96 protein-coding genes, 6 tRNA genes and 2 pseudogenes (2 of these 104 running past the window's edge) are annotated in these 114,417 nt (G+C 61.5%); 45 read left to right on the top strand and 59 right to left on the bottom strand.

The annotated features are described in order from the left end of the window. From C2H86_RS19345 to C2H86_RS19335, 3 genes are all read right to left on the bottom strand, one after another. Positions 1-252, bottom strand: the 5' portion of a protein-coding gene (locus C2H86_RS19345; protein WP_103449696.1) for an ABC transporter permease. The gene continues 528 nt to the left of window position 1, outside the view; only the first 252 of its 780 coding nucleotides appear in the window; it begins with the start codon at positions 250-252; its stop codon lies off the left edge, out of view. Next, positions 249-1,181 (bottom strand): ABC transporter ATP-binding protein, encoded by a 933-nt coding sequence (locus C2H86_RS19340; protein ID WP_159409395.1) that lies wholly within the window; start codon positions 1,179-1,181, stop codon positions 249-251. Before C2H86_RS19340 ends, C2H86_RS19345 begins: the two co-directional genes overlap by 4 nt. A gap of 133 nt (positions 1,182-1,314) precedes the next feature. Continuing rightward, a complete protein-coding gene (locus C2H86_RS19335) occupies positions 1,315-1,938 on the bottom strand; it encodes a glutathione S-transferase (protein WP_159409394.1) in 624 nt (207 codons plus the stop codon). Between the two features lie 285 nt (positions 1,939-2,223). On the opposite strand from C2H86_RS19335, the gene C2H86_RS19330 reads away from it, so the two are divergent. Further along, positions 2,224-4,671 (top strand): acyl-CoA dehydrogenase, encoded by a 2,448-nt coding sequence (locus tag C2H86_RS19330; protein ID WP_159409393.1) that lies wholly within the window; start codon positions 2,224-2,226, stop codon positions 4,669-4,671. A gap of 85 nt (positions 4,672-4,756) precedes the next feature. On the opposite strand, the gene C2H86_RS19325 is transcribed toward C2H86_RS19330, so the two are convergent. Further along, the gene (locus C2H86_RS19325) at positions 4,757-6,265 is read right to left on the bottom strand and encodes a hypothetical protein (RefSeq protein WP_159409392.1); all 1,509 of its coding nucleotides are present in this window, start codon (positions 6,263-6,265) and stop codon (positions 4,757-4,759) included. A 182-nt stretch (positions 6,266-6,447) separates the two neighbouring features. Here C2H86_RS19325 and C2H86_RS19320 point away from each other — a divergent pair, with 182 nt between their 5' ends. The 3 genes from C2H86_RS19320 to C2H86_RS19310 all read left to right on the top strand — a co-directional run bounded on the left by C2H86_RS19320 (position 6,448) and on the right by C2H86_RS19310 (position 8,335). Beyond that, positions 6,448-6,852, top strand: coding sequence for a PA2817 family protein (locus C2H86_RS19320; RefSeq protein ID WP_159409391.1), 405 nt, complete (start codon positions 6,448-6,450; stop codon positions 6,850-6,852). Between the two features lie 163 nt (positions 6,853-7,015). Continuing rightward, positions 7,016-7,549: a fimbrial protein gene (locus tag C2H86_RS19315; protein WP_159409390.1), complete on the top strand. Its 534-nt coding sequence runs from the start codon at positions 7,016-7,018 to the stop codon at positions 7,547-7,549. A gap of 60 nt (positions 7,550-7,609) precedes the next feature. Further along, a complete protein-coding gene (locus C2H86_RS19310) occupies positions 7,610-8,335 on the top strand; it encodes a fimbrial biogenesis chaperone (protein WP_159409389.1) in 726 nt (241 codons plus the stop codon). A gap of 9 nt (positions 8,336-8,344) precedes the next feature. On the opposite strand, the gene C2H86_RS19305 is transcribed toward C2H86_RS19310, so the two are convergent. The 6 genes from C2H86_RS19305 to C2H86_RS19280 all read right to left on the bottom strand — a co-directional run bounded on the left by C2H86_RS19305 (position 8,345) and on the right by C2H86_RS19280 (position 21,752). Then, positions 8,345-9,811, bottom strand: coding sequence for a hypothetical protein (locus C2H86_RS19305; protein ID WP_159409388.1), 1,467 nt, complete (start codon positions 9,809-9,811; stop codon positions 8,345-8,347). Positions 9,812-9,859: 48 nt separating this feature from the next. Continuing rightward, entirely contained in the window at positions 9,860-12,049 is a 2,190-nt protein-coding gene (locus tag C2H86_RS19300) for an autotransporter outer membrane beta-barrel domain-containing protein (RefSeq protein ID WP_159409387.1), read from the bottom strand. A gap of 192 nt (positions 12,050-12,241) precedes the next feature. Next, complete coding sequence (locus C2H86_RS19295; protein ID WP_159409386.1) at positions 12,242-14,266, bottom strand: hypothetical protein; 2,025 nt, start codon at positions 14,264-14,266, stop codon at positions 12,242-12,244. 272 nt (positions 14,267-14,538) lie between these two features. Next, the gene (locus tag C2H86_RS19290) at positions 14,539-17,352 is read right to left on the bottom strand and encodes a hypothetical protein (RefSeq protein ID WP_159409385.1); all 2,814 of its coding nucleotides are present in this window, start codon (positions 17,350-17,352) and stop codon (positions 14,539-14,541) included. Beyond that, positions 17,342-19,822, bottom strand: coding sequence for a hypothetical protein (locus C2H86_RS19285; RefSeq protein ID WP_159409384.1), 2,481 nt, complete (start codon positions 19,820-19,822; stop codon positions 17,342-17,344). The genes C2H86_RS19290 and C2H86_RS19285 overlap by 11 nt, the downstream gene beginning before the upstream one ends. Before the next feature lie 88 nt (positions 19,823-19,910). Beyond that, positions 19,911-21,752, bottom strand: coding sequence for a hypothetical protein (locus tag C2H86_RS19280; protein ID WP_159409383.1), 1,842 nt, complete (start codon positions 21,750-21,752; stop codon positions 19,911-19,913). 401 nt (positions 21,753-22,153) lie between these two features. Here C2H86_RS19280 and C2H86_RS19275 point away from each other — a divergent pair, with 401 nt between their 5' ends. The 5 genes from C2H86_RS19275 (at position 22,154) to C2H86_RS19255 (ending at position 36,783) form a co-directional block, all read left to right on the top strand. Then, positions 22,154-22,630, top strand: coding sequence for a hypothetical protein (locus C2H86_RS19275; RefSeq protein WP_159409382.1), 477 nt, complete (start codon positions 22,154-22,156; stop codon positions 22,628-22,630). Further along, a complete protein-coding gene (locus C2H86_RS19270; protein ID WP_163985985.1) occupies positions 22,627-27,711 on the top strand; it encodes an RHS repeat domain-containing protein in 5,085 nt (1,694 codons plus the stop codon). The genes C2H86_RS19275 and C2H86_RS19270 overlap by 4 nt, the downstream gene beginning before the upstream one ends. 137 nt (positions 27,712-27,848) lie before the next feature. After that, complete coding sequence (locus tag C2H86_RS19265) at positions 27,849-32,870, top strand: RHS repeat domain-containing protein (protein WP_163985983.1); 5,022 nt, start codon at positions 27,849-27,851, stop codon at positions 32,868-32,870. Between the two features lie 278 nt (positions 32,871-33,148). Continuing rightward, on the top strand, positions 33,149-35,707 hold the full coding sequence (locus tag C2H86_RS19260) for a fimbria/pilus outer membrane usher protein (RefSeq protein WP_159409380.1): 2,559 nt from the start codon (positions 33,149-33,151) through the stop codon (positions 35,705-35,707). After that, positions 35,704-36,783 carry a fimbrial protein gene (locus tag C2H86_RS19255; protein WP_159409379.1) on the top strand — a complete coding sequence of 360 codons (1,080 nt, stop codon included), beginning with the start codon at positions 35,704-35,706 and terminating at the stop codon, positions 36,781-36,783. The genes C2H86_RS19260 and C2H86_RS19255 overlap by 4 nt, the downstream gene beginning before the upstream one ends. Positions 36,784-36,885: 102 nt before the next feature. Here C2H86_RS19255 and C2H86_RS19250 read toward each other — a convergent pair. The 5 genes from C2H86_RS19250 to C2H86_RS19230 form a co-directional block, all read right to left on the bottom strand. Further along, a tRNA-Gly gene (locus C2H86_RS19250) sits at positions 36,886-36,961 on the bottom strand. 86 nt (positions 36,962-37,047) lie between these two features. Continuing rightward, a tRNA-Gly gene (locus C2H86_RS19245) sits at positions 37,048-37,123 on the bottom strand. Between the two features lie 3 nt (positions 37,124-37,126). Then, positions 37,127-37,202, bottom strand: a tRNA-Glu gene (locus C2H86_RS19240). 92 nt (positions 37,203-37,294) lie between these two features. Continuing rightward, a tRNA-Gly gene (locus C2H86_RS19235) sits at positions 37,295-37,370 on the bottom strand. A 4-nt stretch (positions 37,371-37,374) separates the two neighbouring features. Further along, positions 37,375-37,450 (bottom strand) — tRNA-Glu (locus C2H86_RS19230). Positions 37,451-37,792: 342 nt separating this feature from the next. Between C2H86_RS19230 and C2H86_RS19225 the strand changes: the two genes are divergently transcribed. Beyond that, the gene (locus C2H86_RS19225) at positions 37,793-38,560 is read left to right on the top strand and encodes a hypothetical protein (RefSeq protein ID WP_159409378.1); all 768 of its coding nucleotides are present in this window, start codon (positions 37,793-37,795) and stop codon (positions 38,558-38,560) included. A gap of 159 nt (positions 38,561-38,719) precedes the next feature. Here C2H86_RS19225 and C2H86_RS19220 read toward each other — a convergent pair whose 3' ends face one another. Together C2H86_RS19220 and C2H86_RS19215 are read right to left on the bottom strand one after the other, a co-directional pair. Continuing rightward, the gene (locus C2H86_RS19220; protein ID WP_159409377.1) at positions 38,720-39,202 is read right to left on the bottom strand and encodes a GAF domain-containing protein; all 483 of its coding nucleotides are present in this window, start codon (positions 39,200-39,202) and stop codon (positions 38,720-38,722) included. Between the two features lie 2 nt (positions 39,203-39,204). Beyond that, the gene (locus tag C2H86_RS19215) at positions 39,205-40,092 is read right to left on the bottom strand and encodes an ATP-binding protein (RefSeq protein ID WP_159409376.1); all 888 of its coding nucleotides are present in this window, start codon (positions 40,090-40,092) and stop codon (positions 39,205-39,207) included. 76 nt (positions 40,093-40,168) lie between these two features. Here C2H86_RS19215 and C2H86_RS19210 point away from each other — a divergent pair, with 76 nt between their 5' ends. After that, complete coding sequence (locus C2H86_RS19210) at positions 40,169-42,523, top strand: hybrid sensor histidine kinase/response regulator (RefSeq protein WP_159409375.1); 2,355 nt, start codon at positions 40,169-40,171, stop codon at positions 42,521-42,523. Here the strand turns inward: C2H86_RS19210 and C2H86_RS19205 are convergent. Together C2H86_RS19205 and msrB are read right to left on the bottom strand one after the other, a co-directional pair. Beyond that, a complete protein-coding gene (locus C2H86_RS19205) occupies positions 42,513-43,001 on the bottom strand; it encodes a glutathione peroxidase (RefSeq protein ID WP_159409374.1) in 489 nt (162 codons plus the stop codon). The genes C2H86_RS19210 and C2H86_RS19205 overlap by 11 nt on opposite strands. A 2-nt stretch (positions 43,002-43,003) precedes the next feature. Continuing rightward, positions 43,004-43,405, bottom strand: a complete 402-nt coding sequence (gene msrB, locus C2H86_RS19200) for a peptide-methionine (R)-S-oxide reductase MsrB (protein WP_159409373.1) — start codon at positions 43,403-43,405, stop codon at positions 43,004-43,006. 178 nt (positions 43,406-43,583) lie between these two features. On the opposite strand from msrB, the gene C2H86_RS19195 reads away from it, so the two are divergent. Then, entirely contained in the window at positions 43,584-44,795 is a 1,212-nt protein-coding gene (locus C2H86_RS19195) for a pyridoxal phosphate-dependent aminotransferase (protein ID WP_019472411.1), read from the top strand. A 434-nt stretch (positions 44,796-45,229) separates the two neighbouring features. Beyond that, complete coding sequence (gene htpX, locus C2H86_RS19190) at positions 45,230-46,117, top strand: protease HtpX (protein ID WP_003259721.1); 888 nt, start codon at positions 45,230-45,232, stop codon at positions 46,115-46,117. 46 nt (positions 46,118-46,163) lie between these two features. Here htpX and C2H86_RS19185 read toward each other — a convergent pair whose 3' ends face one another. Then, positions 46,164-46,814, bottom strand: a complete 651-nt coding sequence (locus tag C2H86_RS19185; protein ID WP_159409372.1) for a thiopurine S-methyltransferase — start codon at positions 46,812-46,814, stop codon at positions 46,164-46,166. A gap of 104 nt (positions 46,815-46,918) precedes the next feature. Between C2H86_RS19185 and C2H86_RS19180 the strand changes: the two genes are divergently transcribed. Beyond that, positions 46,919-47,671, top strand: a complete 753-nt coding sequence (locus C2H86_RS19180) for a DODA-type extradiol aromatic ring-opening family dioxygenase (RefSeq protein ID WP_159409371.1) — start codon at positions 46,919-46,921, stop codon at positions 47,669-47,671. A 69-nt stretch (positions 47,672-47,740) separates the two neighbouring features. Here C2H86_RS19180 and C2H86_RS19175 read toward each other — a convergent pair. Beyond that, positions 47,741-49,466: pseudogene (locus C2H86_RS19175) on the bottom strand (DEAD/DEAH box helicase). Positions 49,467-49,842: 376 nt separating this feature from the next. Then, positions 49,843-50,598 (bottom strand): spermidine synthase, encoded by a 756-nt coding sequence (locus C2H86_RS19170; protein ID WP_159409369.1) that lies wholly within the window; start codon positions 50,596-50,598, stop codon positions 49,843-49,845. A gap of 117 nt (positions 50,599-50,715) precedes the next feature. Here C2H86_RS19170 and C2H86_RS19165 point away from each other — a divergent pair, with 117 nt between their 5' ends. Beyond that, positions 50,716-52,062: a class II 3-deoxy-7-phosphoheptulonate synthase gene (locus C2H86_RS19165; protein ID WP_079227016.1), complete on the top strand. Its 1,347-nt coding sequence runs from the start codon at positions 50,716-50,718 to the stop codon at positions 52,060-52,062. Here C2H86_RS19165 and C2H86_RS19160 read toward each other — a convergent pair. Both C2H86_RS19160 and C2H86_RS19155 read right to left on the bottom strand, forming a co-directional pair. Then, positions 52,043-53,263 (bottom strand): winged helix-turn-helix domain-containing protein, encoded by a 1,221-nt coding sequence (locus C2H86_RS19160; RefSeq protein WP_159409368.1) that lies wholly within the window; start codon positions 53,261-53,263, stop codon positions 52,043-52,045. The genes C2H86_RS19165 and C2H86_RS19160 overlap by 20 nt on opposite strands. Before the next feature lie 126 nt (positions 53,264-53,389). Further along, positions 53,390-53,608: a DUF1127 domain-containing protein gene (locus C2H86_RS19155; RefSeq protein WP_159409367.1), complete on the bottom strand. Its 219-nt coding sequence runs from the start codon at positions 53,606-53,608 to the stop codon at positions 53,390-53,392. Positions 53,609-53,704: 96 nt separating this feature from the next. Between C2H86_RS19155 and C2H86_RS19150 the strand changes: the two genes are divergently transcribed. After that, on the top strand, positions 53,705-54,556 hold the full coding sequence (locus tag C2H86_RS19150) for a LysR substrate-binding domain-containing protein (protein ID WP_159409366.1): 852 nt from the start codon (positions 53,705-53,707) through the stop codon (positions 54,554-54,556). Positions 54,557-54,559: 3 nt separating this feature from the next. On the opposite strand, the gene C2H86_RS19145 is transcribed toward C2H86_RS19150, so the two are convergent. Continuing rightward, positions 54,560-55,309, bottom strand: coding sequence for a sulfite exporter TauE/SafE family protein (locus C2H86_RS19145; protein ID WP_152958053.1), 750 nt, complete (start codon positions 55,307-55,309; stop codon positions 54,560-54,562). A 113-nt stretch (positions 55,310-55,422) separates the two neighbouring features. On the opposite strand from C2H86_RS19145, the gene C2H86_RS19140 reads away from it, so the two are divergent. From C2H86_RS19140 to C2H86_RS19130, 3 genes are all read left to right on the top strand, one after another. Next, entirely contained in the window at positions 55,423-56,379 is a 957-nt protein-coding gene (locus tag C2H86_RS19140; protein WP_159409365.1) for a LysR family transcriptional regulator, read from the top strand. A 55-nt stretch (positions 56,380-56,434) separates the two neighbouring features. Continuing rightward, positions 56,435-56,890: a MarR family winged helix-turn-helix transcriptional regulator gene (locus C2H86_RS19135; protein WP_027919493.1), complete on the top strand. Its 456-nt coding sequence runs from the start codon at positions 56,435-56,437 to the stop codon at positions 56,888-56,890. Between the two features lie 141 nt (positions 56,891-57,031). Continuing rightward, positions 57,032-57,460, top strand: coding sequence for an organic hydroperoxide resistance protein (locus C2H86_RS19130; protein WP_027596038.1), 429 nt, complete (start codon positions 57,032-57,034; stop codon positions 57,458-57,460). Positions 57,461-57,516: 56 nt separating this feature from the next. On the opposite strand, the gene efp is transcribed toward C2H86_RS19130, so the two are convergent. Further along, the gene (gene efp, locus C2H86_RS19125) at positions 57,517-58,086 is read right to left on the bottom strand and encodes an elongation factor P (RefSeq protein WP_013971530.1); all 570 of its coding nucleotides are present in this window, start codon (positions 58,084-58,086) and stop codon (positions 57,517-57,519) included. A gap of 48 nt (positions 58,087-58,134) precedes the next feature. Next, complete coding sequence (gene earP, locus C2H86_RS19120) at positions 58,135-59,268, bottom strand: elongation factor P maturation arginine rhamnosyltransferase EarP (protein WP_159409364.1); 1,134 nt, start codon at positions 59,266-59,268, stop codon at positions 58,135-58,137. Between the two features lie 131 nt (positions 59,269-59,399). Between earP and C2H86_RS19115 the strand changes: the two genes are divergently transcribed. Next, the gene (locus tag C2H86_RS19115) at positions 59,400-59,798 is read left to right on the top strand and encodes a hypothetical protein (protein WP_159409363.1); all 399 of its coding nucleotides are present in this window, start codon (positions 59,400-59,402) and stop codon (positions 59,796-59,798) included. A 2-nt stretch (positions 59,799-59,800) separates the two neighbouring features. Next, on the top strand, positions 59,801-60,271 hold the full coding sequence (locus C2H86_RS19110) for a GreA/GreB family elongation factor (RefSeq protein WP_159409362.1): 471 nt from the start codon (positions 59,801-59,803) through the stop codon (positions 60,269-60,271). A gap of 117 nt (positions 60,272-60,388) precedes the next feature. Here the strand turns inward: C2H86_RS19110 and C2H86_RS19105 are convergent, their stop codons facing one another. Further along, complete coding sequence (locus C2H86_RS19105) at positions 60,389-61,321, bottom strand: LysR family transcriptional regulator (protein ID WP_159409361.1); 933 nt, start codon at positions 61,319-61,321, stop codon at positions 60,389-60,391. 117 nt (positions 61,322-61,438) lie between these two features. Here C2H86_RS19105 and C2H86_RS19100 point away from each other — a divergent pair, with 117 nt between their 5' ends. From C2H86_RS19100 to C2H86_RS19085, 4 genes are all read left to right on the top strand, one after another. Then, positions 61,439-62,188, top strand: a complete 750-nt coding sequence (locus C2H86_RS19100) for a 3-oxoacyl-ACP reductase family protein (protein ID WP_159409360.1) — start codon at positions 61,439-61,441, stop codon at positions 62,186-62,188. Positions 62,189-62,517: 329 nt separating this feature from the next. Further along, on the top strand, positions 62,518-63,699 hold the full coding sequence (locus C2H86_RS19095; RefSeq protein WP_159409359.1) for an MFS transporter: 1,182 nt from the start codon (positions 62,518-62,520) through the stop codon (positions 63,697-63,699). 119 nt (positions 63,700-63,818) lie between these two features. Next, positions 63,819-64,199 (top strand): hypothetical protein, encoded by a 381-nt coding sequence (locus tag C2H86_RS19090; RefSeq protein WP_159409358.1) that lies wholly within the window; start codon positions 63,819-63,821, stop codon positions 64,197-64,199. A 118-nt stretch (positions 64,200-64,317) separates the two neighbouring features. Continuing rightward, entirely contained in the window at positions 64,318-66,456 is a 2,139-nt protein-coding gene (locus tag C2H86_RS19085) for a TonB-dependent siderophore receptor (RefSeq protein WP_159409357.1), read from the top strand. Between the two features lie 76 nt (positions 66,457-66,532). On the opposite strand, the gene C2H86_RS19080 is transcribed toward C2H86_RS19085, so the two are convergent. After that, positions 66,533-66,622, bottom strand: a tRNA-Ser gene (locus tag C2H86_RS19080). Between the two features lie 199 nt (positions 66,623-66,821). Between C2H86_RS19080 and C2H86_RS19075 the strand changes: the two genes are divergently transcribed. From C2H86_RS19075 to C2H86_RS19065, 3 genes are all read left to right on the top strand, one after another. Continuing rightward, a complete protein-coding gene (locus tag C2H86_RS19075; protein WP_159409356.1) occupies positions 66,822-67,511 on the top strand; it encodes a crotonase/enoyl-CoA hydratase family protein in 690 nt (229 codons plus the stop codon). An 81-nt stretch (positions 67,512-67,592) separates the two neighbouring features. Then, positions 67,593-68,312 (top strand): lysophospholipid acyltransferase family protein, encoded by a 720-nt coding sequence (locus C2H86_RS19070; protein WP_159409355.1) that lies wholly within the window; start codon positions 67,593-67,595, stop codon positions 68,310-68,312. 95 nt (positions 68,313-68,407) lie between these two features. Next, positions 68,408-69,379 (top strand): magnesium and cobalt transport protein CorA, encoded by a 972-nt coding sequence (locus tag C2H86_RS19065; RefSeq protein ID WP_110638272.1) that lies wholly within the window; start codon positions 68,408-68,410, stop codon positions 69,377-69,379. A gap of 33 nt (positions 69,380-69,412) precedes the next feature. On the opposite strand, the gene C2H86_RS19060 is transcribed toward C2H86_RS19065, so the two are convergent. After that, entirely contained in the window at positions 69,413-70,147 is a 735-nt protein-coding gene (locus tag C2H86_RS19060; RefSeq protein WP_110638271.1) for an amidotransferase, read from the bottom strand. A gap of 478 nt (positions 70,148-70,625) precedes the next feature. Between C2H86_RS19060 and C2H86_RS19055 the strand changes: the two genes are divergently transcribed. After that, on the top strand, positions 70,626-71,426 hold the full coding sequence (locus C2H86_RS19055; RefSeq protein ID WP_159409354.1) for a cytochrome c: 801 nt from the start codon (positions 70,626-70,628) through the stop codon (positions 71,424-71,426). Positions 71,427-71,478: 52 nt separating this feature from the next. On the opposite strand, the gene C2H86_RS19050 is transcribed toward C2H86_RS19055, so the two are convergent. The 4 genes from C2H86_RS19050 to C2H86_RS19035 form a co-directional block, all read right to left on the bottom strand. Next, complete coding sequence (locus tag C2H86_RS19050; protein ID WP_085675483.1) at positions 71,479-71,811, bottom strand: ribonuclease E inhibitor RraB; 333 nt, start codon at positions 71,809-71,811, stop codon at positions 71,479-71,481. Positions 71,812-71,985: 174 nt separating this feature from the next. Further along, entirely contained in the window at positions 71,986-72,222 is a 237-nt protein-coding gene (locus tag C2H86_RS19045; protein WP_159409353.1) for a hypothetical protein, read from the bottom strand. 125 nt (positions 72,223-72,347) lie between these two features. Continuing rightward, positions 72,348-74,405 (bottom strand): LTA synthase family protein, encoded by a 2,058-nt coding sequence (locus C2H86_RS19040; RefSeq protein ID WP_159409352.1) that lies wholly within the window; start codon positions 74,403-74,405, stop codon positions 72,348-72,350. 144 nt (positions 74,406-74,549) lie between these two features. Further along, entirely contained in the window at positions 74,550-74,741 is a 192-nt protein-coding gene (locus C2H86_RS19035) for a PLDc N-terminal domain-containing protein (RefSeq protein WP_110639697.1), read from the bottom strand. 123 nt (positions 74,742-74,864) lie between these two features. Here C2H86_RS19035 and C2H86_RS19030 point away from each other — a divergent pair, with 123 nt between their 5' ends. Then, positions 74,865-75,803 (top strand): ZIP family metal transporter, encoded by a 939-nt coding sequence (locus C2H86_RS19030; RefSeq protein WP_159409351.1) that lies wholly within the window; start codon positions 74,865-74,867, stop codon positions 75,801-75,803. 79 nt (positions 75,804-75,882) lie between these two features. Here C2H86_RS19030 and C2H86_RS19025 read toward each other — a convergent pair whose 3' ends face one another. Together C2H86_RS19025 and C2H86_RS19020 are read right to left on the bottom strand one after the other, a co-directional pair. Continuing rightward, a complete protein-coding gene (locus tag C2H86_RS19025) occupies positions 75,883-76,413 on the bottom strand; it encodes a hypothetical protein (protein ID WP_103449657.1) in 531 nt (176 codons plus the stop codon). A gap of 59 nt (positions 76,414-76,472) precedes the next feature. Then, positions 76,473-76,997 carry an ankyrin repeat domain-containing protein gene (locus tag C2H86_RS19020; RefSeq protein ID WP_159409350.1) on the bottom strand — a complete coding sequence of 175 codons (525 nt, stop codon included), beginning with the start codon at positions 76,995-76,997 and terminating at the stop codon, positions 76,473-76,475. A gap of 267 nt (positions 76,998-77,264) precedes the next feature. Between C2H86_RS19020 and C2H86_RS19015 the strand changes: the two genes are divergently transcribed. Then, entirely contained in the window at positions 77,265-77,537 is a 273-nt protein-coding gene (locus C2H86_RS19015; protein ID WP_027596016.1) for a DUF3509 domain-containing protein, read from the top strand. Positions 77,538-77,660: 123 nt separating this feature from the next. Here C2H86_RS19015 and C2H86_RS19010 read toward each other — a convergent pair whose 3' ends face one another. From C2H86_RS19010 to aroC, 3 genes are all read right to left on the bottom strand, one after another. After that, positions 77,661-78,197, bottom strand: coding sequence for an oxidase (locus C2H86_RS19010; RefSeq protein WP_159409349.1), 537 nt, complete (start codon positions 78,195-78,197; stop codon positions 77,661-77,663). Continuing rightward, positions 78,194-79,351 carry an MFS transporter gene (locus tag C2H86_RS19005; protein WP_159409348.1) on the bottom strand — a complete coding sequence of 386 codons (1,158 nt, stop codon included), beginning with the start codon at positions 79,349-79,351 and terminating at the stop codon, positions 78,194-78,196. The genes C2H86_RS19010 and C2H86_RS19005 overlap by 4 nt, the downstream gene beginning before the upstream one ends. A 134-nt stretch (positions 79,352-79,485) precedes the next feature. Beyond that, positions 79,486-80,577 carry a chorismate synthase gene (gene aroC, locus C2H86_RS19000; RefSeq protein WP_159409347.1) on the bottom strand — a complete coding sequence of 364 codons (1,092 nt, stop codon included), beginning with the start codon at positions 80,575-80,577 and terminating at the stop codon, positions 79,486-79,488. Positions 80,578-80,719: 142 nt separating this feature from the next. Here aroC and C2H86_RS18995 point away from each other — a divergent pair, with 142 nt between their 5' ends. Next, the gene (locus tag C2H86_RS18995) at positions 80,720-81,682 is read left to right on the top strand and encodes an alpha/beta hydrolase (RefSeq protein ID WP_159409346.1); all 963 of its coding nucleotides are present in this window, start codon (positions 80,720-80,722) and stop codon (positions 81,680-81,682) included. Between the two features lie 103 nt (positions 81,683-81,785). Beyond that, positions 81,786-82,574, top strand: coding sequence for a hypothetical protein (locus tag C2H86_RS18990; RefSeq protein ID WP_159409345.1), 789 nt, complete (start codon positions 81,786-81,788; stop codon positions 82,572-82,574). Between the two features lie 112 nt (positions 82,575-82,686). Here the strand turns inward: C2H86_RS18990 and prmB are convergent, their stop codons facing one another. Continuing rightward, a complete protein-coding gene (prmB, locus tag C2H86_RS18985) occupies positions 82,687-83,595 on the bottom strand; it encodes a 50S ribosomal protein L3 N(5)-glutamine methyltransferase (protein WP_159409344.1) in 909 nt (302 codons plus the stop codon). Positions 83,596-83,775: 180 nt separating this feature from the next. Between prmB and C2H86_RS18980 the strand changes: the two genes are divergently transcribed. From C2H86_RS18980 to C2H86_RS18960, 5 genes are all read left to right on the top strand, one after another. After that, positions 83,776-84,366 (top strand): cysteine hydrolase family protein, encoded by a 591-nt coding sequence (locus C2H86_RS18980; RefSeq protein WP_159409343.1) that lies wholly within the window; start codon positions 83,776-83,778, stop codon positions 84,364-84,366. An 88-nt stretch (positions 84,367-84,454) separates the two neighbouring features. Continuing rightward, positions 84,455-84,775, top strand: coding sequence for a hypothetical protein (locus tag C2H86_RS18975; RefSeq protein WP_159409342.1), 321 nt, complete (start codon positions 84,455-84,457; stop codon positions 84,773-84,775). A gap of 101 nt (positions 84,776-84,876) precedes the next feature. After that, positions 84,877-85,437 carry a Smr/MutS family protein gene (locus C2H86_RS18970; RefSeq protein WP_110639707.1) on the top strand — a complete coding sequence of 187 codons (561 nt, stop codon included), beginning with the start codon at positions 84,877-84,879 and terminating at the stop codon, positions 85,435-85,437. A gap of 70 nt (positions 85,438-85,507) precedes the next feature. After that, the gene (folE, locus tag C2H86_RS18965) at positions 85,508-86,053 is read left to right on the top strand and encodes a GTP cyclohydrolase I FolE (protein ID WP_054883671.1); all 546 of its coding nucleotides are present in this window, start codon (positions 85,508-85,510) and stop codon (positions 86,051-86,053) included. A gap of 58 nt (positions 86,054-86,111) precedes the next feature. Next, positions 86,112-86,477: a glutaredoxin family protein gene (locus C2H86_RS18960; protein WP_159409341.1), complete on the top strand. Its 366-nt coding sequence runs from the start codon at positions 86,112-86,114 to the stop codon at positions 86,475-86,477. A gap of 147 nt (positions 86,478-86,624) precedes the next feature. Here the strand turns inward: C2H86_RS18960 and C2H86_RS18955 are convergent, their stop codons facing one another. Beyond that, entirely contained in the window at positions 86,625-87,227 is a 603-nt protein-coding gene (locus tag C2H86_RS18955) for a glutathione S-transferase family protein (protein ID WP_159409340.1), read from the bottom strand. Positions 87,228-87,374: 147 nt separating this feature from the next. Here C2H86_RS18955 and C2H86_RS18950 point away from each other — a divergent pair, with 147 nt between their 5' ends. Next, a complete protein-coding gene (locus tag C2H86_RS18950; protein ID WP_159409339.1) occupies positions 87,375-88,565 on the top strand; it encodes a benzoate/H(+) symporter BenE family transporter in 1,191 nt (396 codons plus the stop codon). A gap of 54 nt (positions 88,566-88,619) precedes the next feature. On the opposite strand, the gene C2H86_RS28765 is transcribed toward C2H86_RS18950, so the two are convergent. From C2H86_RS28765 to C2H86_RS18940, 3 genes and pseudogenes are all read right to left on the bottom strand, one after another. Beyond that, complete coding sequence (locus C2H86_RS28765) at positions 88,620-89,324, bottom strand: methyl-accepting chemotaxis protein (RefSeq protein ID WP_430738594.1); 705 nt, start codon at positions 89,322-89,324, stop codon at positions 88,620-88,622. A gap of 204 nt (positions 89,325-89,528) precedes the next feature. Beyond that, positions 89,529-89,705: pseudogene (locus tag C2H86_RS28760) on the bottom strand (hypothetical protein); the annotation flags it as partial. A gap of 969 nt (positions 89,706-90,674) precedes the next feature. Beyond that, on the bottom strand, positions 90,675-92,072 hold the full coding sequence (locus C2H86_RS18940) for a PLP-dependent aminotransferase family protein (protein ID WP_159409337.1): 1,398 nt from the start codon (positions 92,070-92,072) through the stop codon (positions 90,675-90,677). Between the two features lie 212 nt (positions 92,073-92,284). Between C2H86_RS18940 and C2H86_RS18935 the strand changes: the two genes are divergently transcribed. Next, the gene (locus C2H86_RS18935) at positions 92,285-93,445 is read left to right on the top strand and encodes an MFS transporter (RefSeq protein ID WP_159409336.1); all 1,161 of its coding nucleotides are present in this window, start codon (positions 92,285-92,287) and stop codon (positions 93,443-93,445) included. Positions 93,446-93,451: 6 nt separating this feature from the next. On the opposite strand, the gene C2H86_RS18930 is transcribed toward C2H86_RS18935, so the two are convergent. From C2H86_RS18930 to C2H86_RS18920, 3 genes are all read right to left on the bottom strand, one after another. Further along, positions 93,452-94,390, bottom strand: a complete 939-nt coding sequence (locus C2H86_RS18930) for a hypothetical protein (protein ID WP_159409335.1) — start codon at positions 94,388-94,390, stop codon at positions 93,452-93,454. Next, positions 94,387-95,169, bottom strand: coding sequence for a lipopolysaccharide biosynthesis protein (locus C2H86_RS18925; RefSeq protein WP_159409334.1), 783 nt, complete (start codon positions 95,167-95,169; stop codon positions 94,387-94,389). The genes C2H86_RS18930 and C2H86_RS18925 overlap by 4 nt, the downstream gene beginning before the upstream one ends. Before the next feature lie 157 nt (positions 95,170-95,326). Next, positions 95,327-96,088, bottom strand: coding sequence for an SDR family oxidoreductase (locus tag C2H86_RS18920; RefSeq protein ID WP_159409333.1), 762 nt, complete (start codon positions 96,086-96,088; stop codon positions 95,327-95,329). Positions 96,089-96,260: 172 nt separating this feature from the next. On the opposite strand from C2H86_RS18920, the gene C2H86_RS18915 reads away from it, so the two are divergent. Continuing rightward, positions 96,261-97,262, top strand: a complete 1,002-nt coding sequence (locus tag C2H86_RS18915) for an NADP-dependent oxidoreductase (protein ID WP_159409332.1) — start codon at positions 96,261-96,263, stop codon at positions 97,260-97,262. 57 nt (positions 97,263-97,319) lie between these two features. Beyond that, positions 97,320-98,162: a 3-deoxy-8-phosphooctulonate synthase gene (gene kdsA, locus C2H86_RS18910; RefSeq protein ID WP_159409331.1), complete on the top strand. Its 843-nt coding sequence runs from the start codon at positions 97,320-97,322 to the stop codon at positions 98,160-98,162. Positions 98,163-98,225: 63 nt separating this feature from the next. Here the strand turns inward: kdsA and pyrF are convergent, their stop codons facing one another. Then, positions 98,226-98,927 (bottom strand): orotidine-5'-phosphate decarboxylase, encoded by a 702-nt coding sequence (gene pyrF, locus C2H86_RS18905; protein ID WP_054886624.1) that lies wholly within the window; start codon positions 98,925-98,927, stop codon positions 98,226-98,228. Between the two features lie 185 nt (positions 98,928-99,112). On the opposite strand from pyrF, the gene C2H86_RS18900 reads away from it, so the two are divergent. Then, positions 99,113-99,280 carry a DUF2897 family protein gene (locus C2H86_RS18900; RefSeq protein ID WP_003252762.1) on the top strand — a complete coding sequence of 56 codons (168 nt, stop codon included), beginning with the start codon at positions 99,113-99,115 and terminating at the stop codon, positions 99,278-99,280. Between the two features lie 64 nt (positions 99,281-99,344). Here C2H86_RS18900 and C2H86_RS18895 read toward each other — a convergent pair whose 3' ends face one another. From C2H86_RS18895 to C2H86_RS18845, 11 genes are all read right to left on the bottom strand, one after another. Continuing rightward, complete coding sequence (locus tag C2H86_RS18895) at positions 99,345-99,674, bottom strand: ComEA family DNA-binding protein (RefSeq protein WP_159409330.1); 330 nt, start codon at positions 99,672-99,674, stop codon at positions 99,345-99,347. A gap of 118 nt (positions 99,675-99,792) precedes the next feature. Further along, positions 99,793-101,802, bottom strand: a complete 2,010-nt coding sequence (locus C2H86_RS18890) for a polysaccharide biosynthesis protein (protein WP_159409329.1) — start codon at positions 101,800-101,802, stop codon at positions 99,793-99,795. A 42-nt stretch (positions 101,803-101,844) separates the two neighbouring features. Beyond that, on the bottom strand, positions 101,845-102,849 hold the full coding sequence (locus C2H86_RS18885) for an MraY family glycosyltransferase (protein WP_159409328.1): 1,005 nt from the start codon (positions 102,847-102,849) through the stop codon (positions 101,845-101,847). Continuing rightward, positions 102,846-103,778, bottom strand: coding sequence for a UDP-glucose 4-epimerase family protein (locus tag C2H86_RS18880; protein WP_159409327.1), 933 nt, complete (start codon positions 103,776-103,778; stop codon positions 102,846-102,848). Before C2H86_RS18880 ends, C2H86_RS18885 begins: the two co-directional genes overlap by 4 nt. Before the next feature lie 45 nt (positions 103,779-103,823). Further along, on the bottom strand, positions 103,824-104,933 hold the full coding sequence (locus C2H86_RS18875; RefSeq protein ID WP_159409326.1) for a glycosyltransferase family 4 protein: 1,110 nt from the start codon (positions 104,931-104,933) through the stop codon (positions 103,824-103,826). Next, the gene (locus tag C2H86_RS18870; protein ID WP_159409325.1) at positions 104,933-106,075 is read right to left on the bottom strand and encodes a glycosyltransferase family 4 protein; all 1,143 of its coding nucleotides are present in this window, start codon (positions 106,073-106,075) and stop codon (positions 104,933-104,935) included. The genes C2H86_RS18875 and C2H86_RS18870 overlap by 1 nt, the downstream gene beginning before the upstream one ends. After that, entirely contained in the window at positions 106,072-106,968 is an 897-nt protein-coding gene (locus tag C2H86_RS18865; RefSeq protein ID WP_159409324.1) for a GDP-mannose 4,6-dehydratase, read from the bottom strand. Before C2H86_RS18865 ends, C2H86_RS18870 begins: the two co-directional genes overlap by 4 nt. Continuing rightward, positions 106,968-107,999: a GDP-mannose 4,6-dehydratase gene (gmd, locus tag C2H86_RS18860; protein WP_159409323.1), complete on the bottom strand. Its 1,032-nt coding sequence runs from the start codon at positions 107,997-107,999 to the stop codon at positions 106,968-106,970. Before gmd ends, C2H86_RS18865 begins: the two co-directional genes overlap by 1 nt. Before the next feature lie 344 nt (positions 108,000-108,343). Next, positions 108,344-109,747: a TolC family outer membrane protein gene (locus C2H86_RS18855; RefSeq protein ID WP_159409322.1), complete on the bottom strand. Its 1,404-nt coding sequence runs from the start codon at positions 109,745-109,747 to the stop codon at positions 108,344-108,346. After that, complete coding sequence (locus C2H86_RS18850) at positions 109,744-111,069, bottom strand: HlyD family type I secretion periplasmic adaptor subunit (RefSeq protein ID WP_159409321.1); 1,326 nt, start codon at positions 111,067-111,069, stop codon at positions 109,744-109,746. Before C2H86_RS18850 ends, C2H86_RS18855 begins: the two co-directional genes overlap by 4 nt. Positions 111,070-111,081: 12 nt before the next feature. Continuing rightward, positions 111,082-112,872 (bottom strand): type I secretion system permease/ATPase, encoded by a 1,791-nt coding sequence (locus tag C2H86_RS18845; RefSeq protein WP_159409320.1) that lies wholly within the window; start codon positions 112,870-112,872, stop codon positions 111,082-111,084. A 586-nt stretch (positions 112,873-113,458) separates the two neighbouring features. Here C2H86_RS18845 and C2H86_RS18840 point away from each other — a divergent pair. Further along, entirely contained in the window at positions 113,459-114,340 is an 882-nt protein-coding gene (locus C2H86_RS18840) for a hypothetical protein (RefSeq protein ID WP_159412956.1), read from the top strand. Positions 114,341-114,357: 17 nt separating this feature from the next. Next, positions 114,358-114,417, top strand: the start of a protein-coding gene (locus C2H86_RS18835) for a DUF4214 domain-containing protein (protein WP_159409319.1). It continues 1,341 nt past the right edge of the window; the window shows 60 of its 1,401 coding nt (coding positions 1-60); its start codon is at positions 114,358-114,360; the stop codon falls past the right edge of the window.

Here is a 114,417-nt window from a genome sequence, read left to right as displayed (position 1 = left end):
CGAAACCACGTTGCCATAGGAGTTGGTGATCACCGACATCATGATCAGCCCCGGCACGATGTACTGCATGTAGGTGAAGCCGCCCATGTCGCCGATCTGCCGGCCGATCAGGTTACCGAAGATCACAAAGTACAGGACCATGGTGATCGCCGGCGGCAGCAGGGTCTGCGGCCAGATACGCAGGAAGCGCCGCACTTCGCGGTAGACGATGGTGTTAAGGGCGACCCAGTTGGTGCGCAGTTCCACACTCATACGGCCACCTTCGACAGGTTTTTTTCCACCAGGGACACGAACAGCTCCTCGAGTCGGTTGGTCTTGTTGCGCAGGCTTTGCACCTCGATGTTCTGCAACGCCAGCTGGCCGAACAGTGCGGTGATGCCGATGTCTTTTTCCACTTGCACCTCAAGGGTGTGCGGTGTCAGCAGGCGGCACGGGTAGCCCTGCAACACCGGGGCTGTGGCAAGGTCCTGCTTGAGGTCGAGGACGAAGGTCTCGACGTGCAGCTTGCCCAGCAACTGGCGCATGCTGGTGTTCTCGACGATGGTGCCGTGGTCGATGATGCCGATGTTGCGGCACAACTGCTCGGCCTCTTCCAGGTAGTGGGTGGTGAGGATGATGGTGATGCCTTTCTGGTTGAGCTCGGTGAGGAAGCTCCACATCGAACGGCGCAGCTCGATGTCCACGCCGGCCGTGGGCTCGTCGAGGATCAGCAGGCGCGGCTCGTGGATCAGTGCGCGGGCGATCATCAAGCGGCGCTTCATGCCGCCGGACAGCGAACGCGAAGGCACGTCACGCTTATCCCACAGGCCCAGCTGGGTCAGGTACTGTTCGGCACGCTCTTTGGCCACTTTGGCCGGAATGCCGTAGTAGCCCGCCTGGGTCACGACGATGTCGAAACACTTCTCGAACTGGTTGAAGTTGAACTCCTGCGGCACCACGCCCAGGCAGCGCTTGAGGGCCGAGGGCTCGCGATCCAGGTCGTGGCCGAACACGTTGACCGTGCCGCTGGTCTTGTTGACCAGGGTCGAGAGGATGCCGATGGTAGTGGACTTGCCGGCACCATTGGGGCCGAGCAAGGCGAAAAAGTCGCCTTCGGCAACATCGAGGTCGATGCCTTTGAGGGCCTGGAAGCCGTTGCCGTAGGTCTTGGTCAGCTGTCGGATGGACAGGGCGGAACTCATAGCGGGTCACTTACCGAAGAAAAAGGTGCAGGACACGCCAGGGCAGATCACTGGCGCAGTGAGTGCGGCCATGGTGCAAGGCCGGGCCGCACAAGTACAGTCACATGTATTGATAATGACTATCGAAGCAAGGTCAGGTCAGCGCGGTCATCACTGCTGCCTGGTAAGCCGGGCGAGCCTTGAGGCGCTCATACCAGGCCTCCAGGTGATGCATGGCCGGGCGCTCGATGGGCATCTCGAACCAGGCGTAGACGAAGCTACCCAGTGGGATGTCGCCCATGCCGATCTGGTCACCGGACAGGTACGGTTGTTTTGCCAGGGTTTCATCGGCGATGGCCAACAACTGGGCGCATTGCTTGTGTGCGGCGTTGATTGCCACCCAATCGCGCTGGTCCTCCGGGGTGCGCAGCAGGCCCCAGAACAGTGGGCGGAACGGGCCGGCGAAGGACGAAGTGGTCCAGTCCATCCACTTGTCGGCCAGGGCGCGCTGGCGGGGGTCTTCCAGGTACCAGCCTTGCTCTGAGCCGTATTCGGCACACAGGTAACGGACGATGGTATTGGACTCCCACAGGGTCAGGTCGCCGTCTTCCAGCATCGGAACCAGGCCATTGGGGTTACGTGCGCGATAGTGCGGCTCGTTGACTACGCCGAAGGCGCCGCCGGCGTCGACCGATTCGAAATCCAGGCCTAGCTCGTGAGCGATCCACAGCGCCTTGCGCACATTGCTCGAATTCTTGCGGCCCCAGATCTTCAGCATGGCAACGTCCTTATGAATGCGGAGGGCTGACAGTCTACTCCAGAGTTTTATTGCCTGTACTGGCCTCTTCGCGGGACAAGCCCGCTCCTACAGGCATCTCACCATTCTCAAGACCGGTGAAAGGCCTGTAGGAGCGGGCTTGTCCCGCGAAGAGGCCGGAACAGGCTGAAACCACCTTGAAACTCCCTCCGCCATACCCTGTCACTGTTCTAACCCTGTCGTTCGCAGGTCAGCGTCTAAGCTCTGTGAGACGGCTCAAGCCCCTGGTTCCAAGGAGGACCGATTATGTTGCTGTTGTGGTTGGTAGTGCTGGTAGTCGGCGCGGCATACCTTACGCACCGGCGCCTGGCGCCCTTGCAGATTCTCGGCATCTTGGCGGCCTACGTGCTGCTGATGGGTATTTTCAGTCACGCCCCCGGTTGGCTGCTGACCCTGATCTGGATCGTGCTGGCGCTGAAAATCGCCCTGGTGGCGCTGCCGGAATGGCGCCGCAAGGTGTTCACCGGCCCGGTGTTCAACTGGTTCAAGCGCACCCTGCCGCCGATGTCGCAGACCGAACGCGAAGCGATCGACGCCGGCACCGTGTGGTGGGACGGCGAACTGTTCAGCGGTCGCCCCGACTGGCGCACCTTGCTCGCCTACCCGGCACCGAAGCTGAGCGAAGAAGAACAGGCCTTCATCGATGGCCCGACGGAAGAACTCTGCGCCATGGTCAGCGACTGGCAGATCGGCCAGGACCTCGATCTGCCGCCAGAGGCTTGGGCACATATCAAGCAGAATGGCTTCTTCGCCCTGATTATCCCGAAGGAATATGGCGGTAAAGGCTTCTCCGCCTACGCCCATTCCCAGGTAGCGATGAAACTGGCCACCCGCAGCGGTGACCTGGCCTCCACCGTGATGGTGCCCAACTCCCTCGGTCCGGCCGAACTGCTGTTGCACTACGGCACCGACGAGCAGCGCAATCACTACCTTCCCCGCCTGGCCCGCGGCGAAGAAATCCCCTGCTTCGCCCTCACCGGCCCGCTGGCCGGCTCTGATGCCGGCGCCATGCCCGACACCGGGGTGGTCTGCAAGGGCCAATGGCAAGGCGAAGAAGTCATCGGCCTGCGCCTGAACTGGGAAAAGCGCTACATCACCCTCGGCCCGATCGCCACCCTGCTGGGCCTGGCCTTCAAGGCCTACGACCCGGACCACCTGCTAGGCGAACAGGAAGAACTGGGCATCAGCCTGGCGCTGATCCCCACCGATACCCCCGGTGTCGAGATCGGCAAACGCCACCTGCCGCTGGGCGCCGCGTTCATGAATGGCCCCAACAGCGGCAAGGATGTGTTTGTGCCGCTGGACTTCCTGATCGGCGGCCAGGCCATGCTCGGCAAGGGCTGGATGATGCTGATGAACTGCCTGTCGGTGGGCCGCTCGATCTCGCTGCCCGCCGTGGGCACCGGTGCGGCCAAGTACACCAGCCTGGTCACCGGCCAGTACGCCAACATCCGCGAGCAGTTCAACGTGCCGCTGGCGGCCTTCGAAGGCATCCAGGAGTCGCTGGCGCGCATCGGCGGCAACGCTTGGCTGATGGACAGCGCCCGCCTGCTGACCGCCAAGGCCGTTGACCTGGGCGAGAAGCCTTCGGTGCTGTCGGCGATCCTCAAGTACCACCTCACCGAGCGCGGCCGCGAATGCATCCAGCACGCCATGGACGTGCACGGCGGCAAGGGCATCATCATGGGCCCGAACAACTACCTCGGGCGCAACTGGCAAGGGGCACCGATCTTCATCACGGTCGAGGGCGCCAACATCCTCTCGCGCAACCTGATGATCTTCGGCCAGGGCGCCATCCGCTGCCACCCGTTCGTGCTCAAGGAAATGGCCTTGGCCGGCCGCGAGGACCGCGACCAGGCGCTGCAGGAATTCGACGAGCTGCTGATGAAGCACATCATGTTCGCCGCCGGTAACGCGGCCAGCACACTGGTGTTCAACCTGGGGCTGGGGCGCCTGGAGAGCGTGCCAGGCGATACATTGAGCCAAGGCTACTTCCGCGCTCTCAACCGCCAGGCTTCTGCATTTGCGCTGCTGGCTGACCTGTCGATGATGCTGCTGGGCGGTGCGCTCAAGCGCCGCGAACGCCTGAGCGCACGGCTGGGTGATGTACTGAGTTACCTGTACCTGTCCAGCGCCGCACTCAAGCGTTATCACGACCTCGGCTCACCTGAGCACATGCAGCCCTTGCTGCGCTGGGCCATGGAAGAAAGCCTGGGCCAGGCGGAAAAAGCCTTGGACCGCCTGCTCGACAACTTCCCCAACCGCTTTGTCGGCTGTGCGCTGCGCGTGCTGGTGTTCCCTTTCGGCCGCCGCCATACCGGCCCAAGCGATGAATTGGATACCGAAGTAGCAGCACTGATCGGCCGAGCCAAGGGTGACCCTGCACTGGAAGAGCTGTTGGCAGGATGCTACAGGCCCCAGGCTGAAGGCGACCCCGTTGCGGCACTGCAACAGGCAATTGATTTGCTGGAAGAAACCGCACCGTTGCGCAAGCTACTCCACCAGGCCCTCAAGGCAGGCAAAGTAACCGTAAGCTGCGGCCAACCCTTGCTCGAAGCAGCCGTCGAAGCGGGTATTCTGCAGCCCGACGAAAGCCAACGCCTGCAGCGCGCCGAACATGCACGGCGCAAGGTGATCGATGTGGATGATTTCGAAAAAGACCAGCTGGCACTGGAGCCCGGGCGTGTTCGCTGAACGTGCCTCTGGGTAGTGATGGTACCGGTAAACCGGCAGCGCCATCGAACGGCGCTGTCGGGTTGCCAATTGCCAAAGCGAGCGCTCAGCCTTGATAAAGGTCTACCGCCTCAGCAGGCGAGTAGAATGGTATTGGAATGACCGTATAGGCCCACAGCAAGAGCTCGCTAACGGTTTTATCCTGTGCCCAGACAAGCGTGAAGGGAGATGGCTTGCTGGCATGCGGGGTGAATAGACCAGCACTGGATACGGTGCCGTTACCCGATGCAATGCCCCACTCGATATCTTTATCTGGTACTTGAATGGCCTTCCCTTGGTCAGGCAAATAATGCCAAAGCGCAAGTTTGAATTTACCGTTATCGAGGAATGCTTTGAAGTAGTGAGTGGCGGGCGCATAGTATGTGGCAAATGTGGAATATGCGCTTTCCTGGCCTTGCGTGGCTTTCACCTCGTCAACCGTAAAGCGTTTCGGCAGGGTAGAGATCACAGCAGCAGGGCGACCGGTTTTATTATTGTCATCCAGCTTCACAGCAGGCTGGACCGTCGCTGGCGGATAATAGTATCGAGTACTGCCTTCCTTCTCCAGCCGCCCAAGCCGGTCCCCCTCAAGTACCCAGTTTGCCGTATCGGGCCCTGGGTGCAGTTCTAGTTGCTGCTTACCCACCCCGTTTGCAAGGAGGCGTACCCGTGGGGCGAGGGACAGCGGGGGCTTTCGTGACTGCCGCTCCTCGGCCGGTGAGGTTGCTCGCCTGGGAGAGTGGTAATCCGTTCCATACACCTTCAAGGTGCTGTCGTAGGAGCCGGTCATCCGCTTGAGCTGGGGCGGCGGGAACACCAAGGAGGGGATCCATGCCTCGTCATAGGGCTGCTTGCCCTGAGTTACCTCCGGAAATGCCCTTTGAGCGAACATGAAAACAATGACCTCGTCTATACCCGCACGGTCAGGCAATTTTGCCATGGCCGGTCGCAACGGCTCCCCGGCATCGATAGCCGTACTGATGTACTGCATGGACATTGCCGTCCCTTGATTGTACGGCTGATAGATCACATTCAAATCGCGCAGCGTATGGATGTTGGTGGGTAACCCTATCGAATAAAGCGCAACACTTCGCTTGGTTTTATAAACACTCGCCAGGTTCTCCAAAAGTGCATCCTGCCCGGTAAATGAAAAGTCCGGCACTTTCAGCCACGCCAGGCGCACAATGCCATCACTTCGGTGAGCAAGGCTGCTGTCGGCCATCAGGGCCTTGATTGTGAAGACGTCGCTTCCATCGTATCCAACATCCTTTAATTCATTCAGCCAGGGTGCGCCTAATCCCGGCTCCACCATGAAGACGGCTTCACGCTCACTCAGTAGCCGCTTGCGCGTTTCCACTGTCTCGTCCGACCACGTCATCCGTGGGTGACCAAAGACTACAGATGCCACTTTACGCACGCCATTTTGCGTGTCCCTATCGAGGAGAAGTGCTTCACCCGGGGCAAACTCATTATTCAAGTAATACGCCTGCCAACAATCATTCAGCAGGCTGTACCACACTTGCGTCATCACAATAGGAAGCCAACGTTCCGGCATTGCGTCTTTAGAGCGCTCCATTATGCGTTCCTGCCTTGACTGAATAGTTGGCATTATTTGATAGCGCTCCGCCAATTTATTCTACTGTCAAAAATGACAGGTACCACCGGTATGCAGGCCCGCCAACGCCTGCTATCCACAGTGCCAAGCTGCCGAAGCCATTGGGGTATACTTGCCTTTTTAGCTAAACCGAGGAACGCGTCATGGCCACCCCCCACCTGCAATACCACCTGCAGCTTCTGCAGCACCTGCGCACCATCCTGGTGGCCCTGGCCGAGGCCGAGCAGGTACCTGAAGAAAGCCACGCATTGTTCCTTGAGCGCTTCGACGAACTACTGAACCTGTTGCCATTGGACCCACTGCATAGCCAGTACCTGGGCCAGGATCTGATCTGCCAGGTGGTTCAACGTTATCCGCAAATCGCCCACCTGGTACCGCGCGACCTGCTTTGGTTCTTCGGCGGCGATTGCCTGCACTTCATGCCTGACGAAGAGCTCAATCTGTACCAACAGCTGGAAGAACAGCGTTATGAAGCAGAGCAAAACGATGAACCTTTCGATTGGAACATGCAAAAGCGTTTGCTGAGCGCTTCGGGCCAGGCCGACTAATCCAGCGCTAGCAGCAGGTATCGATTTCGCCGCACAGCAATGCGACTTCCCCTACAGATTACCTTTCGCGATCGCCGTTAGGCTTGCGGATATTGGCCCAGCACCCAATCGCTGAGTGCCGGGTCAATACCCCAAACGCCAACCTTTCTATCTGGATCGCACAATGAAACGTATTCTTGCACTGTGTGCCTTGAGCCTCGGTTGCAGCATGGCCATGGCCAACACGGGCAACATCGACTTCGAAGGCACCATCAGTGCCGGCGGAACCTGCCCGATCACAGTCGTCACGCCTGGCGGCTCCCATCTGCCAAAAATAAAGTTGGGCACCTACAAGGTCGAAGACTTCACTGCAATCGGCCAAAAAACCGAAATGCAAACGTTTGCCCTGCGTTTAAACCCTGTTACATGCCCTAGCCCTCCGGCTACCACTACCGTGAAATTTAGCCCGACTTGGGGCGCTGACCCTTCCGGGAAACTTTATGCCATGAGAAGTGGCGATAAGTACAGCGAGGGCTTTGCACTGGCGATCTTCGACAAAAGCGGGCCACTCGACCCCAACACAGAATCGGTTGCCTACCAGTTAAGCGATACCCTCATTACTGATATGAACTTCACCGCGCAGTTGCACACGATAGCGGCTAAAGTAACTGAAGGGCATCTCGCTACCAGCGTCAGCTTCCTGGTTAACATTCCTTAAGTCGGCCCCGACGAGCGCAGCTCGCTGCGCTTGTTTTCATCACACTTACAGCACACGCTAATGCCTATATCAATACGCCACCTGCTTTTAGCCACCGCCCTTGCAAGCGCCCTGCTGCCGCCCGCCCAGGCAGCGCTCACCATCAGCGCTACCCGCATTGTCCAAACCAGCGACAAGCAAAGCAGTTCAATCATTGTCGCCAACCCCAGCAATCAAGCCTTTGCGGCGCAGACCTGGGTCAACACAGAGGCCGATGACAGCACCACCAGCGTCCCTCTGATCGCCGCGCCGGAATTGTTCCGGCTAGACCCTGGCAACAAGCAGACCGTGCAGATCAATCGCATTTCCAAAGATCTGCCCAACGACAGAGAGTCGCTGTTCTATTTCAACGTGCAGGAGCTCCCCCAAGCGGACGAGGAGCAGGCCAACACCTTGAGCATTGCGTTGCGCACCCGCATCAAACTGTTCTATCGCCCAGCCGAGCTACAAGGCTCTCCACAAAAAAGCCTGAAAGACTTGCAGTGGTCCGTACAGCGCCGCGAGGGTAAAGCGCAACTGATCGTACACAACCCCTCCCCTTACCATTACACCTTCAGTCGTGTTCAACTGGGCAGCGCCAGCAAGCGGGAAAGCATTGAAGCCCAGGCAATGGTTGCGCCCAAAAGCAGCCAGGCCTACGACGTGCATGACTCGGTGATCAAGCCAGGAATGCGGGTCATCTTTACCACGATCAACGATTTTGGCGGCACGACGAAAGAAGTTACAGCGGCCGTGTCAGGGACATGAACGATTGGCTCAGCGCCTCAACACTGGGCTCAACGTAGGAAATTTCACCGGCGCGGCCTGGGAAGCAAACCTGACCTGAACGCGCAAGGTAAAAGGGTTGTCGAGCATAAGCGTACTCAGAAACGTCTTGAGCACTACCACCTCATTACGCATGCCTATGCCTTGCTCAACGTCACGCGCATCGACCAGGTAGTCTTTCAGCACCTGAAAAGGCGGGTTGGCCTCCGAGCCATCTTCCAATACCCCGGTCACCCAGATATCAACCAACTGGCCTTCAGCCATGAACCGCCAGGTGCCCAAACTTACAGGCACCCGCTCTGGGGCCGTCGACAACAGGAAGCTGCCACTGACAATACCCGCCATTTGCACCTGAGGTAAATGCTTGCTCAGTTGCGAAACAGTGAGTTCGACCGGTGGCGACGGGTAATCATGGCGTTTATCACCGCTCGCCACATACCTTACTTCAAGTGTAGTCGCGCCTTGAGCCAGAATGTTCTCGACAGGTATTTCGAACTCGCGCTCGCGGCCTGGGTAAGCGCTGGTTGCAACGAAATAACCGGGGTCGCCAGGCTTACCCCACTCCACCCGCAGTGTTTCATCGGGGTAAACCACCGCGCTTGCCGGCACTTGAACAAGCAACGGCGGGATCAGGTCGTTGATAGCAAGGCGCAACTGCGCATCGGTGCCGGTAGCCTGGTCGATACCCGGTAATTCGAAGGTTCGTGTGGCAGCCGATACAACCAGTTTCAAGGGTTTGGCAAACGGGCTGAGGTTGCCCGCCCGATCCTTGATCGCATAGTAAAGGTAGCGGTCCCCGTCACCACGCTGCAAAATCAACTCGCTGGTAAAATCGATATAGAAGGGGCCGCCAATGTCTGCGTAAGTGATTTCGTGCTCACCGGCATAGGTCTCGGCAAACGGCTCGGCATCCCAGTAATAGATGATCGTGTCACCTGCCTTAGGTGTCATGTAGTCCGGCACTTGGGTGCGCAAGCGCTGGTCATGGTTTCGCAGATAACGTTCAGTCAGGCCATCACGCTCAAGCTCCTCCGAGTCCTCAACCAGCGTCAGCATGCCTTGTGCCCCGCCCAAAATGGGCGGTACGAGATCGATCAGTAGCTGAAACACTTCTGAAGGGCTGGTATCTCCATTGGAGCCGGTAACCTTGTAACTCAATGCATGCGCCCCATTGGAGAGTTTCGCCTTTGGGACGCTAAATTGCAGGTCCTTGGCCGGAACCGGTGCCTCCCAGGCCTTTTCATACACCAGAAAGGTATCATCCCAAAAAACTTTAAGTAGTTCCGCTTCGCCTGGGCCTGGGTCGGAAAATGGCCACATGGGCACCTCGACTGTGAGGTCATGTTCGGTTGCGCTGGTGGGTAACAAGTTTGTATCGCCACCAGGAATATCATCGAGCAGGGCCGGCACTTCTACGGGCTTCAGCAACTGCTCATCGTTGATACGCATAGCACTCATCTGGTAGTTCTCCTGAAAGGAGGCCTTGGCGGCCTCCCAGATTGGCGCTTACCAACTAAACCGCAGCCCCAGGTTCACACCCCAGGGTTGGTCGATGTGCTCGCCCAAGCTGTGATCAAGGTCCACATGCATTTGCAGCCTGTCTGCCACGGTCACTGCCACCCCTGCACCAAGTTCCAGTCGCGAGCCCGACAGGTCATTGGCAAAGCGATGTTCGTTGACCTTCACATCGTTGTTGTTGATGAACTCGTGAGCATACGCAGCACGCAGGTAGGGCTGAATGACGCGCCCTTGCGCTGTGTTGAAGTTGCGCCCCACCGTAGCCCCGGCCTTGCCCAACATGGACCGCACGTCATCACCGTCGGCCTGCAGTCCATTATCCAGGTGGTAGTCCTTGCCCTGTATGTAAGCAGTGGCCCACTGAGTAAAGGGCTCCACGAAGTAGCCTTGCCCCAGTTCGATATGCCGGCCAAACTCAGCCGATAGGCCGATACCTTGGTTGTTGTAACTACCCTTGGTTCGCGTGCCGTCACTCAGTGCGACTTTCGAATCGTTGTCGAAGCGGTTGAACTTCACAACGCCGTCGAAGTAATAGCCGCTGGCACTGTCAAGCCAAGTGGTGTATAGCCCCAGGTAGTAGCTGTCGATCTCGCCACTGGTGCCGCCACTGAGGTCCAGGTCCGAGCGACTATGGCCGGCCAGCACTCCAAGCAGCCACTGCCCATCACCCATCGGCAGCGGCGCGTCGGCGCCCAGGGAAAAGCCCTGCTGGGTCTGCTTGTAAGCAACACCGGAACTTGCCGCAACATCGTATTTGTTACCGTAAGTACGCAGCCAGCCACCGGCCTTGCCTTGGTCCAGGCGCAACTCCCCCATGCGGCTGCGCAATGATGTCAGCTCGCCATACCACACGGTGGGGGCGGTGTTGAACAAGGCCAATACCGAACGCGTACCAGGGCTGATGATCTTGCGCGACCCATCCAGGTACCAGTCATTGCCGCGTTGCGTCAGCTCGTAGGAAAACGCGCCAAGATCCACAGGCCCATTGACCAGAGAAAACGATGCGTCACCACCTCCGGTGTGCACGACCTGAAACTGGCCTTCCTGTTGTGGTTCTGCCCCACTGCTGCCAATCAACAAGCCATGATTGCCACTGGCATTGCCCGTAATGTCGAGGAAGTCGGTTTGCCCGGTGGCAAAGTCGGCATCCATGATAAAAGTGCCATTGCCTGACAGGCTATCCAAGGTCAACCGGTGATAAGCTGCGGGCAGGCCAAACTGTACAGTCCCCCCATCCAGGGACAAGTTGCCAACCGTGGCATTATCAACCATCACCCAGCGCGATTGGTTGCCAATGGCCAGTGTTTCGACATTTTCGAGCTGACCGGTTAGCGTGGCGTGCGTGCCAAGGGCTACCGCAACACTTGACCCTTGCTCTGCCCAGATGTTGCCTGTGAGGTTGGCATTTTCAACGATCAGTTTGCCAGCAGAATCATTGCGCACTTCAAGCAGGTTGCCATTGCTACCGCTGAGCTGCGAACCGTTGCTGACCGTGATGGTTGCCGCGGCCGCTCCTAGACGGCCGCCTGCGACCACAATGGCAGCCCCGTCCTGCCCGACCACTTGCGAACCGCTGAGGTCGATCCGGGCTTCACCCGAAACGTTATCGGCATTGACCAGGATGCCCTCCTGGGCACCGACAATCTGGCTGCCCTGCGCCTCAAGCCAGCCATTGAACATGCGCACACCGGCGCTGCCCTTCCCCACGCCCGTCACGGTGCTGCCATTTAGGTGCAATTCGGATGTACTGGCAATGCTCGCACCGCCGTTACTGCCAGCCACAGTACTGCCATTCAGCCAAGCGGCTGAACCGCCCGCGCTGCTACGGGCCACGGCTATACCACGGTCCTCGCTGATTATACTGCTACCATTGATGATGGCCTGCGCGCCGCCCTCCATGAGCAAGCCATCGCCGGCCGCCACAATTGAACTGCTGTTCAGTTCCAGCGCCCCGCCTTCACGCAAAAAAATCTGTTGCGTGCTCGCCCCATTGCCGGTCAGTTTTACTCCCTTCAACACCTGATAACCAACCAGTGGGCTAGAGGCATCGATAACGGTATCACGCTCGATAATAGCCTGCGCAGCCATGGCATCAGGGCCGTACAAAGCCATGGGCAATACCGTCGCGCAATAAGCCACGCTATGGCAAAATTTCAGTTGAAAAGATGTTTTCTTCATATCCAAGCTCTCATGCGACTCAAAATAAGGCCGAACCTTGGCGAGAAGGAAAACACGCAGGCCAGCACTCATAGCAGTCAAGCTACAGGGAAAAAAAATACCCAGGCATAGGATTATTCCTACAAATATCAGCGAATAATCTGACGCTGCGCGAGCCGCTTCCCGCACAGTGTCAGCACACGCGCTTACTATTCAACCATGAGGGTCGCAAATCCCCGATGGTGGAATGAAAGCAAGCGTGACCTTGGCGTCCTCAGATGGCGTATCATCGTCAGGGTTGTCAGTTTTAAGTGTATAAACCACGTTCGCCCTGGAGCGTGTATAGTTAGGGTCAGTAGAGCCTTCATACGTGGGAAGTACATGATCGTCAAACGGCACGCGCCATGTGAACCCCGTCACAGGGTGCTCGTCATCCAGTTTGAATTCGTCCTCAAGTGTTACTTCGTCAATAATATCACTGCCTTGCTCTTCACTGCGCCCGCGGTAAACCCACCACTTGAGGCCTACTTTGGTAAAAGGTTTGTATTCTAGGTACTCGCTAAGATCCGGGATCAATACCTCAACTGCAGGCCCATCTGGATGGCCTGCCGATTTCTTAATAGTGGCGCAACTTACCAAGCCGTTGACCAAGTGATCGAATGTCGCGACCACGGGTGTAATGGTTATGGCATCGACCGCAACCGATGTAATAACAGAACGCGCGGGGTTATGCACGCCGGCCCGCCTAGCCTCATAATCTACGGGCACTGCAGGGCCATTACCGGCTTCATGAATAACACGCCAGGGCACCTCTAACGTTATTTCGTCATCCGCTTTATCACCCGGTTGTACGATATAGGTTGCTGCCACTTCCCCCGCCCAAAAGAATGTAAGCTCATCACTCTCTTCGACAAAACTGTACAGTTTGACGGCCAAGTCTGCCGGCAAGTCCGTGTCGTCGCTATCCAGCTCGTTCGTTTTATTACTTCCCCGGCCAGTGATAACAGCTGGCAGCAAACCTGGGTGAATAGGCACAGGCCAGGATGGATAAGTCCCCCCCGGGTCCATGGTTTCGAAATCAACGTTGATAGCCGTATCAGCCCCGCCCATCGGGTGGGTCCCCCGCAGCAGCGTATAGCGGACAGTCGTAGGCACCGCGCCAGGGCCTGTTCCGTACTCCTTCAGCAGCACCTCAATGGGCACTCGCACCCGTATATGGTCGCCCGGTGCAGAGCCAACCATTTCAGGCGACAAAGACGTTGCCCCCCATTGCACGACGACAAAATCACTGGCTTTCATCCCCTCGTAAAGGGGAACCCAGACTTCGACGCCCTCATGGGCGTCAGCCTGGTCGATCAGATAACCATCTGTAACGGTAGCCAACGGAACGATCGGGTCTTTGAACACAGAAGGGAGCGTGCCGAGCGCGACGGCAATACTTGTGTAAACCGCCAATTCGCTTACATTTTCGGCCTTGTCAACCAGCACATAGAGCACGAATACGCCACCGTCCCCCAAGGCACGGATTTTATCTTCAGCAATTTCTACTGGCTGCGCTTTGCCGGTGGTCGCTACCGATACCACTGGCGGGTCAACATCGCCAAAATCCTCTGGCAGGCGGTTCATCCAAAAAATATGAGCAGTATCACCGTCTGCCCAATCCGAGTAAGCCGGTAGCTCCAGCACGACTTTACCGCCACCCGCTGCCAGAGAAGCATCGGTGACCGCAGGGATACCAGGAAACTTGGCGGGAGGGGCGTGGTTGTAAGGAGGCACACGATCAAAAATTAATGGCAACCACGGGGACCAGGATATGTCGTCATTATCGGCCTTGATCCAGCTTCGAAAATAATGAGTACCCTCCACCCCCAGCACATCCTCATGCTTATTCAGCGCAATAGGGTATGGATCAGGAATTGGACGTACATAGTATTCTATAAGTTCATCATGAATCGTAGTCACCACCAACTTGTCGCGTGTGTGCTCAATGCGCAAGGTATCTTTGTCGGAGAAAAACCAGGCCGGCACACTCACGGTCAAATCCAGCGTGGGGTCTTTCAAATACTTGCTATAAACCAGGCCGCTGGATTTGTCCGCCAGCATGGCATCACTCACCTGTAGATCCTTCAGGCCTGAATCCACCTCAGACGCCCGACTAGCCCGCCAGGCCCCAAGCAGACGCCAGAAAGCCTGGTAAGCAGGTTCTGATGCCATTTTCCTTTCACCGGAATCGCTCATGATTTCCTCTCTTCTCAACCAAGGGTAGAACAGAAGCCAGCGATTGGATTAAAACGGTGATGCTCGAGGGTGGCAACTAGCATTTTTATCAGGTCGCGCGACATCCGATAAACTTTTCTACCCCCAATAGAAAAGGGGCCGCGATGCGGCCCCTCCACGTAGGCGATTTGACCCGCCAACATTACTTAATGATTACCGCCAGGAAACACTTGGCAGTCAGCGTGAAGCCCCAATTAAACCTGTCGCACACTCAGGTACGGCTGCCGAAAGCGTTACTGCAGCTTCAACGTTAAATAATTGCGCCCATCTTCTACACTCGGGTGATAGACCATGAGCCTGTGGGTATTTCCATAATTATCCACAATGTTAATTTTTATCGAGCCCTGCAGGACCTTAGTGTAATCCTTGTCATCGTAGCCATCCCAAGTCTTCAGGCTTGAGGCACGTTGCAACACGAGCGCCAGTGCCCCGCCGGTTACTTTATCCTCCAACTTATATTCAAGCCGATCGAACTTGATTGCTTCCTCCTTGAACATCAACTCCAGCTCGGCCTGATAGAGTATACCCACAGGAACATGTGGCGCATCTTCAGATCGCCGCGGTTGGAAAGCGCAGCCCAAATAGCTAGCAAATGTCTCCGCAACCTGCTCCGACTCCCACGTCGCTATCGAATAGGAATCGAATTCCACGCGGGCAAAGCTTATGTCCCTGCCCGACAACTCCCAATAATCCGTAGTGTAGTGGTAGTAATTAAATTTATCATCATTTTCTATTTTCCCCCCCTCGCTTTTAATTCGCTCGCCTTCCGCTGGCCAGTTGAAATAACCCAGGCTCGGAAGAGGCACCGCAATCCCCTGCAGCTCGATTTCGCCGTCCTCTTCGTTTTTTTCAATTGAATAATGCCAACCTTTACGATAATCCTGGAAGGTAGCCCTGAGGTGCGTAACTTCGGCTTCACGTGAATGCACATAGACTGTAACGGTACGTTTGCCGTCATCCGCTCCACGTGGCTCCGGCACCGCAGCCGAGCTAGTTACAGGGTAATAATCAATCATGTTGCGCTGCTTGTTCCCCATCCACTTTTCGGGGCTGCCTTCAGGGATACCAAGTTCGCCGCTCTTTACATATCTCAGCGGATTGCCAATTCTGTCCGTGAGTACCAGCGTGGCCAGCTCTTCGTCACTGACCGGGTCCCACTTGTCGTCGCCATTCGAGTCTTTGAAGCTGTGCGTGGCAATCACGATATCGATGCCAACTTGCTGAAGACCATTGGCAAACACTACGTTTCGAGCCGAGTTGTTCAGCTTCAGGCTAAACTCTAAAAGCGTCTTCCATCGGTCCTCAGTCGCCATGGCCTTAGTCGGCGCTGAGGTTTGATGCTCAATGATAGCCGCCCCGGCCAAAGGCCCGGCAAAAGCTACCGCGACGCTCACTTCGTCGCTGGTCTGCGCAGGCGCCGAGTACAGGCCCGTGTCAACATCGATAGTGCCTGGGCCCCAAAGCTGCCATCTGGCTTGCATGCCGTCTGCCAGGCGCAACTGCTGTTGAGAAAGCGGCGACGAGCGCGGCCAAGGGAAAGGCTCCACATCCAGCACATGACCAACCCCGAGCATTACGATCGTTGCATGGCCCGTATACTTGCCATCGCTGACTTCAATCCGTTGCAAGCGCACAAAAGGCGTAGACACGGGCTTGGGCTTGAACACCCTTTGGCCAGCGCCCGCAGTGGCCGGCAGTAACTCACCCTGTGGTTCACCTAGCAGTCTCCAGTCAAGATTGCCGCTTCCAGAAGCGTGCAACACAACATCGGCATCCCCTGAGTGCCAGGTAACCACGCGCGGTGAAATGGTCAGCCCCTCCGCTGACTCCACAATCAATGCTGCACGCGTTGCAGCATCTGCGGCAGTTGACGTCTTCGCCGTTACCACGATCAGGCGCTGCCCGCTTCCACACTCTTCAACCGGCCGCGAGTGATAAAGCCCCCCGTCTCTGAAAGTGCCAGCGGTCCCGGCATTGCCCAACCCCTGAGCCTGCCAGCCATACACCGGAACGCCATTGCTCAGATACTGAACGCGCTCCCCTGCGGCGATGCTGCTCAAGCCCGGGCTAAGCCAAGCCATGCGGCTACTGGCTTCAAGCTCGCCAAACCCGATGAGGTCATACGGCTCATGCTCATCACTAGCGCTGAGGGTAAACCCGCCAGGCAAAATCAGTTGCGCCAGCATACGGCTGACCTGCGTTGAGCGGATCTGACTGCGGACCTTGTCGATCAGCAGAGCAAAGCCTGCATTGTCGTTTTCGTCTACATTGCGTGGCAAAAGGTAAGGCAGCGCATTTGGGCTCAAACCGGGCCTGCCGGTACCTTCCAGCTGCATAACCAGCACTACCGCACCATCCGCCTGGGGCAAACTGCCAGCGCCGGCGCCATCCGGGGCTCTTTGGGTAAAAGGCGTTACCTCTGCTACTGTAAAGGCGTCTTTGCCATACGGTGCAATAGTCAAGAAACCAAATGGCTGAGCGAATGCCGTTTGCTTCAGCAACTGCTCCAACATGAGCTCCCCAATACGCTTGGCCCTAACCGTATCCGCGGAAAGGTTACAGGTTGCCTCGCTGGCCTCGCGTAAGTCGAACATCAATTGCAAATGCTCGTTACCCAGCTCCTGTACCTTTACTACTTTGAGGTCGACAGCCACTTGCAGCGTGTACCCAAGGCCATGCACCAGCTGATGGGTTCTTCGAACATACTTGGGCACACCTGGAAACATCGATACTTCACTGCAACGCCCAGCAATCAACGGCATGTGTACGAGCACCCTGCCCGTCCCCCCCGTAGCCTGCTCAAATGACAGGGCAGGTGGGCCAAACGTCAGCGCCTCGAACGCAATCTGCTCGGTACAATGGGCATCGATATATAACGCTTCGGTAATGGGCTTGATGAAATCGTGTAGGCTCAGGCGCTCGAGGAACTTGGCCTCAATCAGTGTATTGAGGCAATCGCGCCCCAGGGCCATGATCGCACCCCACCCGTAAAGCGCAGGGCCCTTAGCGAGCGTTTCAAGCAGCTCGGTCTTTGAGTTACTGGTCATGGTCATTCACCCTGGCTGTTGCTGTATTCAATGGTGGTAGCGCCTTTGCGGCATCCGACAACAAGATGACCGAATAGCCCCAGATCACGTAAACGCCTGCAAGCGTGAAACGGCTTGCCACAATGATATAGTCCCCTTCCGCGGCACCGGGCTTGTAAACACCTGTACTACGATCGATTTCTCCATCACCTGATAGCACCCCCCACTTGGCATCTTTAGGGCTCACTATTACTTCTTTTCCTAGCTCCGCGTTGTAATACGACAGCGTCAGTTGGACGCGACCGTCGGCTAACGACGTAGCACCGAGAATACCGGTGGCAGTCGCCCAAGGTATGATGACTTCGATATACCGTGTCATTGCGCCTGACGAAACCTGCACCCTGTCCAGATGAATTACCGCAGAAATCTCACCTGTCTCCCCTGGCATCGCTGGCGGCGCAACATAAATTCGAACATTCTTCCCGCCAGGAATATCCAGGTCACCGTCATGCTCATCGTCGTCATCGCCTTCGTCATCTTCTATGTATGGACGGATGCTCCCCTTCGCACCGCTGACCATGCTCCAATTCAATTCATTGTTGATTTGACCGCCAACCAGCACATAGCGTGGGTTTCTTTTGTCTTCGGGCAGTTTGTAATTCGCAATCATGAGATCGGGGAACACAGAGACCTGGCTTGGCACCACTGTCACCAGCGCGCTGCTTGTGTTGCCATTGGCAGTGGCCTTTACGATCACACGTTTGAACGTGCCCGCTATCGTTTCAGCGCCGGGAGGGGTATAGACACCGTTTTTAATGGTCCCCACCTCGGCAGACTCACCTTTTAACGGGTAAACGTTCCATGTAACGGCATCGGGATCTGTCGCGGGCGGATTGAGCTCGAACTTCACCGTTTGGTTGCTATCCGCGCTGACAGTCGCCTCTAGCGGCTCAACGGCAAATGTTGTAAGCCTTGGCGCAAGGTCACCTAATAGCGAGAAGTCCCCGGGTAAAGCCAGCGTGCGTGGCGTGGCAATATCTGTACCGCGGAACAGTAAGCCGTTGAGGCGCAACAAGTTAAACGGTGCGGGTATGCGGGTAAGCCCTGTCAGTTTAGCAACATTGGCTTCTACCGCTGCTTTTATGCTTGGCATGACGTAGTGCTGTGCAGCCTTCTCGATCATCGGCGAGTAATAATCGGGGTCCTGATTGGCGGTAAGTACGCACGTGTAATCAATTTTCATCGGCATCGGAACAACATCGACCTCGCCGATTCGGCTAGCATCCGAAGCTAATTGAAACTCCATCCCGCCCTTTGCAGCGACACGATAAGTTCCGTCCGCCTTGATCGTCGGAGCTATTGGATTGCCATAAAACGTCACTGCAATCTTTCCGGAATCCGCTTCCACCGCCCAAGAGATGACTAACTTTTCACCTTCGTGCTTAGCACTGAATGTACTTTTGAAGTGCAGATCAGGCCACTCAAACAACATAACCTTGAAAGTTCCAAAATCCTGAGGATTTTGATCAAACTTCCCTTTCACCGTGAAATCCTTGGTCGCTTCAATCCCACTATAAAGGCCATAACTATTTTTCACTAACTTTGGCGAACCGAACACAGCCATATCGTTCACGAGCGGCGAAAACACATCCTTAAACCAAAGCGCATTGCTATAGATCAAGTTCATCGAGTACGCTGGATCAGTCGCCCGCTCGGGGATTGGCAAAAGATACGGCATATGGCTGTCATCGGCGGGGAATGTGCCGACCTCTTTACCGAACGCAACTCCTACAATAACAGCGCCCTCTTCTTTTTCCTCTTCACTCGCTTCGGGAGCTTTTGACCTGGCCAGTGAATGTGTACGCACCGCAAATTTAGTTGGGTTTAACTCACCCTCCACTGGCTTGATCGTATTGAGGTGCCACACCCTATCCGCCTCTTCCCAACTTTCAAACTCACTCTTAATTGCCTCACCCAGATTACTGTTCAATTCCTTCCACGACGAAACTTCAAATGTGTACGCAGAACCTTGTGATAAATCAAGCGTCACACGCCCCTCTTTATCGACCGCACCCTCGACGGACGCATTGAGCATGATGTCCATACGTACGGTAGGTGCCGTGAGTTTATCCAGCCTCGAATAGTTCACGACCTTCCATTCCGACGCCCCCGCATCGCGGCGATGCTGTATGATTAAACCGCCAATGACATTCATGCTCAAACGGGCTTTGGATGCGCCTATATTGGAGTTGACAAAGGACAGCAACGGCTTGTCCAGCAAAACATTTGCAACCTCGGTTCTGAGATTGTCTTTTTCATGCACAAAATTGATCAGCGGCATCCATTTGTCATTTGTCAAGCCTTCAACATACTCCTGAGCCAGCAGACGATTGGCTTTGAAACGGTCATAAATCAGTAAAGCGCCCCAACCGAGTGTACGAGCGCCTATTTCAAGGTAAGTGCGATATTCCTGCATGGTCATTCTAGGCATGAACGCATCCCTCACAATATAGATACGGTAAAAACGCTGTATTGTTCCCACGCTCTGCTATAGCGCCGAGCACCCATTAACAATCAAGCTATTTTCTCAGCACAGGCCTGAGCGCACCAAAACTTGTGTAGTACACCCCACCGTCAAAGCTCAGCCGTGCATGCACGGTAAAAGCCTCATCAAGACTAAGCTTATTCAGCGTGCTTAAAGCCAACCTCGCTTTGATACCCTCTTTAGCCTCTGCTTCAGTTACCGGTTCCGATGCATCACGAATGATTTCGTCCAATACCCCAGTGGGGGTAACACCGGTAACCTGCAGTTGAATCAAGTCTCCCGCCTTGCCGAAGTACCAGGTACCCAGTTCAAGGTCTGCGCCACCAGGCACCTCCGCCAATGACAATTGACCTGCGCGTACTTGGGCGCATTGAACGGTTGGATACTCATTTGAGGGAGGTGGCTTGATACGCAAATTATAGGGTGCCGACTCAAGCGGCCCGTCCTTGCTGTGGACCACATACACGACTTCGAACCGGCGATTTTCATCTACTGCCCCTCGGCCCATGTTCGCCGGTACAAACCGCTCCGGGATAAAGAAGCGACGCGGATTGGAACCGGCGGGTTCAGGGGCTTCATATTCACCATACTCAGGCCAACCACGCCAGTGAACCTCCGCCCGCTCACCGGGAAGCAGCACGTCAGCAACCTCCACCCACACCCCGCCTAATGCATCCTTGGCAAGTAAAGTGCCGCGCCCCGTCCCCATTTCCGTGTCGGGGGTTGCAGCAAGGACCTCAGGTGCAGACAACTCACGCGGGGTCTCGATGCTCACGGTTAGTTCCTGCGAGCACTGCCCCGCACCTTCCCGAGCAAAAAGGCAGGAAAGGTAGACGTTCAAACCCTGATTTTCGAGAAGGTAATCAACGGGCACGTGGAAGGCGATGCCGCCAACAACTTGAACACTGGCATCGACACGAATAGTTTGCAGAAGATCCCGAACAGGGCTGCGCCAGCGCAAGGCGATACAGTCCGATATCTGCATACCGGGATACCCGTTTACCGTGACGGTCAAGCCGTCCCTGAACTTTCCAGGGTTTAACGGTACACCTGGAATATGGCCTACAATGCTGGGATCAGGCAAGAAGCCCGGCAAGCTCGCAGCAGAATTGATGATGAAGTTTTGCACGGGCGACTCGGCATCTTTACCATCAACGAAATCGATGCGATAGCTGACCTCAGCCCGACCTTGGTCGATCATTAGAAAAATATTCTTGCCGATGGTAAAAGCCAGTGCCTTTTTAGCCAGGTGCTCTTTAGTCACCCGTAATTTTTCGATGATGGGCGTTTCTCGATAGTCGTCTTCATCAAAGCCCTGCAAAGTAAAAGTTATCTCGTCGCCTATTTTCATCGCCTGATAGGGCGCGACAATAAATGTAACGCCTGCGGCCTCCAGCTCCTTGGGCTTTATGACCAGATCATGCGACTCAAGGCCAAGGATGACTTGCAAACTTTCATTATTTTCCTCAGGCCTAACCCCGATGAAGCAAAAACTGCGGCGTGAAATCAGGCTGCTACTCCTACCTGACGGCGATAGGGGGGTTACAGTGTAAGAATAGAACGCTTCGCCGCCTTTGGCTGCAACGACAGTAGCATTACCGATGGAAACCACCAACCCATTCGCCAAGTCGTCGCGATGTACGGGATAGGTACCCTCAGTATCAAATGGCTCGCCGTCATTGTTAGCACCCAACCACAGCGTCTTGACCAAGTCACCTTCTTCCATTCCGGTGTATTTGATGACCGTCCGCAAATCATTACCGCCTAGCGCGTCGAGATCGATCTCTTTCTTTTTATTACGCAAAGGAATATCAGGTTCCTTCAGACCGCTCACTAAAACAACAGAATTATCCTGATTATCCGACTGATGACCCATAACGCGCTCCTGGCTTTAACCCTCACGCCGGCCGGTTTTCAACGGCTCGACCGGACTGAATGGGAGGTAGTTATAGAGCCTGCGTCCCACACCTACAACTAGCAGAATTACCAGGTCGCCAGGCTTTGTACGAGAGACTGGAGGTGCAGGTCAGGCAAGGCGAAACCAGCTGAGCAAGCGGACTGCAACTGAAGAGATGAGCATTGCGAGGCTGTTTTAAACGCAGGATGTAAAAGTATCAAGGCTTTCGCACAGCGCCTCAGGCCTCGCAGCAAGGCTGCTGAAATCCAACCGGGTGCGCACAACACCTATCAGTTTTGCTAGGTGCCGGTTTCGGCCAATGCTCGTAATCTCATTCAGCCCGCACATCCTTAATTTCACGCGTTTTGAGAGGACAGCCCATGAAACCCACACAGCTAAACACAGATACGTTGAACGGCGTGATCACCGTATACGATAAAGATGAAGATCACTTAGCTTTGATTATTCCAGAGGAGGGTGCCGACAAGACCGTTACATTGTACCTCGACAAGTTTAAAGCCCGCAGTATACATATGGTCCGCCTTCCTTCGGCAGCCACCGTCACCTTGATGTCAGATGACCCACCGAGTAAAGGCGGATGGTTGCTCAAGTTTAAAACTTGTCACCGCCCCTCGCAACTGAGCAGAGACCCCGTAGATATTGATCAGCTTGCAAACCGCTACGAGGTTAACAACTTTTATCCACCCGGCCTTGGCTTTCTGATCGTGGAGAAAAAAGGTAAATCAACTCGCGATACGCTTGCCCAGATAGATGTCGTCGTTTCGGCCTTCAAGAAAACGGCAAAAACAGAAGACTCGGTCAGCACAGCCATACCCGAGCACGGAGAACACCCATGAGTTTTCAATCCAACGCATTAAACTACCCCAGCTATGGCAAAGGCAACGTCGACCCCCGTACCGGCCTCTACGGTTTTACCCTGGAAGTCCCGCCACTGAATGCCAACTTTGGTCAAGGCCCCGGCTTGCCCCTGCAACTGGGCTTCAGCCCACTGAACACCACCCACTCAGGCTTCGGCAACGGTTGGGCCTTCAAGCTCAGCAGTTACGACCTCGACAGCCAGGTACTTAGCCTGTACACCGGCGAAAGCCTGGCAATCGCCGACCAGGGCCCAGGTGAAGAGGCCCTGGTCTACGAACAAAAACTCAAGAGCTTCATCTGCGAAAACATCGGCGACAAACAAAACCCACGCTTTCGCATCACCCACACCGGTGGCCCGATCGAAATACTCGAACCCCTCAAGGCCGACAGCCGCAAGCTGCTGCCAACACGGGTCACGATCCCTGGCGGCGCTGGCATCAACTTGGCCTACGACCTGGAAAAAGGCCGCCTGCAGTCCATCCAGGATGACAGCGGCCAACAGTTGCTCACTCTCACGTTCCAGGGCGACAGCCAGACGCTCTTGCAGACCCACCCCGGTACTGAAGCCGAGCAAACGTTCACCCTCAAGTTCGAAGGGGAAGAATTGCGCACACTGGTGCTGCCCACCAGCGACCAGCACAACTGGACATTCCATTACCAGCAGCTGGGGGGCATGCGTTTTCTTCAGCGGCTTACCCTGCCGTATGGCGGCGAAGAGCGTGTTATCTACCGCGAGTCTGGCCACCAGTACCCCGGCCGGCAGACCTACCTGCCGTATGTGACCGAGCACCGCGCAATCGCCGACCCGCTGAACGAAGCAAACGCCATCAAGACCACCTACACCTACACCAAGAAGAACTTCCTGGGCTACGACGCAACAGGCGTGGAGTGGGACGAAAAATACAATCAGGACCACCTCTACAAGTTCACTGGCAGCGAATACGTGTATGGCAGCACGACCAGCCACTACCTCAACGACGAGGTGCTACGCACCGTCGAGCACACGTTCAACCGCTTCCACCTGGTGACCAAGCAAGTCACCGACGAAGCCGGCCGCATCGAAACCATCACCACGCAGTATCACGATAAGCCGGGCAACTTCGCCTCCCAGGACCCGCGCGTGCAGTTGCCGAGCCGCATCACCAAGACCTGGACCCAGGCCGGCACCCAGTTGCGCCGCGATGAACACGTGCTCACCCAGTACGATGAGCACGGCAACATGGTGCTGGAACAGTTGGCCAACGGCACGCGCATGGTCCGTGAGTATTACCCTGCCGCAGGCGCCGAGGGCTGCCCGCCCGACCCGCAAGGCTTCGTGCGCAACCTCAAGAGCCTCACTGTCTACCCGGCCGAGGGGGGTGCTCAGGCGCAGATCCGGCGCACCCGTTTCACCTACCGTGCGCTGGACGTGCTGAGCGCCTCGGTCGCGACGCTGCAGGCCGACAAATTTCTGGTGGGCGATAGCGAGCAGATCTTCGAGGTTACCGATGACAATGGCCAGGAACGCGAACGGCTGCTGAGCCGCAGTGATATCAGCCACCTGGACACGCCCGACAATGTGTTCCTGCATGGGCGCATCGATTACCGAACGGATCGACTGGGCACCACCCAGTCACGTACCGAGTGGCACTACGAGAAGCGCGCCGATGACAACGGCAAGCTTACCTACCTGAACACCACCACCACCTTCAAACCCCACGGTGGCACGCTGGAAAAAACCACGCAGAGCCTGCAGTCCGCCCTGCGCAACCAGCTGATCGAGACCGAAGACATCAATGGCGTGAAGACCCGCCACCGCCATGATGCAATCAACCGGCTGGTCGCCAAGACCATAGCACCGGACCTGCCCGAGTTTACCGCCACACACACCTACCGCTATGGCAAGATCACGGAAAACAACCGCACACTGTGCTACGCCGAGCACACCGACCTCAACGGTGTCGTCACCCGTACCTACCATGACGGGCTCAACCGCCCGGTGCGGGTTGAGCTCACCCTCAAAGCGCTGGACAATCCAGAGTCCGAGACCCGCATTACCCGCAAGGTATCCGAAACCACGTACGACGGCCTCGGCCGCATCGCCAGCGAAACCGTGTTCGACTACGCCCCCGTCAGGCCCGGCAGCGGCAGCTCAGAAGAACGCGTCATCGAGCGGACCACACGCTTCAAGTACGATGCCTGGGGGCAGCGCTGCGAGGTGTTGCAAGCCGATGACGTCAAGCTCATCACCGCGTTCTCGCCGTTCGGTGCCGATGGCAACAAGGCCGAGCAATGGCTGGAAAGCCCCAAGCAGCCGGGCATCAAGCAGCAACACAGCGTGGTGGAGTACAACCGCTTCGACAAACCGGTCTACGAGTACCAACTGCACCAGCCCGCCGGCGGTGCCAAGCCGGTTGAAGTCGACCGTACCGACTACCTCTACGATGGCCTGGGCCGCGGGGTGAAGGAAACGTTCAGCTATGCGCCCGAGCAAAAACTCGTGCCGCGCATCACTGAATACACCTATGACCACTGGGGCCGCATGTGCGAAACCGTGCGCCCCGATGGCAGCGTGCTGCTGCGCACCTTCGCCGAACACAGCACCAATGAGCTGACCACCCTGCTGCAAGTGCGCAATAAAAATGGCAGCACCCTGCCCGTGTGCAAGCGCACCTACGATGGCCTGGAGCGCCTGACCAGCATGGCCGTCGGCCCGCGCCTGGAGACCTACACCTACCAGGGCCAAACCGCACTGATGGACTCACGCACCATCAGCAACACCGACGCAACACGCAACGACAAGCGCAAGCACGTCGAGCGCTACACCTACAAGCCGGCGCTGACCACCCAGCCCACCAGCATCAGCGCCACGCTCGAAGGCACGCCAGAGCCACACGCCGCCAACGAAGCCTCCTTTGCCTACCGCCCTAGCAGTGCCGAAGTGGTCGGCGCCGACAACGCCAATGGCAGCCGCGCCTACACCTACACCGACCGCGGGTACCTGGCCCAGGAACACTGGAACGTAGGCGACCAGGAGCAGTACAACATCCACAACCAGCACTCCTTGCAGGGGCGCCTGCGCTACCGCAAGCACAGCGACGGTGCCGTCTGCCTGTATGAGCATGACGCGCTGGGGCGGGTTGTTGCCGTTACCCAGGGCCACTTGCAGTCCACCCTGACCTACAACAGCGAAGGTCGCCTGGAAACCACCACCACCCACGACACCCGCGACCCGGCGCGCTACGTGCGCAGCACCCAGACCTACGACGACCTGGGCCGTGAGCATCGCCGCACGCTCGATGCAAATGGCCAGCAGCAGTTGCTGGTATTGAAATGGCGTGATGGCACCACGCTGCAAGCGCGCACCCTCTACAACGGCAACGCAGAGAATGAAGCCGCCCTGCTGCGCGAGGAAGTGTTTGGCTATGACGAACTCGACCGCCTGACCATTAGCGATTACCGAGGGCCAAGCTCGCCACGCAATGCCAAGGGCCGCACGATTGAGTCGGAAATCTTCGATTTCGATGCCATGGACAACCTCAAGCAGCGCGTGACGCTGTTTGCCGACGGCAAAAAAGATACTGCGCGCTTCACCTATGCCACCGACGGCAGCTTCCAGCTGACCAAAGTCACCCACACCCTGGTCGAGGACTACCTGCCCGAGCAAAGCTTCGACTACGACACTCGCGGCAACATGCTTAACGACGAGCAAGGGCGCACACTGGAGTACGACGTGAAAGGGCGCCTGGAGCGCGTGCTGAAACCCGACGGCAGTGAGCAGGCCCGCTACCTGTACGATGGCCACGACCAATTGCTGGCCAGTGTATTCGATGGCCGCCAGGTGCAGCGGCGCTACCAGGGCAACCGCCTGGACAGCACCCGGGAAGGCAACCTGCTGACCCAGTACCTGCTCAATGACGAGCAAACCCTGGGCGTGCAGCGCTCTGACCAGCCCGACGACCCGCTGCTGCTGCTGACCGACCCTGCCGGCAGCATCCTCACCGAGGCCGACCACCAGGGCACCCGGCATGCCAGCTACAGCACCTATGGCGAACGCCCCGACGACAACGGCATGCGTTGCCTGCTGGCGTTCAATGGCGAGGTGCGTGAAGAGGCCCTTGGCTGGTACCTGCTAGGCAGCGGCTACCGTGCGTACAACCCAGGCTTGATGCGCTTCCACAGCCCCGATTCGCTGCCACCCGAAGCAGCAGGCCTGAACCCTTACCTGTATGCCTTGGGTAACCCGGTCAAATGGCGCGACCCTACCGGGCATAAAGTGAGCCCGTTCAGCGGTGAAGATGGGGCACCTAGCTATAGAGATCCTGTAGAAGCGCCGTCCGGTAATAGCATTCTGAAGTGGGTCTCCGTGGGATTCGGCATATTAGCCATCGCTGCCACAGTGTACTTCATGCCGTGGTCCGCCCCCATGACACTCGGCAAAGGCCTGATGATGATTGCGGGATTACTCACCGTTTCCGGTACTGCGGCAAGCACCGCTAGCGTTGTTGTTAAAGACGAACAGATTAGCAACGATCTGGCAATAGCAGGCACGGTACTTTCAGCAGCAGGTATGCTTATGGGTTTTGGCGGTTACAAATTGCACGCCAGATCGATGAATAAGAAGGGGCTGACTTTCAAAGGTCGAAAAATACCTGAGAACGAGCCCCGCGGACCCGACAATATAACCAATAACTATAACACTTATAATACATATGAAGCTCAACAAGGGGGAGCAACAGGGAGCTTAGGCGGAGGCGGTAGTAGAAGCGGAAGTATTGTCGAAGGCGGAGGCGGAGGCGGTAGCAGAACCGGAAGTATTGTGGAAGGCGGAGGCGGAGGCGGTAGCAGAACCGGAAGTATTGTCGAAGGCGGAGGCGGAGGCGGTAGCAGAACCGGAAGTATTGTCGAAGGCGGAGGCGGAGGCGGTAGCAGACACGGAAGTATTAGCAGAGGCGGAAACGCAGGGCTCGCCCTAGCCTCCTCAAACGGCAATAAATATGATTGGAAGGGCTTTCAAGGTTTCCCAGGAATGGCACCAGGCGGCTTCGTATCAGTCCCTACGCCGTACGTTAATAGATAAAAACTAAAGTCCCCGACAGAAGATTTCTGCCGGGGACTTAAACAACCTAGGCAAACTGAAAACTCACACCGCACTTCTGAAAACACCCACAGCTCCCGACCCCATACACCAAGCTCAACTCAATGGATGGTTTAGCCATGCCCCTTCAATCCAATGCACTAAACTACCCCAGCTTTGGCAAAGGCAACGTCGACCCCCGTACCGGCCTCTACGGTTTTACCCTGGAAGTTCCAGAACTTAATGCCAACTTTGGTCAAGGCCCCAACTTACCCCTGCAACTGGGCTTTAGCCCACTGAATACCACCCACTCAGGCTTCGGCATCGGTTGGGCCTTCAAGCTCAGCAGTTACGACCTCGACAGCCAGGTACTAAGCCTGTACACCGGCGAAAGCCTGGCAATCGCCGACCAGGGCCCAGGTGAAGAGGCCCTGGTCTACGAACAAAAACTCAAGAGCTTCATCTGCGAAAACATCGGCGACAAACAAAACCCACGCTTTCGCATCACCCACACCGGCGGCCCGATCGAAATACTCGAACCCCTCAAGGCCGACAGCCGCAAGCTGCTGCCAACACGGGTCACGATCCCTGGCGGCGCTGGCATCAACTTGGCCTACGACCTGGAAAAAGGCCGCCTGCAGTCCATCCAGGATGACAGCGGCCAACAGTTGCTCACCCTCACGTTCCAGGGCGACAGCCAGACGCTCTTGCAGACCCACCCCGGTACTGAAGCCGAGCAAACGTTCACCCTCAAGTTCGAAGGGGAAGAATTGCGCACACTGGTGCTGCCCACCAGCGACCAGCACAACTGGGCATTCCATTACCAGCAGCTGGGGGGCATGCGTTTTCTTCAGCGGCTTACCCTGCCGTATGGCGGCGAAGAGCGTGTTATCTACCGCGAGTCTGGCCACCAGTACCCCGGCCGGCAGACCTACCTGCCGTATGTGACCGAGCACCGCGCAATCGCCGACCCGCTGAACGAAGCAAACGCCATCAAGACCACCTACACCTACACCAAGAAGAACTTCCTGGGCTACGGCGCAACAGGCGTGGAGTGGGACGAAAAATACAATCAGGACCACCTCTACAAGTTCACTGGCAGCGAATACGTGTATGGCAGCACGACCAACCACTACCTCAACGACGAGGTGCTACGCACCGTCGAGCACACGTTCAACCGCTTCCACCTGGTGACCAAGCAAGTCACCGACGAAGCCGGCCGCATCGAAACCATCACCACGCAGTATCACGATAAGCCGGGCAACTTCGCCTCCCAGGACCCGCGCGTGCAGTTGCCGAGCCGCATCACCAAGACCTGGACCCAGGCCGGCACCCAGTTGCGCCGCGATGAACACGTGCTCACCCAGTACGATGAGCACGGCAACATGGTGCTGGAACAGTTGGCCAACGGCACGCGCATGGTCCGTGAGTATTACCCTGCCGCAGGCGCCGAGGGCTGCCCGCCCGACCCGCAAGGCTTCGTGCGCAACCTCAAGAGCCTCACTGTCTACCCGGCCGAGGGGGGTGCTCAGGCGCAGATCCGGCGCACCCGTTTCACCTACCGTGCGCTGGACGTGCTGAGCGCCTCGGTCGCGACGCTGCAGGCCGACAAATTTCTGGTGGGCGATAGCGAGCAGATCTTCGAGGTTACCGATGACAATGGCCAGGAACGCGAACGGCTGCTGAGCCGCAGTGATATCAGCCACCTGGACACGCCCGACAATGTGTTCCTGCATGGGCGCATCGATTACCGAACGGATCGACTGGGCACCACCCAGTCACGTACCGAGTGGCACTACGAGAAGCGCGCCGATGACAACGGCAAGCTTACCTACCTGAACACCACCACCACCTTCAAACCCCACGGTGGCACGCTGGAAAAAACCACGCAGAGCCTGCAGTCCGCCCTGCGCAACCAGCTGATCGAGACCGAAGACATCAATGGCGTGAAGACCCGCTACCGCCATGATGCAATCAACCGGCCGGTCGCCACGACCATAGCACCGGACCTGCCCGAGTTTACCGCTACCTACACTTTCCGCTATGGCAAGGTCACGGAAAACAACCGCACACTGTGTTACGCCGAGCACACCGACCTCAACGGTGTCGTCACCCGTACCTACCATGACGGGCTCAACCGCCCGGTGCGGGTTGAGCTCACCCTCAAAGCGCTGGACAATCCAGAGTCCGAGACCCGCATTACCCGCAAGGTATCCGAAACCACGTACGACGGCCTCGGCCGCATCGCCAGCGAAACCGTGTTCGACTACGCCCCCGTCAGGCCCGGCAGCGGCAGCTCAGAAGAACGCGTCATCGAGCGGACCACACGCTTCAAGTACGATGCCTGGGGGCAGCGCTGCGAGGTGTTGCAAGCCGATGACGTCAAGCTCATCACCGCGTTCTCGCCGTTCGGTGCCGATGGCAACAAGGCCGAGCAATGGCTGGAAAGCCCCAAGCAGCCGGGCATCAAGCAGCAACACAGCGTGGTGGAGTACAACCGCTTCGACAAACCGGTCTACGAGTACCAACTGCACCAGCCCGCCGGCGGTGCCAAGCCGGTTGAAGTCGACCGTACCGACTACCTCTACGATGGCCTGGGCCGCGGGGTGAAGGAAACGTTCAGCTATCCGCCCGAGCAAAAACTCGTGCCGCGCATCACTGAATACACCTATGACCACTGGGGCCGCATGTGCGAAACCGTGCGCCCCGATGGCAGCGTGCTGCTGCGCTCCTTCGCCGAACACAGCACCAATGAGCTGACCACCCTGCTGCAAGTGCGCAATAAAAATGGCAGCACCCTGCCCGTGTGCAAGCGCACCTACGATGGCCTGGAGCGCCTGACCAGCATGGCCGTCGGCCCGCGCCTGGAGACCTACACCTACCAGGGCCAAACCGCACTGATGGACTCACGCACCATCAGCAACACCGACGCAACACGCAACGACAAGCGCAAGCACGTCGAGCGCTACACCTACAAGCCGGCACTGACCACCCAGCCCACCAGCATCAGCGCCACGCTCGAAGGCACGCCAGAGCCACACGCCGCCAACGAAGCCTCCTTTGCCTACCGCCCTAGCAGTGCCGAAGTGGTCGGCGCCGACAACGCCAATGGCAGCCGCGCCTACACCTACACCGACCGCGGGTACCTGGCCCAGGAACACTGGCACGTAGGCGACCAGGAGCAGTACAACATCCACAACCAGCACTCCTTGCAGGGGCGCCTGCGCTACCGCAAGCACAGCGACGGTGCCGCCTGCCTGTATGAGCATGACAAGCTGGGGCGGGTTGTTGCCGTTACCCAGGGCCACTTGCAGTCCACCCTGACCTACAACAGCGAAGGCCGCCTGGAAACCACCACCACCCACGACACCCGCGACCCGGCACGCTACGTGCGCAGCACCCAGACCTACGACGACCTGGGCCGTGAACATCGCCGCACGCTCGATGCCAATGGCCAGCAGCAGTTGCTGGTATTGAAATGGCGTGATGGCACCACGCTGCAAGCGCGCACCCTCTACAACGGCAACGCAGAGAATGAAGCCGCCCTGCTGCGCGAGGAGGTGTTTGGCTATGACGAACTCGACCGCCTGACCATCAGCGATTACCGAGGGCCAAGCTCGCCACGCAATGCCAAGGGCCGCACGATTGAGTCGGAAATCTTCGAATTCGATGCCATGGACAACCTCAAGCAGCGCGTGACGCTGTTTGCCGACGGCAAAAAAGATACTGCGCGCTTCACCTATGCCACCGACGGCAGCTTCCAGCTGACCAAAGTCACCCACACCCTGGTCGACGACTACCTGCCCGAGCAAAGCTTCGACTACGACACTCGCGGCAACATGCTTAACGACGAGCAAGGGCGCACACTGGAGTACGACGTGAAAGGGCGCCTGGAGCGCGTGCTGAAACCCGACGGCAGTGAGCAGGCCCGCTACCTGTACGATGGCCACGACCAGTTGCTGGCCAGTGTATTCGATGGCCGCCAGGTGCAGCGGCGCTACCAGGGCAACCGCCTGGACAGCACCCGGGAAGGCAACCTGCTGACCCAGTACCTGCTCAATGACGAGCAAACCCTGGGCGTGCAGCGCTCTGACCAACCCGACGACCCGCTGCTGCTGCTGACCGACCCTGCCGGCAGCATCCTCACCGAGGCCGACCACCAGGGCACCCGGCATGCCAGCTACAACACCTATGGCGAACGCCCCGACGACAACGGCATGCGTTGCCTGCTGGCGTTCAATGGCGAGGTGCGTGAAGAGGCCCTTGGCTGGTACCTGCTAGGCAGCGGCTACCGTGCGTACAACCCAGGCTTGATGCGCTTCCACAGCCCCGATTCGCTGCCACCCGAAGCAGCAGGCCTGAACCCTTACCTGTATGCCTTGGGTAATCCGGTCAAATGGCGCGACCCTACCGGGCATAAAGTGAGCCCGTTCAGTGGTAATGATGGGGCAGCAGAGTACAAGGGGGATTCTAACAAAGAGTTGAAGAGCAAGATAAAGACAGGGCTACTCGTCTTGTTTAGTGCCATCTTGCTTATATCACTTCTCGCAGCGCCATGGGGCACCCCTATGTCACTTGGGACTGCACTGGCCTGGGGCGGCATCGCCGGTCAAGGCGTCGGTTTGGGCTTACAGGTCGCAGGAAAAGTAATCGAAGAGAATGACTCTGGTCTTTCCGACATACTGAGCTTTACAGGCGTAGGTATTAGCATACTTGGTGCTGCAGCGTTTGGTGCTGGCATGGCGATCAATATAAAGAGTGGCGCGATGAGATCAAGTTTACTCAACTTCGGCCGACCAAAGACCCGGCCCTGGATTTCGACAAGATTAGGCACATTTGTAGATCACAATAAAGGCATTGATATATTTGGAAAACCATTTGAACAACAATTAGCCGCTTCAAGAGCCTGGCAAAATACTCAAGCCTCACAATCGCCCCCCGCAGGCCGCTCTAACAGCAGCGGAGATTATGCCACGATTGGTCCATCCAAGCTTAAAGCGAAAAATAACTCAAGCCCTAACGCATACAGTTCAAACCAATCCCATTCAGCAGGACCGGCAAATTCAGCGGGACTGGCAAATTCAGCAGGACCGGCAAATTCAGCGGGACTGGCAAATTCAGTAAAAGCCCCACATGCGACTTTACCTGTGATAATTGAATGATGAAAACCATTATTTAACCAAATTGAACTACTGAAACCGAGCGCCCTTGGGCAGGGAAATCCTCCCCAGGGGCTATCGGCCAACCGCATGAGCCCCGCTGTCTAAATCTCTCATCGACGCTCAAGACTCTTCCTACATCCCGCTCTGCCTTCCCTTTCTACCCTACCCATCCCTAGCCCGGCACCGTCTGCCACCGATGCCAGACGTACGCCGTCTTCAGACAACCCAGCCCCAGCTCCCGCCTCCGGCCTGGAGCCGCGCTGCCCCAGGATTCCCCTATGCCCAAGCCTCTATGGCGCAGGCCTGCCTTGTCACGCCCGCACCTTACCCGATCAGCGTTGCTGGGCAGCCCGCTGATTCTGCTACTGGCCACGCCTACATTCGCCGCCTCACCACGCTTCCAGGCTGAGTTCATGCGCCAGGCCCCTGGCCAGGCCAGCGAGGCCGGCGCCCTGGCCCTGCAGGCGCTGGCGGAACAAACACCGCTGGCGGCCGGGCGCTATCGCTTACAGGTAGTGCTGAACAACACCGCGCTTGGCATGCGCGAAGTCGACATATACAGCAACGACGAGCAAAGCCTGCAAGCCTGCATGACCGGCGACCTGCTGCGCAGCCTGGACTTGCGTGAAGAAGCCCTGGAAGCCCCCCTGCCCCACGACAACCAATGCCTGGACCTGACGGCCCTGATACCGCAGGCCCGCGCCGACTTCGACCCGCAACGCCTGCAACTGTCGTTGTCCATTGCGCAAATCGCCCTGCGCCGACAAGCCGCAGGCTCGGTGCCCGAATCACGCTGGGATGCTGGCATCAATGCCGCTTTCGTCAACTATCAGGTGTCGGCACAGCACTACAACAGTGACAACGGCCGCAGCCGCAACAGCCAGGACCTGTACCTGAACAGCGGCCTCAATATCGCCGGCTGGCGATTACGCAGCACCCAGGCACTGCGCGAGAACGCAGAGGGCCAGCTGGACTGGAGCCACAGCGATACCTATGCACAGCGTGACATCCCTGGGCTGCGGGCCAATTTCACCCTGGGCGAAACCTTTACCGGCAGTGAGGTATTCCGCAGCGTCCCCTTCGTTGGTGCGCAACTGGCCTCCGACCTGGACATGCACTCCGACATGGAGCAGCAATACGCGCCAGTCATACGCGGCGTGGCCCAGACACGCGCCAAGCTTGAGGTGCTGCACAACGGCTTCCCCATCTATTCCACCTACGTGGCACCCGGCCCGTATGCCATCGATGACCTCAGCGTCGGCGCCGGCCACGGCGAACTGGAGGTGATCCTCACCGAGGCCGATGGCCAGGTGCGCCGTTTTACCCAGCCTTACTCATCCTTGGCCAACCTGTTGCGTGAAGGCGTATGGCGCTATAGCGCAACGGTGGGCCGCTACAACGGTGCCGAGGACCTTGAGCGGCCCATGTTCTGGCAGGGCACACTGGCCCGCGGCGGCCTCTGGGACAGCACGCTCTATGGAGGCGTATTGGCCAGCGATAACTACCATGCTGGCGCATTGGGGGTTGCCCGCGACTTCGCCGGCCTGGGCGCACTGTCATTCGACGCCACCCACGCTCGCACCGAGCTCGGCGCACCGATGGGCCAGGTTCAAGGGCAGAGCTTCGCTATACGCTATGGCAAGAGCTTCCAGACCGGTACCAACTTGCGCTTTGCCGGATACCGCTACTCGACCGAGGGCTACCGGGACTTTGATGAAGCCATCAAAGAACGTAACCAGTCCTCGCATTACCTGGGCAGCCGCCGCAGCCGCCTGGAGGCTTCGGTGTATCAGAACGTTGGCAAAGGTTCGCTGAGCCTGATGCTGTCACAGGAAGACTACTGGAACAGCGCCACCCAACGCCGCCAATATCAAGTGCAATACAACACGCGCTGGGGCGACCTGAGCATCAATCTGTTCGCCTCCCAGGCGCTGGCTAGTAACGCCGGCGACAGCCGCCTGTTCGGCCTGAGCCTGTCATTGCCACTGGATTTCGGCCGCCGCCACAGCACCAGTTTCGACCTGCAGCGCCATAATGGCCGCTACAGCGAGCGGGCCAGTCTGAATGGTGGGCTGATGAACAACCGGCTTGGCTATCAGGCGTCGCTGAGCACTGACCAGCAAAACAACACCAGTGGTGCGTTGTCACTTGCCTACCAAGGAGCCAACGCCAGCTACGGCGCCGGCTACACCCAAGGGGCCGGCTATCGCAGCGTATCGCTTAACGCCAGTGGCGCACTGCTGGCCCATGGCTCCGGCATTGTGCTGGGCCCGTACCTGGGCGAAACCAGCGCGTTGGTCCACGTGCCCAACGTAGCCGGCATCCAGCTCGACACAGGGTCGTCGAGCCAGGCCAATGCGCAGGGTTACCTGCTGGCGCCAAGCTTGCGCCCCTACAGGTTGAATTCGCTGGTACTGAACACCGACGACCTGTCCCCGGAAACCATCATCGACAACGCTACACAGCAAGTAGTGCCGCGCCGTGGCGCGATCGTCATGGCCAGCTTCCACAACCGGCAAGTCATGCGCATGGTCCTGACTCTGCAGTTGCCCGACGGGCGCCCACTGCCGTTCGGCACGCAAGTAACCAACGCTCAAGGGCAGGCCCTGGCAGTGGTCGGGCAAGCCGGCCAGGCACTGGTCGCCAGCGATGTACCAGGCCCACAGCAACTGCGCGCACAGTGGGTAGACCAGACTACTCGCGAGTGCCAGGTAACAGTTACCCCCGACGATATACCCAAGGTCAATGGCTATCGCGTGCAAACGCTCACCTGCCAACCCCACCATGAACCCATCACAGACGAAACCGGCATGAACAAACAGGAACAGACTTCATGAGCACAATCGGATGCTTGGCACCGCGCCCCATGGCCGCAGTTGCCTGTGCCCTGGCTCTCGGGCTGCTTTGCGGCGAGGTGCAGGCCAGATGCGAATGGACAGAGGGCCCCGCCAACCTGCCCTTCCTGTATGACTTTGACGGGCAAACCTTGTGGGTGCCACGTGACGCCGAAATAGGGTATGAGATTGCCAACCGAACTTTCGTGATTACTAACCGCAACAATAGCCAAATGGAGTGCTTCAACGAGCCCCCCCTCCCTACCACGATCAGTATGCCCGCTTCCACGGCCATAGCCGTGGGCGTACCTGTTCGTGGTCAGCGCCCTAGCGAAAGCGTGCTGCGCACCAACGTCGACGGTATCGGCGCTATCATCAGCCTGGGGTTCCCCTTCGACGGGAGCAGCTCAAATACCTTTACCTCGGACGACGCCACCCAGACCATCCCTTACAATGGCAGCATGCGCGGGAGTACAGGGTTCGCAGCACCACTCAAGCAGCTCTTCGGCAGGGTGAGATTGGTCAAGACCGGCCCGATTGCCACAGGCGACCAATTTGTCGATAAAGAAATGTTCCGCGGCGCTACCAACGACAAGGGCAAGGTCATGGACTTCACGCTCCAAGCCCGGGTTAAGCAGGCGCAATGCACATTGTTGGCCAACCCTGTCAGCGAAGACCCGGTAACATTCGACGATCGCGAACTGGCCGACTTCACCGGCCCCGGGCCAATAACCAGCAGTGAAAAGGATTTCAGCATTCGGCTAAGTGATTGCGATGACCACAGCACGGCACCCACCGCCTACGCACATATAGAACTGCAGGGTACCAAAGGCTCAATGGCGCTGGACGCCAAGCGGGGTATTTTCAGCCTGGGCACGGGTTCTACTGCCGCAGGTTTTGGTATTCAAATTCTGCACGGAGACGGCCGCGAGTTACCGCTTGAAGAAGCCGTATCGGTCAAACGTCTGCAACTTCCCGTGACACAACTGGAGTTCAAGGCACGCTACTATCAACTCGACCCGACAGTAACGCCTGGCCTGGCAAAGGCTGCACTGAGCTTTACCGTCAGCTACCGTTGAGCAAGCCATAGGCGCCCTGCAATAGGGCGCCTTAGTAAAAGCTGATTACAGATAGACAAAAACGAAGAAAGGGACTTTCGTCCCTTTCTTCGTTCTTCGATTTGGAGCGGGAAACGAGACTCGAACTCGCGACCCCGACCTTGGCAAGGTCGTGCTCTACCAACTGAGCTATTCCCGCAATTTGAAGCTTTACCGCTAATCGGCGTGAAGCGCCTTTACGACCTTCACCACCACTGCACCGTGCGAACGCCACAGTATTTAAACTGGAGCGGGAAACGAGACTCGAACTCGCGACCCCGACCTTGGCAAGGTCGTGCTCTACCAACTGAGCTATTCCCGCATTTGGCGTCCCCTAGGGGACTCGAACCCCTGTTACCGCCGTGAAAGGGCGGTGTCCTAGGCCACTAGACGAAGGGGACACACAACACTTTTCAGTGCACCAGGACCTGAACCTCACGATCCAGACTGGATTTTTATTTCCTGCCCCGCCGTTAAGCGTTGCCGGAGAATTTGGAGCGGGAAACGAGACTCGAACTCGCGACCCCGACCTTGGCAAGGTCGTGCTCTACCAACTGAGCTATTCCCGCAAATTGGCGTCCCCTAGGGGACTCGAACCCCTGTTACCGCCGTGAAAGGGCGGTGTCCTAGGCCACTAGACGAAGGGGACACGCTGCTGGCATTACTGCCTGCTTTCACTCCCTGCTGCGTTTCGCTGTGTGCTTTACGCTGCAAGTGGCGCGCATTCTATGGATGGTTCGAAGGGCCGTCAACCCTTTTGTAGAAATTTATTTAAATCAATGACTTCGGTCCATATGGAAGGTGCCGCCAGGCGCCGCCGACGGATTGGCGTTGATTTTCTGACAACACCTCGGGCAAGCTCACCATCAATGTGCCAGCATGCAGCTATAAGGCTGATTGCCGATAGAACGAGAGATTTGCCTGCCAAGGCCTCTCGCGAGCAAGCTCGCTCCTACACTCTATATGCAAACCTATTGATGAGGCGTTAACGGTGACACCACTTCTGATCACTCTGCTCATCGTGGCGGGTATCGCGTTGCTGATCGTGATCGGCTACCTCAACAACGTGGTTGAAAACAGCAAGCTCGAACGCGCGCGACTGAAAGTCGAACTCGCTGACCGGGTTCGCCGCTGTGGCGAAATCACCGAGACCTTCCCGGGCCAGTTCATGACCCCGGCCCTCAAGCTGCTGCTGGCGCGCCTGGAGCTGAACCTCAACCAGCGGCAACTGGCGCTGGACAAGCACAACGCGCAACTCAAGGCGCGCATCGCCGAACTCGAAGGGCTGGTCGCCCAGGGCGAGCGCATTCCGGTAAACAACCCACCCTGCCCGATCCAGACCGAGGTCAAGGCCAAGGATGTGCGCTTCCTGCTGGAGGCGCTGCACAACCAGATCGTCAAGGGCAGCCAGGAAAATGTGCTGCAGACCGTTGAGGCCAAGCAATGGGTCAAGGAGATCCGCCACATCCTGGTACTGCTGCATATCGAGTTCTTCAACAACCTCGGCCAGCAGGCGCTGCAACAGGAACAGCCAGGGCAGGCGCGGCTGGCCTTCGAGCGCGGCGTGCAGTACTTGCGCAAGCAGCCGGAACCGAAAGTGTATGAAGAGCAGCTGACCTATCTGGAAAAACTGCTGGCGCGGGCTAATGCCCAGGTCCTGGACAAGATGGAGCCGGCGGAGAATGAACAGAACGAATTGACCGAGGGGCTCAAGACCGATGAGGACGAGACCTGGAAAAAGCGGGTGATCTACGACTGATCTTCAAGGCTGCACCGGCCCTGTGGGAGCCGCGCTTGCCGGCGATGGGCCGCGAAGCGGCCCCGTCAATTTATGCAACAACCTGGAAATCGTGGGGCCGCTTCGCGGCCCATCGCCGGCAAGCGCGGCTCCCACAGGGGCCAATACAGACAACAGTGATCAGCAGTCAGTCAGTTCCAGAAAGATCGCTACCAACCTTTCCAGCCCCACCTGATCCGCCTCACTGAAACGCGCCAGCTTCGGGCTGTCCAGGTCGAGCACACCAATCAACCGCCCTTCCTTCACCAGCGGAATCACCAACTCGCTGTTGGACGCGCTGTCACAGGCGATATGCCCCGGAAACGCATGCACATCCTCGACCCGCTGGGTCTGCCGGGTAGCCGCTGCCGCGCCACACACGCCCTTGCTGAACGGAATGCGCACGCAGGCCACCTGGCCCTGGAACGGGCCGAGCACCAACTCTTCGTTGCGGTTGAGGTAGAACCCCGCCCAGTTCAGGTCGTCCACCTGGTTGAAGAGAAACGCCGAAAACTGCGCGGCATTGGCGATGAAGTCGCGTTCGTCGGCGAACAGTGCCTGCACTTGCGCGGCCAGCAGATTGTAGCCGTCGAGGCCGGTGCCACTGGCATTGAGGTCGATCATGTTTACTTTTGCTCCAGCAATTGCAGCCCGACCCAGTAGCGGGCGAACTGATAGGCACAACGGCCATTACGATTGCCGCGCCCGGTGGCCCAGCGCACGGCGAGAATTTCCAGGGCTTCGTCACGCTGCCAGGCCAGGCCTGCTGGTTGGGCCAACTGGCCAATCCAGTGTTCGACCACGTCAAGGAAGTGTTCCTGGCTGAACGGGTAGAACGACAACCACAGGCCGAAACGGTCGGACAGGGCGATCTTGTCTTCCACCGCCTCGTTGGGGTGCAGCTCGCCGTCGACCATTTTCCAGTTTTCGTTGTCGCTCTGTTTTTCCGGCACCAGGTGGCGGCGGTTGGACGTCGCGTACAGCAGCACGTTGTCCGGCGCCTGCTCCAGCGAGCCGTCGAGCACGCTCTTGAGCACCCGGTAGTCGCCCTCCCCGGCTTCGAACGACAGGTCGTCGCAGAACAGGATGAAGCGCTGCGGCAGCTTTTGCAGCTGCTCGACGACGCGCGGCAGGTCGGCCAGGTGGTCGCGCTCGATCTCGATTAGGCGCAGCCCGGCATCGGCGTGCTCGGCCAACAGGGCGCGTACCAGCGACGACTTGCCAGTGCCACGCGAGCCCCACAGCAGGGCGTGGTTGGCCGGCATGCCGTTGATGAACTGATGGGTGTTGCGGCCCAGCTGCTCGCGCTGTTTATCCACGCCGATCAGGTCAGTCAGGCGGATGTCCAGGCTGACGTCCAGCGGCATCAGGTAGCCCGTGCGGCCGTCGCGCTGCCAGCGCGCAGCCAGGGTGGTGCTCCAGTCGATCTGCGGGCGCGGCGCCGGCAACAAGGGTTCGAGACGCGCCAGCACCGATTCCGCGCGTTCCAGGAAAGCATTCAAGCGAGCGTCCATGACGACTCCTAGCAAGACAGGTGAGATTTAAAGCTGAATGTGTGACAGGCCCGCCAGCAGCCGGGGCTGATCGGCTATGCTTGCGCAGCGCAAGGGACGTGAAACCGGCTCGGGACTCATGGATATCAAGTTCACCAATCGCCTGTCATACAAGCAAGCCCGGTTGACAGTCCTGGTCGGCTTCATCCTGGGAACATTGCTCAGTCTCATCCAGATCGGCATCGATTATGCCAGCGAAGACGCATCCATCAACCGCGAAGTGCGGGCGTTGCTGCAAATCAGCCACAATCCGGCCTCGCGCATCGCCTACAACATCGATTCGGAGCTGGCCCTGGAGCTGACTCGCGGCCTGCTGCAGTCACCAGCCATCATCCGTGCGCGGCTGATCGACAACAACGACACCGTGCTGGCCGACGTCGAGCGCCCACGCCTGCACGATCGCTACCGGCTGTTGAGCGACTTCCTGTTCGGCGAGCAGCGCCAGTTCAAGGAGCGCCTGTTCCTCACCCACATGCCCGAGGAGTACCTCGGCACCCTGTACCTGGACGTCGACACCTACGCCTTTGGCAGCCGCTTCCTCGACCGTGCCGGGGTCACCCTGCTCAATGGCTTTGCCCGCAGCCTGGTGCTCACCGGCATTCTCCTGGCGCTGTTCCACAGGCTGCTGACCAAGCCGCTGGTGACGGTGATCGCCGCCCTCACCGGCCGCGACCCGCGCCAGCCGGGGCAAACCCGGGTGGACTGCCCGCCCGGCCACGAACTCGACGAGATCGGCGTGCTGGTCAGGGTCGCCAACCAGCAGTTCGTCAGCATGTCCACCGAGATCCAGCAGCGGCGTACTGCGGAAAACCGCCTGACCCAGTACCTCAACGAGCTGGAAGACATCGTCTCGGCCCGTACCGAAGAGCTCAAGGCCAGCAACAGCCGCCTCAGCCAGTCCAACCAGGAGCTGGAAGAGGCGCGCCAGCGTGCCCTCGACATGGCCCAGGCGCGTGCGGCCTTCCTGGCCAACATGAGCCACGAGATCCGCACCCCGCTCAACGGCATGCTCGGCATGATCGCCCTGGCCCTGGACAGCCCGCTGGCCGGTGAACAGCGCCAGCAGCTGTCGATCGCCCATGACTCGGGCAAGGTGCTGGTGGAATTGCTCAACGATATCCTCGACCTGTCCAAGTTCGATGCCGGGCAGCTGGAGCTGGAACGCATCCCGTTCGACATGGGCGCGATGGTCGAGGACACCGCCAACCTGCTGTCGCAGAACGCTGCGCAGAGCGTCGAGCTGACCTGCCTGATCGCCGACAACTTCCCAAGCTCGGTGCTCGGCGACCCGACGCGGGTGCGCCAGGTGGTCAGCAACCTGCTGTCCAACGCCCTCAAGTTCACCCGCTTCGGCCGCGTCGACGTGCGCCTGGTCACTATCGTCGGCGGCGTGCGCCTGGAAGTGCGCGACACCGGCATCGGCATTCCCGAAGCGGCCCAGGCGCGGATCTTCCAGCCGTTCACCCAGGCCGGCGCCGGCATCACCCGCCAGTACGGCGGCACCGGGCTGGGCCTGGCCCTGACCCGCAACCTGTGCAAGGCCATGCAGGGCCATCTGCACATCCAGTCCGAGCCTGGCTTTGGCAGCCGCTTCAGCGCCGAGCTGCCGCTGACCACCCACACCGAAGCCATGGCGCCAACCGCCCTGCAGGGCAAGGTGGTCGCCCTCAGCGACGCCGGCAGCGGCCTCAGCGAACTGCTGCAAGGCCTGCTGCCGGGCTGGGGGCTGGATTACCAGCGGCACGACAGCAACACAGCACTCGACAACAGCATCGACCTGCTGATCACCGACGACCTGGAGCAGCTGTTCCGGCTGCGCCCGGCCCTGAAGGCCCCGATCCTGCTGGTGACCGCCTATGGCAACTTCTTGCCCGGCGAGCAATCGGCGCAACTGGCGCCACTGCACCAGCTGGCCCGGCCACTGGCGCGCAACGCCCTGTACCAGACCCTGCGCCGCACCCTGCAGGGGCATGCCCCGGAGCACCCGCTGGCCACCCCGCTGCTCACCGCCGCCGACGGCCGCGCGCGCATCCTGCTGGTGGAGGACAACCCGGTGAACCAGCTGGTGGCCAAGGGCATGCTGGCCAAGCTCGGCTGCCAGGTGCAGGTGGCCACCCAGGGTGTCGAGGCCCTGGAATGGCTGGAGCGGGAAGACTTCGACCTGGTGCTGATGGACTGCAACATGCCGGTGATGGATGGCTACGAGGCCAGCCGGCGCATTCGCCAGAGCGGGCGCTGGCCTGAGCTGCCGATCGTCGCCCTGACCGCCAACGCCATGCCCGAGGAGCGCGAGCGCTGCCGCGCGGCGGGCATGAGCGACTACCTGGCCAAGCCGTTCCGCCGCGAAGAGCTACTGGCGCTGATCGACCACTGGGTGCCGCTCAGCGGCTGAGCAGGCGCTCGATGTCGGCTTCCAGCGCTTGCGGCTTGGTGGTCGGCGCGTAGCGGGTGACCTTGCCGCTGGCCGGGTCGACCAGGAACTTGGTGAAGTTCCATTTGATCTTCTGCGTGCCCAACAGGCCAGGGGCGCGCTGCTTGAGTTCGACGAACAGCGGGTGGGCGCCTGGGCCGTTGACCTCGATCTTGCGGAACAGCGGGAAACTCACGCCGAAATTGGCCTCGCAGAACTGCGCGATGTTCCGCGCATCACCCGGCTCCTGCTTGCCAAACTGGTTGCAAGGGAAGCCCAGCACCACCAGGCCGCGCTCGCGGTAGTCCCGCCACAACTGCTCAAGGCCCTTGTACTGCGGGGTGAAGCCGCACTGGCTGGCGGTGTTGACCACCAGCAGCGCCTTGCCGGCGAAGTCGCCGAGCTTTTTCTGCTCGCCGCCCAGGGTCACGCAGGGGATGTCCAGCATCGATCCGGCCATTTTCAGGCTCCGTCGCGGGGTTTGAAGTCCAGGCATACTGAGTTGATGCAGTAGCGCAGGCCAGTCGGTGGCGGGCCGTCGGGGAACACGTGGCCCAGGTGCGCGTCGCACTGGGCGCAGGTGACCTCGGTGCGGATCATGCCGTGGGAGGTGTCGCGGATTTCGATCATCGCGCTCTCTTCAATCGGCGCATAGAAGCTCGGCCAGCCGCAGCCGGAATCGAACTTGGTCTGCGAGTCGAACAGCGCCAGGTCACAGCAGATGCAGTGGTACACGCCGGCGCGGCGCTCGCTGTTGTACTTGCCGCTGAACGGCCGTTCGGTGCCCTTGAGGCGGCACACCTGATACTGGGCGGGATCGAGCATTTCGCGCCATTCTTCAAGTGTCTTGTCGATCTTTTGCATGTGGGGACCTCGGCAGGCTGAATTTCACCTCGCGCCGTCTTTTCCGTAACGCGGGTGGCACGTATATTAGTTGGCTTCGTGTGCAAGGCTTCCAGTCTGGCACCCGCTTCCTGCCCTTTCAAACCTTTCGAACGTTTCGCAGAGGGCCGCAGTGCGTATTCTCAATCGGGACCACATCATGCAGTTCAGCAAATCGAACAAGCTCGCCAATGTCTGCTACGACATTCGCGGCCCAGTGCTCAAGCACGCCAAACGCCTGGAAGAGGAAGGCCACCGCATCCTCAAGCTGAACATCGGCAACCCGGCGCCGTTTGGCTTCGAGGCGCCGGACGAAATCCTCCAGGATGTGATCCGCAACCTGCCCACCGCCCAGGGCTACAGCGATTCCAAGGGCCTGTTCAGCGCGCGCAAGGCAGTGATGCAGTACTGCCAGCAAAAGGAAATCGAAGGCGTCACCATCGAGGACATCTACCTCGGCAACGGTGTCTCCGAGCTGATCGTGATGTCCATGCAGGCGCTGCTGAACAACGGCGATGAAGTGCTGATCCCGGCCCCCGACTACCCGCTTTGGACCGCCGCGGTGAGCCTGGCCGGTGGCAAACCGGTGCACTACCTGTGCGACGAGCAGGCCGACTGGTTCCCGGACCTTGAAGACATCAAGGCCAAGATCACCCCGAACACCAAGGCCCTGGTGATCATCAACCCGAACAACCCGACGGGCGCGGTGTACTCCAGGGAGCTGCTGCTGGGCATGCTGGAACTGGCGCGCCAGCACAACCTGGTGGTGTTCTCCGACGAGATCTACGACAAGATCCTCTACGACGAAGCCGTGCACATCAGCACCGCCTCGCTGGCCCCGGACCTGCTGTGCCTGACCTTCAACGGCCTGTCCAAGTCGTACCGGGTGGCTGGCTTCCGTTCCGGCTGGCTGATCATCTCCGGGCCTAAGCACCACGCCCAGAGCTACATCGAAGGCATCGACATGCTGGCCAACATGCGCCTGTGCGCCAACGTGCCGGCCCAGCACGCCATCCAGACCGCCTTGGGCGGCTACCAGAGCATCAACGACCTGGTACTGCCGCCGGGCCGCCTGCTGGAGCAGCGCAACCGCACCTACGAGCTGCTCAACGAGATCCCGGGCGTCAGCTGCGTTAAGCCGATGGGCGCGCTGTATGCATTCCCGCGAATCGACCCGAAGGTCTGCCCGATTCTGAACGACGAGAAGTTCGCCCTCGACCTGCTGTTGTCGGAAAAGCTGCTGATCGTTCAGGGCACGGCGTTCAACTGGCCGTGGCCGGACCACTTCCGCGTGGTGACCTTGCCGCGGGTGGATGACCTTGAGGCGGCGATTGGCCGGATTGGCAACTTCCTGCGGACTTATTCGCAGTAAGGTTCGACGGGATTTTTGTGGCGTCTGTGAGATCGAGCGCCGCCCGCGCGGCGCATCGCGAGCTGCGCTCGCTCCTACGTTTGTTTCGGGCCAAATTCCTGTGGGATTTGCGCGCGAACACCTTGGCGCATGGCGCGATATCGCGTCTTACCAAGAAGGCGGACGCGCGGCGATACTGGCCAAAAACAAACGTAGGAGCGAGCGCAGCTCGCGATGCGCCGCGCGGGCGGCGCTCGATCTCACTGCCACCAAAAATCTCAAGGCATGAGCCTTTTCTTACATCCTGCAACGCTCTATCTCAAAGCCCGCGCAAATTCCTCTGCCATACTCCGCCGTACACAGTTTGAAATAGTCGCCCGATTGAATCCGTGCGGCCGGCACCTTATATACCCCGCAGTAAGCAACAACTCATCCGTCAGGAGAACGTAACAACCATGATGCGCATTCTGTTGTTTGTAGCCACCAACCTTGCGGTGGTGCTGGTTGCAAGCATTACCCTGAGCCTGTTCGGCTTCAACGGGTTCATGGCCGCCAACGGGGTTGACCTCAACCTCAGCAGCCTGCTGGTCTTCTGCGCCGTGTTCGGCTTCGCCGGCTCCCTGGTCTCGCTGTTCATCTCCAAGTGGATGGCGAAGATGACCACCGGCACCCAGATCATCAGCCAGCCGCGCACCCGCCACGAGCAGTGGCTGCTGCAAACGGTCGAAGAGCTGTCCCGCGAAGCGGGCATCAAAATGCCAGAGGTGGGCATTTTCCCGGCCTACGAGGCCAACGCCTTCGCCACTGGCTGGAACCGCAACGACGCGCTGGTAGCCGTATCCCAGGGCCTGCTGGAGCGCTTCTCGCCCGATGAAGTGCGCGCCGTGCTGGCCCACGAAATAGGCCACGTGGCCAACGGTGACATGGTCACCCTGGCGCTGGTGCAGGGCGTGGTGAACACCTTCGTGATGTTCTTCGCCCGCATCATCGGCAACTTCGTCGACAAAGTGATTTTCAAGAACGAAGAAGGCCAGGGCATTGCCTACTACGTGGCGACCATCGTCGCCGAGCTGATCCTCGGCATCCTCGCCAGCATGATCGTCATGTGGTTCTCGCGCCGCCGCGAGTACCGTGCCGACGAAGCCGGTGCGCAACTGGCCGGTACCGCTGCAATGATCGGCGCCCTGCAGCGCCTGCGCGTGGAACAAGGCCTGCCGGTGCACATGCCCGACACCATGAAGGCCTTCGGCATCAATGGCGGCCTCAAGCATGGCCTGGCCGGCCTGCTGATGAGCCACCCGCCGCTGGAAGACCGCATCGAGGCCCTGCGCCGCCGCGGTTGATGCAAACGGTAAAGAAAAGGGCGACTTCGGTCGCCCTTTTTGCTGATCAGAACGTTACCTGATACACCCGCTCCAGCACGCTCGCGACACCTGCCTGGAGGAATTTCGGGCTTTCTTCGATAACCTCCCGCTCATCCAGCACCTGCACCTTGCCCCCCGCATAGCCCTGGAGCACTTCGGCATCCGGCACCGAAAACGGCGGCCCGTCCAGCAGTTGCTGATCGTAATCCATGGTCAGGAGCAGCCCCTGACAGCCTGCTGGCAGCACCTTCGACAGGTGCGCCATGTAGCGTGCCCGCATCTGCGATGGCAAGGCAATCACCGCAGCACGGTCGTAGAGCCCTCTGCAATCAGCCACATCCTGCGCCTGCAAGGCAAAGAAATCGCCACACCAGATTTCCACATCAGCACTGCGCCAGACTTCGAAAGCCCCCTGCGTCGAGACCTGCGCCGTCAGCCCCTGCTCACGGAAAAAGTCCTCGACCGCCCGCCGCGACAGCTCCACACCCAGCACCCGGTGCCCCTGCCCTGCCAGCCAGGCCATGTCCAGGCTCTTGCCGCACAACGGCACCAGCACGCGCGTGCCCTCGGCTAGCGCCAGCCTGGGCCAGTGCGCCAGCAAGAAAGGGTTGACGTCCGTGCGGTGAAAACCGATCTGGTTATCTGCCCATCGCTTTTGCCAGAACGCTGGTTCCATGATCACTCCCGATTTTTAGATGGATTGAGGGTAAAACTTGGTTTGGATTTCGATCTGTACTTGATCGAAGATGATTGCATCTTAACCCCTCAGGACCCCACGTCATGCTGCCCAGCCTGTTCATTTCCCACGGTTCCCCCATGCTCGCCTTGCAACCCGGCGCCAGCGGGCCGGCATTGGCCGGGCTGGCCAACGCCCTGCCACGGCCGAAAGCGATCGTGGTGGTGTCAGCGCACTGGGAAAGCCGCGAGCTGCTGGTGACCAGCGGCGCGCAGCCGGAGACCTGGCACGACTTCTACGGCTTCCCGCCGGCGCTGTACGCAGTGCAGTACCCGGCGCCTGGCGAACCAGCCCTGGCCAGCCGAATCGCTGAACTGTTGCAGGCCCGCCTCGACCCGCAGCGACCGTTCGATCACGGCGCCTGGGTGCCGCTGTCGTTGATGTACCCGGATGCGGGCATTCCGCTGATACAGGTTTCGTTGCCCAGCCAGATGGGGCCAGGGTTGCAGGTCAAGATAGGCAAGGCGCTGGCTGGGTTGCGTGCTGAAGGCATTTTGCTGGTGGGGTCCGGCAGCATCACGCACAACCTGGGTGAACTGGACTGGCATGCCGGGCCGGATGTGATCGAGCCTTGGGCGCTGGCGTTCCGGGACTGGGTGGTGGAGCGGCTGAAAGCAGATGACCAGGCGGCGCTGCTGGATTACCGCAAACAGGCGCCGTTTGCAGCGCGCAACCATCCCAGTGATGAGCATTTCCTGCCGCTGTTCTTTGCCCTGGGGGCTGGGGACAGGTTCGGGATCGTGCACCAGGGCTTCACACTGGGGGCGCTGGGGATGGACATTTACCGGTTCGACTGAAGGGCCCTTTCGCGGGGCAAGCAAAAAAAATCCCCGACCTAGGCCGGGGATTTTTTCATTGCGTCAGGATCAATCTTCGCGGTAGCGGCGCAGCTTCAGCTGCTTGCCGGCCACACGAGTGTCCTTGAGCTTGGTCAGCAGCTTCTCCAGGCCATCTTCCGGCAGCTCGATCAGGCTGAAGCTGTCGCGCACCTGGATGCGGCCAATGGCGTCACGGGCCAGGCCACCTTCGTTGAGGATCGCGCCCAGCAGGTTCTTGGCGGCGATACCGTCACGGGCACCCAGGGCGGTACGGCAACGCACACGGCCTTCGGCCAGCGGCATTGGCGCACGACGCTCGCGGTCACCACCACGGTCGCCACGATCACCACGGTCGCTGCGCTCACCACGCTCGGTACGCTCGCCACGCGGGGCGAAGCTTGGCACCAGTGGCTGCTCGCGCTCTACGGCGGCCAGGTCCAGCGCTTGGCCGTTGGTGGCCTTGCGCAGCAGGGCCGAAGCCAGGGCACGCGCGCTGCAGCCGAGGTCGGCAGTCAGGCGGTCGAACAGTTCGCCATGGGTGGCTTCTGCTTCGGCAACCAGCGGCGCCAGGCTGTTGGTCAGCTTCTTGATGCGGGCGTCCAGTACAGCCTGGGCGTTCGGCAGACGGGCTTCGGCAACCTTCTGCCCGGTCACGCGCTCGATCACCTGCAGCATGCGGCGCTCACGCGGGGTGACCAGCAGCAGCGCACGGCCATCACGACCGGCACGGCCGGTACGGCCGATACGGTGCACGTAGGACTCAGGATCGTACGGCATGTCGACGTTGAACACGTGAGTGATGCGCGGTACGTCCAGACCACGGGCAGCGACGTCGGTGGCGACGACGATGTCCAGGCGGCCATCCTTCAGCGAGTCGATCACGCGCTCACGCTGGTTCTGGGCGATGTCGCCGTTCAGCGCAGCAGCCTTGTAGCCCTTGGCTTCCAGCGCGGCGGCCAGGTCCAGGGTGGCTTGCTTGGTGCGCACGAAGGCGATCAGCGCGTCGAACTCTTCGACTTCCAGCAGACGCAGAACAGCCGGGATCTTCTGGTCGGCGTGGACCATCAGGTGGGCCTGCTCGATCGCGGTAACGGTCTGGGTCTTGCTCTGGATCTTGACGTGCTTGGGCTCGCGCAGGTGGCGTTCGGCGATCGAGCGGATCGACGACGGCAGGGTTGCGGAGAACAGTACGGTCTGGCGGCTGGCCGGGATGGCATCGAAGATCACTTCGAGGTCGTCCATGAAGCCCAGCTTGAGCATTTCGTCGGCTTCGTCCAGTACCAGGTACTGCACGGTCGACAGGACTTTCTCGTCACGACGCAGGTGGTCGCACAGGCGGCCCGGGGTAGCGACGACGATTTGCGCGCCGTTGCGAATGGCACGCAGCTGTGGGCCCATCGGGGCACCACCGTAAACGGCCACCACGTTAACGCCTGGCATCTGCTTGGCGTAGGTTTCGAAAGCGGTGGCTACTTGCAGCGCCAACTCACGGGTTGGCGCCAGGATCAGGGCTTGCGGTTCGCGCTTGCTCACATCGATCTTGTTGAGGATCGGCAGGGCGAAGGCAGCGGTCTTGCCGGTGCCAGTCTGCGCCTGGCCGATCATGTCGTGACCGGCGAGGATGATCGGGATCGATTGTTGCTGAATGGCGGACGGCTCTTCGTAGCCGGTAGCCAGAACGGCAGCAACAATGTTCGGATTAAGATCGAGAGCGGCGAAGCCGCCGGTTTCCTGGGTCATGGGTCTGCCTCTAAGTGCATCCGCAAAGACCCATGCTGCAAAGCTGCACATGCCTTGAAAGACCGGAACGGTCACCCAGGCAGCTTTGTCGGCGGGGATTTGCGAAAACGATTGAAAAAGAAAACTTTGGGAAGGTCCGCCTAGCGGACGTGCAGCCGAAGCTGGACTCGGAGGATTTGCACCACCTGATTTTGAGGTCCGCTAAAAGACCGGCGCGTACTATACCCGAAATAATAGTGGGGAGTGAGTAAATTTTTCTGGCCGGTTAGCCAGTATCGAGCCATCAATCCGAGGCCGCTGAATCGTTTTTCTGTAACACCGCATCGCGCCCTTCGCGGGACAAGCCCGCTCCTACAGGCGCACCTCAACCTGTAGGAGCGGGCTTGCCCCGCGAAGCAGGCGACGCGGCCTCAAGTAGCAGGCCGAATCTCGCGGATCAATCCTTCCAGTCTATACCCCAGGCGTGGAGCCAGGGCCTCGGCCCGCGCCCGCAGGCCGTCGAGGTCCAGTTGCTGGTCCAGGTCCGCCGGCACCAGCAGGATCACATTGCCCTCCTTCACCGGCAGCTCCCAGTAATGCCGGTGGTACAACCCGCGCAACAGCGCCGCGCCCAGCGGCTTGCCGTCGTCGTTGGCCCACTGGTTGATCACCAGCCAGCCACCCGGGTTGAGTTTCTTCTGGCAGTTCTCGAGGAACTTCCACGCCAGGTGCCCGACGCCCGGCCCGTAGTCGGTATAGAGGTCGACGAACAGCAGGTCGGCCTGCTCTGCCGTGGGCAGCAACTCCAGGGCGTCGCCAATGCGAACGTACAGCCGCGGGTCATCGTCCAGCCCCATGTATTCCATGGCCAGGCGCGGCACGTCCGCACGCAGCTCGATGGCCTCGATGTCTTCCAGCGGCAGGAACTTCATGCAGGCCTGGGTCAGGGTGCCGGCGCCCAGGCCGAGAAACAGCGCACTCTCCGGCTGTTCGTGGCACAGCGCGCCGACCAGCATGGCGCGGGTGTAGTCGTACTCCAGCCAACTCGGGTCGGCGGTGAACACGCAGCTCTGCTCGATGGCATCGCCGAACTCGAGGAAGCGGTAATCCTCCACCTCGTACACGCTGATGACGCCAAAGGCATCCTCGACCCGGGCCAACAGCTTCTCTTCCCGCTCCGTCGCCATCTACCTGCCACCCGCCCGCGCAAAAACGCGCATTGTCCGTCAACGCCCCGGATGCAACAAGCTCGGCGCCGCTGTTACCATGGCAGGCAGCCTATAACAGACAAGACCGAGCCCGTGATGAACCGACCGTGGAGCCCCGACAGCTGGCGCGCCCTGCCGATCCAGCAGCAACCGACCTACCCCGACGCCGCGCACCTGCTCAAGGTCGAGCAGACCCTGGCCAGTTACCCGCCGCTGGTGTTCGCCGGCGAAGCGCGCGAGCTGCGCCGGCAGTTCGCCGAGGTCACCGAAGGCCGCGCCTTCCTGCTGCAGGGCGGCGACTGCGCCGAGAGCTTCGCCGAGTTCTCGGCGGCGAAGATCCGCGACACCTTCAAGGTGCTACTGCAGATGGCCATCGTAATGACCTTCGCCGCCGGCTGCCCGGTGGTGAAGGTCGGGCGCATGGCCGGGCAGTTCGCCAAGCCGCGTTCCTCGGGCGACGAAACCATCGGCAACGTCACTCTGCCGGCCTACCGCGGTGACATCGTCAACGGCATCGGTTTCGACGAAAAGAGCCGCGTGCCGGACCCGGAGCGCCTGCTGCAGGCCTACCACCAGGCCACCGCCAGCCTCAACCTGCTGCGCGCCTTCGCCCAGGGCGGTTTCGCCGACCTGCACCAGGTGCACAAGTGGAACCTCGACTTCATCGCCAACTCGGCGCTGGCCGACAAGTACCACCAGCTGGCCAACCGCATCGACGAAACCCTCGCCTTCATGCGCGCCTGCGGCCTGGACAGCGCGCCACAACTGCGCGAAACCAGCTTCTTCACGGCCCACGAAGCGCTGCTGCTCAACTATGAAGAAGCCTTCGTGCGCCAGGACAGCCTGACCGGCGACTACTACGACTGCTCGGCACACATGCTGTGGATCGGCGACCGCACCCGCCAGCTCGACGGCGCCCATGTCGAATTCCTGCGCGGCGTGCACAACCCGATCGGGGTCAAGGTCGGCCCGAGCATGAACCCCGAAGAGCTGATCCGCCTGATCGACACGCTCAACCCGGCCAACGACCCGGGCCGCCTCAACCTGATCGTGCGCATGGGCGCCGGCAAGGTCGGCGCGCACCTGCCTGGGCTGATCCGCACTGTCGAGCGCGAGGGGCGCAAGGTGCTGTGGAGCTCCGACCCGATGCACGGCAACACCATCAAGGCCAGCAGCGGCTACAAGACCCGCGACTTCGCGCAGATCCTCGACGAGGTGAAGCAGTTCTTCCAGGTGCACCAGGCCGAGGGCAGCCATGCTGGCGGTATCCATATCGAGATGACCGGGCAGAACGTCACCGAGTGCATCGGCGGCGCCCGGCCGATCACCGAGGACGCCCTGTCCGATCGCTACCACACCCACTGCGACCCACGCATGAACGCCGATCAGTCGCTGGAACTGGCTTTCCTGATCGCCGAAACCCTCAAGCAGGTGCGGCGCTGAGCAGGGCCTGACGCAACTGGCTGCCCTCTGCCCGAGGGCAGTTCAGTTGCACCCGCTGCAGGCCCAGCCACTGGGCCATGCGCAGCAGATTGCCCGCCAGGGCCTGATAGCCCTCCGCGTCCAACGCTATTGATTCTGCGTGCACGGCATGCACCGCCAGTTGGCCCTGGGCGCGCTCGGCGCGCAGGTCAAGGCGCGCGGCGATGCGTTCGCGGTAGAGGAACGGCAACACGTAGTAGCCATACACTCGCTTGTGCGCCGGGGTGTAGATCTCCAGGCGGTAGTGGAAATCGAACAGCCGCTCGGTGCGGTTGCGCTCCCAGACCAGCGAATCGAACGGCGACAGCAACGCGCTGGCCTCGATGCGCCGGGGGATGCGCGGTGAACCGGCGCAGTAGGCCAGCTGCTTCCAACCCTGTACCTCGACCGGCTGCAGGCGGCCATCGGCGACCAGCTCGTGCAGCGCCGCCCTGCCCTGGCCAGGCTCGAGGCGGAAGTAATCGCGCAGGTCGCGCTCGGTGGCCACGCCCAGGGCCGTGGCGGCGTGCAGCATCAGGCCTTGATGGGCTTCGGCTTCCCCCGGCAGCGCTTGGTCAAGGATCGCCTTGGGCAGGACCCTTTCCGGCACATCGTAGAGCCGCTCGAAACCGCGCCGCCCTGCCACCGTCACTTCACCGGCGGCGAACAGCCATTCCAGCGCGTGCTTTTCTTCGCTCCAGTCCCACCAAGGGCCGGCTCGCTCCTGCCGGGTAGACAAGCTGCCCGCGCCCAGTGCGCCCTGTTCGCGCACGGCGGCCAGCACGCGGGCGATCACGTCCTGGCGTTCGCGGCCGAACTGCGCGAGCTGGCGGTAAATGCCGCGGCCATCGGCGGCATGGGCCATGCGCCAGCGCAGCAGCGGGTAGAGGTTCAGGGGTAACAGCGAGGCTTCGTGGCCCCAGTATTCGAACAGCTGGCGCTGGCGGCCACGGCCCCAGGCGAGTTGATCGAGCATTTCTGACGGGTAGTCGCCAAGGCGCGAGAACAGCGGCAGGTAATGGGAGCGGACCACGGCGTTGACCGAGTCGATCTGCACCACGCCCAGGCGTTGCAGCATGCGTTTCAGTGCGGGCAGGGTCGGTGGGGCGTCAGGCTGCTTGCCGAATCCCTGGGCAGACAGGGCCAGGCGCCGGGCCTGGCTTATGGACAACTTGAGCGGCAAGCCTGATCTCCTTGTGGTGGGTCTACCGGCCTCATCGCGGCTAAAGCCGCTCCTACAGGCTACCGCGTCCCCTGTAGGAGCGGCTTTAGCCGCGATGAGGCCGGTAGACCCACCGACAAACTTAGCTCATTTACGCAGCGGATCATCCCAGAAATGCCGCTCGGCCTCTTGCTGGATATCCGCCCGGCTCAAGCCCAGGTCATGCAGGGTCGCATCACTCAGGCTGGCCAGTTCCTGGCGCTGGCGGTACAGCTGCAGCCACCGGGCCGGGCGGCCCAGGGCCACATGCCACAGGTGGTTCAAGGAAAAGGCAGGTTGCTGGATGCTGCTGACATGACCTTTCATCGTGAAGCCCTCCGTGTTGATGGCTCCAGTCTCTGCCCAGGCTTAAGATCAATCCAACGAATGTTTCTGATGCCATGCATCTCGGAGATTGATGCAATGTCCCAGTACCAGAGCCTCGATGCCGACGTGCTGCGCACCTTCGTCGCCATCGCCGAGCAAGGCGGCTTCACCCGCGCAGGCGAAGTGGTCAACCGCACCCAGTCAGCGGTGAGCATGCAGATGAAACGCCTGGAGGAAGACATCCTGCAGCGCCAGCTGTTCGAGCGCGACGGCCGCCAGGTCCGGCTTACCGCCGAGGGCCAGGTGCTGCTTGGCTATGCCCGGCGCATCCTCAAGCTGCATGGCGAGGTGTTCAACACCCTGCGCATGCCGCACATGGTCGGGCTGGTGCGCATCGGCACGCCGGATGACTACGCCATGCGCTTTCTGCCGACCATCCTCTCCAGCTTCGCCCAGGCCTACCCACTGGTGCAGGTGGAGGTGCATTGCGACTCGTCCAAGCAACTGATGCTGCGCCAGGACCTGGACCTGACCATTGTCACCCGCGAGCCGGGCAACGAGGTGGGCCAGCTGCTGCGCCAGGAGCGCCTGGTGTGGGCAGCGGCTGAAGGCTTCTGCCCGCAGGAGCAGCGCCCGATGCCGTTGGCGTTGTTCAACACCGACTGCTTCTGCCGCGCCTGGACCTGCAATGCCCTGGAGGCCCAGGGCATCGACTACCGCATCGCCTACACCAGCCCCAGCCTGGCGGCGATCTTTGCCATCGTCACCGCCGGGCTGGCGGTGACAGCGCAGTTGCAGAGCCTGGTCGGTGGCAACATCCGCATCCTCGGCGAGCACGATGGGTTGCCGCAGTTACCACTGGCAAACGTGATGCTGCTGCGCAACAGCCAGGGCCAGTCGCCGATCACCGACTGCATGGCCGACTACATCGTCGAAGGGTTCCTGTGACGCTTACAGCTCGAAGCCCAGCATCACCGCGCACACCACCAGGAACACACAGAACATCGCCCGCAATACTTTTTCTGGCAGTGCATGGGCCAGTTTCACCCCCCAGCTGATGCTCAGCAGCCCACCGACCGCCAATGGAATGCCCACGCTCCAGTCCACGCTGTGGTGCACCCCATAGGTCACCAGGGTCACCAAGGTACTCGGCGCCGCCAGCGCCAGCGACAATCCCTGGGCCACCACCTGGGTGGTGCCGAACACACTGGTCAGGATCGGCGTGGCCACCACCGCCCCACCCACGCCGAACAGGCCGCCCATGGTCCCGGCAAAACTGCCCAGCACGCCTAACCAGGGCCAGGCATAGCGCAGCTCGGCACTGGGCGGCGAGACCTTGAGGAACATCCGCGCCACGTTCCAGATCGCCAGCGCCACCAGAAAGCCAACAAAACCCAGGCGCATCGAGTGGGCATCGATACCCACCGCCCAGATCGACCCCAGCCAGGCGAACAGGAAGCTGCACAGCGACAGCGGCACGGCATGGCGCAGCTCGATGCGGTTGCGCTGGTGATAGCGCCACAGCGCCAGCAGCACGTTCGGCACCACCATCACCAAGGCAGTGCCCTGGGCCAACTGCTGATCGAGACCGAACAGCACGCCCAATGCCGGGATGGCGATCAGGCCGCCGCCAATACCGAACAACCCACCCATGGTGCCCAGGCCGGCACCCAGCACGATATACAACAACCACTCGATCATCAGGGCCTCATCCGCCTGTGTTTGGAATGCCAGCATGCTAACGATTGCGCTCTGGCGGGGAAACGCATAGCAACGCACAATGGCTGTGCGTTTCTTGCACAAGCGGAATGATCATGAGCCCTGATACCCTGACTGACCAGCTGAGCCTGTTTCTCGATGTACTGGAGAGCGGCAGTTTCTCCGCCGCCGCCCGCCGCCATCCACTTACTCCGTCCGCCGTGGCCCGGCGCATCGACAACCTGGAAAGCGCCGTGGGCAGCCGCCTGTTCACCCGCAGCACCCATGCCGTACGCGCCACCCCGGCGGGCAACGCCTTCGCCGAGCGCGCCCGGCGCATTATTGAGGAACTGCGCCTGGCCCGTGCCGAGGCGGTATCGTTGAGCAATGCCCCCGAGGGGCTGATCCGCATCGACGCCCCGGCCGCCTTCGGCCGCCGTCACCTGGCGCCAGCAATCGCCGACTTCCTGGTGGCCTATCCGGGCCTGGATGTGCAATTGCGCTTGATCGACAGTTTCGTCGACCTGCATGGCAGCCATCTGGGCGAGGTCGACCTGGTACTGCGCGCCGGCCCCCTGGCCGACACCCGCCTGGTCGCCACCAAGCTGGCACACATGGTACGCATCGCCTGCGCCAGCCCTGCCTACCTGGCCAGCCGCGGCATGCCCAGCTGCCCCAGCGAATTGCCCAGCCACGACGGCCTCGACTGGGACGGCCTGGCACCGCCGTTCGCCTGGCGCTTCGCGGTCGACGGGCAGATGCGCCTGTACCGCCCGGCGCGCATGCGCATGGCCGCCAACAACGCCGAGACCCTGTTGTTCGGCGCCCTCGCCGGCCTCGGCATCGCCCACTTGCCGACCTGGCTGATCAGCGACTACCTGCTGCGCGGCGAACTGCTGCCGCTGTTCTGCGACAACGGCCTGCCTGAAGCCGAAACCAGTGGCATTTATGCACTGCGCCTTGAACATGAAACGAACTCTCGCAGCCGTTTGCTGCTCGAATTCCTCAAGAGCCGCTTCAGCCCGGTTCCCCCCTGGGACCTGGCACTGCGCAGTGAACTGCGCTGGCAGTAAGCGCCCCAACCTTCAGCGTGCTAGATTTCTCCATTGATGACATTCAAGGACCTGCATGAACGCCAACACCCAAGCTTCCTGTGACGAGCTGCTGCTGGACAACCAGGTCTGCTTCGCCCTGCACTCCACCTCGTTGCTGATGACCAAGGTCTACAAGCCCCTGCTGCAAGCGCTGGGCCTGACCTACCCGCAGTACCTGGCCATGCTCGTGCTGTGGGAGCAGGACGGCCTGACCGTAGGCGAAATCAGCCAGCACCTGCTGACCGACCCCGGCTCGCTCACACCCCTGCTCAAGCGCCTGGAGAGCGAAGGCCTGCTGCAGCGCAACCGCAGCCGCGAGGATGAGCGGGTGGTACTGGTGCAGCTCACCGACAAAGGCCGCGCCTTGCAGCAACAGGCCCGGGAAGTGCCGCAGTGCATCCTCAAGGCCAGCGGCCGCAGCCTCGAACGCCTGCAACAGCTGCAGGCTGACCTGCTGGAGCTGCGCGACAGCCTGCAAAAAAACCTCTGACAGCTACGCTGTGTGATGCCCGTTCGGATGAGCGGTGAAGATTTATCTTGCGCGCTAACTAATTGCGCGCTAATTTAAGTCCCGTACCCACCCGACGCCACCTGATGACCAGGGGCGCACAGCACACTAGTGAGGCTCAAGATGCAAAAGGTCACTCCGCTGTACATCGCAGAAGCCACCTCCACCGGCGGTCGCGACGGCAAATCCCGCTCCAGCGACGGCAAGCTGGAAGTCAAGCTGAGCACTCCCAAGGAACTCGGCGGCGCCGGTGGTGACGGCACCAACCCTGAGCAGATGTTCGCCGCCGGCTACTCGGCCTGCTTCATCGGCGCCCTGAAGTTCGTGGCCGGCCAGGAGAAAAAAGCCCTGCCTGCGGATGCCTCGATCACCGCCAACGTCGGTATCGGGCAGATTCCTGGTGGTTTCGGCCTGGACATCGACCTGCACATCAACCTGCCAGGCCTGGCCCAGGCAGATGCCGAAGGGCTGGTGGAAAAGGCCCACAAGGTGTGCCCATACTCCAACGCCACCCGCGGCAATGTGGATGTGCGTTTGCATGTGACCGTGTAGATCACAGGCGTAAAAAAACCCGGCCAAGGCCGGGTTTTTGCGTTTCGCAAGAAGGATTACTTCTTGGAGCGGCCTTTGAAGCTGTTGTCGCGAGTGTCGATGTCGATCCACTCGTCGATCTGGATGAAGTCGGCAACCGAGATCTCGGTACCGTTCTTCAGCTTGGCAGGCTTCATGACCTTGCCCGAGGTGTCGCCGCGAGCAGCGTTCTCGGTGTAGACAACCTGACGGCTGATGGTGGTCGGCAGTTCAACCGATACCAGACGGCCTTCGAAGAACACGGCTTCGCAGACGTCTTCCATGCCTTCTTCGATGTACGGCAGAACGGCTTCGATGTCCTCGGCGTTCAGCTCGTACATAGTGTAGTCGGTGGTGTCCATGAAGGTGTATTCATCACCGTTGATGAACGACAGGGTCGCTTCTTTGCGATCCAGGATCACGTCGTCCAGCTTGTCGTCTGCACCGTAGACGGTTTCGGTCTTGTAGCCGGTCAGCAGGTTTTTCAGCTTGGTTTTCATGATCGCGCTGTTGCGACCCGACTTGGTGAACTCGGCTTTCTGAACCAGCCACGGGTCGTTGTCGATCCGCAGTACGGTACCGGGTTTCAGTTCTTTACCAGTTTTCATTACGAAGTATCCGAATCTGGATGGATTTATAAAAATCGAGGCCGCATATCATAGCCAATTTCGGTAAAACTGTACCAGCGCCTTGGCAAGGTCCGGCCGAGCGGCCTGACTCACGGCCCAATCAACAGCGTGCTGCTGCAGTTCCGCCCAATGTTTGCGGGCGCCTTGCCAGGCCGCGTGCATGTCGCGGTCCATGTTCCAGGCACGCCACAATGCCATCAGCGCCTCGTCGGCAGCGTCCGACAAGCCCTGTCGATAATGCGCGAGGAAGGCTTCGAGTTTTTCCCAGTGGGCATTTTCGTCCTGCACATAGATGTGCCACAGCATCGGCCGGCCGGCCCATTGGGCGCGCACGAACGAATCTTCCCCCCGCACCGCGTTGAAATCGCAGCTCCACAGCAGGCGGTCATAATCGTCCTGGCTGACGAACGGCAGAACTTGCACGGTCAACGTGCCGCGCTGGTGCACATCGCCGGGCTGCAACTGTTGCTCACCCAGCCAGGCGCCCAGGTCACCGAGAATGCGCCCTTGCGGGACCAGCAGGTGAACCGGCTCGGCATCCTCGGCCAGCGCATCGAGCCAACGGCCCAGCTGCCCGTTTTCATAGGCGAACAGCGACATCAGCAGTGCACTGGGCTGCACTTGCACGCCCAGGCCCTGGAGGAATGCCAAACGCGCTTCGGCCGACTGCTCGAAGGCCTGCCGGCGCGGCAGCAGGCTGGCCTCGCGCAACAGCCCGCCGGTCTTGTCGGTGAAGCCCGGGAAGAAAAACACTTTGCGCAGGCCATTGGGTTGTGGCGATGGCAAGCCATGGCAGCCTTCGACCCAGTCCTCGGCGCTGAGGTATTCGAGGTTCAGCCACAGCACCGGCGCCGTGCGTGCGCGCATCGCTTCGACGTAAGCTGGCGGCAACTGGCAGGCAAACGCACCAATTACCACGTCGGCAGGCTCTGCGGGCTGCCAGTCGGCAGGCCACAAACGCACGTCGACGCCTTGCTGCCATTGCTGCGCGGCACTGGCATCGGCACCGGGGCACAGCGGCACGAAGGCATTCAGGTCGTCCACCCACAGGCGCACCGCCAGGTCGTGCTCGGCCACCAGCTGCCGGGCCAGGCGCCAGGTCACGCCGATATCGCCATAGTTGTCGACGACGCTGCAGAAAATGTCCCAGGTGGTTTTCATGTGCCCTGCCTCGCCCTGCGCAAAAACCGCGAATTCTGCGGATAAATTGTCGCCGACAAAAGCATCGCACGGAAAAAAGCGCCAGCGCCATGCGACAATGGCCCCTTCGCCCGCCCTGCCAGGAGGCCGCCATGCCCCGCCACCGTGAACTGAAGATCACCCTCAAACCGCTGCAACTGATTTTCTGCGTGGCCTTTGGCCTGTGGCTCGGCGCCGTGGCGATCGCCCTGAGCCTGTGGCTGGCCCTGCAGCTGTGGCCAGAACAGGTGGAACCCGTGGCCCAGGCAGTGGCACCTGCCTACAGCAAGCCGGCGCCGGCAGCGACACCCGCTCAGCCGGTGGACGCGCAAAGCGAGATGTTCGAGCGCTACAAGGACATCCTGCACAAGCAGGAAGTGCAGCAGGCCGCCGAGGCCGCCCAAGGCAACCCGCGCAACCTCAACAGCCCCAAGTGCCAGTTCTGGCTGTCGCAGAACCGCAACGCGCCAACCGACAAGAGTCAGGCCAACGTACTGGAGTTCTGCTACTGACCATGGACAAGGCCACACTGCTCACGCGCATCGTCGCGGCCCTGGAAACCGACATGGAGGTGTTGCGCCGTGCAGCGCAGACCGCCTACGAGGCGGCTACTGCCGAAGAGAACATCGCCGAGAACAAGTACGACACGCTGGGGCTCGAGGCGTCGTATCTGGCCACCGGGCAGGCGCGGCGCACGGCCGAGATTCGCCAGGCGTTGCTGACTTACCAGCAGTTGCTGCTGCGCGAGTATGACCCGGCGCGAGGGGTGCAGGTGAGCAATCTGGTGACTTTGGAGGATGAGGATGGAGTGCAGCGCTTGCTGTTCCTTGGGCCTGAGGCCGCAGGGTTGAAAATTGGCGAAGAGGATGAGTTGGTGACTGTGATTACCCCGCGTTCGCCATTAGGACAGCAACTGGTGGGCAAAAAAGTCGATGACGAAGTAAGCCTTGGCACGCAGCTCTTCTACATCATCCATGTTGCCTGACAGGGCCCCTTCGCGGGGCAAGCCCGCTCCCACAGGTTTTCCGCAATTCTGGACATTATGCGTTACCTGTAGGAGCGGGCTTGCCCCGCGAAGAGGCCGGCACAGGCGACACACCTGCTAGGCCAAGGCATCGAAACGAGTCGCCAGCCCCCGCTCGGCAAACTGCTCCACTACAAAGTCGATGAACGCCCGGGTCTTGCCCGGCAGCAGCTTGTGCTCGGCGTAATACAAGCTGATATGCCCATCGTCCACATACCAGTCCGGCAACACCCGCTGCAACTGCCCGGCCTCCAGGTAAGGCGCCGCGAACGGCAGGCTCACCAGGGCGATCCCCAACCCCTGCTGCGCCACCGCGCAGGCCGCATCCGAATCGCTCATGGTCATCGCCTGGCGCAACAGCAACGGCTGCTGTTCCTGCCAACGGCTGGTCAAGGGCCAGGAGCGTACCCGCCCGGTCTGTGGGGAACGGATCAGAATCCCGTCGTGGCGCTGCAGCACCTCAGGCCTGTCGATAGCGGCATGCCGGTTCAAGTATGCAGGCGCAGCGACCAGCACCCGATGCGCGGGCGTCAGCTTGCGCGCCACAACACCCAGCGGCAGCTCGAAACCACCGCCAATGGCCGCATCGAAACCCTGGCCGATCAGGTCGACCTGGCGGTTGTCGAAATGCCAGTCCGGGGTGATCGCCGGGTAGCGGCGCAGAAATTCGCCGAGTAGCGGCAACACATACAATCGCCCGAACACCGTGCCCATGCTCACCCGCAGCAACCCGGCCGGCTGGCCCTCGGCGCTGGCCAAGTTGGCCACGGCGTACTGGATGGTGCGAAAACTGTCGCTCACCTCGCCCAGAAAACGCTGCCCCGCCTCGGTCAAGGTCAGCTTGCGCGTACTACGCTGGAACAGCCGCACCCCGAGGCGCGCCTCCAATTGGGCAACGTGCTTGCCCACCGCCGCCGGGGTGATGCTCAGGCGCCGGGCCGCTTCGGCGAAACTGCCCACCTCGGCGCTTCGGATAAAGCACTCGAGGGCGTTGAAAGACTCCATGGCCATGATTACCAACCAAAGGTTTACTCTGCTGATAGTGATTGCCATCTTATCAGCAGGTAATCATCGGTCGATACTGCGTCCATCCAAGGCATCCGGCCTTGCTTCCAGCAGGAGATCAGCATGTCCAAGCAACTTACCCTCGAAGGCAAAGTCGCCTTCGTCCAAGGCGGCTCGCGCGGTATCGGCGCAGCCATCGTGCGGCGCCTGGCCCGTGAAGGTGCACAGGTAGCCTTCACCTACGTCAGCTCTGCCGGCCCCGCCGAAGCACTGGCCGAAGAGGTCAAGGCCGCTGGTGGCCAGGCCCTGGCGCTGCGCGCCGACAGCGCCGACGCCGCCGCGCTGCAACTGGCGATAGACGACACCGTGAAGGCGTTCGGTCGCCTCGATATCCTGGTCAACAACGCCGGCGTGCTGGCGGTTGCGCCGCTGGCCGAGTTCGACCTGGCGGACTTCGACCGCACCCTCGCGGTCAACGTGCGCAGCGTGTTCGTCGCCAGCCAGGCCGCTGCCCGCTACATGGGCCAAGGCGGGCGCATCATCAACATCGGCAGCACCAATGCCGAACGCATGCCGTTTGCCGGTGGCGCCCCGTATGCCATGAGCAAGTCAGCGCTGGTTGGCCTGACCAAGGGCATGGCCCGTGATCTGGGGCCGCAGGGGATTACCGTGAACAACGTGCAACCAGGGCCGGTGGATACCGACATGAACCCGGCCAGTGGCGAGTTTGCCGAAAGCCTGATTCCGCTGATGGCAATCGGGCGGTATGGGCAGGCGGATGAAATTGCCAGCTTCGTGGCCTACCTCGCGGGGCCCGAGGCGGGTTACATCACCGGGGCCAGCTTGTTGGCCGATGGTGGGTTTGCGGCTTGAGGGTTGTATAAAGGCGGCAACGTGCACGGCTTGAGTTGTATGCTGGCGCGAAGATCGAGCGCCGCCCGCGCGGCGCATCGCGAGCTGCGCTCGCTCCTACGTTTGTTTCCGGCCAATTATTCCTGTGGGATTTGCGCGCGAACGCCTTGGCGCATGGCGCAATATCGCGTCGTACCAACAAGGCGGTCGCGCGCGTCTGCCCCAGGCGTTAGTGGCCCGAAACAAACGTAGGAGCGAGCAAAGCTCGCGATGCGCCGCGCGGGCGGCGCTCGATCTTACAGGCTCCGCAAAATCACCGACGAACACCTCCAGCACCCAACGAGACCCTCATGAAATCCCCCTCCCTGAGCCGCGCCCTGATCCTGCTGATGGCCACCGCCACCGGCCTGGCCGTGGCCAGCAATTACTACGCCCAACCGCTGCTGCACAGCATTGCGCAACAGTTCGGCCTGAGTACTGCCAGCGCCGGTAGCATCGTCATCGCCGCGCAACTGAGCTATGGCGCCGGCCTGCTGCTGCTGGCGCCGCTGGGCGACCTGTTTGAACAGCGCCGGCTGATCGTGGTGATGACGGCCATTTCCACCCTGGGCCTGGTCATCAGCGCCTGCGCCCCGAGCCTGCCCTGGTTGCTGCTCGGCACCGCGCTCACCGGCCTGTTCTCGGTGGTGGCGCAGATCCTCGTGCCGATGGCCGCCACCCTCAGCGAGCCGCATCAGCGCGGTCGCGCCGTGGGCACATTGATGAGCGGGCTGCTGCTGGGCATCCTGCTGGCGCGTACCGCAGCCGGTTTCATGGCCGAGCTGGGCGGCTGGCGCAGCATCTACGTGCTGGCCGCCGTGCTGATGGCGCTCGCGGCACTGGCGCTGTACCGCAACCTGCCGCAACACAACAGCCATGCCGGCCTGAAGTACCCGGCGCTGATCGGCTCGGTGTTCCGCCTGTTCATCGAAGAGCCGGTGCTGCGCCTGCGCTCGCTGCTCGGCCTCCTGGCGTTCAGCCTGTTCGCGCTGTTCTGGACACCGCTGGCGTTCCTGCTGGCACGCCAGCCCTACCACTACTCCGACGCGACCATCGGCCTGTTCGGCCTGGCCGGTGCGGCCGGTGCACTGGCGGCCAACTGGGCCGGGCGCCTGGCCGACCGTGGCAAAGGCTCGCTGGGCACCACGGTTGGCCTGGTGGCATTGCTGTTGTCGTGGGTCCCGCTGGGCTTTGCCGAAAGCTCGCTGCTGGCCTTGCTGGTGGGCGTGCTGGTCCTGGACCTGGCCGTGCAGCTGGTGCACGTCAGCAACCAGAATGCGGTGATCGCCTTGCGACCTGAAGCCCGTACGCGACTGAATGCCGGGTACATCACCTGTTACTTCATCGGCGGTGCGCTAGGCTCGTTGCTGGGCACGCAGCTGTTCCAGCGGCAAGGGTGGATGGGCATCGTGGTGGCAGGCCTGGTAATCGGCACGCTGGCCCTGGTGGTATGGGGCCTGGCGCAGCGCAAGGCAGCCGCGCAGCTAGCCTGAAGCCATCACCGAGCGCGACAACCCACCGCATTACCCTCCGTCGCCTGGCCGTTGACTTGCCTGCCCCGGCGGCGCTCAGTAGGCGCTGGTCAAGGACCTTTCACTGACAGGATGAATCAATGACAAGACTCACGGTGCAATCCGGCGATTTCTTGCAAGGTGAAGGCGAGTTTCGCAATGGATCGCTCACACTCAAGACCCCGCGCAGCCCTTCACCCGGCGAGCGAATTTCACTGGCCCGTATCGCTGACCTGCGCCTGGCCAGCCTGGAGTCCAGCCGCAGCCTGGGTACTGCCCTCGGCTGGGGCGTGGCCGGGGCGCTGGTGGCCGGCCCGGTGGGCCTGCTGGCCGGGCTCTGGCTGGGCGGCAAGGAGGAAGAAGCCACCTTCCTGGCCACCTTCAAGGATGGCCGCAAGCTGATGGCCATTACCGACGGCAAGACCTGGTCGAAGATCGACGACACCTGGCGCCAGCATCGCCGCCCGGCAACCGCCGATTGAGCCCCTGCGGGGCTTGGGCCTGCTAAGATAGCGGCCCTTTTTTCCGCCTGTTCCGGCCCTTTCGCGGGTTTACCCGCGAAGAGGCCTGCGCGGTCTTCGCCCCAAGGACGCCCCCTGCATGCCCCTGCTTCGCCCTCACCTGCCCCTGAGCCTGCTCAGCCTGGGTCTGGCCCTGCACACCCCCCATGGCCTGGCCGAAGACAGCCTGGAATTGGCCCCGGTGCAGGTATCCGACACCTACGGCGATGAGGGCTACCAGGTGCGCGAGGCCTCGGTCGGCGGCTTCCAGCCCGCCCCCCTGCTCGACACCCCGGCCTCGGTCAGCGTGTTCAGCCAGCAACTGCTGGAAGACCGCCAGGTCCGCCTGCTCAGCGAAGTGCTGCAAAGCGACGCCTCGGTTGGCGAAAGCTATGCCCCGATCGGTTACTACGAAAACTTCAACGTGCGCGGTTTCGAACTCAACGCCGCCAGCAGTTACCGCATCAACGGCCAGACCATCACTGGCGAGCAGAACGTGGCGCTGGAGAACAAGCAGCAGGTCGAGCTGCTCAAGGGCCTGTCCGGGCTGCAGAGTGGTGTGTCGGAGCCGGGCGGGCTGATCAACTACGTGACCAAGCGCGCCGCCGACGTGCGCAGCGTGACGGTTTCGACCAACGCCCAAGGCGAGCGCTACCTGGCTACCGACCTCGGCGGCTGGTTCGGCAGTGAGCGGCAGTTCGGCCTGCGCGCCAACCTCGCCCACGAGGACATCCGCTCCTACGTCGACCATGCCGACGGCAAGCGCGACTTCGCCTCGCTGGCCTTCGACTGGCAGATCAACCCCGATGCTACCTTGCAGCTCGATGCCGAGTACCAGCACCGCGAACAGCGGTCGGTACCGGGCTATCAGCTGCTGGGCGGCAGCGCACTGCCCCACGCTATCGACCCGAGCGACCGCCTGGCCTACCAGCACTGGGCCAAGCCTGTGCAGAACGATTCGCTGAACCTGGGCGGGCGCTTCGAGTACCGCTTCAACGAGGCCTGGACCGGCACCCTGAGTGCGTCGCGCAGCAAGGTGGTGATCGACGACTACAGTGCGTTCGCCTGGGGCAGCGAGGGCGGCTGGCAGTCGCATTTCAGCCCCGAGGGCGACTACGACATCTACGACTTCCGCAGCCCTGACGACACCCGCCGCACCGATGAAGCCCAGGCCATGCTCAACGGCCATTTTGACGCACTGGGTGTGCAGCACGACCTGACCGTGGGCAGCAGCGTCCAACGCCGCACGCTCGACCAGCGCCCGTATTACAACGAGCTGGTCGGCAGCGGCAACATCTATACCGGCGCGCCGGCCGTGGCGCCGTCGGACAAGCCGGTCGGCGCCAGCGAAAAGCGCCTCGACAGCCGCCAGTACGGCCTGTTCGTCAGCGATCGCATCAGCTTCAACGAGCAATGGCAGACCATACTTGGCGCCCGCGAAGTGCGCCTGGACGAGAAAACCTGGGACGAGAACGGCGTGGCCGGGCGCCATACCCGGCAAAACCAGCTGCTGCCCAATGCCGCGCTGATCTACAAACCACGCCCCGACACCACGGTGTACGCCAGCTACGCCAAGGGGTTGTCGGCGGGCGGCACAGCCCCCTGGTACGCCAGCAACGCGGCCGAGATTCTTGCCCCTACCCTCTCCCACCAATTGGAGCTTGGTATCAAGCGTGACTGGCAAGGCATGAGCTTCAGCGCTGCGCTGTTTCAGATCCGCCAGGCGTACCAGTACGCACGCCCGGAAGGCGACGGCAGCTTCACCTACGTGCAGCAGGGCCAGCAGAAGAACATCGGCCTGGAACTGGGCGCCAGCGGTTGGGCAACCTCGAACCTGCAGCTTCAGGCGAGCGCCGCAGCGATTCGCGCTCGGGTGCAGGACAGCGGCACCGATGCCTATGAGGGCCATCAGGCGATCAACGTACCGCGGCTGCGCGCCGCCCTGCATGCCGAGTACAGCCTGCCGGTACCCGGCCTGGCCTTGCTCGGCGGGGCGCGCTACAGCGCCAGCAAGTATGCGAGCCAGCCGGGCAATGTCGAGGTGGGTGGTTACACCGTGTTCGACATCGGCAGCCGCTACCGCACGCAGCTCGGTGGCTATGACACCGTGCTGCGGCTGACGGTGGATAACGTTTTCGACAAGCGCTACTGGCGTGATGTGGGGGATTACCTGGGCGACAACTACCTGTTCCAGGGGGCGCCGCGGACGGCGCGGTTGTCGGCTTCGGTTTCTTTCTGATACCCATGGGGCCGCGCAGTGGCCCCAGAATGCAAAAAGCCCCCGAACTTTTCAGCTCGGGGGCTTTCGCAGAATGTGGCGGTGAAGAAGGGATTTGAACCCTTGATACGATTTCTCGTATACACACTTTCCAGGCGTGCTCCTTCGACCACTCGGACACTTCACCGTTTTCTCTTCAAGGCTTTCACCCCGTCGAGGCGCGCTAATTTAGTAGAAGAGCTTTTCTTTGGCAAGCATTTTTTTCAAATTTTTCATGTATTTGCATGGAGGGACCAATAAACGCTGACCGACCAGTCAGCCTTGCTGCTTTACCTGGCCTTCGGCGCTGGGTAACGTCAGCGCCACGTCACCCAAAGGATCCTGCAATGAGCGAGCTGATTACCTACCACGCCGAAGACGGCATCGCCACCCTGACCCTGAACAACGGCAAGGTCAACGCCATCTCGCCGGACGTCATCGCGGCCTTCAATGCCGCCCTCGACCGCGCCACGCAGGAGCGTGCCGTGGTGATCATCACCGGCCAGCCGGGCATCCTCTCCGGGGGTTACGACCTCAAAGTGATGACCTCCGGCCCCAAAGAAGCCGTCGCCCTGGTTACCGCTGGCTCCACCCTGGCCCGCCGCCTGCTGTCTCACCCGTACCCGGTGATCGTCGCCTGCCCCGGCCACGCCGTGGCCAAGGGTGCCTTCCTGCTGCTGTCGGCGGATTACCGCATCGGCGTAGAAGGCCCGTACAAGATCGGCCTGAATGAAGTGCAGATCGGCATGACCATGCACCACGCCGGTATCGAACTGGCCCGCGACCGCCTGCGCCGCTCGGCCTTCCACCGCTCGGTGATCAATGCCGAGATGTTCGAGCCAAAGGACGCACTGGATGCCGGCTTCCTCGACAAGGTGGTGCCAGCAGAGCAGTTGCTTGAAGTCGCCCAGGGCGTTGCCCGTGAGCTTAAGAAGCTGAACATGCTGGCGCACAAGAACACCAAGCTGAAAGTGCGCAAGGCGCTGCTGGATACCCTGGACGAGGCGATTCTGCTCGATCAGGGCCACATGGGCTGATCGCACCGGCTCACACCAAGGTTTGCCCCGGCCAGTGCACAGCCGTACACTGCGCCGCGACTGTCTGGTGTGAGTCGTACCATGCTTTACTCCCTTCGCATGCTCCTGCTGGGGCTGCACTTCTTGCTGGCGGGCGCCCTCGGCCTGCTGATCGGCCTGCTGCGCCCCTTCAACCGCGACAACAGCCGCCTCTTCGCCCGCCTCTACAGCGTGCCGGCCACCTGGCTGATGCGTATCAGGGTCAAGGCCGAAGTCGGCCCGCTGTGGGACCAGCCACCCGGCTGCGTGATCGTCGCCAATCACCAGTCCAACTACGACCTGTTCATCCTCGGCCATGTGGTGCCGCAACGCACCGTCGCCATCGGCAAGAAGAGCCTCGGCTGGATTCCGCTGTTCGGCCAGCTGTTCTGGCTGGGTGGCAACGTGCTGATCGACCGCAAGAACGCCTACCAGGCGCGCAAGGCCATGCAGACCACCACGCGCATCCTGCGCGACGACACCTCGATATGGATTTTCCCGGAAGGCACGCGCAACCCCGAAGAACAGCTGCTGGCGTTCAAGAAAGGTGCGTTTCACATGGCTGTGGAGGCCGGTGTACCGATCGTGCCGGTGTGCGTCAGCCGTTATGCCCGACGCCTGAGCCTGAACAGCTGGCGGCGGCGAACCGTGATCATCCGTTCACTGCCACCGATCGCCACCATCGGCCTCAGCCAGCAGGATGTGCCGGCATTGATCGAACAGTGCCGTACCCAGATGCAGCAATGCATCGACCATATGGAAGGTGAACTGAAAAAGACCTAGTCCGCTTCATCGCGAGCACGCTCGCTCCTACAGTTGCTCTACGGCCAACTACAGCCCAAGCTGTAACCCGTGTGCAACCGAACAAGTGGATAACCATGGGTCGAGTCGTGGCATCGGCGGTGTATGCCGCCGGCAGAAAGGTCACCAATATCAATATCGACGAAGGCAGCGAGTGGGCGCGCAAGCCGGGGCACTTCGTGTGGATCGGCCTGGAAGAGCCCAACGCCGAGGAGCTGGCCAACCTGCAGTGCCAGTTCAACCTGCACGAACTGGCCATCGAGGATGCGCTGGAGAAGCACAGCCGGCCCAAGCTGGAAACCTTCGGCGATGCGCTGTTCATCGTCACCTACTCGCCGGTACGCCACGAAGGCAAGCTGGAGTTCATCGAAACCCACATCTTCGCCGGCAACGGCTACATTATCACCTGCCGTAACGGCCACTCGAAATCCTACGCCCTGGTGCGCCAGCGCTGCGAGGCACGCCCACTGCTGCTCGAACATGGCGAAGACTTCGTGCTGTATGCCCTGCTCGACTTCGTCACCGAGAACTACCAGCCGGTCAGCGAGGCCATTCATGGCGAGATCGAGGAACTGGAACAGAGCGTGCTGAGTACCACGCTGCAGGAAGAGGACATCCAGCGCCTGCACAGCCTGCGCCGCGACATCCTGCGCCTGCGCCGCTACGTGGCGCCGATGGTGGAAGTCAGCGAAGAACTTCAGCGCCTGAGCTTCCCGTTCATCGACAAGAACATGCGCCCGTACTTTCGAGATGTGCAGATCCACGTGACGCGGCAGATGGAGGACCTGGCGGGGATTCGCGACATCGCCAGCCAGACCATCGAGATCGGCATGCTGCTGGAGTCTTCACGGCAGAGCATCGTGCAACGCAAGTTTGCCGCCTGGGCGGCGATCCTCGCCTTCCCCACGGCGATTGCTGGGATCTACGGGATGAACTTCCAGAACATGCCGGAACTGGGGTGGCACTATGGCTACTTCGGGGTATTGGGCGTGATCGTGCTGGGGTGTACGGGGCTGTTTGCCAGCTTCAAGAAATCTGGCTGGCTTTAGAATGCCGGGGCCGCTTTGCGGCCCGGCGATTGATCAGGCAGCGCTGTCGCTGGCCTTGGCCGGCTGCTGGATGAAGCGCATCATCCACTCGCCCACCAGGTCACCCTGGTGCTCGGTGGCCAGGCTGGCAATGGCCTTGTGGTACACCTCGTCCCCCAGATACTCCTGACGCGCATCGAGCAGCGCGCGGGAGTAGTCATGGACGAACTCCGGGTGCCCCTGGAAGCACAGCACCTGGTCACGGATGTGGTATGCCGCATTCGGGCAGAAGTCGCTGGAGGCAATCACCGTGGCGCCTTCGGGCAGCTCGGTGACCTGGTCCTGGTGGCTGATCAGCAAGGTCAGCTCGGACACTTCCGGGTCCATCCACGGCGCATGCGCCGCCAGCGAGTAGCGGTGAACGCCCACGCCCCAGCCCTTGTCGGCGCGCTCCGCCTTGCCGCCCAAGGTCAGCGCCAGCAGTTGATGACCGAAACACACGCCCAGCAGTTTCTCGCCACGCTCGTAGAGCTTGAGCAGATAGGCCTTGAGCGTCTGGATCCAGGGATCGCTACCGAATGAATCGGCCTTGCTGCCCGTTACCAGGTAGGCATCGAAGCGATCGCCGTCGGGCGGGTAGTCGCCGTTCATCACGTTGTACACACGAAACTCGGCTGCGATCGGCTGACGCGAGAAGAGCTGCTCGAACATCCTTCCGTAGCCCTGGTACTGCGCGGTCAACTCCGGTCGCAGGACATCGGTTTCAAGGATGCAGATGCGTAACGACATAGGGATAGTCCTGAACGACATGGGTGGGAATCTGTTGTAGAGACTGACGCGAAAGCCACGTACAAGCAAGTAGGCTGCACTGACGAACGGTCACATTTTGTCGGGGAACCGCAAGTGGATACGCGGCTGTCTAGGCAGAGCTACCCAGCGCTATGGCCACTGGCCTCATAGCCAATCGAAATTTGCGGAACAGCTTTTTAGAACAAAGGGTTCTCAATAATGGTTAACGTTCGCCCTTCGGGTGGTTTATATCCACATACATGAAGCAAGCAGACCCGACAAGGAAGCCACCGGGTATTCAGGAATAACAACAAAAAGGCGGTCCGCCATGTTCAGACAATCGAAACTTCGCCAAGCTGGGCTCATTCTCTTCGCCACGACGTTGCTGCTGATTCTTCCCAACCTCACGCGGTTGTTCGGCTGAAAGCGCCAATGCCGCGCTTGGGTTAACCTGCGACTTTCCGGTCGGAGATTGCCCATGCGCTACTGCATTGCCCTGCTAGCCCTGTTGTTGAGCCTGCCGCTGTCGGCGGCGCAGTTGCACCTGGAGCTGGGTGACAGTGCCCGGCAGTGGTCCAGCGAGGAACTGCTGAACCACCCTCAGGCACGCGACATCGACATCGATCAGGACGTCTCCTACAAGCGGCCGATGCATTATCGCGCCGTGCCCCTGGCAACGCTGCTGCAAGGGGTAAGGCCCGATGACCACCTGCAGGCGGTAGCACTGGACGGCTTTGCCGCAGAAATGCCAGCCGGGCCCCTGCTGCAGGAAGGCCCGGCCCGTGCCTGGCTGGCCGTCGAGGACCCGGCCAGGCCTTGGCCAGAACTGGCCGATGGCAAGCCGAGCGCAGGGCCGTTCTACCTGGTGTGGAGCAACCCGCAGGCGAGTGGCATCCGCCCCGAGCAATGGCCGTTCCAGGTCGCCACGATTCGCCGGCTGGCGCCGGTCGAGCAGCGTTTTCCGGCGTTGCTGCCGGACCCAGGGCTGCCGGCCAATGACCCGGTGCGCCAAGGCTTTGCCCTTTTCCAGCAGAACTGCCTGGCCTGCCATCGGCTCAATGGCGCGGGAGATGCGCAATTCGGGCCGGACCTGAACGTGCCGCACAACCCGACCGAATATTTCCGGCCTGAGTACCTGCGCCTGTACATTCGTGACCCGCAGGGCTTACGGCAATGGCCGCAGGCGCGGATGCCGGGGTTTGCGGAGAGTGTATTGAGTGAGCAGGAGCTGGATGCGTTGTTGGCTTATCTGGGGCATATGGCTGGGCGCAGGCCCTGAAATCGGGAGCCTTCATCGCGGGTAAACCCGCGAAGAAGGCAACTCATTCCTTTCAGGCAATCGGCCTTTCCTGCTTGACGCCCCACCCTTCGACTTCGCCGCCACAGGGTGAAACGACCTGCTCGAAGGCCTCCTCAAAATCACCAATCCCGCCATAGGTGGCGTACATGACCTTGCTCAGTTCCAGGTGCCACGCGCCATCGTCCAGTTCACGCACCTGAGCATTCAACGATTCGCCACGAAACTGCCCGGCTGCCCGTCGCGCGCCGGCTTCATCTGGAAAGACCGCGTAGAACTCGATGGGGTGGATGCGGGTGAAGTCGAAACCGCCAGCTTTCATCTGGCGCAGGACATTGCTGCTGATATCGTCGTTCAGGCTGCTCATGAATCGTCCTCCCGAATAAAGCGATGGATAGACTTTCCGTGCACTACGCACCTGCCGGCACTGCCGTCAGATCGAGCTGATGCAAGACGCGAATTGAATGGGTGCAGGCCCGCAGAAAAGGCCGGCACCTCCCACCAGCGTAGTGCCTGAGCAGGCACCACGCCAACCCGTGATTCAGGGCGCTTCGTGGATGCTGGTGATGATCACGCCGTTCTGCTCCTTGAGCCAGCGTGCCGTAGGGGATGGGGCGCGGTCCTGGAAGTCGTTGAGGTCCAGCTCATCCATGACCGGAAACAGATGCGAACGGATGGCGCGAGCCGCCTCCTCCTCGCTGGGGCAATGCTCACCGTGCAGCAACAAGGTGGTTGGCTCGCCTTTCTGGTCGGCAAAGATGACTTCCCACTCTTTCATTGAATCGCCCTCTCAATCAAAGAACACCCGGTGTGTGACGCCTGTAGATGCAGACCTTGGGCCTGGGCATTCGTTCCGGCAGCAAAAAGGGCCGCATTGCGGCCCTTTCTGTTCACTGCTTGTGTTTAGTTCTTCGGCGTACCGTGGACAACACCGGCAGTGTTGTCCAGCAAGCTCTTGGTTGCAGTCTGGATGAAGGCCTCGAGCTGCTGCAACATCTGCGGCTGCTCAGGGCTTTCAATCAGTTCGGCCTTGAACTCGCTGCCCAGCTGGTAGCGGTACATGCGCGGGCTCATGTCCTTGGACTCGATGAGCAGGTGATCGCCCTTGACCAGGCCGACGATCTGCTCGCTGCCCGACGGCTTGATCATGCCGATGCCCTGGTCACCCTCTGGCAGGTTGAGCAGGTCGCGCCCCCAGCACTGGTGGCGGGTCTCGCCACCCAGGCGGCCCATGATGGTCGGCACGATGTCGACCTGGGTACCCACGGTGTGGTTGACCGCACCGAACTTCTCCTGGATGCCCGGCGCGATCAGCAGCAGCGGCACGTTGAAGCGGCCCAGGTCCAGCTCGGTAACCTGCTGGTGGTTGCCGAAGCCGTGGTCGCCAACGATGACGAACAGCGTTTCCTTGAAGTACGGCTCTTTACGCGCCTTCTCGAAGAACTGGCCCAGCGCCCAGTCGGAGTAGCGCATGGCAGTCAGGTGCTCGTCCAGGCGGCCCTGGCCTGTGACCTTCTCGACCGGCAGATTGGCCGGCAGCGCGTACGGCGTGTGGTTGGACAGGGTCTGCAGCAGCGCGTAGATCGGCTTCTTCTGGTCGTGCTTGGCCAGTTCCTCGTTGCCGCGGTCGAACATGTCCTGGTCGGACACGCCCCAGGTCGGGTCGGAGAACACCGGGTTGACGAAGTCGTTACGGCCAATGAACGTGGTCATGCCCTGGTTGCCGAAGAACCCGGACTGGTTGTCCCAGGCGAAATCGCCGTTGTAGACGTAGACGTCATCGTAGTCTCGGGCACTGAGCAGCGCCGGCAGGCCCGACAGCTTGTGGCCACCCTCAGGTGTCTGCATCAGGTATTCGAAGCCTGGCAGGTTGGGGAAGCAGGCCATGGTGGCGAACATGCCCTGGTGGGTATGGGTGCCGTTGGAGAAGAAGCGGTCGAACAGCAGGCCTTCTTTGGCCAGTTTGTCGAAGTACGGGGTGATGTTGTTCGGGCTGCCCAGGGCGCCTACCGAGTGGCCGGCGAAGCTCTCCATGAGGATCACCACGACGTTCTTGATCGGCAGGGTGCGGTCGGCCGGCGGCACGAAATCGCGGCGTATGGCGGCCTCGTCGGCGTCGACCAGGGTGTCGTTGGCGGTCAGCAGCTGCTTGCGCACGGTCTCGGTGGCCAGCTCCTGCTTCAGCACCGGCTTCCAGATATTTGCGCGGTCTTCGCCGAAGCGGCTCTTGGCAGCGTCGATCAGGGTCAGGGTGCCGTTCAGGCCCAGCTGGTTGACGAAGTTGGAGTCGGTGGTGAAGGCATCACCCCAACGCATCGGCGGGCCCTGGCGCAGGGTGCCACGGGCCGCGACCACCGCCACCAGCAGGATCACCATGAACACCGCCAGGCGGTTGTACCACGGTGCCACGCGCTGCTGGCCGGTACCCCGGGTCAGGCGGTCGATGCCCTTGAACAGCAGGCTCAGCAGCCAGGTGCCGAATGCCCAGGCCAGCAGGTAGCGAACCACCGGGAAGCCGTACCAGAGCATGCTCAGCACGGTCTTCGGGTCTTCCTTGATGTACTGGAAGACCAGGCCATTGAGGCGCTGGTGGAACTCACGGTAGAAGTCCATCTCCATCAGGCCGAGGAACATCACCACGCTCGAGGTGAGGGTCAGCCAGAAGCGGAACAGCCCGCGCCGGGCCATGAGCCAGGGGCTCAACATTGCCAGCAGCAGCGGAATGCTCAGGTACACCACCACCCGCAGGTCGAAGCGCAATCCGTTGAAGAAGCCTTCGGCGACAGTCGAGTAAGGGGTGTCGCCGATCATGTCGCTGTTGTAGACCAGTAGCGCCAGGCGCACCAGGCTGAGCATCAACATGATCACCAGGCCGCTGAGCAGCGTATAGGCCAGGTGCGATTTCAAGGTCGGCGTGAACGCTCGCGCGCCCTGTTGCCTCAAGGCATCCGTGTTAGCCATGAATGGGAATGTCCTAGGATTGCGGTTTGCGGAGGTGGCGTTGGAGCTGGCCCAACGCAAGCATTATGCGGGAGCGGATTCTGTTTAATCCAATGTGAAAATTTTGTCACGCTACTATTGCTGATTTTGTCTGGGGCGCGGCTTTCATATCCGCACGTTACCCCGCGGGCCGGCAATCGCCCAGATCACCAGGCCGATCACTGGCAGCAGGGCAATCAGCAGAATCCACAACACTTTGATCCCTACTTCGCTGCTGCTCTTGATCACATTGAGGATTGCCCAGATGTCCAGGGCGAGGATGATCAGGCCGACCAGGCCATTGAAGGTTGAGCCCATTGCCACGTCTCCTTGAAAGGCTGTTGCTGAGCATAGTCCTCTATCAAGGCTATAGAAGGGAATCCTTGGCCAGCCACGCAGGTCACTGCATAAACTGCAAGCATCCATGGATACGAGGTTCCTATGCCCCCAGCCCACACTCAAAGTGCCACCCCGCCCTCTTTGCTGAGCGCCTGGCGCCAACAGGTGCACAGCACCCCATGGCTCAGCGCGGGCCTGGGCGTGAGCCTGCTGGCGGTGATCGTGCTGCTGGCGGCCAGCTTGTGGAACGCCATCAACGGCGACCACGCCGACAACCTGCACCTGGCCGCGCTCGGCGGGCTTTCCGGTTTTGCCGCCACCGCGCTGGGCGCGGTGCTGGCGGTGGTGCTGCGCGATGTCAGCGTGCGCAGCCAGGATGTGATGCTCGGTTTTGCTGCCGGCATGATGCTCGCGGCCAGTTCGTTCTCGCTGATCCTGCCGGGCCTGGATGCTGCCCGGGCGATCACCGGCAATGGCCCGGCTGCGGCGTTCACCGTGGTGCTGGGCATGGGCCTGGGCGTGCTGCTGATGCTTGGCCTGGACCGCTTCACCCCGCACGAGCATGAAAGCACCGGCCCCTGCGGCCCGGAGGCCGAACGGCTAAGCCGGGTGTGGCTGTTCGTGCTGGCGATCACCCTGCACAACCTGCCCGAAGGCATGGCGATCGGGGTGAGCTTCGCCAATGGCGACATGAACATCGGCCTGCCACTGACCAGCGCCATCGCCATCCAGGACATCCCTGAAGGGCTGGCTGTGGCCCTGGCCTTGCGGGCGACCGGGCTGTCGAACCTGAAAGCTGCGCTGGTGGCGATTGGTTCGGGGCTGATGGAACCCCTGGGAGCGGTGATCGGCCTGGGCATTTCCACCGGGTTTGCCCTTGCCTACCCGATCAGCATGGGGCTGGCGGCGGGGGCGATGATCTTTGTGGTGTCCCACGAGGTGATTCCCGAGACCCACCGTAACGGGCACCAGACGTCGGCGACCCTTGGGTTGATGGGTGGGTTTGCGGTGATGATGTTTCTGGATACCGCGTTGGGCTAGATGGGTTTGACGATGGATGTGCGGTGTCGGTGAGATCGAGCGCCGCCCGCGCGGCGCTCGATCTCACAGGCGCTGCAAATCAGACGTGAACCGCGACCTTCAGGGCCTCCAGGGCCGGTTCCACCTTGATCCCCACCTCTGCCCCCAGCTCCAGCACCCGCGCAAGGTCCTGCTGACCAACCATCACCATCTGCAGTTCGTCATCGAGCAGCTGGCTGAAGTTGAGCAGCACATAACCGCCCGCTTCCTTGTTCAACGCGCCCATCTGCACCTGGATACGGTTGAGTGCGGTCAGTGGCTCGGTGCGCGCCAGTTGCTTGGCCTTGAGGGTGAACGGCACGCTCTGGTCGAACGAATCGCTGATGTGCTGGAACAGCTCCTGATAGCTGTCGGCCTGGAACACCACGGTGTCGGGCAGGCTGCCGAGCACAACCCATTCGCCCAGCGGGATCGGGAAGCTGTCGTCGTAGTTGATGTCCGGGTTGGCGGCGAGGAAGGCAGCGGGGTCGGCGTAGGCCTGGGCGGCCTCGTCGGCGATGCGCTCGATTTCCTCATCGCGCATGCAGCCGGCGCCGATGAGGCTGATGAATTCGAGCAACTGGTTTTTCATGAAGGGGGCCTGCGACGGGTGAAAAGTCGCCAAGGATAGCCGCAAATGCCCCCGGGCAGTTAGCCGGCCAGCGCTTGCAGGCGTGCAGCGGCGTCCACCGCGCCCATGGTCTGCGCCGCCATCAGCGCGGTGGCGCCACGGGCGTCCTGGCGCGCCGGGTCGGCACCCTGGGCCAGCAGGTAGTCGAGAATCTCGCCGCGGTTGAACATCGCCGCCAGCATCAGCGCGGTGCGCCCGTCCTGCGCCGCAGCATCCACTGGGACGCCACTTTCCAACAGCAGGCGGATCATCGCCAGATCCCCCTTGAAGGCCGCACCGGCGATTGGCAACTGGCCGTTGTCGTTGGCGATCAGCGGGTCGGCGCCGTGGGCCAACAGCACCCGCACCGCTTCATGCTGGCCGTGGTAGCTGGCCAGCATCAGCAAGCTGTCGCCCTTGTGATTGCGCAGGTTGGCCGGCAGGCCGCTGGCCAGCAGGCGGCCGAGCATCTCGGCGTCGCCCTGGCGGGCACGCTCGAAGACCTGCTCGGCAAAAGCGGCGGTCTCGTCATCGGTCATGGTGGTAGCGGTGGGTTGAGCGGACATCGGGAACCTCCTGGCATAAATGATTGCCCAAGTTTTTGTCAGGCATGCCATTGCGGTCAAAGGTTCAGATTCTATGGGGCCGATAGGCAATGCGTTAACCGTGCAAAATGCACTGTGCAAAATGCACGACCATGCAGCCTGCACGATACCGCTTCTGAAAATCCCCCATAACACCCTGTATTTACTGGACTTTCCCCGCCTTCACGTTCTGGCACGGTCACTGCAACGATCAACTCACGTCTGCCCACACAACAGTCAGGAGTTGATATGGACCTCATCCAGGAAAAATTCGTCTCGGTGTTCTCGGCCTACCAGGTCGCCACTCAGCCCCGCCCTGACGGTGGCGTGCTGCTGACCCTGCGCGCCGCCGATGGCAAGGTCACCCGCCGCGTGCTGACCTACGGCCAGTTGCACAGTGCCGAACAGTTGTCCTGGGCGATCAGTGCCATTCGCCGGGACCTGGCCGAGCAGGCCAGTGAACTGCCGGTGATTTCCATGCTGCAGAGTCAGCAACGGTTTGCGCTGCCGACCTACCGTTGAGGTTTGTCTGTACCGGCCCTATCGCGAGCTTTGCTCGCTCCTGCAGGGGTATTGCATTGCCCATAGGGATGGCGGGATGCCTTGTAGGAGCGAGCGCAGCTCGCGATAGGGCCCGGTCAGACACTAAAGCTCGTCAATCCCAAGAAACGCCCGAGCAGTTGCATCCCCAGTAAACCGTGGCTCCATGCCCTGCTCACTGCCAAACAGGCGCAACGCCAGGCAGAACGGGTTGTCCCCCAGCTCCACCCAGCGCCGTGTCCCTGCCGGCACCACCAGCTGGTCTCCCTTTTCGCACAGCACCGCATACACGTACTCGCCCAGGCGCAGGCCGACTTGTGCGCGGCCGGTCACTACGGCGAACACTTCGTTGCTGTCGTGCACATGCTCGTCACGCACATCGACCTGCGTCGGATCGAGGCCATCACGGTTGAGCAGGGTGAACGCCGCGCAGCCCTGGGCCGTCATCAGTTGGTCGATGTGCCCGCGGCAGGCGTCGAGCACATCGGCCTGGCTGCTGCCCGGGCGCACGCGCATATCCAGCGGGCTATGACTGAAGCGCACGCCCTGCTCGGCCAGGGTCGCGGCGATGTCGTCGTGGTGGGTCAGCACCTTGTTCGGCAAGTCCGGGCTGGACGGGTGGAAAACACAAAGGATGCTCATCGGCTGCTGGTCCTGGTCGATTTCGAACGAGTGGCAATGATAACGGCTGCCGCCAACGCTGCGGCGCTGGCCATACCAAAGGTGAAGGTCGGCCCCAGCATTTTCCAGCTGTAGCCCGAATACAACGCCCCCAACGCACCGCCGGTACCCGACAGCGCCGCATACAGCGCCTGGCCCTGGCCTTGCTGGCGGGCACCGAAACTGGCCTGGACGAAGGCGATGGACGCAGCGTGGAAGCAACCGAAGGTGGCCGCGTGCAGCAACTGGGCGAAGATCAGCACGGCCGGCTCATCCGCCAGGTTGCCCAGCAGCAGCCAGCGCAGCGCAGCCAGCAGGAAGCTCACCAGCAGCACCCGCTGCACGCTGAAGCGGGCAAACAGACGGCTCATGACCATGAACATCAGCACCTCGGCCACCACCCCCAGCGCCCACAGCAGGCCGATGGCGCCGCGGCTGTAGCCCAGGTGTTCGAGGTGCAGGGTGAGGAAGGTGTAGTACGGGCCGTGGCTGAGCTGCATCAGCGCCACGCAGATATAGAAAGCGATCACCCCTGGCGCCGTCAGCTGGCGCAGGAAGCCGCCCGCCGCCGGGCGCTCGCCCTGCTCCACCGGCTGGGCGTTGGGCACCCACAGGCTGGCGGCGACGATGCCGGCCATGATGGTCACCAGGGCCACCGGATAGATGTCCAGGCTCAGCCATTCGAACAGCCGGCCCAGGCCGACCACGGTGAGGATGAAGCCGATCGAACCCCACAGGCGCACCTGGCTGTAGCGCGAGGTCTGCCCATGCAGGTGGGCCAGGGTGATGACTTCGAACTGCGGCAGCACTGCGTGCCAGAAGAACGCATGCAGCGCCATGACCAGCGCCAGCCAGGCGTAGCTCTTGCCGAAGAAGATCAGCGAGAAGGTGGCCAGGGTCGACAAGGCGCCCAGGCGCACGATCAGCAGGCGCTGGCCACTGCGGTCACCCAGCCAGCCCCACAGGTTGGGGGCGATGCAGCGCATCAGCATGGGGATGGCCACCAGCTCGCCGATGCGCGCCGGGGAGAACCCCAGGTGGTCGAAGTACAGGGCCAGGAACGGCGCGGTGGAGCCCAGCAGGGCGAAATAGAACAGGTAGAAGCTTGACAGGCGCCAGTAAGGGATCTGTTGCATGGAATGGGCCTTGTGGAGGCCTGTGCCGGCCACTTCGCGGGACAAGCCCGCTCCCACAGGGACCGCACAATACTGGAAATTGTGGTGATCCTGTGGGAGCGGGCTTGTCCCGCGAAGAGGCCGCTACAGGTTGATCAGAGCTGGCCCAGCACCGGGGTGTTGACCTTCACATCGGCATTTTGCGCACGGTGGCGCAGCAGGTGGTCCATCAGCACGATGGCCATCATCGCCTCGGCGATTGGCGTGGCGCGGATGCCGACGCACGGGTCATGGCGGCCCTTGGTGATCACCTCGACCGGGTTGCCATCGACGTCGACCGAGCGGCCCGGGGTGGTAATGCTGGAGGTCGGCTTCAGCGCCAGGTGGGCGACGATCGGCTGGCCCGAGCTGATGCCGCCGAGGATGCCACCGGCATTGTTGCTGAGGAAGCCTTCCGGGGTCAGCTCGTCACGGTGCTCGGTGCCACGCTGGGCAACGCTGGCGAAACCGGCGCCGATTTCCACGCCCTTGACTGCGTTGATGCTCATCAGCGCGTGGGCCAGCTCGGCGTCGAGGCGGTCGAAGATCGGCTCGCCCAGGCCTGGCATCACGCCTTCGGCCACCACGGTGATCTTCGCCCCGACCGAATCCTGGTCACGACGCAGCTGGTCCATGTAGGCCTCGAGTTCCGGCACCTTGCTCGGGTCGGGGCTGAAGAAGGCGTTTTCCTCCACCGAGTCCCAGCTCTTGAACGGGATTTCGATCGGGCCCAGCTGGCTCATGTAGCCACGTACCTGGATGCCCTGGGTGGCCAGGTACTTCTTGGCGATAGCACCGGCGGCCACGCGCATGGCGGTTTCCCGGGCCGAGCTGCGGCCGCCGCCACGGTAGTCGCGGATGCCGTACTTGTGGTGGTAGGTGTAGTCGGCGTGGGCCGGGCGGAACAGGTCCTTGATCGCCGAGTAGTCCTTGGACTTCTGGTCGGTGTTGCGGATCAGCAGGCCGATCGAGCAGCCAGTGGTACGGCCCTCGAACACGCCGGAGAGGATCTCCACTTCGTCGGCTTCCTGGCGCTGGGTAGTGTGCCGGCTGGTGCCAGGCTTGCGCCGGTCGAGGTCGTGCTGCAGGTCGGCGAGGGAGATTTCCAGGCCAGGTGGGCAACCATCGACAATGGCGACCAACGCCGGGCCATGGCTTTCGCCAGCGGTGGTGACAGTGAACAGCTTGCCGTAGGTATTGCCGGACATGGACGCTCCGCGAAATCTGCCTGAGATGAACGAAAGCGGGCAGTATACAGATGGAATGGCTGTCTGTGCGCTGCGTGGGCCTTGCCTGCGAACCTTCCCGCAAACATTGGGTCAAACCGTCATCTCCCCACTGTAGTACCGCATGATGTCGCGCCTCGTCGCCTTCTTCTTCCTGCTGTGCACTGGCCTGGCCCAGGCCGCTGCCCCCACCGTGCTGCAACGCCCCATCGACCTGGACACGGGCCAGGGTGTGCTGCACGGCAGCCTGCTGCTGCCGCAACAGGCCACGCCACCGCCGGTAGTGCTGATCATCGCCGGTTCCGGCCCCACCGACCGCGACGGCAACAACCCGGCCTCGGGGCGCGTCGACAACCTCAAGCGCCTGGCCCTGGTGCTGGCCAACGAACACATCGCCAGCGTGCGCTACGACAAGCGCGGGGTGGCGGCCAGCCAGCCGGCCACGCCCGATGAGCGCGACCTCAGCGTGCAACGCTACGTCGACGACGTGGTGGCCTGGAGCCGTAAGCTCAAGGCTGACCCACGTTTCGGCCCGCTGATCCTGGTCGGCCACAGCGAAGGGGCGCTGATCGCCAGCCTGGCCGCCGAGCGTGCCGGCGCCAGCGCGGTGATCACCCTGGCCGGCATGGGCCGGCCATTGGCGGATGTGCTGCGCGAACAGCTGGCCCAGCGCATGTCGCCGGCGCAACTGGCCGGTGGCAGCGCCCTGCTCGACCGCCTGCAGGCCGGGCAGACCAGCCTGGACGTGCCGGCACCGCTGCGCCAGGTGTTTCGCCCCAGCGTGCAGCCCTACCTGATCACCCTGCTCCAGCAGGACCCGGCGCAGGCCTTCGCCCGCTTGCCGATGCCCGCACTGATCGTGCAGGGGCGCAACGACGTGCAGGTCGACGTGACCGATGCCGAACGCCTCAAGGCAGCCAAGCCGGATGCGCAGCTGGTACTGATCGACGGCATGAACCACATGCTGCGCATCAGCCCCAAGGACATGCACCTGCAGCGTGACAGCTACCTCAACCCGGAACTGCCACTGGCACGGGAGCTCGGCGAGCGGGTGGTCAGTTTCATTCACCAGTTGCCTTCGGCCTGACCCTCAAACATCGGCAAAACCTGCCGATAACGCGGTATCGGTGCTGATTGGGACCGTTTTTCGGCCCCGTTCAGCACCCGCCCGTATCTGAGGAAATGCCTTGATGACCGATGCCCCCGCCGCCGTCGAACCGGCCGAAGAGCCGCCCGCTCCGGAACCTGCCGCCCTGCCCTGGGCCGACCTTGCCGTCGAACACTTCCAGCTGCTGCGCCTGGCGCCCTTGCCCACCGACCGCAACAGCGGTGCACGGCCATTGCGCTTCGTCGAGTTCGCCTACGCCGAGCGCCATGACAAGGCCCACAGCCTGCTGCGCATGGAAATCCGCCTGCCCGGGCAGAAAGTGCGCAAGGAGCAGAACCAGCTGGATGTGCGGGTGGATCACAGCGAGCGCCTGGTGACCCTTGGCAGCGACAGCGGCCTGCAACTGGAGCCACTCAACCGTGGCCTCGGCCGTTTCATGCTTGGCCAGGCCGTGCAGTGGCTGCAGCGCCGCTGGTCGAACTACCGGGTCGAAGGCATGGCGCTGCCGAACAAGGATGCGCTGAACGAAGATACCCGCCTGCGCCGCGACCGCTTCATCACCGCCAGCGGCATGGAAGTGGAATACGCCGACCCGCAGCACCTCAAGGGCCGCACGCTCGACACCACGGTGAGCCAGCTCAAGGGCGGCTGGAATACCGAGAAGGTGCAGCAGGTAAGCATGCTCGATGCGGCGGGCATGCTGCAGCAGGCCGAGCAGCAGTTGCAGGAAAAAGAGGGGCAATTGCGCGAGCGGGATGAACGGGTGGCCAAGTATCGGCGTGAGGACAGCGGGTTGCGCTTCACCATCACCTGCCTGGTGGCGTTTGCCGTGTTCCAGGCGGGGTTGCTGATATGGATCGCTACACGCTGAGACTGCGGCGCCTGCTTCGCGGGACAAGCCCGCTTCCACAGGGTGTCGCGATCGCCTGTAGGAGCGGGCTTGTCCCGCGAATGGGCTGCACAGCAGCCCCGGCAATCCAGCGTCAGACGCGGGCCTTGAACAGCTCCTGGTGCTGACGGCACTGCTCGGCGGTGAGCATGAACACACCATGCCCGCCACGCTCGAATTCCAGCCAGGCGAAGTCTACTTCCGGGTACAGCGCCTCGACATGCACCTGGCTGTTGCCGACCTCGACGATCAGCAACCCTTTGTCGGTCAGGTGGTCACCCGCCTCGGCCAGCATCCGCCGTACCAGGTCCAGGCCGTCGTTGCCGCAGGCCAGGCCCATTTCCGGCTCGTGGTGATACTCGGCCGGCATGTCGCCGAAGTCCTCGGCGTCGACATACGGCGGGTTGGACAGGATCAGGTCGAAACGCTGCCCCGGCAGGCCGGCGAAACCATCACCCTGCACGGTGAACACACGCTCGTCGAGGCCATGGCGCTCGATGTTCTGGTTGGCCACTTCCAGCGCGTCGAACGACAGGTCGGCGAGCACCACTTCGGCCTCGGGGAACACCTCGGCAGCCACGATACCGATGCAGCCGGAGCCGGTGCACAAATCGAGGATGCGTGCCGGCGCCTGCGCCAACCACGGTTCGAAGCGCTTTTCGATCAGCTCGCCGATCGGCGAACGGGGCACCAGCACACGCTCGTCGACGATGAACGACATGCCGCAGAACCAGGCTTCGCCCAGCAGGTAGGCGGTCGGCACGCGGTCTTCGATGCGGCGCTTGAGCAGGTGCTGCAGGCGTACCCGCTCGTCGTCCTCGAGCTGGCAGTCCAGGTAGCTGTCGGCGATTTCCCATGGCAGGTGCACGGCGCCCAGCACCAGCAGGCGGGCTTCGTCCCAGGCATTGTCGGCGCCGTGGCCGAAGAACAGCTCGTGCTCATGGAAGCGGCTGACCGCCCAGCGGATATGGTCGCGCAACGTGCGCAGACGAGATGTGATCACGGGGTACTCCTAATTCAGACCGTACAAAAGTCTAACAGCCCCACCCGCACATTTGTTCCCCGCGATGCCCCAATGGCAGGCCACAGGCCAGTAACCACGCCGCCTGCGATGTCAACCATTCCCATTGGCGCCAAGGCAAGGGAGAATAGGTATACAAAAGCCCTACCCAAGGAGCCCTTGATGTCCGTTCCAACCACGATGTTCCGCCTCACTGGCCGCGACTACCCGCCGGCCAAGCTGAGCCAAGCCAGCCTGATCATTATCGATGCGCAGAAGGAATACCTGAGCGGTCCTCTGCAACTGTCGGGCATGGACGAGGCCGTGGCCAACATCGCCCGGTTGCTCGACGCCGCCCGCAAGGCTGGCCGTCCGATCATCCACGTTCGCCACCTCGGTACCGTAGGCGGCCGCTTCGACCCGCAGGGCCCGGCCGGCCAGTTCATCCCCGGCCTGGAGCCACGCGAAGGTGAAATCATCATCGAAAAGCGCATGCCCAACGCCTTCAAGAACACCAAGCTGCACGACACCCTGCAGGAGCTGGGGCACCTTGACCTGATCGTGTGCGGCTTCATGAGCCACTCCAGCGTCAGCACCACCGTGCGCCGCGCCAAGGACTATGGTTATCGTTGCACCCTGGTGGAAGACGCCTCGGCAACTCGCGACCTGGCGCTCAAGGATCAGGTGATCCCCGCCGCGCAGATCCACGCGTGTGAAATGGCCGTGATGGCCGATAACTTCGCCTGTGTCGCCCATACCGCCAGCCTGATCTGAGCTGACGTTGCGATGACCGCCCGGCAGCCGGGCGGAACCCGAGGGCCGGGCCCAGGTCGAATTCCGGATGTCCACAGAGGAAACTGGAATGAAGCTCAAAGGCAGTTTCGACGCCAAGCGTCTGCGCCCGCGTGAACCGCGTAACTGGGGTGCGCGTATTGCCGCCGGCCTGTCGGCCCTGATCGCCACGCTCGGCGTGCTGCTGGCCATGGCCGGCATTGCCGGGCTGCTCGGCAACTACACCGCCCTGGCCGAACTCAATGCCAACCGCCCGCTGGCCAGCATCCTGGCCGTGGTCGGGCTGGTACTGCTGTACTTTGGCGTGCGCTTCTGGCGGCGCAGCCGCATCCGCCTGCGTCGCGGGCGCGAGCTGAACCTTTCGCCACACCTGATGAAAAAGCATGATTAGTGGTTTGCGCTGCCGGCCTCTTTGCGGGCGTGCCCGCGAAGAGGCCGGTACTGACGACACTGGGTTGATCGCGTAAACTACGCCGCCCATGTGGAGGCACCATGCAAGACGACGATTTTTCCCTGTTCAGCGCTGAAGTGCGCGGCGTCAAGCCGATCAAGCACGACCGCGCCGACGTGGGCAAGCCGAAAACCGACCGCAAGCAGCTGGCCGGCCTGCGCCAGGCGGCGACCATCCGCAGCGACCAGGCCCTGGTGATCGACGGTCTGTCCGACCAGTTCGTCATCGACGTCGGCGCCGAAGACGAGCTGATGTGGCGCCGCGACGGCGTGCAGGAAGGCCAGATCCGCAAGCTCAAGCTCGGCCAGATCGCCTTCGAGGGCAGCCTCGACCTGCATGGCATGAGCGTAGAGAAAGCCCGTGAAACCCTGTGGGCCTTCATCGCCGAAGCCACCCAGCTGGAAGTGCGCTGCGTTCGGGTGACCCACGGCAAGGCCGCACGCCTGGACGGCAAGCGCCCGATGATCAAGAGCCACGTCAACACCTGGCTGCGCCAGCACCCGCAAGTGCTCGGTTTCACTTCGTGCCAGGCCCGCCATGGCGGCACTGGCGCGGTGTATGTGATGCTCAAACGAACCATGATGGAAGGCCGCGACGAGTAACGCCGTGCTTGCAGCGCCGCGCGCGGCGCCGTACCCTTCCTTTTTGCGATTTTTACCCACAGGTAGATACATGTCCCTGGAACAGAACTACACCGAGATCCTCAGCCAACTTGGCGAGGACGTCTCCCGTGAGGGCCTGCTCGACACGCCCAAGCGGGCTGCAAAGGCCATGAAGTACCTTTGCCGCGGTTACGAGCAGACGCTGGAAGAAGTCACCAACGGCGCGCTCTTCACCTCCGACAACAGCGAGATGGTGCTGGTCCGGGACATCGAGCTGTATTCGATGTGCGAACACCACATGCTGCCTTTCATCGGCAAGGCCCACGTGGCCTACCTGCCCAAGGGCAAGGTCCTGGGCCTGTCGAAGGTTGCGCGCATCGTCGACATGTTCGCCCGCCGCCTGCAGATCCAGGAAAACCTCAGCCGCCAGATCGCCGAGGCCGTGCAACAGGTGACTGGCGCCGCTGGCGTGGCGGTGGTCATCGAAGCCAAGCACATGTGCATGATGATGCGTGGCGTAGAGAAGCAGAATTCGACCATGCTCACCTCGGTGATGCTGGGTGAGTTCCGTGAAAACGCCGCGACTCGCAGCGAGTTCCTCAGCCTGATCAAGTGATCGGCGCATGACCCGAGCCGGCCCCCAGGGGTCGGCTTTTGCATTTCAGGAGTAGCCCATGATCGTCAAAGCCCTGCGGGTCGGCCTCGGCCAGCTCATCGTGTTCGGCGACTGGATCAGCCGCCCGGCCAAGCAGAAGCGTGATGCGGCGGCCCAGGCGCGTGTCGAGCAAGAGGCCAAGGGCCTCGCGCTGTACCAGTTCCATGCCTGCCCGTTCTGCGTGAAGACCCGCCGCACCCTGCATCGCCTGAACGTGCCGGTGACATTGCGTGATGCCAAGAACGACGACGTGCATCGCCAGGCGCTGCTCGAAGGCGGTGGCCGGGTGAAAGTGCCGTGCCTGCGCATCGAAGAAGCGGGCAAGGTGACCTGGATGTATGAATCCAAGGCCATCATTGCCTATCTGGACAAGCGCTTCGCGTAAGCCCTGCGTGCCCCTTGTGGGAGCCGCGCTTGCCGGCGATGGGCCGCGAAGCGGCCCCGGCAACTTATGCTACAACCCTGAAATCGTGGGGCCGCTTTGCGGCCCATCGCCGGCAAGCGCGGCTCCCACAAGGGGGATCGCGCCAGCTTACTCGACCATCGGCACATGCCGCGGATGGCTGGCCACCCGCTCCAGCCAGGCGCGCACTGCCGGGTAATCGGCCAAGTCGAATCCGCCCTGATGCGCCACATGGGTGTAGGCATACAGCGCCACATCGGCGATCGAGTACTGGTCCCCGACCAGGTACGGCGTCATCTGCAACTGCCGCTCCATCACCTTCAACGCCTTGTAACCGCCCTTGTGCAGTTTACGGTACTCCTCCACGCGCTCGTCCGGCAGACCCAGGTAGAACTGGATGAACCGCGCCACGGCAATGTAAGGCTCATGACTGTACTGCTCGAAGAATTGCCACTGCAACACCTGGGTCCGCAGGCGCGGCTCGCTGGGCAGGAACTCGCTGCCGTCGGCCAGGTAATTGAGGATCGCGTTCGACTCCCACAGGCAGGTACCGTCCTCAAGCTTGAGCACCGGCACCTTGCCGTTGGGGTTCATGGCCAGAAACTCTGGGGTTTCGGTCTCGCCCTTGAGGATATCCACCGCCTGCCACTCATAGGGGCGGTCGAGCAGGCTGAGCATCAACTTGACCTTGTAGCAGTTGCCTGACTGGTAGTCACCGTACACCTTGAACATCACCTGTCCCCCTCCCATGCAGTTGCGCAAACTTGCCCAATAGTTGGCGACTGTACGGCTAAAAGCAATGCCTGCTGTATGGCAAAGATCAATCCAGCGCGCGTTAGTCTGAAAAAACTGCTTACACATGGACAAGGACCCAACCCAATGACCGATGCCACCTCCGCACGCCTGCGGCCCCTGGCAGACACCTCCCCGTCGGCGGTGGTCGCCGGCTTCATCGCCATGCTCACCGGCTATACCAGCTCGCTGGTGCTGATGTTCCAGGCCGGCCAGGCAGCGGGCCTGACCAACGCGCAGATTTCTTCATGGATCTGGGCGCTGTCGATCGGCATGGCCGCGTGCAGCATCGGCCTGTCGCTGCGCTATCGCACCCCGATCACCGTGGCCTGGTCGACCCCCGGCGCGGCGCTGCTGATCACCAGCCTGGGCGGGGTCAGCTACGGCGAAGCCATTGGTGCCTACATCACCTGTGCGCTGCTGGTGGTGATCTGCGGCCTGACCGGCAGCTTCGAGCGCCTGGTCAAGCGCATTCCGGCATCGCTGGCCTCGGCCTTGCTGGCCGGGATCCTGTTCAAGATCGGCAGCGAGATCTTCGTTGCCGCCCAGCACCGCACCCTGCTGGTGCTGGGCATGTTCTTCAGCTACCTGCTGGTCAAGCGCCTGTCGCCGCGCTACTGCGTACTGGCCGCCTTGCTGGTGGGCACGGCGTTGTCCGGCGCCCTCGGCCTGCTCGACTTCAGCGGCTTCAAGCTGGAAGTGGCCACCCCGGTGTGGACCACGCCAAGCTTCTCGCTGGCTGCGACCATCAGCATCGGCATCCCGCTGTTCGTGGTGGCGATGACCTCGCAGAACATGCCTGGGGTGGCGGTGCTGCGCGCCGACGGCTACCAGGTGCCCGCCTCGCCGCTGATTTCAACGACGGGCCTGGCTTCGCTGCTGCTGGCGCCGTTCGGCTCGCACGGGGTCAACCTGGCGGCGATCAGTGCGGCGATCTGCACCGGGCCGCACGCCCATGAAGACCCGAGCAAGCGCTATACCGCAGCAGTCTGGTGCGGGATTTTCTATGGCATTGCCGGCACGTTCGGCGCTACCCTGGCGGCCTTGTTCGCGGCGCTGCCGAAGGAGCTGGTGCTGTCGATTGCCGCGTTGGCGCTGTTCGGTTCGATCATGAACGGGCTGACCGTGGCCATGAGCGAGGCCAGGGAACGCGAGGCAGCGCTGATCACCTTCATGGTGACGGCTTCGGGGTTGACCCTGTTCTCGATCGGCTCGGCGTTCTGGGGGATCGTGGCAGGGGTGTTGACCTTGCTGATCCTCAATCCGCGCAAGGCCTGAAGACTAGCGCACATTCTTTGTGGGAGCGGCCTTGTGTCGCTCCCACAGGGGTCTTCACAGCCTGAAATGGCCAACCATGCCTTTAAGGTCATTGCCCAGCTGCGCCAGCTCGATACTGGACCGGGCATTATCCTGCATCGCCAGCGCCGCCTGGTCGGCACTGCCGCGGATCTGCGTCACACTACGGCTGATCTCTTCGGCCACCGAACTCTGCTGCTCCGCCGCCGCCGCAATTTGCTGATTCATCTGCTGAATCAACGACACCGCCACCGCAATGCTGCCCAGCGCACTCTCGGTCTGTAGCGCATCGGCCACGGCCAGGCGCACCAGCTCGGTACTGCCACGGATCTGCGCCACCGACTGCTGGGCATTTCCGCGCAGGCTGGCTACCAGGCGCTCGATTTCCTCGGTCGACTGCCGGGTACGCCGGGCCAGCGCCCGTACTTCGTCGGCCACCACCGCGAAACCACGCCCCTGCTCACCCGCCCGGGCCGCCTCGATGGCTGCGTTGAGCGCCAGCAGGTTGGTCTGCTCGGCGACGCTCTTGATCACCTCCAGCACATCGCCAATGGTGTGGATCTCGGCACTGAGGCTGTCGATGCCGGCACTGGCCGTGTCTGCAGCCGTGGCCAGCTGCTCGATACGCTGCATGCTCTCGCGCACCACGCGCTGGCCGGCGTCGACCTTGTCATCGGCGGCCTGCGCTGCCTGTGCTGCCTCTTCGGCATTGCGCGCCACGTCGTGCACGGTGGCGGTCATCTGCTGCATGGCGGTGGCCACCTGCTCGGTCTCTTCCTTCTGGCTGCCGACTTCGCGGTTGGTCTGCTCGGTTACCGCCGATAACGCCTGAGCGCTGCCGGCCAGCTGCTCGATACCCTGCTGCAGGCCACTGACCACGCCGGACAAGCCGGCGGCCATCTGCTGCATGGCCTGCATCAATTGGCCGACTTCATCACTGCGCACCGCCTCGCTCTCCAGGCTCAACTCGCCTGCGGCAATGCGCTGGGCACGGCCGATCACGCGCTTGAGCGGGCCGACCACGGCGCGGGTAATCAGCCAGGCGGCGAGGAGCCCCACCAGCAACGCCAGCCCGGTGGCGAGGGCAATGGCCAGGCTGTTGCGCGCCAGCTCGGCCTGCATCGCCTGTTGATCGACAGCATAGGCCTGGTCGACCCGGCCCGTGACCTGCTCGGCACGCGCCTGCAACTGCGCCTTGATGCCTTGCTCCTTGCCCAGCAAGTCGGTGTATTCGTTGAGCTTGTCGGTAAAGCTGACAATGTGCCCGGCCACCTCGCCGAGCACACTCTGGTAGCCCGCGTCACTGACGGCGGCGTTGAGCTGCTCGACCAGCTGCGCCGCTTCGACCGTCTGGGCGATGCGGCCTTGCTCTCCCTCCTCACCCTTGCGACTCTTGTCCAGGCGCACCCGCGCTTCGTCCATGGCCTGCAGCATCAGCCGCGACACTTGTGCCACCTGCCCGGCCTGCTCAAGGAACTCGCCGCCTTGCTGGCCCTGGGACTGCTTGAGCGTGTAGGTGGCATCGTCGGCCAGGCCGGCCTGCAGCACATCGAGGTTGTTGGCCACGCTGGACACCGACCAACTGGCCATGTCCAGCGCCAGCTCCTTGGCCTGCACTGCTTCGACGAAGGCTTCGAAGGCCTGGCCGTAAGCCGCCAGGTCAGCCTCGGTCGCCGCCAGCGCTGGCAGGCTGCGGGCGCGCTCGGCAAGGTTCTGCAAGCCGCTGCGCAAGGCCTCGGCCTCTTTGATGTCGGAGCGCAGTGCAAACGCCTGCTCGTGCTGGCGCAGCCGCAACAGGTCGGTATTGATCTGGCCCAGCTCGCGCAGGCCGTCGAAGCGCTGGCCGACGCTGTGCAGCGCCGCGATGCCGATGGCTGCCACCGCTACGGTCAACAGCAACACCAGGGCAAAACCCAGGCCCAGTTTGCGGGCCATGCCCAGGTTGGCCAGAACACCGTGCCTGCTCGTCGCCATCGCCGATTCCCCTTCACCGTGCAAGGTTTTGCCGAGAGCCAAGCGTGGCAACGTTATCGCCCTGCAAACAAGAGGTTGGCGCCAAAATGGTGTCAAATGGCTATGAGCGTGTCGCGATCAGCTAGCTGAAGGTCGCCCTGCGTGCTGAAGGAAGCCCTGGGCGCGGGTGTCCTGCCCGTAGGCGACATTGATGCGCAGCCAATCGCTGGCAACGCCCTGGTAGTCGAAGGCGCTACCCGGGGTGAGCAACACCGAATGCTCCAGTGCCAGGCGCTCGAGGCTGGCGAAGTCACGCCCCGGCACCCGCGCCCAGACGAACATCCCGCCATACGGCTCACAGAACACCTGCCAGCCGTACTGTTCCAGTTGCCCGAGCAATTTGGCCATGTGCTGCCCCAGCCGCACCCGCAGGCGCTGGACGCTCTTGCGGTAGCTGCCGCTGGCCAGCATCTGCCCGACCACCTGCTCGGCAAAGCGCGAGGTGCCGATGCCACTGACCATCTTCAGCTCGGCCAGACGCGCTACCAAGGGCGCATCGGCCACCAGGTAGCCGACGCGCAGCGAACTGCTCAGGGTCTTGGAGAAACTGGCCAGGTAGATCACCCGTTGCTCGCTGTCGAGGGTGGTCAGGCGGGTGGCCGGGCCTTCCTGGAAGTCAGCGTAGATATCGTCCTCGATGATACGCAGGTCATACTCGCGGGCCAGTTCCAGCAGGCGGTACGCAACCTTGGGCGCAAGGCTGGTACCCGTGGGGTTCTGGTACAGGCTGTTGGTAAACAGGCAACGGGGGCGATGCTCGGCCAGCAAGCGTTCGAACACTGCAAGGTCAGGGCCGAACACCGTGCGCGGCACCGGCAGCATGCGCACCTGATGCTGGCGCAGCAGGTTGTACAGGTTGTAGTAGCCAGGGTTCTCTACCAGCACGGTGTCGCCGGGGCGCAACAAGGTACGCACCAGCAGGTCAAGGCCATGGCTAGCACCTTGGGTGGTGAGGATGCGCTCGGGCCCGGCAGCGATGTCCAGCCGTGCCAGGCGCTTGTGCAAGTGCTGGCGCAGGCTGGCCAGGCCTAGCGGCGGGCAGTAGTCGAACAGGTCCTGTGGGTTGCCGCGGCTGACCTGGCGGATCGCCTGGGCCAATTCGACCTCTGCATGCCAACTGTTCGGCAGCCAGCCGCAGCCGAGCTTGAGCAGTTCGTCATGGCCTTCGCGGAACTGGCGCCAGCTGCCATCGCCCGCCTCGCCCCACACCGGCTGATGCTCGGCCGCGACGGTGGTTTTGCGCTCGGCGACGAAGAAGCCGGTGCCATGACGGGCCTCGAGCCAGCCGCTGGCGACCAGACGGTCGTAGGCTTCGATTACGCAGGAGGCACTGACCGACTGGTCGCGGGCCAGGTTGCGGATCGACGGCAGGCGGGCACCGGGGCGCAGGCGCTGCTGTTCGATCCAGGCCTGCAGGTGGTCGGTGAGCTGCTGAACCAGCGGGGTGGGGATTTGGCGGTCGAGGGTGAAGTGCATGGCGCTGAGTGTTTGCTGATTTTGAGCGAACAGTTAAGCATAAATGGAGCCTGGGTGTGCCTTGTTGAGGGCTGGGGTGAAGGGCAATGTCTCCTGTACCGGCCCTTTCGCGGGGCAAGCCCGCTCCAACAAGCTGTTGTGGAGATCCTGTGGGAGCGGGCTTGCCCCGCGAAAGGGCCGGTACTGACAACCCAAGAACAAGGACCGTACCTATGCCCTCGCGCTACTCCCCCGCCCTGCTCGCCTTCGCCCTGTGTCTGATCACCCTGGCGGTCAACCTGCAGGCCCCGCTCTACATCACCTATGCCGACCTCTCCGGCCAGGGCGCCGCCGCCACTGCAGTGGCTTTCTCTGGCTACGTGCTGGGCGTGCTGCCGGTGCTGCTGACCCTGGGCGGGCTGGCCGACCGGGTCGGGCGGCGGCCGCTGATCCTCGCCGCGCTCATGCTGTCGATGGTCGCCACCCTGCTCATGCTGTTCGCCCCTGGCCTGCAAACCCTCGGCGTGGCGCGCTTCTTCCTGGGCCTGGGCACGGGCCTGGCATCAGCTACGGCAACCGCCTACATGGCTGAACTGATGGGCGCCGGCAGCAGTGCGCGTGCCGCCAACTGGGTCACCGCCAGCACTTCGCTGGGCTTTGGCCTGGGCGCGGCGCTGACCAGCCTGTTCCTGCTGCGCGGCCCGAGCCTCACGCCCGGCAGTTTCCACCTGCAGTTGCTGTTTGGCGTAGTGGCTTTGCTGCTGGTGTGGCGCTTGCCCGACCCACGCCCGGCGCAGCGCAGTGCCATGTTGCGACTGCCCTGCTACCCGCGCGGCAGCGTGGTGTATGGCCTGGCCATTCTGCTGGCCTGGGCTTGCGTCGGGCTGGTGATCGCCCTGCTGCCCGGGATCCTGCGCCAGCACGGCTTGAGCACCTGGTCGGGGTTCTCGACATTCTGCGTGATCAGCTGCGGCCTGCTGTTCCAGCCGCTGGCCCGGCGCATGTCGAGCCGCGCGACCACCCTGCTGGGCATGGCGATTCTGCCGTGTAGCTATGCCTTGCTGGCTTGGGGCGCCGAAAGCGGACGCCTCTGGGCAGTGCTTGCTGGTGCCGTGGCAGCCAGCAGCGCCTGCTACGGCTTCATTTACCTCGGCGGGCTGGCGGCGGTGAATGAACTGGCCGGGGCCGAGAAGACACGTGCCAGTGCGGGGTTCTTCCTGCTGGCCTACCTGGGCTTCAGCGTGCCGGTGATCTTGACCGGGGTACTGAGTGACCGCCTGGGCTCGGGCATGGCTTTGCTGGGGTTTGGCGGGGTCTTGCTGGTGGGCTGCATGGCCGTTGCCAGAGCGTTGCAGGGCGTGAGGCAAAGCGTGCAACAAGCCAGCAGCCATTGAGCCGGCTCAACCCCGGAACGAGTCCGCCAGCAAGCGCTCCAGCAACCCCGTCGGGGTATGTTTGCGCAGGGCATCCGGTGCCACCGCTGGCGCTTTGCTGGCCAGGAACGCCTGCAGATCCCGCTGTTCATCCCCCAGAACATAGAAACGGTCGGGATGGTAGAAGGCCATGTCCCTGACCCGACGGTTATCAGTGATCAGCTGTTTGCCGAAGAACGCAGCTTCCAGCGGCCGCAAGGTCAGGCCGGCCTGGCCCGGCTGGTTGATCTCCACCAACACATCACAGGCCATGGCCCTGGCCAGGTTGACCTCGTACGGCAACACCGCGTCGACGTGGTAGCTGCCCGGTGCCTTGCTGGTAGCGTCCTTGACGATCAGGAAATCAAGCGCGCAGCCCAGCTCGCCCAGCGCCTGCGCCAAGGCCTGCAAGTGATGGGCACGGCCTTTGTCGCGCCCTAGGAAGAAGCACAACGGCCGCTGACCTGCAGCGCCCTGTTCGGCTGCCGGCGGCCTGGCGTTGTCGGGATCAAATGGAAAAAACTGCTCCAGGTGGAGCATACCCAGACGCTTGCACTGCAAGGGGTCGTAGCTGTAGATACGATCGAATAGCGGCCGCATGCGCTCGACAAAATCGGCATCGACCAGGTCCCGCACCAGCAGCACCCGCTGGCCGGGGAAGCCCTGTACCAGATGCAGCTGGCGCCCACGCTTGAGCTGGCCCTCGTTGCACACCAGCAGGTCGTTGGTGGTGGCCTGGTTGGCGGCGCTCGCTCGCCTGCCAAGCCACGTCAGCAACGCCGATGCGCCACCCAACGCTCGCGCCAGGCGCACGACTCTGCGTGCGTAAGCAGGCAACTGGAACACCCGCACCGCGTGCGACTGCGCCAGGTGTTCGATCATGATCTGCTCGTAGCGGGCCTGCCAACCGAGAAAGTAAACGGTCACGCGGGGTGACTGCACAGTGAAGCCTGCGCAGCGTTGCCAAGAATGATCGCCTGGGCCTGTTCGACGGAAATTTTCGGGATGACCGATTCCGGGATTTTCGACGTGGCGGAGAGGTTGTAAACGGCAAAGTTTTCGTCGACCACTCGATCGGCCATCAGCTTGAACGAGGGCAGGATGCGCCGTTGATAGGCCTCGTCCAGGTGGCAGCGCGAAGCTGCCTGGCCTGGCGTTTCATAAAAGCGCCCCACCGACTGGTCGAGGTCCACACCCACCAGAAAAACCTGGTTGAAGCCCACGTGACAGGCAATCTGCAGCGCGGCATACGCCACCGTGCGGGCATCGAAAAAGCCTTGCGAGAGGTCTTTGCTGAAACCCACGGAACGCGAGCGGTTGCCCCAGAAGGCCCGGCTGCGCACCAAAGCCGGATCGGCATTGAGCAGCGAGTCGAACAGGCGCGAGCGCGCCGCCTTGGCCAGTGGGAAGACCTGCGCCTTGGCCGATACCGGCAGTGCTCCGACTTCACTTGGCCAGATCGCCAGACGCCGAGTGAGGCGCACCGCCTTGGCGTAAAGTTCAGGCTGTTGATGCGCAAACCCGGTGTCGGTACACACGTAAAAGTACGGACGCGGGCCCTGTTCCGAGAACATCGAGATCGCGCCGTTGAGCGTGATCATCGGCACATTGGCGAAGCGCTGCATAGGGAAGCCCTTTGCCGATGCGCCCGACGCGACGATGAAGACGGGCCCCTCGGCAATCCCACGACAGGCCGAGAAGTCCATGATCGAAAGTTGCCGGGCTGGCTTGTTGCTAGTTTCTGCTTCCACTGTTGCTCCCCACATTTTGAGAAGCAAAAGTATAGACAGCCAACAAACAATCCGCCCTTACAAAACTTAACGTTCTGCGTCAAGATGTTGCGCGATACATTTCAACCTCGGCTCAAATCGCGGTGGCCCCACCATCCACCGTCAAACTGTGCCCGGTGGTAAATGCCGCGCCGTCACTGCACAGGTACAGCACCGCACTGGCAATTTCCTCAACCTTGCCGATACGCCCGACCGGGTGCATCGCGGCGGCAAATTCGGCCTTGCGCGGGTCTGCCTCGTAGGCGCGGCGGAACATGTCGGTGTCGATGACCGCCGGGCACACAGCATTCACCCGGATGCCCTTCTTGGCATACTCGATGGCCGCCGACTTGGTCAGGCCGATCACCGCATGCTTGGAGGCGGCGTAGATGCTCATCTTCGGCGCCGCACCCAAGCCCGCCACCGAGGCGGTGTTGACGATCGCCCCGCCGCCCTGGGCCAGCAACAACGGCAGCTGGTACTTCATGCACAACCACACGCCTTTGACGTTGACACCCATGATGGCGTCGAACTCCGCCTCGCTACCCTCGGCCAGACGCGCCTGTTCGATTTCGATGCCGGCATTGTTGTAAGCGTAATCCAGCCGCCCATAGGCCTCGATGGCCCGCTCATGCAGTTGGCGTACCTGGGCGTCCTGGGTCACGTCACAAGCCACGAACAGCGCATTGCCACCCGCTTCGCGAATCAAGGCCACCGTGGCCTCGCCACCGTCCGCATCCAGATCGGCCACTACCACTTTCAGGCCCTCGCGGGCAAAGGCCAGTGCCGTCGCCCTGCCGATACCTGCCGCACCGCCGGTGACCAGGGCTACCTGGCCGGAAAAGGTCATGCTCATCGTCTGCTCCTGGGGGTGATGAATTGGCCCTGAGTCTAGTCAGCCCACCGCCCGGCTGGGCAGCATCATCAAGGCAGCGGTTGGGCTACCATGCTTACCAGTGATTTTGCGGACCAACCTGCATCAGCGGGTTAAATTGACTGCTGTACCTCATCGCCCACAAGGACCTGCCATGACCCAGACCAACCGCCGCTTCCTGCTTGCCAAACGCCCGGTCGGCGCCGTGCGCCGTGACGATTTCACCTTCGAGTCGGTACCCGCCGAAGCTCCCGCAGCTGGCCAGATCCAGGTGCGCAACCTGTACCTGTCGCTGGACCCAGCCATGCGCGGCTGGATGAACGAAGGCAAGTCGTACATCCCGCCCGTGGCCCTCGGCCAGGTAATGCGTGCCCTGGGCGTCGGCGAAGTGGTCGCTTCGAACCACCCGGACTACAAGCCCGGCGACCATGTCAGCGGCGCCCTCGGCGTGCAGGACTACTTCACCGGCGAACCCCAGGGCCTGCACAAGATCGACCCCAGGCTCGCCCCGCTACCCCGCTACCTCTCGGCCCTGGGCATGACCGGCATGACTGCCTACTTCGCCCTGCTGGAAGTCGGCCAGCCCAAGGCCGGCGACACCGTGGTCATCTCCGGCGCAGCCGGCGCGGTGGGCAGCATCGTCGGCCAGATCGCCAAGCTCAAAGGCTGCCATGTAGTCGGCATCGCCGGTGGAGCGCAGAAGTGCCAGTACCTCAAGGACGAACTGGGCTTCGACGGCGTGATCGACTACAAGGCCGAAGACGTGCTGGCCGGCCTGAAGCGTGAATGCCCCAAAGGCGTCGACGTGTACTTCGACAACGTCGGCGGCGAAATCCTCGACGCCGTGCTCACCCGCATCAACTTCAAGGCGCGCATCGTCATCTGCGGCGCCATCAGCCAGTACAACAACAAGGAAGCCGTCAAAGGCCCGGCCAACTACCTGGCGCTGCTGGTGAACCGCGCCCGCATGGAAGGTTTCGTGGTGATGGACCACGTCAAGGACTATGGCAAGGCCGCGCAGGAGATGGCCGGCTGGCTGGCCACCGGCAAGGTCAAGAGCAAGGAGGATGTGGTGGAGGGCTTGGAGACGTTCCCCGAGACGCTGCTCAAGCTGTTCAGCGGCGAGAACTTCGGCAAGTTGGTGTTGAAGGTGTGAGTCTGTAAGATTGGCTATCGCCACTGAAACCAGTGACTGGGATTTGCAGAGTAGACCATGATCAAGATCACCCCCACCATCGAGTGCTCCAACACCGACCCGTTCGTCCTCTTCGGCGGCATCAACGTACTCGAGTCCGAGGACCTGGCCCTGACCGCCTGCGCCGAGTACGTCCGGGTTACCGAGAAACTGGGCATCCCTTACGTGTTCAAGGCCAGCTTCGACAAGGCCAACCGCTCCTCGATCCACTCCTACCGTGGCCCGGGCATGGAAGAAGGCCTGCGCATCTTCGAGAAGGTCAAGGCCGAGTTCGGCGTACCGATCATCACCGACGTACACGAGATCTATCAGTGCGCGCCAGTGGCCGAAGTGGTCGATGTGCTGCAGCTTCCCGCGTTCCTGGCCCGCCAGACCGACCTGGTGGTGGCACTGGCCAAGACCGGCAAGCCGGTCAACATCAAGAAGCCGCAGTTCCTCAGCCCTTCGCAGATGCAGAATATCGTGCACAAGTTCAAGGAAGCCGGTAACAACCAGCTGATCCTGTGCGACCGTGGCACCTGCATGGGCTACGACAATCTGGTCGTGGACATGCTCGGTTTCGGCGTGATGAAGCGCACCTGCGACAACCTGCCGATCATTTTCGACGTGACCCACGCCCTGCAGAACCGCGACCCGTCCGGCGCTGCTTCAGGTGGCCGTCGCGAGCAGGTCGTCGACCTCGCCCGTGCCGGCATGGCGGTTGGCCTGGCCGGTCTGTTCCTGGAGGCTCACCCGAACCCGGACCAGGCCAAGTGCGATGGCCCGAGCGCCCTGCCGCTGGACAAGCTGGAGCCGTTCCTGGAGCAGATCAAGGCGCTGGACGACCTGATCAAAGGCTTCAAGTCGCTGGTCATTGCCTGATTCGAGGGCAATGAAAAAGGGCCGACATGCACTGTGCATGTCGGCCCCTTTTTTTGGCTGATATCAGCCGCGGATCTCTGCCACCACGGCTGCCAGCGCCTGGGCCGGGTCTGCCGCCTGGCTGATCGGGCGGCCGATCACCAGGTAATCGGAACCCGCATCCAGCGCCTGGCGCGGAGTGAGGATACGGCGCTGGTCATCCTGGGCGCTGCCCGCGGGGCGAATACCCGGGGTGACCAGTTGCAGCGCCGGGTGCGCAGCCTTCAGCGCCGGGGCTTCCAGTGCCGAGCACACCAGGCCGTCCATGCCCGCCTTTTCGGCCAGCGCCGCCAGACGCAGCACTTGCTCTTGCGGGTCTACGTCCAGGCCGATACCGGCGAGGTCCTCACGCTCCATGCTGGTGAGCACGGTCACGCCGATCAGCAGCGGCTGCGGGCCACTGCGCTTGGCCAGTTCTTCGCGGCAGGCGGCCATCATGCGCAGGCCACCGGAGCAGTGCACGTTGACCATCCATACACCCATCTCGGCAGCAGCCTTCACTGCCATGGCCGTGGTGTTGGGGATGTCGTGGAACTTGAGGTCGAGGAACACCTCGAAGCCCTTCGCGCACAGGGTTTCGACAATGCCCGATGCGCTGCTGGTGAACAATTCCTTGCCAACTTTTACCCGGCACAGGGCGGGGTCGAGCTGGTCAGCCAGCTTCAGGGCGGCGTCACGGGTTGGGAAATCCAGGGCGACGATCAGGGGCGTCTGGCAGGCGGACATGGTCAGGGTTCTCTTGGCAAGTCGTAAACGGCGCGCATTGTAAACGAAGTGGCACAGGCTTTGGGGGCCGCGGGTCAACGGAATTGGCCCGGCAAGACGTGATGCCTATAATTGAACCAACGGAACCGGCAACTGCTCAATATTTGTACAAGCACTGCCCCATGACGCTGACAGGAGAACACACGATGCCCTGGTATGCCTGGCTGATACTTATCATAGCCCTCGGCTCGATCGTCGGCGGGCTGATGATGCTGCGCGATACGGCGAAAAAGCTGCCCCTGACAGAGGAACAACTGCGCAAGGTGCATGAACGCAATGCTGAGGCCGATGCCAAGGATGCCCAGGACCGGTAAGCAGGAACGCTGACGACAATGAGGGCGGCCTTGCATGGCGCAAGCGCCGCCCTGCAAACCCGTGTTACTCCACACTCAACTTGTCGCGATTGCGCTCCAGCAGCGCATTGCCGATGCCTTTGATCTCCAGCAGTTCATCCACTGAAGCAAACGGTCCGTTGGCCTCGCGATAGGCCACGATGGCCTCGGCTTTGGCCTTGCCGATGCCATTGAGTTCTTTTTGCAAGGTTGCGGCATCGGCCTGGTTGAGGTTCAGCAGGGCTGACCCGGTGGTTTTCTGGCTCACCATCGGCACCGGCTGAGTGACCGGTGTATCGGCCGGCGCAGCGCTGACCGAAAACGCGAGGCCGGCGAACAGAGGCAGCAACAGGTAGGAAAGAACGGTATTACGCATACAGACACTCCTTCGGATGGATTGACGAGGCAGCGTTTCCTTGACTGCCTGCTCAAAGTATCGATTCGAAGGGGGGGCTGCGAAGCGGCTGAATCCCTGCTTGCCGTAGGAATCAGCGTTACCTGTCCTTGTGCTGCTGTTGATACAACCAGTCAACGATCTCGCCCTCTGGCGAGTAACCGCTGACCAGCTCGCGCAACAGATGCCGGATCCGGCTGAAATCATCTTCCGCCACCGCCTTGAGCAAGGCCGCCAGGCGCTCACGCAGTACTTCCCAGGGCAGGAAGTCTTCGTTGGCAGTCATGATCATCGGGTGCACGGTCGGCGAAACGTCGTCACCGATCAACAATTCCTCGTACAGCTTCTCTCCCGGCCGCAAGCCGGAAAACTCGATGGCGATATCGCCATTGGGGTTGCCAGGGCTGCGCACGCTCAGGCCTGAGAGGTGAATCATCTTCTCGGCCAACTCGACAATTTTCACCGGCTCGCCCATGTCCAGCACGAACACATCGCCGCCCTGCCCCATCGCCCCTGCCTGTACCACTAACTGTGCTGCTTCGGGGATGGTCATGAAGTAACGGGTGATCTTGGGGTGCGTGACCGTGAGCGGCCCACCGGCCTTGATCTGCTGATGGAACAGCGGAATCACCGAGCCCGAGGAGCCCAGTACATTACCAAACCGCACCATCGTGAAGCGGGTCTTGTTCACCCGCGAAATTTTGCTGCTGTCGCCATACATCACTGGCGCAGCTTCGCAGCTGAGGGCCTGAAGGATCAGCTCGGAGAGGCGCTTGGTGCTGCCCATCACGTTGGTCGGGCGAACTGCCTTGTCGGTGGAAATCAGCACGAAGTTGGCGACGCCTGACTGCAACGCGGCCTGAGCGGTGCACAAGGTCCCGTAGACATTGTTGAGGACGCCCTCGGCCATGTTGTGCTCGACCATCGGCACATGCTTGTAGGCAGCCGCGTGGTAGACCGTGTCGACCCGCCAGGTACTCATGATGTCGACCAGGTGCTGCTGGTTGCGTGCCGAACCAAGGATCGGCAGCAGGCGTACCGACAGCAACTCACGGGAATTGCGCTGCTCCAGCTCACTGAGAATACTGTAGAGGTTGAACTCGCTGTGATCGAACAGCAGCAGGGTCTTGGGCTTGAGCCCGATGATCTGCCGGCACAGCTCCGAGCCGATCGAACCACCGGCTCCGGTAACCAGCACAACCTGATTCTTGATGCAGCGGTCGAGCAGTTCGTCCTGCGCCGGCACCGGGTCGCGCCCTAGCAAGTCGGCAATGTCGACGTCCTGAATGTCATCGACCTTGACCCGCCCGCTGGCCAGGTCGGCAAAAGCCGGCACGCTGCGCACATGCAGCGGGTAAGGCTCGAGGAAGGCCAGGATTTCCTTGCGCCGGGCCCTGGAGGCACGGGGCAAGGCCAAAAGAATTTCCTGGGCGCCGCTCTCCTTGATCATCTGCTGCAGGTGCTTGGGCTTGTAGACCTGCAGGCCGGAGATGACCCGGTTGGCAAGATCACTGTCGTCGTCGATGAACGCCACTGGGCGCATCACTCGGCCCATGCGCAATGCCGCCAGCAACTGGTTTCCGGCTGTACCAGCACCGTAGATGGCGACCTTGATCAGGCCATCGTCGCGGTTGGCGAAGGGAATCTGATGGTTACCCGTGAACCAGTCACCGAGGAAAAACTGGCGCATGATCAGGCGCAGGCCGCCGATGATGACCAGGCTCAGCCACCAGTAGTTGAAGATGATCGAACGCGGTACCACGACCTTGTGGTTGCTGTACCAGTAGACCACCACAGCGAGGATCAACGCCGACAGGGTGACAGCCTTGATGATGGTGACCAGCGCGTCGTTGCCGAAGTAGCGCATTACCGCGCGGTACATGCCGAAGCGGATGAACAGCGGCACAGCCACTACCGGTGCGGCGAGGAACAGCCAGGTGTGCTCCAGGATCGGGTTGTACATTTCATCGATGCCGAGGCGCACGATGAACGACAGCCACAACGCCAGCCAGATAAGCAGCATGTCGGTGCAGACCTGTATCAGGCGCTTCTGCCGCCGAGACAGGTTGACCAGGAACTGGCGCAGCCTGTCTTTGTTTGCATCGCTCATCCAGCTCTCCTCAACGTGCCATGCCCGGCTTGCTCGATCATGTTACTCCCGCTTGCCGGCATGGTATTTGATCGCTAGCAGTATAAGAGGTAAATAAGCCACGATGGTTCCCGTGGCGCCGTCCAGCCCCAGCGCCACGACCGCCAGCGCCACGGGCAACAACCAGCCCAGGTTGATGGCCGCTACCGCCAGGCTTACCGGCCGGTGGCTGCCCTGCTGGCGTGAAGCATACTGATAGGCATGGCTACGATGCGCCTCGTAGACGCGCTCGCCGCGCAACAGCCGGCGCACCAGGGTAAAAGTCGCATCCACCACGAATACACCCAAAAGTATTAACCACCCCCAGAATAGTAGCGGGTTTATCCAGGCAGCCTGCAACGCCAGCAGAGCCAGCACGATACCCAAGAAGCCACTTCCGGCGTCCCCCATGAAAATACGCGCTGGCGGGAAGTTCCAGAACAGGAAGCCGGCCACCGTCGCAGCCAGCAACATTGGCAGCCACAGCGCCTGCGGATAGCCACTGACCAGGTACAACAGGCAGCCGCCGACGCAGGCACAGATGGCTTCGATGCTGGCGATGCCGTCGATGCCGTCCATGAAGTTGTACAGGTTGAGCAGCCACACCAGGTACAGCATTCCGAACAACACACCCAACCAGGCGCTGTCCAGTGCCCATCCGAACACCATCAGCGGCGGCATGCCCCCCATCCAGTAAAGCCCCCAACCTGCGGCCACGAAGTGGCCAAGCAGGCGCCATCGCGCAGCGATATGGCCGTGATCGTCCATGAAGCCGATTACCGCCACCAGGCCTCCAGCGCCCAGCAGGCCGACCAGCAGCGCTGGCGCCACCATGCCAGCCCAGCCCAGGGCAAGCGCGCCCAGCAGGAACGAGACGACGAACGCCAGCCCGCCACCACGCGGGGTCGCAAGGGCATGCGAGCTACGCGCATTGGGAATGTCCAGCAGGCTGCGCGCCAGGGCATAGCGGCGCAGGCCCGCCGTCATTGCCAACGCGGCCACGCCACAGAGGAGAATCAGCCAGATCATCGGTTTTGAGCGTCCAGAAAAGCGCGAGCGGTCAGGTTGAGCCCTTGCTCCAAGGTGAAGGGAGGAGTCCAGCCAAGCAGCTGGTGATTCTTGGCGATGTCGACCTGCAGCGAGCCTAGCAGGCGCTGGGCGAGATCACCTCGCCCCAACACCCGCGCCGCCGCGTGCAGCAGCGAAGGCGGTACTGGCAGCAACCGCGCCGGGCGGCCCAACGCCTGGCCGATGGCCCGGAGTAACTGACTCAGGGTCACGTCCTGGCCATCGCTGGCGAGGAACACCTGATTTGCCGCCTGCGGGTGATCGAGGCAAGTCATTACCAGATCGACGAGGTTATCGACGAACACCAGGCTGCGGCGGTTCGGCAAGGCACCGAGCGGCAGCGGCACACCCCGCTGCACCCAACGCAGCATGCTGAGGAAGTTGGCCTTGACGCCAGGTCCGTAGACCAGCACCGGGCGGATCACCACCACTTCCATGCCGGTGGCCGCCGCCAGCTGTTGCAAGCCCAGTTCGGCTTCATGCTTGGATACCCCGTAGGCATCCTGCGGCGCAGGCGTGTCGTCGGCGCGCAAAGGCTGCCCCGGCTGGCTGAGCTCACCGTTGACCTTGATCGAACTGATGAAAATGAAACGGCGCACCCCGGCAGCGGCGGCTTGCCGGGCGAAGTTGAGGGTGCCGTCGACATTGACCCGGCGGAATTCGGCCTGGCTTTCATTGGCGTTTTCCTGCATCACGTGCACGCGGGCTGCTGCGTGTACTACCGCGTCGACACCGGCCAACGCAGATACCCAGTCGGTGCCAGCGGCCAGCTCGGCGTCACGACGTGACGGGGCGCGGACATTGAAGACGCCCAGCGTGTTCAGTTGGCGGCACAGGGCACTGCCAACGAAACCGCTGGCGCCAGTGACAAGAATCGTTCGACTATCCATGCAAGTTTATTCTTATCTGAAGACTGAAGCAGGCAAGCTCGAGGACTACAGCAAGCTACGGTACAGGTCGGCATAGGCCTTCGCCATGGCCGGCGCGGTGAAGACTGCTTCGTAACGTTCCAGGGCCTTGGCACCCATGGCCTGGGCCATGCCGGGGTCATCCCAGAGACGTTGCATGGCATGGGCCAGCGCCGGGGCGTCACGCGGCGGTACCACCAGCCCGGTCTGGTCGGCCAGGTTGATGAACGTGGTGCCCGAGCCCATCTCGCAGGAGATCAGTGGCTTGCCGTACATCGCCGCTTCCAGCAACGAAATGCCGAATGCTTCGGACCGCAAGTGCGAAGGGAACACAAAACCGCAGCAAAGGTGCAGCAAGGCCGATTTGTCGTCATCAGGCAAGCCGCCAAGGAAATGTACATTGGCCAAGCCCAGGGTTTGCGCACGCTGCTTGAGTTCATGCTCCAGGTGCCCGCCCCCGACAATAGCAACCGGCAAGCCATTGATCCGGGCGGCCTCAAGCAAGTAATCGAGGCCCTTGTAGTACCGCAGCGCACCTACGAACAGGAAAAAACGCTCCCCCAGCCGCGCGCGCCAAAAAGCCAGTTTCTCCTCGGTCGGCTGTGGGTAGGTGGCCCGGTCCAAGCCGAACGGGATGATGCTGACCTTACCCTTGAAATGCGTCAGCACCGGGCTATGAGCCGCATAATTGGGCGATGAAGCCACGATCCGGTCGACGCTGGACAGAAAACGGTTCATCAATGGCTGATAGAGCTTCAGCAGCCACTTCTGCTTGACGATGTCAGAGTGGTAAGTCACTACGGTTGGCTTGTTCAGGCGCGACAGGAAGTGCACCAGGTCCATGTAGGGCCACGGGAAGTGGTAATGGATCACGTCCGCCTGGCTGGCCAAATCAGCAAAGTCCTTGAGCCCGGACAGCGAAAAGCCGGTGGAGGCGACATGCAGGTCGAGCTTGGAACGATGGGTCAGATGATTCGCGACCGGCTCATCACGAGCCGCCCCCCGCTCACTGAGGTACAGAACCTGTGACTCGATGCCATGGGCCTGGCAGCCTTCGGCAAGCTGGAAAATGACCTGCTCGATACCGCCCATGGAGTCGGGGTAGTAGGTTTTGAAGAAGTGCAGAACTTTGATCATTACCCCGCCCTAACCTGCTTATAGACATCGATGGTCGCCTGGGCACAGCGCTCCCACGAGAAACCAGCGGCGTGGGCCAGGCCTTGCACGACAGCCTGGTCACGCCAGACCTCATCTTCCAGCCCCTGCTGCAGCGCGGCCGTCAGGGCTTCGGTGTCGCTGGGCGCACACATCAGGGCCGCACTGCCGGCCACTTCCGGCAGCGAGGAACTGTTGGAGCAGACTACCGGCACGCCCGAACTCATGGCTTCGAGCACCGGCAGGCCAAAACCCTCATAGTGGGACGGGAAAGCAAACAGACGCGCACCGGCAAACAGCAGGGGCAGGTCCTCACTGGCCACAAATCCCAGATAACGCGCCCACCCTTGTTGTTGAGCTTGCGCAATGCGGCTATGCAGAGCGTCGCTGCGCCAGCCGTGATAACCGGTCAGTATGAGCGGCCAGCGCTGGCGCAACGCCAGAGGCAGCCGCCCGTAGGCGTCGAGCAGGGTCTCGATGTTCTTGCGCGGTTCGATGGTACCCACGAACAGGCTGTACCCTCCCGGCTCCAGGCCATGGCGGGCCAAGGCAGGCGCAATGGCAGTGTCGCTGCGAGGGTGGAACTCTGGCGAACTGGCCAACGGCACGGCATGGATACGCTCGATCGGCCAAGCGAAGTAGTCAGCGAGCTCCTGCCGGGTGAACTGCGAATCGGTAATCAGCGCATCGGCGCGATCAAGCGTCAGCCGCAGCTCTTTCTGCAGGTAGTTCACCAGTTGTGGCGCGTGGCAGTGCGCCCAGGTAAACGGCGACAGGTCGTGGAACGTTGCCACTCTGCGCCCGGCAAACGGCGGCAGATAGTAATTAGGGCTGTGGTAGAGATGATCCTCATACCCCTTCAGCGCCCGCTTGCGCAGGTACGGCATCAGCCGCCGGTAGGCCTCGACGGCCAGGGCATTCTTCTGCACGAAGCGTTTCAGGCCATGCACTGCGTCAGACTGCTCGGCCGCAGTCGGCAAGGCCGGCAAGAACCGCCGCCCGGCAAAGAACTGCAGGTCGGTGATTTCGCTACTGCGTTGCAGCCGGGTGGCCAATTCGTAGGTGTAGCGCCCGATGCCGGTCAGCGGGAAGCGGACCGGCTCGACGGAAAGGATGAGCTTCATTTACCCGCAAGCATCCAACCCAGGGTTTCATCCAGCGAAGGGGTTTGCCAGCCCGGTACCAGGTCGCGCAGGCGGCCGTTGTCACCGCAGAGGGTCTTGACCTCGTTGGCCCGCACGAACGCCGGGTTGACCTGCACTTCGATCTGATGGCCGGTGATGGCCGAACATTTGCCGATGACTTCGCGCAGCGAATGGGTTTGCCCGGAGCTAACGTTGACAGTCTGCCCCACCGGGCGCGCCTCGATCAGGCCGCGATAGGCCTGGACCACGGCACGCACATCACTGAAGTCGCGCCAGACGTCGAGGTTACCGAGTTCGATGGTGCTCGCCTTGCGCTGGAAGTGCGAGACGATCTTGGGCAGCAGGAAGTTCTCCGCCTGTCCCACACCGGTGTAGTTGAAAGGTCGCGTGATGACGATCGGCAAGCGATCGAACCACAGGCGGGCCATGTATTCCATGGCCAGCTTGCTGACCGCGTAATCGTTGGCTGGCGCCGGCAAGGTCTGCTCATCGAGCATCCCTTCGGAAACATTGCCATAAACGTTGGCGCTGCTGGCAATCAACACGCAATCCGGTGTTTTGCCGCAGGCCGCGATGGCTTCGAGCAGGTTGCGTGTGCCCACCAGGTTGACCTGGTAGAACGCGTCGGCTGCACCGTGCCCGACAAAGGCGATGGCAGCCAGATGCACAACGACATCCGGCTGCAGTTCGGCCAGCAATGCGCACAGGCCAGGGCCGTCAGTCAGGTCCACCTGATGGTAATCAGGTGCCTGCAACGGCTGGCTGCCCGTCCCTATGACTTCATAACCACGGGCTCGCAGTTCGGCGGCCATGTAGCGACCGGTGAAGCCCTGAATCCCTGTGATGAGCGCGCGTTTGCTGGCCATTTGCATCAGAACGAGAACCCTTTTTCGTTACGACGCAGGTCGGCTTCGACCATCATGCGGCACAGTTCTTCGAGGCTGGTCTTCGGCTCCCAACCCAGTACTTCCTTGGCCTTGGCCGGGTTGCCGATCAGCAGCTCGACTTCCGCAGGGCGGTAGAATTTCGGGTTGATCACGACCAACACCTTGCCAGTGGCGGCGCAGGTGCCCTGCTCGGCTTCGTCCTTGCCGCTCCACTTGATTTCGATATCAACGGCCTTGAAGGCCATCGAAACGAAGTCACGCACAGTTTCGGTACGGTTGGTGGCGAGCACGAAGGTGTCTGGTACTTCAGCCTGCAGCATGCGCCACATGCCTTCAACATACTCCTTGGCGAAGCCCCAGTCGCGCTTGGCGTCGAGGTTGCCCAGCTCGAGCTTGTCGAGCAGGCCCAGTTTGATCTTGGCCACCGAGTCGGTGATCTTGCGGGTTACGAACTCACGGCCACGCAGCGGCGACTCGTGGTTGAACAGGATGCCGCTGGTAGCGAAGATGCCATACGACTCGCGGTAGTTGATGGTCATCCAGTGCGCGTACAGCTTGGCCACGCCGTAAGGGCTGCGCGGATAGAACGGGGTATCCTCGACCTGCGGGATGGCCTGGACCTTGCCGAACATTTCCGAGGTGGACGCCTGGTAGAAGCGTACCTTCGGGTTGACGATGCGGATGGCTTCGAGCAGGTTCACCGCGCCCAGGCCGGTGATTTCAGCGGTGGTAACCGGCTGTTCGAAGGAAACACCCACGAAGCTCTGCGCCGCGAGGTTGTAGACCTCGGTGGCTTCGGTGGTCTGCAGCAGACGGATGCTGGCCGACAGGTCGGTGAGGTCGTACTCGACCAGGTGCAGGTTAGGGTTGGTGTGGATGCCCAACTCCTCGATGCGCCAGAAATTGACCGAGCTGGTGCGCCGGTAGGTGCCGTAGACGGTGTAGCCCTTCTCCAGCAGCAGTTCCGCCAGATAGGCGCCGTCTTGACCAGTGATCCCAGTGACGATTGCTTTCATGCGACTTAACCAACTCCGATAGTGCCGTGCGGGCATGTGTGAATGTCAGACCGGCGCGGGCGATTCCTGCCTCGCGCGTTAAGGTTCGATGACGGAGTATACATCTGTTGGGCAGCGTACTCGACTCGGAAAAAGCAGCCGCGCGCCAGCAGGTAAAAATGCCACCTGCGCAGGGTACAAGCGAGGGTTTTCAGCAGCAACCGAACGCCATTCGACAGGGGGCGTAGGATAAATTCCAGAACCGGGCAATTCGAGCGGAATGATTGTATGAAATTTCGGAAATGCTGGGTGGGATTGGAGCGGCGCTCGATCGCACAGACGCCGCAACCCCACGCCAATTCCAATCAGCGTCCTGCAGCATCCAGCAATGCCACATCACCACCTGGCAGACTGGTCTCCGGCACCGGGCTCAGCCATACATTGACGTGGTCGACACTGTCCTGATTCAACTCCCCCGCCCAGCGGTTAAGCAGGAACAGATTGGTGATGAAGTCGTACTGCGACTTCAGCAGGTCGCGACGAGCCTTGAACTCGTTCTGCACCGCCGTCAGCACATCCACCGCGTTGACGACGCCGAAGGTGAAGGCCTTCTGCGCCGCCACGCTCGACTTCTGCGCCGACGACAAGGCATTGCGGTTGGCGCGGATCTTCTCGACGCTGGACTGGGCGGTGAGGTAGGCCGTGGTGGTTTCCTTCACCACCTGCCGACGGATACCCTCGGCCTGCTCCTCGGCCGCCAGCTGGTCGTCATACAAACCGCGCACCCGGGCCGAAGTGGAACCACCGCTGTAGATCGGGATTTTCAACCCCAGCGATGCCACATAGCTATCGCTGCGCGGCGCCTGTGTGTTGTCATAACCCTGGTCGCTCTGCTGGGCGCTCAGGCTCAGGCCCAGTTGCGGGTAATGCTCGCCCTTGCCCTCGCGAACCGCCGCGTTCGCAGCCTCGGCGCCGCTCTGGGACGCCTTGAGCATCGGGTTGGTCTCCACCGCCTGGGTGACCCAGCTTTGCAGCGGCCGGGTCGGCGCCTGCAAGGCCACATCGTTGCGCACCCGGCTCAGCGGCTCGGTCACCGGCCGGCCGACGATTTCAGCCAGAGCCTCGCGACTCACCTGCACCTGATTGCGCGCATCGACCTCTTGCGCCGCCAGGGCATCCACCCGCGCCTGCATGTCGAGTTTGTCAGTGATCTTGGCCATCTGCCGGTCGAACATCATGCTGACGCGGTCGAGGTTTTTCTGCGTGGCGCGGCGCTCAGCCTGCACCAAAGCCAGTTCATCGTCTGCCGCCAGGGCAATGAAATAGCGCTTGGCAAGATCGACGGTGGCTTCGGCCAGGGTGTCCTCAGCCTGCTGGCTCTGCTGGGCCTTGACGCTCTTGGCCTTCTGGTAACGCTCCCAGGCCGGTTTGTTGTACAGGTACTGGGTGAGGCTGAGCGAGTAGTTTTCGTTGTTGTAGATGTCACGCGCGGTTTCGTTCTTGCGCAACACGCGGCTGGAGTTGGCATTGGCAGACACCTGCGGCAGCAACTGGCCAAAGGCCTCACGCTGCTTCTCGGCGGCCGAGCGCGCACGGGCGTAGCCGATCAGCACGCGCGGGTCTTCAAGCCGGGCTTCGCGATACAGGCCCGCCAGGTCCAGCGCGTAGGTGGACGCCGACACTCCCTTGGAGCCTTGGTTCTCAACTGCCACCGCCTGCCAGGCGGCCATGCACATCAGTACACCGGGTAGCAAACGCAGCACAATCATTCCTCGATCAGCGATTCGGCAAACATGTTGCGCGCCGGTTTCAGCAGGTACTGCAGCATGGTGCGGTCGCCTGCATTGATGAGGACTTCAGCCGGCATGCCGGGTTGCAGCTTGCGATTGCCGAGTTTTTTCATGCCGTCTTCGGTGACGTTGACGCGCACGAGGTAATACGCGTCGCCGGTACGCTCTTCGGTCAGGCTGTCGGCCGAGATGCGGGTCAGGGTGCCTTCGATCACCGGGGTAGTGGCCTGGTTGAAGGCGCTGAAACGGATGTCTGCCGTCTTGCCCAGCTCCAGGCGGTCGATATCCTTGGTCGCAACCTTGGCTTCGATCACCAACTCCGAGGAGGCCGGGACGATGTCCAGCAACGGCGTGGCCGCGCTGACCACACCTCCGATGGTGTGCACCTTCATGTCCAGCACCATGCCGCTTTCGGGCGCACGGATTACCACTCGCGACAGGCGGTCACGCAGCGCGGCTTCCTTCTCCTGCAGGTCGAATACCTTGGCTTGGGTGTCGGCCAGTTCGTTGGCCACGTCGGCGTCGAATTTCTTTTTCAACTGCACGATCTGCAGCTCGGTCTCGCCGATCTGCAGTTTGGTCTTGGTGATGCTCGACTCATGGTCAGCCACTTCGGTCTTGAGCATGTCCAACTTGCGCTCCTGTTCGAGCAAGCGCTGGTTGTCGACGAAACCTTCGGCAAGCAGTTCCTTCAGTTGCTTGATCTCACCACTGTAGGACTTTTCCAGGCCAGTCTTGGTGCGGATCATGTCGTTGAGGCCGGTAATCTGCTGCTTCATCTGCTCGATGCGCTCGCGGTTGACCGAGATCTCGCCCTGCAAGGAGTCACGACGAGCCCTGAACACCTGCTGTTCACCCACCAGTGCCTCGTTGGCGCGGTCCGAGTCGGTACCCTCCATGGTCACTGCAGGAATCGCCGGCAGACCATCACGCTCGGCGCGCAGGCGCGCTTCTTTATAGCGCGCGACGATCAACTGGTTGCGGGTGGACTCGTATTCGGAACTCAGCTGGCTTTCGTCCAGCACGATCAGCGGGTCACCCTTCTTCACCAAGTCACCGTCGCGGGCTAGCAGTTCCTTGACGATACCCCCTTCCAGGTGCTGCACGGTCTTGCGGTAATTCTGCACGGTGACCGTGCCGGAGCCATGCACGGCGTTGCTGAGCGGTGCGAAGGCCGCCCAAGTGCCGAAAATGCCGAAGGTGACAAAGACAATGGTCAGGCCGATGCGGCGGATGCCGCGGTCGGAGGTGGGCATGTCGTCGAAGTTGTGGTCGAACGTGGTGATCGCTTTACTGCTCATCTGAAAATCCTTTTACGCGCCAGTGCTGCTGGTGACCGCTGGCGCAGCGGCGGCGGCCGCTGGGGGAACCGGGTGAGGTGCGGCGGGTGCAGCTGGCTGGGCAACGCGCTGCTGGGCCTTGGCCTGTTGCGCCGCAAGCTCGGCGATGACGCGGTCGCGCTCGCCGTACAGCGAGATGGTGCCACCGGCCATGACCAGGATACGGTCGAGGCGCGTGAGAATGTTCGGCCGGTGCGACACGATGAACACCGTGGCGCCGGTTTCCTTGAGCTTCTGCAGGGCCACGCCCAGTGCACGCTCGCCGATGTCGTCGAGATTGGAGTTGGGCTCGTCGAGCACGATCAGCCGCGGGTTGCCGTAGAGCGCCCGGGCCAGGCCGATGCGCTGGCGCTGGCCGCCGGAGAGATTGATGCCGTCGCTGCCGATGACCGTGTCGTAGCCGTCAGGGAGCATCAGGATCATTTCGTGCACGCCGGCCATTTGCGCGGCCTGCACGACCTTCTCCGGGTCGACCTTGTCGAAGCGGGCGATGTTCTCGCTGATGCTGCCTTCGAACAGCTCGATATCCTGGGGTAAATAGCCGACGTATGGGCCGAGGGCTTGTTTGTCCCAGCTGGCGATATCGGCGCCGTCGAGGCGGACTACGCCGTGCTGGGGCGGCCAGATGCCCATCAGGGCGCGGACCAGGGTTGATTTACCGGCGGCGCTGGGGCCGACGATACCGACGATGGAGCCGGCGGGAGCGACGAAACTTATGCTGCGCAGGACTGGGGCCTTGGCGCCGGGCGGTGCGAGGATCAGGTTTTCAACCTGAATGTGGCCTTCCGGCGCGGGCAATGGCATGCGCTCGGGCTCTTTATTCAGGTCGTCCATGACCTTGCTCAGGCGGTCGTACTGGACCTTGGCGCTGACGAAGCCCTTCCAGCTAGTGATGATCTGATCGATCGGCGACAGCGCTCGCCCCAACAACAGCGAACCGGCCATCAACAGGCCCGGGTTGATTTCGTGAGTGACCACCAGGTAGGCACCAATGGCCAGCATGAAAGACTGCGACAAGATGCGGAATGTTTTTGAGGTAGAGCTGACGATCCCGCCTTTGTCGCTGGCCTCGGACTGCAGCAACATGATGTTGCGCTGACGCTTGGCCCAGCGGTTCATCAGGGTTTCCAACATGCCCATCGACTCGATCACTTCCGCGTTGCGCAGTGTCTTGGTGGTGATCATGTTGGAGATAACGTTTTCTTTGTTCGCGGTCGACAACGCGTTGCCGGTCACCCGGTGATTGACCACGGCCAGTACAGCCAGCACAACTCCGCACGCCACGGTCATCCAGCCAAACCATGGGTGGAACAGGAACATCACGGCGGTGTAGATCGGAAACCAAGGTGCGTCGAAGAAGGCAAAAAGCCCAGGGCCGGTGAAGAACTGGCGCAGCGATGTCAGGTCGTTGAGCGACTGCGCCGTGGCATCGCCCCCTCCACTGTTGAGCGCACGCTTGAAGCTGGCGCGATAAACGTCACGGCTGAGCATCACATCCAGGCGGTTGCTGATACGCACCATGATGCGCGAGCGCACCCACTCCAATGCCCCCATGGTCACCACCAGCACCGTCAGAATCAGCGTCAGCATGAGCAAGGTGGAGGTACTGCTGGAGGGCACGACGCGGCCCGACACCTGAATCATGAAGAAGGTGGGCACCAGCATCAGGGCATTGACGAAGAAGCTGAAGAAACCGACCGAAAGGAAGCTGCTTTTGCAGGCTTTGAGGGCGGACTGCAGGTTATTTTCGGATAGTGAACTCATGGTATCCATACGCGAGGAAGGCGAAAGCGGCCGGCAGTGTAACACCCACTTGCGTCTACGGCGTGCCTTGGTCGGGTTCCGGGGATCGAACAACTGACAAAATGCCGGCTAGTTGACACTTTCATGAAATCGTTGCCGACCTCGTAAATCCGTAGCAACCCGTAGCCAACGTAGCGAGCCGCCGACGTGAAAGTTACGCATCACATTGCCACCAAGCACCGAGTAACCCGACGGATGGCGCCTGCGGCGAACACCCTGCTCTCCTAAACAGACTGAAAAGCCTGAATATTGACGCATATCAAAACGATCGTTCCAATATCATGATTCTGCTGTTGTTTTCACGTCATACATATGACTTCGAGAGTGACACCGTTATACCCTGGCAACCCAGCAGCGACGCGGCTAAGACGATTTAGTTCGGTTTTTTAATGAAATTTTTTTTAACCATCGCGGTTGACAAGCTTTTCGCACCGCTGCATCTTCGCGGCTCGCAGGGAGCCATCACTGGCCGTATTGGGTTACGCACAGGTTTGAGCAAGTTAGCTGCCAGTGTTGTATTTAAAAGGAGCTTAACAACGCCATGTCTATGCCTTCGCAACCGCTTGACGGTCTAAAGATCAGTTCGCGGGTGACATTGCTCGAGCCCGGCATGTACATCTTCCGGTACGCCTCGCAGCCCCCGGCCGACAAGCCCGTGTGCATTGCCTTGCAGCAAGCGCCTCTGGGCAAGGGCTCCATCGATTTCTTCCCTGCCGAAGGTGTCAGCAAGAACATGCTGACCAAGCTCGGCGACACTATCGTGGCGCGGGTCAAGGGTGGGGTCACCACCGTCCTGATCACCGAATACCACATGTTCGACGATGCGATCGAACCGATCGACCTGCGCATCGACCGCATCGACACTTCCCCTGCCATCATGCGCACCTTTGCTGTGGTGGCTAGCGCAGAGCCAGCCCCGGCCATTGCCAGCAGCACAGCACCAACGCCTTTCGAGCTGACCGCACACCTGCAGCGCTCAGGCGAGGTGGTGTCCAGCGAAGGCTGGGTCGGCATGCCGAACAGCGACGAATTCATCGAGAGCTTTGCCATCAACTGGCCGAACAAACCGGCCGGTGTCGACCTGCTTTACACCTGCATGGTTGCCGGCTCAGGCCCTAGCCGCAACGTATCGACCGGCACCTTCGTCGGCGTGCGTGGCGAGGGCCTGCCGCTGATCTGCACCGGTTTCAGCCTGGTCGGCCCACAGCGCAAACGCTACGAGCTCACAGGTCATATCGTGTTCGGCAACGCCGAGCCGCAGCGCCTGGTTTCCAATCAGATGATGCATGGCCCCACCGGCACCGAGCCGTTGGTGGCGCTGCATATCGCCGTTACTCCCGTTACGAAGATGAACGCTGCCCGCTCTAAGTCTCCGTGGGAACACTCTGCGCAACCGCAGAAAATCAGTGCAGCAAGCCAACTGGCTTGAAGTAACAGGAATACACAATGCAATACGATAATCCCGTCTCGGAACTGCAAGACCACCTGGCAGCCTCGCAACTGTCG

Source organism: Pseudomonas putida (assembly GCF_009883635.2).
Classification (GTDB): Bacteria; Pseudomonadota; Gammaproteobacteria; order Pseudomonadales; family Pseudomonadaceae; genus Aquipseudomonas; species Aquipseudomonas putida_W.
This window is presented reverse-complemented; position numbering and strand designations above follow the sequence as displayed.

Excerpts from the sequence above, each read along its gene's own strand:
- C2H86_RS19340 (WP_159409395.1), bottom strand. The coding sequence starts at position 1,181 with ATGAGTTCCGCCCTGTCCATCCGACAGCTGACCAAGACCTACGGCAAC.
- C2H86_RS19335 (WP_159409394.1), bottom strand. The coding sequence starts at position 1,938 with ATGCTGAAGATCTGGGGCCGCAAGAATTCGAGCAATGTGCGCAAGGCG.
- C2H86_RS19330 (WP_159409393.1), top strand. The coding sequence starts at position 2,224 with ATGTTGCTGTTGTGGTTGGTAGTGCTGGTAGTCGGCGCGGCATACCTT.
- C2H86_RS19325 (WP_159409392.1), bottom strand. The coding sequence starts at position 6,265 with ATGGAGCGCTCTAAAGACGCAATGCCGGAACGTTGGCTTCCTATTGTG.
- C2H86_RS19320 (WP_159409391.1), top strand. The coding sequence starts at position 6,448 with ATGGCCACCCCCCACCTGCAATACCACCTGCAGCTTCTGCAGCACCTG.
- C2H86_RS19315 (WP_159409390.1), top strand. The coding sequence starts at position 7,016 with ATGAAACGTATTCTTGCACTGTGTGCCTTGAGCCTCGGTTGCAGCATG.
- C2H86_RS19310 (WP_159409389.1), top strand. The coding sequence starts at position 7,610 with ATGCCTATATCAATACGCCACCTGCTTTTAGCCACCGCCCTTGCAAGC.
- C2H86_RS19305 (WP_159409388.1), bottom strand. The coding sequence starts at position 9,811 with ATGAGTGCTATGCGTATCAACGATGAGCAGTTGCTGAAGCCCGTAGAA.
- C2H86_RS19300 (WP_159409387.1), bottom strand. The coding sequence starts at position 12,049 with ATGAAGAAAACATCTTTTCAACTGAAATTTTGCCATAGCGTGGCTTAT.
- C2H86_RS19295 (WP_159409386.1), bottom strand. The coding sequence starts at position 14,266 with ATGAGCGATTCCGGTGAAAGGAAAATGGCATCAGAACCTGCTTACCAG.
- C2H86_RS19290 (WP_159409385.1), bottom strand. The coding sequence starts at position 17,352 with ATGACCAGTAACTCAAAGACCGAGCTGCTTGAAACGCTCGCTAAGGGC.
- C2H86_RS19285 (WP_159409384.1), bottom strand. The coding sequence starts at position 19,822 with ATGCCTAGAATGACCATGCAGGAATATCGCACTTACCTTGAAATAGGC.
- C2H86_RS19280 (WP_159409383.1), bottom strand. The coding sequence starts at position 21,752 with ATGGGTCATCAGTCGGATAATCAGGATAATTCTGTTGTTTTAGTGAGC.
- C2H86_RS19275 (WP_159409382.1), top strand. The coding sequence starts at position 22,154 with ATGAAACCCACACAGCTAAACACAGATACGTTGAACGGCGTGATCACC.
- C2H86_RS19270 (WP_163985985.1), top strand. The coding sequence starts at position 22,627 with ATGAGTTTTCAATCCAACGCATTAAACTACCCCAGCTATGGCAAAGGC.
- C2H86_RS19265 (WP_163985983.1), top strand. The coding sequence starts at position 27,849 with ATGCCCCTTCAATCCAATGCACTAAACTACCCCAGCTTTGGCAAAGGC.
- C2H86_RS19260 (WP_159409380.1), top strand. The coding sequence starts at position 33,149 with ATGCCCAAGCCTCTATGGCGCAGGCCTGCCTTGTCACGCCCGCACCTT.
- C2H86_RS19255 (WP_159409379.1), top strand. The coding sequence starts at position 35,704 with ATGAGCACAATCGGATGCTTGGCACCGCGCCCCATGGCCGCAGTTGCC.
- C2H86_RS19220 (WP_159409377.1), bottom strand. The coding sequence starts at position 39,202 with ATGATCGACCTCAATGCCAGTGGCACCGGCCTCGACGGCTACAATCTG.
- C2H86_RS19215 (WP_159409376.1), bottom strand. The coding sequence starts at position 40,092 with ATGGACGCTCGCTTGAATGCTTTCCTGGAACGCGCGGAATCGGTGCTG.
- C2H86_RS19210 (WP_159409375.1), top strand. The coding sequence starts at position 40,169 with ATGCTTGCGCAGCGCAAGGGACGTGAAACCGGCTCGGGACTCATGGAT.
- C2H86_RS19205 (WP_159409374.1), bottom strand. The coding sequence starts at position 43,001 with ATGGCCGGATCGATGCTGGACATCCCCTGCGTGACCCTGGGCGGCGAG.
- msrB (WP_159409373.1), bottom strand. The coding sequence starts at position 43,405 with ATGCAAAAGATCGACAAGACACTTGAAGAATGGCGCGAAATGCTCGAT.
- C2H86_RS19195 (WP_019472411.1), top strand. The coding sequence starts at position 43,584 with ATGCAGTTCAGCAAATCGAACAAGCTCGCCAATGTCTGCTACGACATT.
- htpX (WP_003259721.1), top strand. The coding sequence starts at position 45,230 with ATGATGCGCATTCTGTTGTTTGTAGCCACCAACCTTGCGGTGGTGCTG.
- C2H86_RS19185 (WP_159409372.1), bottom strand. The coding sequence starts at position 46,814 with ATGGAACCAGCGTTCTGGCAAAAGCGATGGGCAGATAACCAGATCGGT.
- C2H86_RS19180 (WP_159409371.1), top strand. The coding sequence starts at position 46,919 with ATGCTGCCCAGCCTGTTCATTTCCCACGGTTCCCCCATGCTCGCCTTG.
- C2H86_RS19170 (WP_159409369.1), bottom strand. The coding sequence starts at position 50,598 with ATGGCGACGGAGCGGGAAGAGAAGCTGTTGGCCCGGGTCGAGGATGCC.
- C2H86_RS19165 (WP_079227016.1), top strand. The coding sequence starts at position 50,716 with ATGAACCGACCGTGGAGCCCCGACAGCTGGCGCGCCCTGCCGATCCAG.
- C2H86_RS19155 (WP_159409367.1), bottom strand. The coding sequence starts at position 53,608 with ATGAAAGGTCATGTCAGCAGCATCCAGCAACCTGCCTTTTCCTTGAAC.
- C2H86_RS19150 (WP_159409366.1), top strand. The coding sequence starts at position 53,705 with ATGTCCCAGTACCAGAGCCTCGATGCCGACGTGCTGCGCACCTTCGTC.
- C2H86_RS19145 (WP_152958053.1), bottom strand. The coding sequence starts at position 55,309 with ATGATCGAGTGGTTGTTGTATATCGTGCTGGGTGCCGGCCTGGGCACC.
- C2H86_RS19140 (WP_159409365.1), top strand. The coding sequence starts at position 55,423 with ATGAGCCCTGATACCCTGACTGACCAGCTGAGCCTGTTTCTCGATGTA.
- C2H86_RS19135 (WP_027919493.1), top strand. The coding sequence starts at position 56,435 with ATGAACGCCAACACCCAAGCTTCCTGTGACGAGCTGCTGCTGGACAAC.
- C2H86_RS19130 (WP_027596038.1), top strand. The coding sequence starts at position 57,032 with ATGCAAAAGGTCACTCCGCTGTACATCGCAGAAGCCACCTCCACCGGC.
- efp (WP_013971530.1), bottom strand. The coding sequence starts at position 58,086 with ATGAAAACTGGTAAAGAACTGAAACCCGGTACCGTACTGCGGATCGAC.
- earP (WP_159409364.1), bottom strand. The coding sequence starts at position 59,268 with ATGAAAACCACCTGGGACATTTTCTGCAGCGTCGTCGACAACTATGGC.
- C2H86_RS19115 (WP_159409363.1), top strand. The coding sequence starts at position 59,400 with ATGCCCCGCCACCGTGAACTGAAGATCACCCTCAAACCGCTGCAACTG.
- C2H86_RS19110 (WP_159409362.1), top strand. The coding sequence starts at position 59,801 with ATGGACAAGGCCACACTGCTCACGCGCATCGTCGCGGCCCTGGAAACC.
- C2H86_RS19105 (WP_159409361.1), bottom strand. The coding sequence starts at position 61,321 with ATGGCCATGGAGTCTTTCAACGCCCTCGAGTGCTTTATCCGAAGCGCC.
- C2H86_RS19100 (WP_159409360.1), top strand. The coding sequence starts at position 61,439 with ATGTCCAAGCAACTTACCCTCGAAGGCAAAGTCGCCTTCGTCCAAGGC.
- C2H86_RS19095 (WP_159409359.1), top strand. The coding sequence starts at position 62,518 with ATGAAATCCCCCTCCCTGAGCCGCGCCCTGATCCTGCTGATGGCCACC.
- C2H86_RS19090 (WP_159409358.1), top strand. The coding sequence starts at position 63,819 with ATGACAAGACTCACGGTGCAATCCGGCGATTTCTTGCAAGGTGAAGGC.
- C2H86_RS19085 (WP_159409357.1), top strand. The coding sequence starts at position 64,318 with ATGCCCCTGCTTCGCCCTCACCTGCCCCTGAGCCTGCTCAGCCTGGGT.
- C2H86_RS19075 (WP_159409356.1), top strand. The coding sequence starts at position 66,822 with ATGAGCGAGCTGATTACCTACCACGCCGAAGACGGCATCGCCACCCTG.
- C2H86_RS19070 (WP_159409355.1), top strand. The coding sequence starts at position 67,593 with ATGCTTTACTCCCTTCGCATGCTCCTGCTGGGGCTGCACTTCTTGCTG.
- C2H86_RS19065 (WP_110638272.1), top strand. The coding sequence starts at position 68,408 with ATGGGTCGAGTCGTGGCATCGGCGGTGTATGCCGCCGGCAGAAAGGTC.
- C2H86_RS19060 (WP_110638271.1), bottom strand. The coding sequence starts at position 70,147 with ATGTCGTTACGCATCTGCATCCTTGAAACCGATGTCCTGCGACCGGAG.
- C2H86_RS19055 (WP_159409354.1), top strand. The coding sequence starts at position 70,626 with ATGCGCTACTGCATTGCCCTGCTAGCCCTGTTGTTGAGCCTGCCGCTG.
- C2H86_RS19050 (WP_085675483.1), bottom strand. The coding sequence starts at position 71,811 with ATGAGCAGCCTGAACGACGATATCAGCAGCAATGTCCTGCGCCAGATG.
- C2H86_RS19045 (WP_159409353.1), bottom strand. The coding sequence starts at position 72,222 with ATGAAAGAGTGGGAAGTCATCTTTGCCGACCAGAAAGGCGAGCCAACC.
- C2H86_RS19040 (WP_159409352.1), bottom strand. The coding sequence starts at position 74,405 with ATGGCTAACACGGATGCCTTGAGGCAACAGGGCGCGCGAGCGTTCACG.
- C2H86_RS19035 (WP_110639697.1), bottom strand. The coding sequence starts at position 74,741 with ATGGGCTCAACCTTCAATGGCCTGGTCGGCCTGATCATCCTCGCCCTG.
- C2H86_RS19030 (WP_159409351.1), top strand. The coding sequence starts at position 74,865 with ATGCCCCCAGCCCACACTCAAAGTGCCACCCCGCCCTCTTTGCTGAGC.
- C2H86_RS19025 (WP_103449657.1), bottom strand. The coding sequence starts at position 76,413 with ATGAAAAACCAGTTGCTCGAATTCATCAGCCTCATCGGCGCCGGCTGC.
- C2H86_RS19020 (WP_159409350.1), bottom strand. The coding sequence starts at position 76,997 with ATGTCCGCTCAACCCACCGCTACCACCATGACCGATGACGAGACCGCC.
- C2H86_RS19015 (WP_027596016.1), top strand. The coding sequence starts at position 77,265 with ATGGACCTCATCCAGGAAAAATTCGTCTCGGTGTTCTCGGCCTACCAG.
- C2H86_RS19010 (WP_159409349.1), bottom strand. The coding sequence starts at position 78,197 with ATGAGCATCCTTTGTGTTTTCCACCCGTCCAGCCCGGACTTGCCGAAC.
- C2H86_RS19005 (WP_159409348.1), bottom strand. The coding sequence starts at position 79,351 with ATGCAACAGATCCCTTACTGGCGCCTGTCAAGCTTCTACCTGTTCTAT.
- aroC (WP_159409347.1), bottom strand. The coding sequence starts at position 80,577 with ATGTCCGGCAATACCTACGGCAAGCTGTTCACTGTCACCACCGCTGGC.
- C2H86_RS18995 (WP_159409346.1), top strand. The coding sequence starts at position 80,720 with ATGATGTCGCGCCTCGTCGCCTTCTTCTTCCTGCTGTGCACTGGCCTG.
- C2H86_RS18990 (WP_159409345.1), top strand. The coding sequence starts at position 81,786 with ATGACCGATGCCCCCGCCGCCGTCGAACCGGCCGAAGAGCCGCCCGCT.
- C2H86_RS18980 (WP_159409343.1), top strand. The coding sequence starts at position 83,776 with ATGTCCGTTCCAACCACGATGTTCCGCCTCACTGGCCGCGACTACCCG.
- C2H86_RS18975 (WP_159409342.1), top strand. The coding sequence starts at position 84,455 with ATGAAGCTCAAAGGCAGTTTCGACGCCAAGCGTCTGCGCCCGCGTGAA.
- C2H86_RS18970 (WP_110639707.1), top strand. The coding sequence starts at position 84,877 with ATGCAAGACGACGATTTTTCCCTGTTCAGCGCTGAAGTGCGCGGCGTC.
- folE (WP_054883671.1), top strand. The coding sequence starts at position 85,508 with ATGTCCCTGGAACAGAACTACACCGAGATCCTCAGCCAACTTGGCGAG.
- C2H86_RS18960 (WP_159409341.1), top strand. The coding sequence starts at position 86,112 with ATGATCGTCAAAGCCCTGCGGGTCGGCCTCGGCCAGCTCATCGTGTTC.
- C2H86_RS18955 (WP_159409340.1), bottom strand. The coding sequence starts at position 87,227 with ATGTTCAAGGTGTACGGTGACTACCAGTCAGGCAACTGCTACAAGGTC.
- C2H86_RS18950 (WP_159409339.1), top strand. The coding sequence starts at position 87,375 with ATGACCGATGCCACCTCCGCACGCCTGCGGCCCCTGGCAGACACCTCC.
- C2H86_RS28765 (WP_430738594.1), bottom strand. The coding sequence starts at position 89,324 with ATGACCGCCACCGTGCACGACGTGGCGCGCAATGCCGAAGAGGCAGCA.
- C2H86_RS18940 (WP_159409337.1), bottom strand. The coding sequence starts at position 92,072 with ATGCACTTCACCCTCGACCGCCAAATCCCCACCCCGCTGGTTCAGCAG.
- C2H86_RS18935 (WP_159409336.1), top strand. The coding sequence starts at position 92,285 with ATGCCCTCGCGCTACTCCCCCGCCCTGCTCGCCTTCGCCCTGTGTCTG.
- C2H86_RS18925 (WP_159409334.1), bottom strand. The coding sequence starts at position 95,169 with ATGGACTTCTCGGCCTGTCGTGGGATTGCCGAGGGGCCCGTCTTCATC.
- C2H86_RS18920 (WP_159409333.1), bottom strand. The coding sequence starts at position 96,088 with ATGAGCATGACCTTTTCCGGCCAGGTAGCCCTGGTCACCGGCGGTGCG.
- C2H86_RS18915 (WP_159409332.1), top strand. The coding sequence starts at position 96,261 with ATGACCCAGACCAACCGCCGCTTCCTGCTTGCCAAACGCCCGGTCGGC.
- kdsA (WP_159409331.1), top strand. The coding sequence starts at position 97,320 with ATGATCAAGATCACCCCCACCATCGAGTGCTCCAACACCGACCCGTTC.
- pyrF (WP_054886624.1), bottom strand. The coding sequence starts at position 98,927 with ATGTCCGCCTGCCAGACGCCCCTGATCGTCGCCCTGGATTTCCCAACC.
- C2H86_RS18900 (WP_003252762.1), top strand. The coding sequence starts at position 99,113 with ATGCCCTGGTATGCCTGGCTGATACTTATCATAGCCCTCGGCTCGATC.
- C2H86_RS18895 (WP_159409330.1), bottom strand. The coding sequence starts at position 99,674 with ATGCGTAATACCGTTCTTTCCTACCTGTTGCTGCCTCTGTTCGCCGGC.
- C2H86_RS18890 (WP_159409329.1), bottom strand. The coding sequence starts at position 101,802 with ATGAGCGATGCAAACAAAGACAGGCTGCGCCAGTTCCTGGTCAACCTG.
- C2H86_RS18885 (WP_159409328.1), bottom strand. The coding sequence starts at position 102,849 with ATGATCTGGCTGATTCTCCTCTGTGGCGTGGCCGCGTTGGCAATGACG.
- C2H86_RS18880 (WP_159409327.1), bottom strand. The coding sequence starts at position 103,778 with ATGGATAGTCGAACGATTCTTGTCACTGGCGCCAGCGGTTTCGTTGGC.
- C2H86_RS18875 (WP_159409326.1), bottom strand. The coding sequence starts at position 104,933 with ATGATCAAAGTTCTGCACTTCTTCAAAACCTACTACCCCGACTCCATG.
- C2H86_RS18870 (WP_159409325.1), bottom strand. The coding sequence starts at position 106,075 with ATGAAGCTCATCCTTTCCGTCGAGCCGGTCCGCTTCCCGCTGACCGGC.
- C2H86_RS18865 (WP_159409324.1), bottom strand. The coding sequence starts at position 106,968 with ATGCAAATGGCCAGCAAACGCGCGCTCATCACAGGGATTCAGGGCTTC.
- gmd (WP_159409323.1), bottom strand. The coding sequence starts at position 107,999 with ATGAAAGCAATCGTCACTGGGATCACTGGTCAAGACGGCGCCTATCTG.
- C2H86_RS18855 (WP_159409322.1), bottom strand. The coding sequence starts at position 109,747 with ATGATTGTGCTGCGTTTGCTACCCGGTGTACTGATGTGCATGGCCGCC.
- C2H86_RS18850 (WP_159409321.1), bottom strand. The coding sequence starts at position 111,069 with ATGAGCAGTAAAGCGATCACCACGTTCGACCACAACTTCGACGACATG.
- C2H86_RS18845 (WP_159409320.1), bottom strand. The coding sequence starts at position 112,872 with ATGAGTTCACTATCCGAAAATAACCTGCAGTCCGCCCTCAAAGCCTGC.
- C2H86_RS18840 (WP_159412956.1), top strand. The coding sequence starts at position 113,459 with ATGCCTTCGCAACCGCTTGACGGTCTAAAGATCAGTTCGCGGGTGACA.